General features: G+C 62.7%; 125 protein-coding genes and 3 pseudogenes. 57 read left to right on the forward strand and 71 right to left on the reverse strand.

Features of this window, described 5'->3' with window-relative positions; all coding sequences use genetic code 11:
- A partial coding sequence (locus BM216_RS06820; RefSeq protein WP_143102739.1) for a transposase occupies positions 1-233 on the reverse strand: 233 nt, incomplete at its 3' end.
- A 234-nt stretch (positions 234-467) separates the two neighbouring features.
- Positions 468-1208 (reverse strand): SDR family oxidoreductase, encoded by a 741-nt coding sequence (locus BM216_RS06825; RefSeq protein ID WP_092997043.1) that lies wholly within the window; start codon positions 1206-1208, stop codon positions 468-470.
- A 179-nt stretch (positions 1209-1387) separates the two neighbouring features.
- Between BM216_RS06825 and BM216_RS06830 the strand changes: the two genes are divergently transcribed.
- On the forward strand, positions 1388-2305 hold the full coding sequence (locus BM216_RS06830) for a LysR family transcriptional regulator (protein WP_177230725.1): 918 nt from the start codon (positions 1388-1390) through the stop codon (positions 2303-2305).
- Between the two features lie 100 nt (positions 2306-2405).
- On the opposite strand, the gene BM216_RS06835 is transcribed toward BM216_RS06830, so the two are convergent.
- Positions 2406-3332, reverse strand: a complete 927-nt coding sequence (locus tag BM216_RS06835) for a GGDEF domain-containing protein (protein ID WP_092998410.1) — start codon at positions 3330-3332, stop codon at positions 2406-2408.
- Positions 3333-3572: 240 nt separating this feature from the next.
- Here BM216_RS06835 and BM216_RS06840 point away from each other — a divergent pair, with 240 nt between their 5' ends.
- A complete protein-coding gene (locus BM216_RS06840) occupies positions 3573-4304 on the forward strand; it encodes a hypothetical protein (RefSeq protein ID WP_092997049.1) in 732 nt (243 codons plus the stop codon).
- A gap of 162 nt (positions 4305-4466) precedes the next feature.
- Complete coding sequence (locus BM216_RS06845; protein WP_092997052.1) at positions 4467-6008, forward strand: class I adenylate-forming enzyme family protein; 1542 nt, start codon at positions 4467-4469, stop codon at positions 6006-6008.
- A gap of 194 nt (positions 6009-6202) precedes the next feature.
- Here BM216_RS06845 and BM216_RS06850 read toward each other — a convergent pair whose 3' ends face one another.
- Complete coding sequence (locus BM216_RS06850) at positions 6203-6952, reverse strand: SDR family oxidoreductase (RefSeq protein WP_092997055.1); 750 nt, start codon at positions 6950-6952, stop codon at positions 6203-6205.
- 513 nt (positions 6953-7465) lie between these two features.
- Positions 7466-8326 (reverse strand): LysR family transcriptional regulator, encoded by an 861-nt coding sequence (locus BM216_RS06860; protein ID WP_244530109.1) that lies wholly within the window; start codon positions 8324-8326, stop codon positions 7466-7468.
- A 114-nt stretch (positions 8327-8440) separates the two neighbouring features.
- On the opposite strand from BM216_RS06860, the gene BM216_RS06865 reads away from it, so the two are divergent.
- The gene (locus BM216_RS06865; RefSeq protein WP_092997065.1) at positions 8441-9379 is read left to right on the forward strand and encodes an AEC family transporter; all 939 of its coding nucleotides are present in this window, start codon (positions 8441-8443) and stop codon (positions 9377-9379) included.
- 83 nt (positions 9380-9462) lie between these two features.
- Positions 9463-10572 carry a DMP19 family protein gene (locus BM216_RS06870; protein WP_092997068.1) on the forward strand — a complete coding sequence of 370 codons (1110 nt, stop codon included), beginning with the start codon at positions 9463-9465 and terminating at the stop codon, positions 10570-10572.
- A gap of 64 nt (positions 10573-10636) precedes the next feature.
- On the opposite strand, the gene BM216_RS06875 is transcribed toward BM216_RS06870, so the two are convergent.
- The gene (locus BM216_RS06875; protein WP_092997071.1) at positions 10637-11296 is read right to left on the reverse strand and encodes a DUF924 family protein; all 660 of its coding nucleotides are present in this window, start codon (positions 11294-11296) and stop codon (positions 10637-10639) included.
- Between the two features lie 193 nt (positions 11297-11489).
- Here BM216_RS06875 and BM216_RS06880 point away from each other — a divergent pair, with 193 nt between their 5' ends.
- Positions 11490-11825, forward strand: a complete 336-nt coding sequence (locus tag BM216_RS06880) for a nucleoside triphosphate pyrophosphohydrolase family protein (RefSeq protein ID WP_244530110.1) — start codon at positions 11490-11492, stop codon at positions 11823-11825.
- An 11-nt stretch (positions 11826-11836) separates the two neighbouring features.
- Here the strand turns inward: BM216_RS06880 and BM216_RS06885 are convergent, their stop codons facing one another.
- From BM216_RS06885 to BM216_RS06895, 3 genes are all read right to left on the reverse strand, one after another.
- A complete protein-coding gene (locus tag BM216_RS06885; protein WP_092997074.1) occupies positions 11837-12031 on the reverse strand; it encodes a hypothetical protein in 195 nt (64 codons plus the stop codon).
- The gene (locus tag BM216_RS06890) at positions 12013-12969 is read right to left on the reverse strand and encodes a hypothetical protein (RefSeq protein ID WP_092997077.1); all 957 of its coding nucleotides are present in this window, start codon (positions 12967-12969) and stop codon (positions 12013-12015) included. The genes BM216_RS06885 and BM216_RS06890 overlap by 19 nt, the downstream gene beginning before the upstream one ends.
- A 299-nt stretch (positions 12970-13268) precedes the next feature.
- Positions 13269-13508, reverse strand: coding sequence for an FCD domain-containing protein (locus BM216_RS06895; protein ID WP_092997080.1), 240 nt, complete (start codon positions 13506-13508; stop codon positions 13269-13271).
- 158 nt (positions 13509-13666) lie between these two features.
- Between BM216_RS06895 and BM216_RS06900 the strand changes: the two genes are divergently transcribed.
- Entirely contained in the window at positions 13667-13930 is a 264-nt protein-coding gene (locus BM216_RS06900) for a type II toxin-antitoxin system ParD family antitoxin (protein ID WP_092997083.1), read from the forward strand.
- A 3-nt stretch (positions 13931-13933) separates the two neighbouring features.
- The gene (locus BM216_RS06905; RefSeq protein WP_092997086.1) at positions 13934-14248 is read left to right on the forward strand and encodes a type II toxin-antitoxin system RelE/ParE family toxin; all 315 of its coding nucleotides are present in this window, start codon (positions 13934-13936) and stop codon (positions 14246-14248) included.
- 2 nt (positions 14249-14250) lie between these two features.
- Here the strand turns inward: BM216_RS06905 and BM216_RS06910 are convergent, their stop codons facing one another.
- Entirely contained in the window at positions 14251-15153 is a 903-nt protein-coding gene (locus BM216_RS06910; protein WP_092997089.1) for a DMT family transporter, read from the reverse strand.
- A 386-nt stretch (positions 15154-15539) separates the two neighbouring features.
- Between BM216_RS06910 and BM216_RS06915 the strand changes: the two genes are divergently transcribed.
- Positions 15540-16949, forward strand: coding sequence for an aminotransferase-like domain-containing protein (locus BM216_RS06915; protein WP_092997092.1), 1410 nt, complete (start codon positions 15540-15542; stop codon positions 16947-16949).
- Here the strand turns inward: BM216_RS06915 and BM216_RS06920 are convergent.
- Positions 16946-17275, reverse strand: a complete 330-nt coding sequence (locus BM216_RS06920) for a hypothetical protein (RefSeq protein ID WP_092997095.1) — start codon at positions 17273-17275, stop codon at positions 16946-16948. The genes BM216_RS06915 and BM216_RS06920 overlap by 4 nt on opposite strands.
- An 86-nt stretch (positions 17276-17361) precedes the next feature.
- Positions 17362-18132, reverse strand: a complete 771-nt coding sequence (locus BM216_RS06925; protein ID WP_092997098.1) for a hypothetical protein — start codon at positions 18130-18132, stop codon at positions 17362-17364.
- Here BM216_RS06925 and BM216_RS33275 point away from each other — a divergent pair.
- A complete protein-coding gene (locus BM216_RS33275; protein ID WP_143102741.1) occupies positions 18131-18364 on the forward strand; it encodes a hypothetical protein in 234 nt (77 codons plus the stop codon). The genes BM216_RS06925 and BM216_RS33275 overlap by 2 nt on opposite strands.
- A 159-nt stretch (positions 18365-18523) precedes the next feature.
- Here BM216_RS33275 and BM216_RS06930 read toward each other — a convergent pair whose 3' ends face one another.
- Positions 18524-20029, reverse strand: coding sequence for an MFS transporter (locus BM216_RS06930; RefSeq protein ID WP_177230726.1), 1506 nt, complete (start codon positions 20027-20029; stop codon positions 18524-18526).
- A gap of 62 nt (positions 20030-20091) precedes the next feature.
- Between BM216_RS06930 and BM216_RS06935 the strand changes: the two genes are divergently transcribed.
- The 4 genes from BM216_RS06935 (at position 20092) to BM216_RS06950 (ending at position 22502) form a co-directional block, all read left to right on the forward strand.
- Positions 20092-20298, forward strand: a complete 207-nt coding sequence (locus BM216_RS06935; RefSeq protein ID WP_092997103.1) for a hypothetical protein — start codon at positions 20092-20094, stop codon at positions 20296-20298.
- A gap of 47 nt (positions 20299-20345) precedes the next feature.
- Positions 20346-20975 carry an outer membrane protein gene (locus tag BM216_RS06940; RefSeq protein WP_092997106.1) on the forward strand — a complete coding sequence of 210 codons (630 nt, stop codon included), beginning with the start codon at positions 20346-20348 and terminating at the stop codon, positions 20973-20975.
- 206 nt (positions 20976-21181) lie between these two features.
- Positions 21182-21574 (forward strand): hypothetical protein, encoded by a 393-nt coding sequence (locus BM216_RS06945; protein ID WP_143102742.1) that lies wholly within the window; start codon positions 21182-21184, stop codon positions 21572-21574.
- Positions 21575-21716: 142 nt separating this feature from the next.
- Positions 21717-22502, forward strand: coding sequence for a hypothetical protein (locus BM216_RS06950; RefSeq protein WP_143102743.1), 786 nt, complete (start codon positions 21717-21719; stop codon positions 22500-22502).
- A 74-nt stretch (positions 22503-22576) separates the two neighbouring features.
- Here BM216_RS06950 and BM216_RS06955 read toward each other — a convergent pair whose 3' ends face one another.
- The 4 genes from BM216_RS06955 to BM216_RS06970 all read right to left on the reverse strand — a co-directional run bounded on the left by BM216_RS06955 (position 22577) and on the right by BM216_RS06970 (position 24857).
- Positions 22577-23050 carry a VOC family protein gene (locus BM216_RS06955; RefSeq protein ID WP_092998414.1) on the reverse strand — a complete coding sequence of 158 codons (474 nt, stop codon included), beginning with the start codon at positions 23048-23050 and terminating at the stop codon, positions 22577-22579.
- A gap of 112 nt (positions 23051-23162) precedes the next feature.
- Entirely contained in the window at positions 23163-23567 is a 405-nt protein-coding gene (locus BM216_RS06960; RefSeq protein WP_092997114.1) for a type II toxin-antitoxin system VapC family toxin, read from the reverse strand.
- Positions 23564-23833 carry an AbrB/MazE/SpoVT family DNA-binding domain-containing protein gene (locus BM216_RS06965; protein WP_092997117.1) on the reverse strand — a complete coding sequence of 90 codons (270 nt, stop codon included), beginning with the start codon at positions 23831-23833 and terminating at the stop codon, positions 23564-23566. The genes BM216_RS06960 and BM216_RS06965 overlap by 4 nt, the downstream gene beginning before the upstream one ends.
- Before the next feature lie 79 nt (positions 23834-23912).
- Complete coding sequence (locus BM216_RS06970) at positions 23913-24857, reverse strand: AraC family transcriptional regulator (RefSeq protein ID WP_092997120.1); 945 nt, start codon at positions 24855-24857, stop codon at positions 23913-23915.
- Positions 24858-24933: 76 nt separating this feature from the next.
- Here BM216_RS06970 and BM216_RS06975 point away from each other — a divergent pair, with 76 nt between their 5' ends.
- Positions 24934-25761: an oxidoreductase gene (locus BM216_RS06975; RefSeq protein WP_092997123.1), complete on the forward strand. Its 828-nt coding sequence runs from the start codon at positions 24934-24936 to the stop codon at positions 25759-25761.
- Positions 25762-25874: 113 nt separating this feature from the next.
- Here the strand turns inward: BM216_RS06975 and BM216_RS06980 are convergent, their stop codons facing one another.
- Entirely contained in the window at positions 25875-26222 is a 348-nt protein-coding gene (locus tag BM216_RS06980) for a hypothetical protein (RefSeq protein WP_092997126.1), read from the reverse strand.
- 233 nt (positions 26223-26455) lie between these two features.
- On the opposite strand from BM216_RS06980, the gene BM216_RS06985 reads away from it, so the two are divergent.
- Positions 26456-26677, forward strand: a complete 222-nt coding sequence (locus BM216_RS06985) for a hypothetical protein (protein WP_092997129.1) — start codon at positions 26456-26458, stop codon at positions 26675-26677.
- 18 nt (positions 26678-26695) lie between these two features.
- On the opposite strand, the gene BM216_RS06990 is transcribed toward BM216_RS06985, so the two are convergent.
- On the reverse strand, positions 26696-27142 hold the full coding sequence (locus tag BM216_RS06990) for a GNAT family N-acetyltransferase (protein ID WP_092997132.1): 447 nt from the start codon (positions 27140-27142) through the stop codon (positions 26696-26698).
- Positions 27143-27152: 10 nt separating this feature from the next.
- A complete protein-coding gene (locus BM216_RS06995) occupies positions 27153-27548 on the reverse strand; it encodes an ester cyclase (protein ID WP_244530129.1) in 396 nt (131 codons plus the stop codon).
- A gap of 618 nt (positions 27549-28166) precedes the next feature.
- On the opposite strand from BM216_RS06995, the gene BM216_RS07000 reads away from it, so the two are divergent.
- Positions 28167-29270 (forward strand): DUF4272 domain-containing protein, encoded by a 1104-nt coding sequence (locus BM216_RS07000; RefSeq protein WP_092997135.1) that lies wholly within the window; start codon positions 28167-28169, stop codon positions 29268-29270.
- 97 nt (positions 29271-29367) lie between these two features.
- On the opposite strand, the gene BM216_RS07005 is transcribed toward BM216_RS07000, so the two are convergent.
- The 7 genes from BM216_RS07005 to BM216_RS07035 form a co-directional block, all read right to left on the reverse strand.
- The gene (locus tag BM216_RS07005; RefSeq protein ID WP_092997138.1) at positions 29368-29661 is read right to left on the reverse strand and encodes a hypothetical protein; all 294 of its coding nucleotides are present in this window, start codon (positions 29659-29661) and stop codon (positions 29368-29370) included.
- A gap of 1 nt (position 29662) precedes the next feature.
- Positions 29663-29857: a heavy-metal-associated domain-containing protein gene (locus BM216_RS07010; protein WP_092997141.1), complete on the reverse strand. Its 195-nt coding sequence runs from the start codon at positions 29855-29857 to the stop codon at positions 29663-29665.
- 33 nt (positions 29858-29890) lie between these two features.
- Entirely contained in the window at positions 29891-30358 is a 468-nt protein-coding gene (gene cueR / locus BM216_RS07015; RefSeq protein WP_092997143.1) for a Cu(I)-responsive transcriptional regulator, read from the reverse strand.
- Positions 30355-32805 (reverse strand): heavy metal translocating P-type ATPase, encoded by a 2451-nt coding sequence (locus BM216_RS07020; protein ID WP_092998418.1) that lies wholly within the window; start codon positions 32803-32805, stop codon positions 30355-30357. Before BM216_RS07020 ends, cueR begins: the two co-directional genes overlap by 4 nt.
- 91 nt (positions 32806-32896) lie before the next feature.
- Complete coding sequence (locus BM216_RS07025; RefSeq protein ID WP_177230727.1) at positions 32897-34576, reverse strand: tetratricopeptide repeat protein; 1680 nt, start codon at positions 34574-34576, stop codon at positions 32897-32899.
- A gap of 174 nt (positions 34577-34750) precedes the next feature.
- Complete coding sequence (locus BM216_RS07030; protein ID WP_177230728.1) at positions 34751-35857, reverse strand: helix-turn-helix transcriptional regulator; 1107 nt, start codon at positions 35855-35857, stop codon at positions 34751-34753.
- Between the two features lie 195 nt (positions 35858-36052).
- Complete coding sequence (locus tag BM216_RS07035; RefSeq protein ID WP_092998420.1) at positions 36053-36514, reverse strand: YcgN family cysteine cluster protein; 462 nt, start codon at positions 36512-36514, stop codon at positions 36053-36055.
- Positions 36515-36761: 247 nt separating this feature from the next.
- On the opposite strand from BM216_RS07035, the gene BM216_RS07040 reads away from it, so the two are divergent.
- From BM216_RS07040 to BM216_RS07050, 3 genes are all read left to right on the forward strand, one after another.
- Positions 36762-39002 carry a transglycosylase domain-containing protein gene (locus BM216_RS07040; RefSeq protein WP_244530130.1) on the forward strand — a complete coding sequence of 747 codons (2241 nt, stop codon included), beginning with the start codon at positions 36762-36764 and terminating at the stop codon, positions 39000-39002.
- 195 nt (positions 39003-39197) lie between these two features.
- Entirely contained in the window at positions 39198-39785 is a 588-nt protein-coding gene (locus tag BM216_RS07045) for a DUF1214 domain-containing protein (protein ID WP_092997155.1), read from the forward strand.
- On the forward strand, positions 39778-40374 hold the full coding sequence (locus BM216_RS07050; protein ID WP_092997158.1) for a DUF1254 domain-containing protein: 597 nt from the start codon (positions 39778-39780) through the stop codon (positions 40372-40374). The genes BM216_RS07045 and BM216_RS07050 overlap by 8 nt, the downstream gene beginning before the upstream one ends.
- A gap of 109 nt (positions 40375-40483) precedes the next feature.
- Here the strand turns inward: BM216_RS07050 and BM216_RS07055 are convergent, their stop codons facing one another.
- The gene (locus BM216_RS07055) at positions 40484-40675 is read right to left on the reverse strand and encodes a hypothetical protein (protein ID WP_092997161.1); all 192 of its coding nucleotides are present in this window, start codon (positions 40673-40675) and stop codon (positions 40484-40486) included.
- Here BM216_RS07055 and BM216_RS07060 point away from each other — a divergent pair.
- The 3 genes and pseudogenes from BM216_RS07060 (at position 40675) to BM216_RS07070 (ending at position 44075) form a co-directional block, all read left to right on the forward strand.
- Complete coding sequence (locus BM216_RS07060) at positions 40675-40950, forward strand: hypothetical protein (protein ID WP_092997165.1); 276 nt, start codon at positions 40675-40677, stop codon at positions 40948-40950. The two genes, BM216_RS07055 and BM216_RS07060, sit on opposite strands and share 1 nt — an antisense overlap.
- A 259-nt stretch (positions 40951-41209) precedes the next feature.
- Positions 41210-42813, forward strand: a pseudogene (locus BM216_RS07065) (arylsulfatase).
- Positions 42814-43049: 236 nt separating this feature from the next.
- Entirely contained in the window at positions 43050-44075 is a 1026-nt protein-coding gene (locus BM216_RS07070) for a DUF2336 domain-containing protein (RefSeq protein WP_092997168.1), read from the forward strand.
- 33 nt (positions 44076-44108) lie between these two features.
- Here the strand turns inward: BM216_RS07070 and BM216_RS07075 are convergent, their stop codons facing one another.
- Both BM216_RS07075 and BM216_RS07080 read right to left on the reverse strand, forming a co-directional pair.
- Complete coding sequence (locus BM216_RS07075; RefSeq protein WP_092997171.1) at positions 44109-44456, reverse strand: DUF1491 family protein; 348 nt, start codon at positions 44454-44456, stop codon at positions 44109-44111.
- A 575-nt stretch (positions 44457-45031) separates the two neighbouring features.
- The gene (locus BM216_RS07080) at positions 45032-45478 is read right to left on the reverse strand and encodes a MarR family winged helix-turn-helix transcriptional regulator (RefSeq protein WP_092997174.1); all 447 of its coding nucleotides are present in this window, start codon (positions 45476-45478) and stop codon (positions 45032-45034) included.
- A gap of 74 nt (positions 45479-45552) precedes the next feature.
- Here BM216_RS07080 and BM216_RS07085 point away from each other — a divergent pair, with 74 nt between their 5' ends.
- Positions 45553-45924, forward strand: a complete 372-nt coding sequence (locus BM216_RS07085) for a VOC family protein (protein ID WP_092997177.1) — start codon at positions 45553-45555, stop codon at positions 45922-45924.
- A 155-nt stretch (positions 45925-46079) separates the two neighbouring features.
- Here BM216_RS07085 and BM216_RS07090 read toward each other — a convergent pair whose 3' ends face one another.
- The 5 genes from BM216_RS07090 to BM216_RS07110 all read right to left on the reverse strand — a co-directional run bounded on the left by BM216_RS07090 (position 46080) and on the right by BM216_RS07110 (position 51057).
- Positions 46080-46946, reverse strand: coding sequence for a protein-L-isoaspartate O-methyltransferase family protein (locus tag BM216_RS07090; RefSeq protein ID WP_092997180.1), 867 nt, complete (start codon positions 46944-46946; stop codon positions 46080-46082).
- A 132-nt stretch (positions 46947-47078) separates the two neighbouring features.
- On the reverse strand, positions 47079-47417 hold the full coding sequence (locus tag BM216_RS07095) for a hypothetical protein (protein ID WP_092997183.1): 339 nt from the start codon (positions 47415-47417) through the stop codon (positions 47079-47081).
- Between the two features lie 267 nt (positions 47418-47684).
- A complete protein-coding gene (locus BM216_RS07100) occupies positions 47685-48164 on the reverse strand; it encodes a hypothetical protein (protein WP_092997186.1) in 480 nt (159 codons plus the stop codon).
- 93 nt (positions 48165-48257) lie between these two features.
- Positions 48258-49454, reverse strand: a complete 1197-nt coding sequence (locus tag BM216_RS34595; RefSeq protein ID WP_244530111.1) for a peptidoglycan-binding domain-containing protein — start codon at positions 49452-49454, stop codon at positions 48258-48260.
- On the reverse strand, positions 49426-51057 hold the full coding sequence (locus tag BM216_RS07110) for a sensor histidine kinase (RefSeq protein WP_143102744.1): 1632 nt from the start codon (positions 51055-51057) through the stop codon (positions 49426-49428). Before BM216_RS07110 ends, BM216_RS34595 begins: the two co-directional genes overlap by 29 nt.
- A 496-nt stretch (positions 51058-51553) precedes the next feature.
- Between BM216_RS07110 and BM216_RS07115 the strand changes: the two genes are divergently transcribed.
- Complete coding sequence (locus BM216_RS07115; protein WP_092997192.1) at positions 51554-51991, forward strand: DUF5330 domain-containing protein; 438 nt, start codon at positions 51554-51556, stop codon at positions 51989-51991.
- Between the two features lie 282 nt (positions 51992-52273).
- Positions 52274-52696 carry a SufE family protein gene (locus BM216_RS07120; protein WP_092997195.1) on the forward strand — a complete coding sequence of 141 codons (423 nt, stop codon included), beginning with the start codon at positions 52274-52276 and terminating at the stop codon, positions 52694-52696.
- On the opposite strand, the gene BM216_RS07125 is transcribed toward BM216_RS07120, so the two are convergent.
- The 10 genes and pseudogenes from BM216_RS07125 to BM216_RS07175 all read right to left on the reverse strand — a co-directional run bounded on the left by BM216_RS07125 (position 52693) and on the right by BM216_RS07175 (position 61649).
- Complete coding sequence (locus tag BM216_RS07125) at positions 52693-53553, reverse strand: DUF6456 domain-containing protein (protein WP_244530112.1); 861 nt, start codon at positions 53551-53553, stop codon at positions 52693-52695. The two genes, BM216_RS07120 and BM216_RS07125, sit on opposite strands and share 4 nt — an antisense overlap.
- Positions 53546-53989, reverse strand: a complete 444-nt coding sequence (locus tag BM216_RS35185) for a helix-turn-helix domain-containing protein (protein WP_348271996.1) — start codon at positions 53987-53989, stop codon at positions 53546-53548. Before BM216_RS35185 ends, BM216_RS07125 begins: the two co-directional genes overlap by 8 nt.
- A 260-nt stretch (positions 53990-54249) precedes the next feature.
- Complete coding sequence (locus BM216_RS07135) at positions 54250-54684, reverse strand: Ros/MucR family transcriptional regulator (protein WP_092997198.1); 435 nt, start codon at positions 54682-54684, stop codon at positions 54250-54252.
- Between the two features lie 484 nt (positions 54685-55168).
- Positions 55169-55492 (reverse strand): monovalent cation/H(+) antiporter subunit G, encoded by a 324-nt coding sequence (gene mnhG / locus BM216_RS07140; protein WP_092997202.1) that lies wholly within the window; start codon positions 55490-55492, stop codon positions 55169-55171.
- 404 nt (positions 55493-55896) lie between these two features.
- A pseudogene (locus tag BM216_RS07145) lies at positions 55897-56175 on the reverse strand (cation:proton antiporter); the annotation flags it as partial.
- Positions 56172-56645 (reverse strand): Na+/H+ antiporter subunit E, encoded by a 474-nt coding sequence (locus BM216_RS07150; RefSeq protein WP_092997205.1) that lies wholly within the window; start codon positions 56643-56645, stop codon positions 56172-56174. The pseudogene BM216_RS07145 and the gene BM216_RS07150, both read right to left, overlap by 4 nt.
- The gene (locus BM216_RS07155) at positions 56642-58231 is read right to left on the reverse strand and encodes a Na+/H+ antiporter subunit D (RefSeq protein WP_092997208.1); all 1590 of its coding nucleotides are present in this window, start codon (positions 58229-58231) and stop codon (positions 56642-56644) included. Before BM216_RS07155 ends, BM216_RS07150 begins: the two co-directional genes overlap by 4 nt.
- 252 nt (positions 58232-58483) lie before the next feature.
- Positions 58484-58861 (reverse strand): Na+/H+ antiporter subunit C, encoded by a 378-nt coding sequence (locus BM216_RS07165; RefSeq protein WP_092997214.1) that lies wholly within the window; start codon positions 58859-58861, stop codon positions 58484-58486.
- Positions 58861-59304 (reverse strand): Na(+)/H(+) antiporter subunit B, encoded by a 444-nt coding sequence (locus BM216_RS07170; RefSeq protein WP_092997217.1) that lies wholly within the window; start codon positions 59302-59304, stop codon positions 58861-58863. The genes BM216_RS07165 and BM216_RS07170 overlap by 1 nt, the downstream gene beginning before the upstream one ends.
- The gene (locus BM216_RS07175; protein ID WP_092997220.1) at positions 59301-61649 is read right to left on the reverse strand and encodes a putative monovalent cation/H+ antiporter subunit A; all 2349 of its coding nucleotides are present in this window, start codon (positions 61647-61649) and stop codon (positions 59301-59303) included. The genes BM216_RS07170 and BM216_RS07175 overlap by 4 nt, the downstream gene beginning before the upstream one ends.
- Positions 61650-61816: 167 nt before the next feature.
- Between BM216_RS07175 and msrB the strand changes: the two genes are divergently transcribed.
- Positions 61817-62242, forward strand: a complete 426-nt coding sequence (gene msrB / locus BM216_RS07180) for a peptide-methionine (R)-S-oxide reductase MsrB (protein ID WP_092997223.1) — start codon at positions 61817-61819, stop codon at positions 62240-62242.
- Between the two features lie 52 nt (positions 62243-62294).
- Here the strand turns inward: msrB and BM216_RS07185 are convergent, their stop codons facing one another.
- From BM216_RS07185 to BM216_RS07195, 3 genes are all read right to left on the reverse strand, one after another.
- Positions 62295-62996, reverse strand: a complete 702-nt coding sequence (locus tag BM216_RS07185; protein ID WP_092997226.1) for a carbonic anhydrase — start codon at positions 62994-62996, stop codon at positions 62295-62297.
- Positions 62997-63202: 206 nt separating this feature from the next.
- Positions 63203-63895 (reverse strand): alpha/beta fold hydrolase, encoded by a 693-nt coding sequence (locus BM216_RS07190; protein WP_092997229.1) that lies wholly within the window; start codon positions 63893-63895, stop codon positions 63203-63205.
- A 21-nt stretch (positions 63896-63916) separates the two neighbouring features.
- Positions 63917-64786, reverse strand: a complete 870-nt coding sequence (locus BM216_RS07195; protein ID WP_092997232.1) for an aldose 1-epimerase family protein — start codon at positions 64784-64786, stop codon at positions 63917-63919.
- Between the two features lie 143 nt (positions 64787-64929).
- Here BM216_RS07195 and BM216_RS07200 point away from each other — a divergent pair, with 143 nt between their 5' ends.
- A complete protein-coding gene (locus BM216_RS07200; protein ID WP_092997235.1) occupies positions 64930-65634 on the forward strand; it encodes an alpha/beta fold hydrolase in 705 nt (234 codons plus the stop codon).
- Here the strand turns inward: BM216_RS07200 and BM216_RS07205 are convergent.
- A pseudogene (locus BM216_RS07205) lies at positions 65631-66213 on the reverse strand (TetR/AcrR family transcriptional regulator). The gene BM216_RS07200 and the pseudogene BM216_RS07205 overlap by 4 nt on opposite strands.
- A gap of 139 nt (positions 66214-66352) precedes the next feature.
- On the opposite strand from BM216_RS07205, the gene BM216_RS07210 reads away from it, so the two are divergent.
- On the forward strand, positions 66353-66916 hold the full coding sequence (locus tag BM216_RS07210) for a DUF308 domain-containing protein (RefSeq protein WP_092997238.1): 564 nt from the start codon (positions 66353-66355) through the stop codon (positions 66914-66916).
- An 84-nt stretch (positions 66917-67000) separates the two neighbouring features.
- Here the strand turns inward: BM216_RS07210 and BM216_RS07215 are convergent, their stop codons facing one another.
- Positions 67001-67831 (reverse strand): SDR family oxidoreductase, encoded by an 831-nt coding sequence (locus tag BM216_RS07215; RefSeq protein WP_092997241.1) that lies wholly within the window; start codon positions 67829-67831, stop codon positions 67001-67003.
- Positions 67832-67947: 116 nt separating this feature from the next.
- Between BM216_RS07215 and BM216_RS07220 the strand changes: the two genes are divergently transcribed.
- Positions 67948-68856 (forward strand): LysR family transcriptional regulator, encoded by a 909-nt coding sequence (locus BM216_RS07220; protein WP_092997244.1) that lies wholly within the window; start codon positions 67948-67950, stop codon positions 68854-68856.
- 2 nt (positions 68857-68858) lie between these two features.
- Here BM216_RS07220 and BM216_RS07225 read toward each other — a convergent pair whose 3' ends face one another.
- The 6 genes from BM216_RS07225 to BM216_RS07250 form a co-directional block, all read right to left on the reverse strand.
- Positions 68859-69269, reverse strand: a complete 411-nt coding sequence (locus BM216_RS07225; protein ID WP_092997247.1) for a (R)-mandelonitrile lyase — start codon at positions 69267-69269, stop codon at positions 68859-68861.
- A gap of 74 nt (positions 69270-69343) precedes the next feature.
- Complete coding sequence (locus tag BM216_RS07230) at positions 69344-69655, reverse strand: type II toxin-antitoxin system RelE/ParE family toxin (RefSeq protein WP_092997250.1); 312 nt, start codon at positions 69653-69655, stop codon at positions 69344-69346.
- Positions 69652-69915: a type II toxin-antitoxin system ParD family antitoxin gene (locus BM216_RS07235; protein WP_092997253.1), complete on the reverse strand. Its 264-nt coding sequence runs from the start codon at positions 69913-69915 to the stop codon at positions 69652-69654. The genes BM216_RS07230 and BM216_RS07235 overlap by 4 nt, the downstream gene beginning before the upstream one ends.
- Positions 69916-69982: 67 nt before the next feature.
- Positions 69983-70495, reverse strand: coding sequence for a GNAT family N-acetyltransferase (locus BM216_RS07240; protein ID WP_092997256.1), 513 nt, complete (start codon positions 70493-70495; stop codon positions 69983-69985).
- Between the two features lie 94 nt (positions 70496-70589).
- Complete coding sequence (locus tag BM216_RS07245; protein WP_092997259.1) at positions 70590-71255, reverse strand: PAQR family membrane homeostasis protein TrhA; 666 nt, start codon at positions 71253-71255, stop codon at positions 70590-70592.
- Positions 71256-71436: 181 nt separating this feature from the next.
- Positions 71437-71847, reverse strand: a complete 411-nt coding sequence (locus BM216_RS07250; protein ID WP_092997262.1) for a universal stress protein — start codon at positions 71845-71847, stop codon at positions 71437-71439.
- A 183-nt stretch (positions 71848-72030) separates the two neighbouring features.
- Here BM216_RS07250 and BM216_RS07255 point away from each other — a divergent pair, with 183 nt between their 5' ends.
- From BM216_RS07255 to BM216_RS07265, 3 genes are all read left to right on the forward strand, one after another.
- A complete protein-coding gene (locus tag BM216_RS07255) occupies positions 72031-72900 on the forward strand; it encodes a VOC family protein (protein ID WP_092997265.1) in 870 nt (289 codons plus the stop codon).
- A 95-nt stretch (positions 72901-72995) separates the two neighbouring features.
- Positions 72996-74159, forward strand: a complete 1164-nt coding sequence (locus tag BM216_RS07260) for an AI-2E family transporter (protein ID WP_092997268.1) — start codon at positions 72996-72998, stop codon at positions 74157-74159.
- A gap of 53 nt (positions 74160-74212) precedes the next feature.
- Positions 74213-75490, forward strand: coding sequence for an NAD(P)/FAD-dependent oxidoreductase (locus BM216_RS07265; RefSeq protein WP_244530113.1), 1278 nt, complete (start codon positions 74213-74215; stop codon positions 75488-75490).
- Here BM216_RS07265 and BM216_RS07270 read toward each other — a convergent pair.
- Entirely contained in the window at positions 75481-75867 is a 387-nt protein-coding gene (locus tag BM216_RS07270; protein WP_092997274.1) for a DUF930 domain-containing protein, read from the reverse strand. The two genes, BM216_RS07265 and BM216_RS07270, sit on opposite strands and share 10 nt — an antisense overlap.
- 122 nt (positions 75868-75989) lie before the next feature.
- Between BM216_RS07270 and BM216_RS07275 the strand changes: the two genes are divergently transcribed.
- The 4 genes from BM216_RS07275 to BM216_RS07285 all read left to right on the forward strand — a co-directional run bounded on the left by BM216_RS07275 (position 75990) and on the right by BM216_RS07285 (position 79093).
- Positions 75990-76220, forward strand: coding sequence for a hypothetical protein (locus BM216_RS07275; protein WP_092997277.1), 231 nt, complete (start codon positions 75990-75992; stop codon positions 76218-76220).
- A 12-nt stretch (positions 76221-76232) separates the two neighbouring features.
- Complete coding sequence (locus BM216_RS35000) at positions 76233-76358, forward strand: hypothetical protein (RefSeq protein WP_280141670.1); 126 nt, start codon at positions 76233-76235, stop codon at positions 76356-76358.
- Between the two features lie 79 nt (positions 76359-76437).
- Positions 76438-78546 (forward strand): S9 family peptidase, encoded by a 2109-nt coding sequence (locus BM216_RS07280; RefSeq protein ID WP_092997280.1) that lies wholly within the window; start codon positions 76438-76440, stop codon positions 78544-78546.
- Between the two features lie 283 nt (positions 78547-78829).
- On the forward strand, positions 78830-79093 hold the full coding sequence (locus BM216_RS07285) for a hypothetical protein (protein ID WP_092997283.1): 264 nt from the start codon (positions 78830-78832) through the stop codon (positions 79091-79093).
- 67 nt (positions 79094-79160) lie between these two features.
- Here BM216_RS07285 and dmeF read toward each other — a convergent pair whose 3' ends face one another.
- A complete protein-coding gene (dmeF, locus tag BM216_RS07290; RefSeq protein WP_092998428.1) occupies positions 79161-80138 on the reverse strand; it encodes a CDF family Co(II)/Ni(II) efflux transporter DmeF in 978 nt (325 codons plus the stop codon).
- A gap of 55 nt (positions 80139-80193) precedes the next feature.
- Positions 80194-80466 (reverse strand): Ni(II)/Co(II)-sensing transcriptional repressor DmeR, encoded by a 273-nt coding sequence (gene dmeR, locus BM216_RS07295; protein WP_092997286.1) that lies wholly within the window; start codon positions 80464-80466, stop codon positions 80194-80196.
- Positions 80467-80598: 132 nt separating this feature from the next.
- Here dmeR and BM216_RS07300 point away from each other — a divergent pair, with 132 nt between their 5' ends.
- From BM216_RS07300 to BM216_RS07310, 3 genes are all read left to right on the forward strand, one after another.
- The gene (locus tag BM216_RS07300; protein ID WP_092998430.1) at positions 80599-81015 is read left to right on the forward strand and encodes a MerR family transcriptional regulator; all 417 of its coding nucleotides are present in this window, start codon (positions 80599-80601) and stop codon (positions 81013-81015) included.
- Between the two features lie 199 nt (positions 81016-81214).
- A complete protein-coding gene (locus BM216_RS07305; protein WP_092998432.1) occupies positions 81215-81703 on the forward strand; it encodes a GNAT family N-acetyltransferase in 489 nt (162 codons plus the stop codon).
- Between the two features lie 46 nt (positions 81704-81749).
- Positions 81750-82319: a DJ-1/PfpI family protein gene (locus BM216_RS07310; protein WP_092997289.1), complete on the forward strand. Its 570-nt coding sequence runs from the start codon at positions 81750-81752 to the stop codon at positions 82317-82319.
- A 12-nt stretch (positions 82320-82331) separates the two neighbouring features.
- Here BM216_RS07310 and BM216_RS07315 read toward each other — a convergent pair whose 3' ends face one another.
- From BM216_RS07315 to BM216_RS07335, 5 genes are all read right to left on the reverse strand, one after another.
- Positions 82332-82700, reverse strand: coding sequence for a type II toxin-antitoxin system toxin MazF (locus BM216_RS07315; protein WP_092997291.1), 369 nt, complete (start codon positions 82698-82700; stop codon positions 82332-82334).
- A complete protein-coding gene (locus BM216_RS07320; protein ID WP_092997294.1) occupies positions 82697-82963 on the reverse strand; it encodes a type II toxin-antitoxin system antitoxin MazE in 267 nt (88 codons plus the stop codon). The genes BM216_RS07315 and BM216_RS07320 overlap by 4 nt, the downstream gene beginning before the upstream one ends.
- A gap of 60 nt (positions 82964-83023) precedes the next feature.
- The gene (locus tag BM216_RS07325) at positions 83024-83935 is read right to left on the reverse strand and encodes a c-type cytochrome (RefSeq protein WP_092997297.1); all 912 of its coding nucleotides are present in this window, start codon (positions 83933-83935) and stop codon (positions 83024-83026) included.
- A gap of 82 nt (positions 83936-84017) precedes the next feature.
- Complete coding sequence (locus BM216_RS07330; RefSeq protein ID WP_092997300.1) at positions 84018-84461, reverse strand: c-type cytochrome; 444 nt, start codon at positions 84459-84461, stop codon at positions 84018-84020.
- Positions 84462-84630: 169 nt separating this feature from the next.
- On the reverse strand, positions 84631-85263 hold the full coding sequence (locus tag BM216_RS07335) for a LysE family translocator (protein ID WP_092998434.1): 633 nt from the start codon (positions 85261-85263) through the stop codon (positions 84631-84633).
- Between the two features lie 127 nt (positions 85264-85390).
- Between BM216_RS07335 and BM216_RS07340 the strand changes: the two genes are divergently transcribed.
- Positions 85391-86086 (forward strand): helix-turn-helix transcriptional regulator, encoded by a 696-nt coding sequence (locus tag BM216_RS07340; RefSeq protein WP_092997303.1) that lies wholly within the window; start codon positions 85391-85393, stop codon positions 86084-86086.
- A gap of 9 nt (positions 86087-86095) precedes the next feature.
- On the opposite strand, the gene BM216_RS07345 is transcribed toward BM216_RS07340, so the two are convergent.
- Positions 86096-86938, reverse strand: coding sequence for a metallophosphoesterase (locus BM216_RS07345; protein ID WP_092997306.1), 843 nt, complete (start codon positions 86936-86938; stop codon positions 86096-86098).
- A 195-nt stretch (positions 86939-87133) separates the two neighbouring features.
- Here BM216_RS07345 and BM216_RS07350 point away from each other — a divergent pair, with 195 nt between their 5' ends.
- Positions 87134-88465 carry an adenylate/guanylate cyclase domain-containing protein gene (locus tag BM216_RS07350; protein ID WP_092997309.1) on the forward strand — a complete coding sequence of 444 codons (1332 nt, stop codon included), beginning with the start codon at positions 87134-87136 and terminating at the stop codon, positions 88463-88465.
- A 142-nt stretch (positions 88466-88607) separates the two neighbouring features.
- Here BM216_RS07350 and BM216_RS07355 read toward each other — a convergent pair whose 3' ends face one another.
- Positions 88608-89210, reverse strand: coding sequence for a superoxide dismutase (locus tag BM216_RS07355; protein WP_092997312.1), 603 nt, complete (start codon positions 89208-89210; stop codon positions 88608-88610).
- A 225-nt stretch (positions 89211-89435) separates the two neighbouring features.
- Here BM216_RS07355 and BM216_RS07360 point away from each other — a divergent pair, with 225 nt between their 5' ends.
- The 6 genes from BM216_RS07360 to BM216_RS07385 all read left to right on the forward strand — a co-directional run bounded on the left by BM216_RS07360 (position 89436) and on the right by BM216_RS07385 (position 95409).
- Positions 89436-89759: a hypothetical protein gene (locus BM216_RS07360; protein WP_092997316.1), complete on the forward strand. Its 324-nt coding sequence runs from the start codon at positions 89436-89438 to the stop codon at positions 89757-89759.
- 138 nt (positions 89760-89897) lie between these two features.
- Positions 89898-90569, forward strand: coding sequence for a hypothetical protein (locus BM216_RS07365; RefSeq protein WP_092997319.1), 672 nt, complete (start codon positions 89898-89900; stop codon positions 90567-90569).
- 86 nt (positions 90570-90655) lie between these two features.
- Entirely contained in the window at positions 90656-91399 is a 744-nt protein-coding gene (locus BM216_RS07370) for a sulfite exporter TauE/SafE family protein (protein ID WP_092997322.1), read from the forward strand.
- A gap of 69 nt (positions 91400-91468) precedes the next feature.
- Positions 91469-93205 carry a putative bifunctional diguanylate cyclase/phosphodiesterase gene (locus BM216_RS07375; protein WP_210217029.1) on the forward strand — a complete coding sequence of 579 codons (1737 nt, stop codon included), beginning with the start codon at positions 91469-91471 and terminating at the stop codon, positions 93203-93205.
- Positions 93206-93358: 153 nt separating this feature from the next.
- Positions 93359-94669 (forward strand): NAD(P)-binding protein, encoded by a 1311-nt coding sequence (locus BM216_RS07380; protein WP_177230730.1) that lies wholly within the window; start codon positions 93359-93361, stop codon positions 94667-94669.
- Positions 94670-94791: 122 nt separating this feature from the next.
- Positions 94792-95409, forward strand: coding sequence for an alpha/beta hydrolase (locus BM216_RS07385; RefSeq protein ID WP_092997328.1), 618 nt, complete (start codon positions 94792-94794; stop codon positions 95407-95409).
- A gap of 28 nt (positions 95410-95437) precedes the next feature.
- Here BM216_RS07385 and BM216_RS07390 read toward each other — a convergent pair whose 3' ends face one another.
- Both BM216_RS07390 and BM216_RS07395 read right to left on the reverse strand, forming a co-directional pair.
- On the reverse strand, positions 95438-96406 hold the full coding sequence (locus BM216_RS07390) for a phytanoyl-CoA dioxygenase family protein (RefSeq protein WP_092997331.1): 969 nt from the start codon (positions 96404-96406) through the stop codon (positions 95438-95440).
- 217 nt (positions 96407-96623) lie between these two features.
- Positions 96624-97046 carry a winged helix-turn-helix transcriptional regulator gene (locus tag BM216_RS07395; RefSeq protein ID WP_092997334.1) on the reverse strand — a complete coding sequence of 141 codons (423 nt, stop codon included), beginning with the start codon at positions 97044-97046 and terminating at the stop codon, positions 96624-96626.
- Positions 97047-97115: 69 nt separating this feature from the next.
- Between BM216_RS07395 and BM216_RS07400 the strand changes: the two genes are divergently transcribed.
- Positions 97116-97976, forward strand: coding sequence for an SDR family NAD(P)-dependent oxidoreductase (locus tag BM216_RS07400; protein WP_092997337.1), 861 nt, complete (start codon positions 97116-97118; stop codon positions 97974-97976).
- Positions 97977-98029: 53 nt separating this feature from the next.
- Here the strand turns inward: BM216_RS07400 and BM216_RS07405 are convergent, their stop codons facing one another.
- Both BM216_RS07405 and BM216_RS33280 read right to left on the reverse strand, forming a co-directional pair.
- Positions 98030-98917, reverse strand: a complete 888-nt coding sequence (locus BM216_RS07405) for a branched-chain amino acid aminotransferase (RefSeq protein ID WP_092997340.1) — start codon at positions 98915-98917, stop codon at positions 98030-98032.
- A 150-nt stretch (positions 98918-99067) separates the two neighbouring features.
- Entirely contained in the window at positions 99068-99247 is a 180-nt protein-coding gene (locus BM216_RS33280) for a hypothetical protein (RefSeq protein ID WP_143102745.1), read from the reverse strand.
- Positions 99248-99453: 206 nt separating this feature from the next.
- Between BM216_RS33280 and BM216_RS07410 the strand changes: the two genes are divergently transcribed.
- Together BM216_RS07410 and BM216_RS07415 are read left to right on the forward strand one after the other, a co-directional pair.
- Positions 99454-100182: a gamma-glutamylcyclotransferase gene (locus BM216_RS07410; RefSeq protein ID WP_348271997.1), complete on the forward strand. Its 729-nt coding sequence runs from the start codon at positions 99454-99456 to the stop codon at positions 100180-100182.
- Positions 100183-100268: 86 nt separating this feature from the next.
- Positions 100269-101759 (forward strand): phospholipase D-like domain-containing protein, encoded by a 1491-nt coding sequence (locus tag BM216_RS07415; protein WP_092997343.1) that lies wholly within the window; start codon positions 100269-100271, stop codon positions 101757-101759.
- Positions 101760-101765: 6 nt separating this feature from the next.
- On the opposite strand, the gene BM216_RS07420 is transcribed toward BM216_RS07415, so the two are convergent.
- Positions 101766-102659 carry a LysR family transcriptional regulator gene (locus tag BM216_RS07420; protein ID WP_092997346.1) on the reverse strand — a complete coding sequence of 298 codons (894 nt, stop codon included), beginning with the start codon at positions 102657-102659 and terminating at the stop codon, positions 101766-101768.
- A gap of 411 nt (positions 102660-103070) precedes the next feature.
- On the opposite strand from BM216_RS07420, the gene BM216_RS07425 reads away from it, so the two are divergent.
- From BM216_RS07425 to BM216_RS07450, 6 genes are all read left to right on the forward strand, one after another.
- A complete protein-coding gene (locus BM216_RS07425; RefSeq protein ID WP_092997349.1) occupies positions 103071-104270 on the forward strand; it encodes an MFS transporter in 1200 nt (399 codons plus the stop codon).
- 20 nt (positions 104271-104290) lie between these two features.
- Entirely contained in the window at positions 104291-105328 is a 1038-nt protein-coding gene (locus BM216_RS07430) for an aldo/keto reductase (protein ID WP_092997352.1), read from the forward strand.
- 132 nt (positions 105329-105460) lie between these two features.
- Positions 105461-106288: an aldo/keto reductase gene (locus tag BM216_RS07435; protein WP_092997355.1), complete on the forward strand. Its 828-nt coding sequence runs from the start codon at positions 105461-105463 to the stop codon at positions 106286-106288.
- Between the two features lie 230 nt (positions 106289-106518).
- The gene (locus tag BM216_RS34600; protein WP_244530131.1) at positions 106519-106656 is read left to right on the forward strand and encodes a BrnT family toxin; all 138 of its coding nucleotides are present in this window, start codon (positions 106519-106521) and stop codon (positions 106654-106656) included.
- The gene (locus BM216_RS35005) at positions 106610-106867 is read left to right on the forward strand and encodes a BrnA antitoxin family protein (RefSeq protein WP_092997358.1); all 258 of its coding nucleotides are present in this window, start codon (positions 106610-106612) and stop codon (positions 106865-106867) included. Before BM216_RS34600 ends, BM216_RS35005 begins: the two co-directional genes overlap by 47 nt.
- A gap of 159 nt (positions 106868-107026) precedes the next feature.
- Entirely contained in the window at positions 107027-108334 is a 1308-nt protein-coding gene (locus BM216_RS07450) for an alpha/beta hydrolase family protein (RefSeq protein WP_092997361.1), read from the forward strand.
- Positions 108335-108497: the final 163 nt, after the last annotated feature.

Below are 108497 nucleotides of genomic sequence, written 5' to 3' on the forward strand. Positions count from 1 at the left end.
AGCCGCCGCTCCGAGCGGATACCCATGGAATAGCCGATGATCAGCATCCGCATCATCAGTTCTGGATCAATCGAGGGGCGACCTGTGGTGCTGTAAAAAGGCTTCAACTGCGCTCGAACGCTGTCCAGTTCGAGATGGCGGTCAATCCCGCGCAGCAGGTGTTCGGCGGGGACGTGGTCATCGATACAGAAATCGTAGAAGAGCTGCGCCGGAGCCGCCTGACATCCCATCATCGCTCAATCCTCCGCAAATCAATGCGGCGATTGAATCATGACAACGCAGCACCGACAACGCCGAGTTTTTCAACAGTATCGGCCCGAAGCTGTCATTCCGGCCGAACATAGGCAAGGCAGCAATGCGTCTTGATCGTTCACTTCGCCTCCCTGAATACAGACGCTGCCGATAGGCGGTGTCTGTCGGTGTGCATTAAGTCAAAGCCGAAGCCAGCAGGCGAATAGTGCTCGACATCAGCCGCCATTAATCATGGCGAAGACTTCATCGAACCGGCCGTCCGCTTCTGCGCGGCGTGCATACTGCGAATACTGGACCGTGATCTCGGGTCTGGTCGGCTCACTGCAGAGTTGCATGACAACGTCGTCGGCAAAATCACCCAGCGGCACGCCCTCTCGCTGCTCCTGACCGGGCGTCAAGCCCGTTTTGACCTGTGGGGGAATGACTTCGATGACATCGATCCTTCCTTTGAGGGCCTCACGCAGAGACACCGTGTAGCTGTGGATCGCGGCTTTTGATGCATTGTAGGTTGGCGAGACGACAAGAGGCACGAAGGCGAGGCCGGAGGTTACATTGACGATCGAAGCGCTTGGCTGCGTCAGAAGGTGATCGACCAAGGCATTCGTAAGTCGGATCGGGCCAAGCAAATTCGTCGTGACCGTCGCTTCGGCATCGGCTAGGTCGCGCCGATGTTCCAGCGCTTCGAAGCGCATGATGCCCGCGTTGTTGATGAGCACGTTCAATGTCGGGTGATCAATAGTCAAGCGATGTGCGAACGCTTCGATACTCGTCGCATCGTCGAGATCGACCTGGATCGCTGTTATGCGACTGCGACCTTCGGCGGCACGTGCCAGTGCATCGAGCCGGCGACCGGCGATGATGACGTGGTTGCCCAAGTCGTGCAGGCGGTGCGCGAGTGCCTGGCCGATGCCAGACCCGCCACCCGTGATGAGAATGGTATTGTTATTGGATTCCATGCGCAGATTTTGCCTCGTTGAAAATAATTGGGTGTCCGGGACCGCGAGACGAAAATCCATCCGCAGCCCGAAGCTGGAAATTACGACGCCCCATTCTTGAGAAAAACGACCCAAACGCCTATAGGCTTTCAATTCAGAGTTAATAATGGATGGCGCCGCTCGGCTTTGGGAATGGTAAAATGGAACGTGATTTGTTTGATGGCCTCGCGTATTTCCTCGCGGTTGGGCGTCGCGGCGGATTTACTGCCGCCGCAGAGGCCTTAAACACTAGTCCGGGCGCGGCAAGCAAAGCGATCCAGATGCTCGAGGCGCGCTATCAGGCCAAGCTGTTCCAGCGAACAACCCGGAGCGTGCAGCTCACCGAGGCCGGGAATGCCTTATTCCAACGCCTCGATCGAGCTGCGTTAGAGATCGAGGATGCGATCCGAGATTTTACCGCCTCCCAGTCCACCCCGAGCGGAACTTTGCGGCTGACGGTTCCTCACGCTGTCGTGGGTTTTGCGATCGAGCCGGTCATTGCGCGCTTTGTCGCGGACTATCCGAATGTCGCTATCGATCTCTCAGTCAATGATGCATTCGTCGATCTGATCGCCGAAGGGTATGACGCGGGCGTTCGGCTCGGCAAAGCAATTGACAAGGACATGATTGCGGTCCGATTACTGCCCCGAGCGCGATGGGTTGTTGTTGCGAGCCAAGAGTATCTAAGCAAGGCCGGAAGACCTGCGTGCATTGAGGACCTGCAACAGCACGACGCGATTCTGTTTCGCTTTCCAGGTTCCAAAACGATTTACACATGGGAATTCTACCAGAACGGCAAAACCGTTCGCGTACGGATGCCGCCGAAGATCGTGGTCGATAATCATTCGGCGGCTGTGCGCCTAGCAAAACGCGGCCTCGGTCTCGTTTTTGCTTTCGACCATGAAGTCGCGGAAGAGGTCGAGCGGGGAGAATTGGAAATCATGTTCGAAGGTCAAATTGCGACCGACGACAGCATTTTCCTCTATTTTCCGGCATCCATGCAGAGCCAGCCCAAACTCCGGGCGTTTATCGACACCGCAAAAAGGATGGCGCGGGAGGGAGCGGGACTGGGCCGATGACTTGACTGGCAACGAAGAACGAGCGGCGTCCGAACGTCTCCTCTTGGCGCAAATCTGCCGTGAGGCAGCCTGCCACCCGACAGGGCTCGTGGCCTTCCCCTCACCCCGTCATGTCCACCGGCCCGAGCCGGATCGTCGGGTCGAGGCTGATCTGGTCGCGGCCGCGCATCTTGGCGGCGTAGAGGGCAAGGTCGGCGCGGCGGTAGAGGTCGTCGGCCTTGTCGCCGCTCTCGCCGCAGGTAATGCCGGCGGAAAACGTGTAGCGGAAGCTCGCCTGGTCCGGCACCGGCCGCGACAGCCTGACGGCGTCCAGCATGCGGCCGAGCACGGCCTCGGCCTCCTCCGGCGCGGTATGGGGCAGGACGAGGATGAATTCCTCGCCGCCTACACGGCCGAGCACATCGGTCTTGCGGACATGCCGCTGCAGCGTGGCGGCAAAATCCTTCAGCACCGCGTCGCCCACCGAATGGCCGAAGCGGTCGTTGATATATTTGAAATTGTCGATGTCGAGCACGGCGATGCAGCCGAGCGCGCCCCATTGCGACGATCCGGCCTCCAGGAACTCGTGGAGCGTGGCCATGGCGAAGCGGCGGCTCGGAATGCCGGTCAACTCGTCGGTCTGCGAGGCTCTTATCGCGTCGTCGCGGTCCTGCCTGAGCGTGCGCTCGTCGGAGCGGATCGAGGTGATGTCGCTTGCCACGCACAGCATCCAGCCGTCCGCCTGCATGGTCTCGGTCATCCACAGCCAGCGGCCGTCATGGAGATCGGTCTCGAAGGCGCGAAAACCGGCCTTGCCGCGCCTTGCGATCGTCGACGCGAGCCAGGCCTCGAAATCCTTGGCCTTGACCACGGTACCGCGACTTTCGCGATGGTTGCGCCGCATCAGGTCGGGCCAGAGCGGCTGCTCGCCCTCATCGACGAACCATGCCGCGCGAAAGGCGCGGTTGGCATAACGGAGCCTGTCCTCCTGGTCGTATACACCGACCAGGACGCCCGCCATCTCCATCAGGCGGGCAGCCTGCAGCATCGCTTCACTATCGTCCAAGGGCTTCATGTCCTCAGGAAGGATTTCCTTGTGTGGGCATGTAAGCATGAGTTGTGAAGGATATGTTAGAGGAATTGTTTCAAGCCTAAGAGATGATGCGGGATCGATCAGGGACAGGATCGCAGTCGAGCGACCTCCGGCAGCCCCGCGATCATTGCAAGACCGAACCGTCGAAGGCTAGGTTACCCCGACAGAAATATCGTATGAGGACGTGCCGGCATCATGTGGGATGACAGCATCCGAGAATTCATCGCGAGCCGGATTGTCCCGGGCGACCTGCTTCTGCCGATGCACTACCCTGAGCCAGAGCAACTGGACGGCTTTCAGACCGGCTTCCGAACACACGGGCATAGCGGAGAAAGCCTGGTTTCCAGCGCGGACGGAGCGTGGCAACCCGGGTGGTACGTCATCGCGATGACCGGACTGGATGATCCGATCTTCATCGACGAGACCGAGCGCGGGAGCGGCTATCCGGTCTATACGGCACCGCATGGCGCCGGACGCTGGGACGCCATGGCCATAGCGCCAAGCCTTGCTGCGTTCACCCGCACGCTCGCGGCTTTGGCAAAAGCGGAGGATGATCCTCGCCGCTTCGAAAACATCATCGCCGCCGAGCCGGGTCTTGCCGACACATTCTGGCGCGAGGTTATCGAAGAGCGGCAGCGATCCGTAGCGGAGGAGGACCTATCGCCCTCGGGCGGCGACTACGATCCTGAGGATTATGCGGAAGGCGATCTGATCGTGACGGATATAGGGCCGCAGAAACTCAAGGCGGTCGGGATAATCAGCAAGGCCTGCGGGCTCTCCCTGAAGGAAACACTGGCCCTCGTCGCCGCACCGGAGGTCAAGGCCGGAAGTGGAATGAGAATACGCCTGCGCCGGTTGCAGGGCCAGCTCGAAGCGGTCGGTGCGACGGTCATATTCCGGCCTCGCGCCTCGTTGTCGGATCGGTAGGCAGAAGCGCAAGCCACCGGTTACCGCGGTAACGCTTCGGCGCGTCACAGACATCATCCAGAACGGGGATCCGTGATTTATCGGGACCGTGCCGGACACCCGGAAATTCTCCAGGTGGGCCGGTCGTCGGAATAAAGTCAGGAACATCCCCAGGTGAGACCCATGTCAGGAAACGAAAGCGTGACGGCATCGCCGCTCTCGGTACTCTCCGAGCGGGCAATTGCGGCGCCGGACGAGATCGTCCTCATCGCCGGCGACACGCGATGGACGGCAGGCAGCCTGCTGCACGGGACGCAGCGTCTGGCCGCAGCACTCGCATCCCGCGGTGTGCGGCCCGGCGACCGGGTGGCGATCCACATGTACAATATCGCCGAAACCGCCATCGCCTATCTTGCATGCCTTCGGCTCGGAGCGATCGCAGCTCCTCTCAACATACGCTTCAAGACGGAGGAACTGGCCCACTGGGTGGGGCGGCTGACGCCCGCGCTCTATCTGGGACAGGCGGAACTCTACGAGAGTTTTGCCGGCGTGCCGCAGGGCCTGCTGCCCGATGAGCGGCGCTTTTCGGTGGGCACAACACCCCATGCTGTGGGCACACTGCCTGATGCTGTAGGCACCTGGCGCGAGCTGATCGACAGCGCGCCGGCGGAGCAGATCTTCGGTCCCCACGACCCGGACACGCCCGCCGTCCTGCTTTCGACATCGGGCACGACAAGCGGCCGGGGCAAGCTTGTCGTCTGGACGCACAGGACGCTCGCTTCACTGGGAAATGCCGCTCCAGCCCGGGGCTATGTCAATGGCAGCGTTCGCGCATTGGCGACGCCGATGATGCACGCTTCCGGCGTGATCGCGCTGACATCGACCTGCCTGACGCCGGGCTGCATGCTCGTTCTCCTGCCGAAATTCGAGCCGGACCTGGTGCTCGACGCCATCGAACAGCATGGCTGCACCGGCCTGGGCGGCCTGCCGTTCATGTATTCGGCCCTGACACAGCGCCAGGCGGAAGAGCCTCGCGACGTCAGCTCGCTGCAGCTCTGCACCGTGGTGGGCGACACGTGCCCGGCGGAGATCGCCCAGTCGTTTCAGAGAGAGTTCGGCCTGCCCCCGCTCGGCCTTTGGGGATCGACGGAAGAACCCGGTGCGACCATACCCGCCTCGCGTGTCGGGCCGTTTTCACGGCTGGCCGCCGGCGTCGAGGCACGGGTGGTCAATGATGCCGGCGACAGCGTGCCGGACGGAGAGACGGGCGAACTCTGGCTGAGGTCGGCCTCCACCACACCCGGTTACTGGGAGGGGCCGGGAATGATCGCTCACCTGCCGGGCGGCGTCTTCAGGACCGGCGACATCGTGCGCATGACCGGCGGGGACGAATTCGAATATATCGCCCGCAAGAAGGACATCATCGTTCGCGGCGGATCCAACATCTCGCCGATCGAGGTCGAGGACGTGTTGCGCACCTGCCCCTTCGTCGTCGATGCCACTGTCGCCGGCATCCCCGACCCGGTGCTGGGGCAAAAGGTCGGCGCGTTGCTGGTGCTCGTCGGTGATGTCACAGACGAGGTGATCCCGGTGATCATCGGCACCGCCAGACAGACGCTCGCCGACTACAAGGTGCCAGAGGTGGTGCTGCTTGCAACCGAACTCCCCCGCGCTGCATCGACCAAGATCGACCGGAAGGCGGTTGCGGAGATTCTTGCGCAGTAGGCCGCGCGTCTTGCGGTCCAATCCGCATGAGCGCCGACAGCGGGAATGTCCCGCCGGAAGGCGAAAACGCGGAATCATGCCGCTGACGGACGGCGCAATGGTGCGGGCGGGTTTCGGCGCGATGACCGCCGGCAGCGTCCGGCCGTTTGCAGACAGGCTCGTTTGCCGCCCGGAGCCAACGCCGCGGACTAGACCTATTTGACCGCGGAGTTTCCACCGTCAGCAAACAGTGCTGAACCCCTAACGAAACTCGACATGGAACTGGCGAGGAAGAGGGCCGCGTTCGCGATCTCCTCGGGCTGGGCGATGCGTTTCACGGCATGCAGACCCGCCGCCCATGCCTTCTGGCTGTCATCGCCAGCCATGGGTGTATCCACACCGCCCGGCAGCAGGGCGTTCGCCCTGATGCCCCTGCTCGCATAGTCTGCCGTGATCCCCTTCACCAAACCCATCAGGCCTGCCTTTGCGGCGGCATAAACCGCCATGCCGGGAAGTCCTACGCTCGTGCCGACGAAGCTCGACGTGAAAATGATGGTGCCGGCCCCTCGCTGAACCATGGCGGGGATTTGATAGCGGCTTGCGAGGAAGGCAGAGGTGAACGTTGTTGCGATCGTCGCCTGCCACTCCGCCAGCTCGACATCGGCCAGAGGCTTGAGGGGACCGACAGACGCCGCATTGTTAAAGGCAATGTCCAGAGCCCCGAAATGGTGCAGAGCCTGCGCTACCAGTCTGGCATGGGTCTCCGCCAGCCCCACATCGCCTGCAACGGCAACAGCCTGTCCGCCATGGGCGCGAATGCTATCCACGACATCATCGAGCGCGGCGCTGTTTCTCCCGTTCAGCACGACCCGCGCACCCTCGGCGCTGAACAGCATCGCCGCGGCGCGGCCTATCCCTGACGATGCACCCGTGATTACGGCTACCTTGTTTTCGAGCAGACCCATTCCGATGACCTCCGTTGGCTGGAGGCTAAGCGATACAGAGACTGGCGCGCCTGATGCCACCCGTTTCCTGCCAAGCCGCAGCAACGTCCGTCATCCAGGCTATGGTCTGAGGCGGTTATCGACTGAGGGTGCACTACCGGCACGCGCCAGACTCGGACGATGCCGGATGCCGGATGCCGCGCCGCGATTGGTTGTCGCGGGGTCTTTGCCCACCCGAAACAGACCGCAAGCTTGCGCTGAGGAGCGGTATTTTGCCACGCTGGACGCACCGTTCGTGGACGCTAACATCGAGCGAAGTGGCCTCCGGAAAATCCGGGCCGGTTCAGACACGGGCATGCTCAAATGTGGGATTGGTTCCCTATCGTCTTCTTTCCGCTCAAGGTTCTTGTGCTGGGCACAGGGATGTTCTTCGCCATCAAGTGGCACCGCGATCAGGAGAAGAACAAGAAATAACGAAGCCGGCGCACCGTAAGCGCCCTCCGATAACAGAGCTCTTCAGGCTGTTCCCCTGGTTCACTCCCGCCCCTGGGCGACCTCGAACAGATGCGAGACGGCCGGATTTTTTGCCGCAACGGGCGCACAGAGGACGACGTCGAATTCGGGCGCGTCTTCCAGCGGCCGCGAGATTATGCCATCGCCGAGATCCGTGCAGAGCGATTGCGGAATGAGGCCGATGCCGAGGCCTTCGGCGACGAGGCGGATGATCGTGTGCTGCAGGCGCGGTTCGAAGACGAAATCCGGCACCGTGCCGCCGGTGGCGCAATAGATGCCGATCGCGGAGCGCAGCGTCGGGGCGACCGATGCGGGTGCCGCGATCAAGCGTTCTCCCTGCAGATCGCGAGGCCCGACCCGATCACGGCGCGCCAAGGGATGGCCCGCCGGTGCGATCAGCTGCAGCCTGTCGCGGGCAAGGAGTGCCGTGCGCAGATGCGGCGCATGGACGAGGCCGAAGGTGACGGCCGCATCGAGCCTGCCCTCGATCAGCTGCTCGTCGATATCGGTCGGGATGCGCTCCTCGAGGATCAACCGGATATCGGGGCGCGACTTCGCATAACGGCGCACCAGCGAGGGCACGACGCCATGGGCGGCATGCATCATGAAGGCGAGCCGCAGCTCCCCCTTCATGCCGCTTGCGACGAGGCGCACGTCGCGGCAGGCGGCCTCGAAACCAGCCAGCACGCGGCGGCAGTCCTCGAGGAAATGCTTGCCCGCCGGGGTGAGCGCGACATTGCGGGAATTGCGCTCGAAGAGTTTGACACCGAGCGACTTTTCGATCGCGGCAATCTGCCGGCTGAAGGGCGGCTGGCTCATGTTCATCCGCGCTGCCGCCCGGCCGAAATGCAGGGTCTCGGCCAGTGCGAGAAAATACTGCATGTGCCGCGTGTCCATTCAATACCCTCAAAGTACCAATCGATGTCTCATATGGCATTGGATTATATCGATCGACTGGCATAGGCAAATCCAGACCGTAATCTCCGAGCCAAAGACATGCTGACCAATCTTCTCATCGTGCTGCCGATCTTCGCGCTCATCCTCGCGGGCTGGATCGCCCGCGAGACGGGTGCACTCGGGCCGAACGCGACTCGCGAGGTCAACCGGCTGGTCGTCTATCTCGCGCTGCCGGCGCTGCTGTTCGATATCATGGCCAATGCGAAGGTGGAGGATATCTGGCAGCCGCGCTTCACGCTTGCCTTCGCACTCGGCTGCGCCGTCATATTCGCCGGCACGCTCGCCTGGCGGATGGCGAAAGGCCGGCATCTCGCCGATGCGGCGATCGACGGGCTGAATGCCAGCTATGCCAATACCGGCTTCATCGGCTTTCCGCTGGTGCTTGCCCTGATCGGCGAGAGCGGCATGGGCGCGACGCTGATCGCGGCGATCCTCACCGTCTGCGTGCTTTTTGCCATCGCCATCATCCTGATCGAGGGCGGGCTGCAATCGGAGACGCGCCGCCGCGACATCGTCTTCAAGACGGCCTTATCGCTGGCCAAGAACCCGCTGCTGGTCGCGCCGGCACTCGGCGCCGTGGTGCTCGTCTCCGGCTGGCATCTGCCGGCACCGGTGCATACGTTCCTGAAACTGCTCGGCGGTGCCGCCTCCCCTTGCGCGCTCATCGCGCTCGGCCTGTTTCTCGCCGGCACGCAGCCGGACAAGGCGGGGGAGCGCCTTTCGACGGCGGGCATCCTGGTCGGGCTGAAACTCGTCGCCCACCCGGCCGCAACCTGGGTCATTGCCGGGCCGATCCTCGGGCGTTCGCCGGTCGCCACCCACACGGCGGTGCTGCTGGCGGCGCTCCCCACCGGCACCGGCCCCTTCATGCTGGCGGAATTCTACAACAGGGAGGCCAGCCTCACCGGCCGCGTCGTGCTCACCTCGACTGTGCTGTCCATCGCGACGATCTCGATCTATCTGGCGCTGAGCGGCTGAGAAGGGTCGTTTTACAGTCACCGGCAGGCTTGACCTCCCTGCCCTCTCCGCCAATTTCATCCACACCATGCGGGGGGACGGACATGAAATTTGCCACATTGCTCAGCACCGGACTGACCGCCTGCCTGATGACCCAGCCGATGCTGACCGCAACAACCGGCTTGGCCTTTGCCCAGACTGCGCCCGAGGAAAAGAGCGGCGCGGATGCTGCCCTGGTGCAGCGGTTGACCGTGATGTCCGATATCTTCGTCATCGAGGATACGTTCCTGCCGCTGATCATGCGGCTTCGCTACGGCGACGACAAGACCGAGGTCCTTTCAAAGGTCGATGCATTCGAACCCGATACCCGCAGTCTGTTCTGGCTTACCTATCTTCATTACGAGATGCGGCCGGACGGGCTGCGCTACTTCTTTACCTCGGTGGCCGATCAGCGCGCCCAGACGGCCGAAGTGAAGAAAATGCTGCTCGAACAGGGTCATAGCGCGAAGGATGTCGATGCTACTCTCGCGAGCCTCGACGAGATGAGCCGCAAGACGGACCCGTCGCTCAATGCCGGAGCGGTGACCAAGGCCCTCTCCGATGCCGGGCTTTCCCGGCAGCTGGAGGCCTTCAAGGCGACACAGGCACTGGCGGCCAGGGATGCGGAAGCCGATTTCTCGGCGCTCGACAAGACCTTCGGCACCAAGCCGGAATTGCGGACCGCGATCGACGCCTACCTAACCCGCACGCCCTCGCTCGTCACCTGGCTTGCCGATGCACGCGGCAAGGTCGACGACGACAGCCGGCTCGGCTACCTGACCGGGCAGCTCGGCGCACTCGACGAGGACGCGATGAACCGGTTGCCGAAGGCATTCAAGGAAATCTATGTCGTCGACTATTTCAATGCCGAGATGCTGAACGGCAGCGTCCACCAGTTCTTCTTCAATTCGTCCGGCGACTATGCCCCGGAGGTGGTGTCCGCCCTTCGCGAGATCGGGCTGACCAAACATGCCGACGCCGTGCAGCGCGGCATCGACCTGTTCAAACCGCCCTATCCGACCGACACCGAGAAACGCCGCCAGCTCTATTTCAGCGGTGAGGGATGGGGAGAGTGGGACGACAAGCTTTCGGAACTGACCGGCGATGTCGATGACGGCGAGATCACGCCGGCGCTGATCGCGCTCGCCAAGCGGGAAAACATCCTGCCGCGGTAGAGGCTGCCTGCGGAGTGCCTGATCGACCGGCCATCCGACTCCATTTGAGCCAACAGAAAAGGACCTAGTCGTGCTTCTCCGGCAGCTCGCGCAGGTGTGGGAAGCGGCCGGCGGTGATATAGACCTCCTCCTCCGGCGTGGAAACCCGGCCGAGCACGGCGTTGCGGTGCGGATGGCGACCGAATGCGGTGATCACCTTGAGCACCTCGACCGGCTGTTCTGCCGCGAACGCATAGGCGTCGCGCAGGAAGTCCGGCGCCTCGGCGTGGATTTCCCGTGCCAGCGCGATCGCCCGGTCGAGCCTGTCCAGGTGACCTGGACCTTCGCAATGGCCGAGCGGAATGAGGCACATCGTCTTGTACCAGGGCGTTTCCAGGGCCGCGTAATGGCCGTTCGAAAAGCCCTCCATCGCCAGCGCGGCCGCTTTCCCGTCCTGGGCGAAGGCACGCGGCGTATCGCGCCAGAGCGAGCGCGGAAACTGGTCGAGAACGATGATCAGGGCGAGCCGACCATGGGGATCCTCGGCCCAATGGTCGAGTTCGCCGCGCGCGGCCTTCTCTGTCTCCCCGGCGAAACGGGCGATGATCGCCTCGTCCGCCCCGCCGCGCATCCGCCAGAACCAGTAGTCGCGATGCGCCTGCGCATCGAAATCCGGGTTCAGCCGCTCGGGAAACCAGAAATCCAGCACATCCTGCCATTCCGGCTTTTCGACAGAGTTCGTCATGGTCGGGTCCCACCTGCAGCCGATGGTCTGCCTGCGCGACCCGCGCGTCAACGCGGAAAAACCAGGGCGACGGCACAGGTTACAAATGAAAAACCAATCCGGGCCGGCCTGCCGTGACCGGGCACTGCAACGGCTGTCACGAAGACCGATTAGGCCCGTCGCAAGACAAACCTGCGCAGCGGAGGCCCCGGTCATGAGCGAGACTTTCAAGGCATTGAGCGAACGCATCGGCAAGGTCGGCGAACTCTATGCCAGGGCGCACAATATCGAACGCAGCCCGGACTGGTACCTGCTGAAGCTGACCGAGGAACTGGGCGAACTGACCGCGGAGCACCTGCTGATCGGCGGTCGCGCAACGCCCGATGGCGACGGGTCGGGCGGCACCCGCGAGGCACTGGAAAACGAGGCGGCCGATCTGTTCGGCCAGTTCGTGCTCTATCTGCGCGCCAACGAGATCGACATCGAGGCGGCAATCGAGCGCAAGTGGCTGCGGCACCTTGATCACTATACGGAGGCAGGCGACGCCTGATCGCGCCCGATTCAGATCGTCTCAGAGGTCACGTCGGCACTCATCGCATAGCTGCGGTTTGCAGCGCTCTGGAGCATGGCGATCCCGATCGGTGGCAGGATGAGCGTCCAGATGGCAAGCCGGGCGATCGAAATCAGGCGAGGCCGGCCTCTCTCCGCCGCACGCTCGTTGAGCACGTCGCCCAGCGTCAGGACCAGCACCGGCAAGCTAAAGGCACGAGGATGCCGATCGGCGCGGCGACGCGCGGCGTCAGCAGGCGCTGCGACGGGGCTTCGCCCGCAAGCTCCCCATGAATGCGATAGAGCCAGTAGGCGAGATAGATGCAGGCGCCGAGCGCCACGATAAGCAGCAGGAAAGACAGGGGATAAACCTCGGCCGGCACTTCGGGGACCGAGAACATCCCGGGGTTGGCGAGATAGATGCCGACGGAGATCAGGAACAACAGGATCAGTGGCGAAGCAAGGACGACGCCGACCACGAAAGGCGAACGCTGCCTGGGCGAGATTGGGTCGTGGCGCTGCGCCGGCACACCGTCGAAGCCGAGGTCGCCCCCCAGGAGCAGGAGCATCATGGCGGCGAAGGTCAGGACGAGAAAGGCGACGATGACGGCTGCGGCGCCGACATAGGCAAAGAGCCAGGATGCTCCGACCTGACCGAGATAGCCCGGCAGCGTTGTTGCCGCCAGAAGCACGAGTGCGCAGCCGAAGTCGGTCCTTCGCGCCCGACCGCCCGAAAGCAGGATCGCCAGCCCAAGCGGAAACACCGCATAGGCGGTGCCATAGCTCAGTTCGAACAGAAGCGGCAGGCCCGACGTCATCAGCGTCGGCACCGACAGGAAAAGGAGCGCCGTGGCGACGCAGGCGGCGAGCGGCCAGACAAGCGCCGAGCGCGGACGCCGGGCGGCCACCACGAAGACGACGCAGACGGTGAAGACCCAGCAGACGCTGACGACGAGATAGCCAAGATCGGCGACCTGATAACCGCCGCCTGCCGCATCGGCGATCATCGGCAGCAGGCCTGCCAGTCCCCGGCCACCGAGCGTCATGAGAAGCGAAGCGAAAAACAGGGCCCAGTACGGACGGGAACTCAGGAAATCGGCAAGCGTCCACCGAGGCTTGTCAGCGGCCAGGGAAGTATCGTCCATGAATAAAATGGCTTTCGGTCGAATGAATATTGCTGGGCGTGAATATGGAAGGCCGGGCAGAGCCGGCAATGGGTCGGAAGCCCGGTTATGGCTGCGTCTCGGCCTTTCGAAACATCGCCCGGGAATGCCGGCCGGCGGGCGTGAGATCAGTTCCACCGTGCCGGCTGTTCTTTTACGTTGGACATAGATGCCGGCATCTGCCAGAAGCGCGTCCGGGACGCGACCGCCGTTAACTTTAGAACGGGGTCGGGCGACCGATTGACGTCACGTTGCTGCCGCGAGATCACGCTGGCCGTCCTTTATCCCCTGCCCTCGACCACCTTGATCAGATCCTCGCGCACGGCGACGATATGGCTTACCAGCAGGTCTGCCGCCTTGTCGACACGGCAAGTGCGGATCAGGCCGATCAGTTCGGCGTGCTCGAACATCGCCTTTTCCATCGCCGCCTCGTTGGAGATCTGCAGGCGTGTATAGCGGTCGCTGGTCTGCAGCAGCGAGGCGACGATCTGCTGGCTCCTCGGCATTTCGGCCCGGGACATCTTGGCCGGACTGGACAGCCTGGACGGATTTTGGGGATCGGTACGCCCGAAAGCGTCTCTTGTCTCAGTGGGAGTACCTTCGCCTCTCTCCCGCGGGGCCGTTTTTGTTGATGTCGCGGTCAAGCTGGCCCATATTGGCGTCAACGAAAGGAAGAGCCATGCTCAACGTCGCACTCGGAAAGGAAGATGAAGAATTCGTCCGCAAGCAACTAGAAACCGGCCGTTATGGCGATGCTGCCGACGTCGTCCGTGCCGGCTTGAGGTTGCTCGAGGACGAGAAGGCATTCGACCGCTGGATCGACGAGGAACTGCCGGCCCGTTATGACGAATATCTGAAAGACCCATCCCGCGTCGTTCCTGCGGAAGAGGTACATGCCCGGTTCGAGGCGAGAAGAAAAAGCAACGCGATCAAGGCTGAATAGCGAATGGCCTACCGCATCGTCTATCTTCCCGATGCGGTGGCCGATCTGGACAAGCTCTATTTGGATATAAGCCTGGCAGCCGGCGCAAAGACCGCCGATGATTTCCTTGAAGGTGTCATAGCCTTCATCTACGCATTGGAGATGTTTCCCGCCCGAGGAACAGTGCGCGATAGCCGCATCCCGGGTTTACGGATCATCGGCTATCGGCGCAGTATCAGCGTCGCATTTTCCGTCCGAGGCGATGACATTGTGATCCTTGGCGTGTTCCGCCGGGGACAAAACATCAGCGACCAAATCCTCGAAGGCAGGCTTGTGTAGAGCTACCGCGCAAACTTTCGTGCCGCGGCGACGCAGAGGATGACGCCGAGGGTGACGGCGAACATGGCGGGGGTGACGGTCTCGCCGAGCAAGAGCGCGGCAAGCGCCAGGCCGAAGAAGGGCTGCAGCAGCTGCAGCTGGCCGACCGAGGCCGTGCCGCCCTGCGACAGGCCGCGATACCAGAAGATGAAGCCGATCAGCATCGAAAACAGCGAGACGTAGGCGAGGCCGGCAAAGGCCGGGGCGCCGATATTCCGCGCCGACGCCGGCATCAGCACCGCAGCGCCGACAGCCATGACCGGCAGCGCGATGACCAGCGCCCAGCAGATCACCTGCCAGCCGCCGAGCCGCTTCGACAGGGCCGCACCCTCCGCATAACCGTAGCCGCAGGCGACGATCGCGCCGATCATCAGCCAGCCGCCGAGCGAAAGACCGAGGAAGGTCGCCATCGTGCCCTGGAGCGAGACGCCGCCGGCATTGCCCTGGGCTAACGCGAAACCGGTCACCAGCGCAGCACCGAGGACGGCAAAAAGCCAGAAGGCCGGTTTCGGCCGCTCCCCGCCGCGGATGACGCCGAAGATCGCGGTCGCGAGCGGCAACAGCCCGATATAGACGATCGACTGGGCCGAGGTGATGTGCTGCAGGGCGAGTGCCGTCAAAAGCGGAAACCCGACGACGACGCCAAGCGCGATGACGCCGAGCGCCACGATATCCCGGCCCGACGGCCGTTTCTGGCGGAACAGCATCAGCAGGCAGAGTGCCAGCAGCCCGGCGATCGTGCCGCGCGCGACGGTGAGGAACAGCGGGTCGAAACCGGTGACCGCCACCCGCGTCGCCGGCAGCGAGCCGGAAAAGATCAAGACGCCGATGAAGCCGTTGATCCAGCCTGACAGTCCGCGGTCCATGTGTTTGCTCCAGTGTTTCGGTTTCGGCGGGTGTGCCTGCCGGTGGTGGTGGTGTATTCGCAGGAGAGCGGCAGCGCTTCTGGCTCCGGTGATCTCCCGCCTTGTGAGGGAGATGTCACCAAGTGACAGAGGGGGTAGCGCCGCAGATTCGACGGGCGAAGAGTGCGCGGATACCCCCCTCTGCCCTGCCGGGCATCTCCCCCACAAGGGGGGAGATCAGCCAGCCGCCCCCCACAGAGGGGATCAGCGGGAGCCAGCCGCGCGGCCGCAGTCTCCTCATGTAACTCGTCCCCTTATCCTCCCGAAACCATAGCCTTGCCAGAAACAGTATGGTACAATTTCCTCAAACTGTTATGCCTCACAAACCAATACGGATGGATCTGGCGATGGACCTCGGATCGGCGGCGACGAAAGCCGAGATGGTGATGGCGACGATCAGGCAACGGATTGCCGGGCGGGCGCTGACGCCGGGAGCCAGGCTGCCTTCGGTGCGGTCGCTTGCCGGCACGCTTGCCGTCTCCACCTCGACCGTGGTCGATGCCTATGAGCGGCTGGTGGCGGAGGGGGCGATCGTCTCTCGGCCGGGCTCGGGCTTTTACGTGGCAAACCAGGCGGCGCCCTTTTCGCCGGCGGAAGCCGGGCCGAAGCTCGACCGGGCGGTCGATCCGTTCTGGATCTCGCGGCAGTCGCTGGAAAGCAGCAGCGACAGCCTGAAGCCCGGCTGCGGCTGGCTGCCGCCCTCCTGGCTTCCCGAAGAGGCGATGCGCAAGGCACTGCGCAGCCTTTCGCGCGCCGATGCCTCCTTGCTTGCCGATTACGGCTCGCCACTCGGTCTTCCGCCGCTGCGCCGGCTGATTTCGCGGCGGATGGCGGAGCGGGGCATGGAGGCCTCGCCCGAGCAGATCATGCTGACCGAATCCGGCACCCAGGCAATCGATCTCCTCTGCCGTTTCCTGATCGAGCCGGGCGATACGGTTCTCGTCGACGACCCGTGCTATTTCAATTTCCATGCGCTCCTGCGGGCGCACCGGGCAAAAATCGTCGGCGTGCCCTATACCGCGCATGGGCCGGATCTTGCGGCCTTTGCGGCGATCGTTTCGGAGCACCGGCCGCGGCTCTACATCACCAATTCGGCGATCCACAATCCGACCGGGGCGGTGCTTTCCCCCGTCACCGCGCACCGGGTGCTGAAGATCGCGGAGGAATTCGACCTGACGATCGTCGAGGACGACATTTTTGCCGATTTCGAAAGCCCCGCGGGGGGCAGTTCAGGGGCCGGCGTCGCCCCTCGCCTTGCCGCCTTCGACGGGCTGGAGCGGGTCATCCATATCGGCAGTTTTTCGAAGACGCTGTCGGCTGCGGCGCGCTGCGGCTTCATCGCCGCCCGGCCGGACTGGATCGAGGGGCTGACCGACCTGAAGATCGCCACGTCATTCGCCGGCGGGCACCTGACCGAGGAACTGGTCCATGCCGTGCTCAGTGATGGCGGCTATCGCCGGCATATGGAAGGATTGCGGGCGCGGCTTGCAAAAGCCATGGCGGAGGTGACGGGAAAGCTGCAGGACCTCGGCATCGAGCCCGTGCTCAAGCCCCAGGCCGGAATTTTCCTCTGGTGCCGGCTGCCCGACGGAAAGGACGCCGCCGAACTGGCGCGGACCTGCCTGAAACGCGGCATCGTGCTGGCTCCCGGAAACGCGTTCAGCCTGTCGCAGACGGCACACTGCCATATGCGCTTCAATGTCTCGCAGACGCTGGACCCGCGGATTTTCGAGGCCCTGAAAGAGGCGCTTCGCTAGCGGGAAAGTTCCGTCACACCGTACAGATAGACAAGTGCCACCGTGGCCGGCAGGAGAAAGCTGCCGATGACGACCGGGCCCAACCGCCGGGCCGATAGTTTCAAGCCGAACCGGCCGCCGATAAGGCCGACAAGCAGCAGAAAAATCAGGCACTGAACGATGACGGACTCGATGTCGAGCAGTACGGTGACGGCCATCTGCAGCGCCGCCGCGGAAAAAGCAATGACGCCGCCCTTCCAGGCCGGCACACGCGCCAAATGCGCGCCTAGAGCTCCGCCCCCAAAGAGCGCAAGAGCGAGAAGGATGTAAAGGATGAGCAAAGTCATACCGCACTCCTTTCAGCACCACCGAGGATGGCCACAGCTCAGGCCGTCAAGGGCGGCGGCGGATAAGCCGCCCTCAGGCCCCGTCCTCAAATCTCGAGCTTAAACGTGATGCCGAAATTGCTGTAGTCCTCGAACGGAACCACTTCGTCCTTGGAGAAGGTTCTCGGCTTCGGCGCCTGGGTCGGCGGGCGGACATCCGGTTTCCAATAGACGCCGAGCGTCGCGTTCTTGCCGATCTTCATGCCGGCATTGACTTCCAGATTGCGCGCTCCGCCGCTCTGGGAGCGCTTGGCGCCGACATTGTAGCGGCCGTTGTCATAGGCGGCTTCGATGACCTGCGTGGTCGCCGTGCCGGCGCGTTCGGCGCGGCCACCGAGCGAAAATTCGTCGTAACGGCCCTTGGCACGATAGACTTGCTTGGTCGGGTTGCCCTTCCAGTCCATTTCCATGCTGGCATCGGCATCGATTGACCAGTTGTCGTCGGCGACGGTGAAGCCGAAATCGAAGATGATCTGCTTGTTGGAGGCATAGACGCCGGCGCGCGGGTTGCTGCCGTTGGTCTTGATGCCGAGCGGACCGCTGGTGCTCTTGGCATCCATGACGATGACCTTCTCGGCCTTCGGCACGATCTTCGACATGGCCTTCTGGTAGCGGTCTTCCGGAACGACCGGCGTGCCGTGACGGTCGAACGCGCCCATCGAAAGGACGCTCTTGCCGCCGAACTTGCTGTGCACGGCAAAGATCATTCCGCCGTCGGTGGTGAGGCCCGCAAAGCTCTGGTGCTGGGTATTGCGCAGCGTGTAGCGGCCGCAGCAGGCCATGGCATCGTCGAGCGCGCCGAGCTCGGACGTGGTCATGAAGATGACGCCGGGCGGCGTCGGTCGCTGTGGGTCGAGAATGGGGGTCGTGCCGAGCTTGATCGGCCAGAAGTCAGATTGGGGCGTGGAGGGCTCTCGTCTCGCTGCATCACCTAGTGAGCGCGCATTCGGGGCTAATCCCATGATCTACCTGCCTTATCTCTATGAAATGAAATTCTGGACTAAACTTTCTGAAGCGCCGCGACGAAAACCGCCGGAGCTGGACGAATGAATGACGGACGGAGCCGGCGGGGCGTAAGCTAAGCGGCAAGCCCTGTTTGTCCACCCCAAAAACGCAACCATTTCGCGATCTCGTTCGACGCGACGTCACCGCCGCGTTGACGGATGGGGGATGGATGGGCGCCTATGGCGGCATGCGCCGGCAGGCCTGTTAATTGCGCAACCGGACGCCGAAGCCGAGGAAGAAACTTGCCAGCGCGCCGATGGCGGCGGTGCCATAGAGCCATGTTGCGGTGTCTCCCGCCGAGCCTTCGCCGAGGCTCGCGGCAAGCCCGCTTGCCGTCGCAATCGTGCCGGAAAGCGCCGCCCCGACCGCGTAACCGGCAGTCGACATGGTGGGCAGAAGCGCGCTGGCGCGGTCCCGCTCCGTCTTGCGCGCCGCCTCCATGGCCGCCTGGTTGACGTTTGCCCAGGCAAGCCCGAAGCCCGTGCCGATCAGCATCTGGCCGGCGATCACCAGCGGCAGCCATTGCAGGCTGATCGCGAGCGCGATCGCCATGAAGCCCGAGACCTGGAACAGCGGCCCTGCCCGCATCACCGCGTGCCGGCGGGCGAGCGAATTGATGCGGCTTGCGACCATGGCGACCGCGCTCCAGGTGACCGCCATGGTGACGACGACATAACCGACGGCGGCCGGGCCGAGGCCGAAGACCTCACGCACGAGAAGCGCCAGATAGGTGCTGCCGGCCGAATGGCTGGCCGACATCAGGAACAGGATGAGAAAGCCACGCCCGAGCACCGAGCCACGCCGGAACGTGCCGGCCGGAAACAGCGGCACGCCGAAACGGCCGTCGAGACGGATGCCTATGACGAGGATTGCCACGCCGGCCGCGAGCGTGGCGGCCTGCCAGCCCGCATGACTGCTGGCCGAGGAGAGCGCCAGCACAAAGGCTGCGGCGACACAGAGCGCGATGGTCCGCGGCGGGAAGGCTGCGGCCGGAGCGTCTGCCCCCGCATTCACCGCGCCACCCTGCCCCGCGCTGCCGTCGTTCACCTTTGGTCGCGTCAGGACGGTGAACAGGGCAAGAGCGGCAATCAGCGGGGTTACGGCGAGAAACGACGCCCGCCAGGAAACACCCTGCGCAATAAGTCCGCCGACCAGCGGCCCGAGCAGGGCGGTGACGGCCCAGACCGTGGCTTCCACAGCAAAAACCCTTGCGATCAGCGCGGAGGGGAAATTGGCCGGGATGAGGCTGTAGCAGATCGCCACGATCAGCCCGTCGGCGATGCCCTGCAGGAGGCGGCCCGCAATGATGAAGCCGAAGGCGGGTGCGAAAAGCGCAACGAGGCCGCCTGCCGCGAACAGGACCGACGCGAGACCGAGGCTCAGGCGCACGCCGAGCCGGTCTCGCAGCGAGGCGGCGGTCGTGCCCCCGGCGATCGAGCCGATGAAATAGAGGCTGTAGACCCAGCTGAACCAGTCGCGCCCACCGAGTTCGGCCGCGGCAAGCGGCATGGCGGCGACGATGGCGAACTGGTTGAAGGCATGCAGGCCGATGCCGCTGGAGATGAGACCCAGCATGAGGCCCTGCCGCCCGCCCCAGAGGCTTGCACCGGACCGGGTGGCGGCAACCCCGCCTTCAGCAGGCCCGATCCCGCTTGCCGTCGCGTGCCCCTCGCCGCGCGCAGCAGCCGCACCTTCCGTCCTGTCATCCATCATCGATCACCGCTTTTCCATCGAGATGCGGAAACCTAGGATCTCAACCAAGGTTGAGGTCAATGGCAAAAAAGGCATCCATCGGGAAAAGGGCGCCTGCCCGCTTTCGCAGCCCTTGGCCAGGCGAACGTTTCGCAGGGCACTCCCGTGGCGTCCTGACGATTCTTGTGGCGGCATTTCTTCGCCGCAAAAACAAGCGCGATGAGCAGGATTTCGGCAGGCTCTGCGCGATTTTCATGCGCGTGACATTTTTGCTACAGCCTTTTTAGCAATCGCTCCTACATGATGCTTCATCACGCAATACGGAGGTTCACCCATGAAGGGTCTTTTCATTCTCGCCACCACCGTCGCCATGACGGCTTCGACCGCAGCTTTCGCAGCTGATGCCGTCGAGCAGATCCCGACCGCGCCGGTTGCAGTCGAGACCACTCCGGTCTTCACCTGGGACGGCGCCTATATCGGTGCGCATACCGGCTACGGCTGGGGCAACGGTGACCTCGAAGGCTTCAGCGACGACAATTTCGACGGCTGGCGCCTCGGTGCCTTTGTCGGCTATAACTGGCAGTTCTCCAGCGGCTTCGTTGCCGGTATCGAAGGCGACGCCAACTATGACTGGGGCGATGCCAACTATGGCGGCGGCGTTTCCGTCGACAACGGCTTCTCCGGCTCCGTCCGCGGCCGCGTCGGTTATGCCTTCGACCGCACCCTGATCTTCGCAGCCGGTGGTTACACCGCAACCAACGTCGACCTCAACGCCCCGGGCGCCGATGACGACGACACGCTGCACGGCTGGACGATCGGCGCCGGCGTTGACCACGCCTTCACCGACAACGTCTTCGGCCGTCTCGAATACCGCTACAACGACTACGGCAGCGGCAACCTCAGCGGCGCCGATTTCGACCTCGACCAGCACGTCATCCAGGTCGGCGTGGGTGTGAAGTTCTAGGCAACAGCGCCTGCAAAGGCACGAGGAAAGCCGTCCGCGATTTTTTTCGCGGGCGGCTTTTTTTGTGGGCAAGGGATAGCGCCTGGGCCGACGCGGATTATTGTGTCACCGTTTTCAACGAAAAGACCTTTTCCATGCGTCTCATATCGGCAGGGCTGACGATAGCGGCAGCCATTCTCATTTCCCTCATGTCATGGAGCCCGGCAATGGCTGGCGACAACCCGTATGCGGCGCGCTCCAGCGCGCTTCTGCCCACCACGATGGAGATGGACGGCAGGACGGCCGACGCGCTTACGCGCAAGTCCCTGCCGGATCTTCAGTCGATCTATGAGCAGTTGCTGGAAGAGGCCGAAAAGGGCGAAAAGCTGATCGCCGATGGCGGCTCGGCCTGCGCCTGCGACGTGGCCTATTCGCAGCTGCTGATCGTCATCGGTTTTTCCATCACCAAGCTCGACGGGGGAGGCCGCTATGAGGACTGGATGGAGGATGAGAGCATTGAACGGCTGGCGAGTTATCGCGAACTTGTCGGCACATGCGGCGACGATGCCGGTTCATCCGCCGCCTCCGGCATCACGGACGAGATGATCCTGGCGCTGTAAGGCGCAAGGCCGCGATTTGCGAGTAGCGTGAAGACGCCGTGTGACCCGAGACGATCGGGCAGATCCCCCCGCACCTTAAGTGGGTATTGACTTCACCTCGACCCGAGAAAAATCTGGCGTGGGGCAGATGGGGACGGATCTCATGCAGATCATCTTGGCGGACGGCGCCTTGCGGGGCAAGGCGGTAGCGGGTGCGCGCAGGAAGCGGACGACGTTGCGGCGCGCGTTGGTCTGCGCCTCGGCGCTGCTTCTCTCCGGCTGTCTCAGCATCGACTATGACAGCCTCAAACCGGGCGGCTTTACCGGCAGCCTGATCGTCATGTGGGTTGGGCCGGGAAGCGGCGGGAGCGGCGACGGACAATTCGTCTTCGTGCCGGATCCGGGCGCTCCGCTGACCTTCACGCGGCCGGAAAACGGTTCCGCCAGGGTCATCCGCCCCGGCGTGATGTATACGGATGGCGGCTCGATCCCGAGGGTGGCGCAGGTGTTCAAGGGTTTCAACCCGTGGGGCTATGCACCGGCCTACATGATCCACGACTGGCTGTTCACCGCCCGCCACTGCATCGTCGACCGCCGGAGCAATGCCGAATATGACAGGCTCAAGGACGTCACGTTCAAGGATTCGGCGGTCATTCTGGGCGAGGCCATTCGGGGACTTGTCGAAGCAAGACAGGTCGACAAGGACGATGTGGCCGGCGGCACCATTACCTGGGCCGTCGGCAGCGGCATCGCGAAGAACCTCTGGGACAAAAAAGGCGCCTGCGCGGACGAGAAGGTCAGCGACGCGCATCTGGCGCAGATCGAGCTTGCCGTTCCCGGCAGCACCAGGCTTTCCGCCACGCAGCGCGGCGCGCAGACCATGCGGGCCATCCGCAGAGCGGCACCGGGTATCGCGCCGGCGCGGGTGGTTTCGACCGTGCGGTTCTGAGCCAGGGTATCAAGCCGGAAGCCTTGAAAAGCCACTCGTGAAAATCTCTTAAGCGGCTTTGTTCATGGCTCCCCTCACCCGCGACGGGCAGCCTCGATGGCGGCGACGTCGATCTTCTTCATCGTCATCATCGCGTCGAAGGCACGCTTGGCCTCGGGGCCGCCGATGATCATCGCTTCCATGAGGACGCGCGGGGTGATCTGCCAGGAGATGCCCCATTTGTCCTTGCACCAGCCGCATTCGCTTTCCTGCCCGCCATTGCCGACGATAGCGTTCCAGTAGCGGTCGGTCTCTTCCTGGGTCTCGGTCGAAATCTGGAAGGAAAAGGCTTCGTTGTGCTTGAAGACCGGGCCGCCGTTCAGGCCGACGCAGGCGACACCCGCGACGGTGAATTCCACCACCAGCACGTCACCTTCGCTGCCGTCCGGATAATCGCCCGGCGCGCGGATGACGGCGCCGACGGCGCTGTCGGGAAAGGTCTTGGCATAAAAACGCGCCGCCTCCTCGGCATCCTTGTCATACCAGACGCAGATCGTGTTTTTTGCGATTGCCATTTGCCGTTCTCCTTCTCCCGTTGCGAGATCGCCAGTTGCGAACCTATGGCTTGAAGACGGTTGGGCGAGAGGTGATCCGACATGGGGTGGAGATATTTTTGCCTGCTCACGCCGCGGGCGAAATCAACGTGACGGTCGGGAAATAGAAGCGGTAGCGGCTCACATCGCGGGTCAGAAGCGGCAATCCTTCGACGGCCGCCTGCGCGCCGATCAGGAAATCCGGTAAGACACCAGTGCGAGTGCCGCCGGCACGGCGATACCGGGAGAACGCCTTTCCTGCCAGAAACAGGGCAGCACGAGAGAGCGGTGCGAACACCAATTGAGCCTCTTCAACGAAGGCGTCGAGATCCTCTATACGGTCGTAGCGAACCGCCAGTTCAGCATAGACGATATCGTTGATCAGCAGCGGCCCGGCGAGGCTCGCCGTCTCAAGCTGCTCGATGGACCATTCGGCCCAGACCGGGTCGTCGGTCACGAGATCCAGCAGAACGTTAGTATCGACCAGCGTCAAGCGCCACTCCGCTTGCTGCCTTTTTCGCTGCTCTCTCCATCTCCACGGGTCAGCGCCATGATCGCATCCGTATCAAGCCCCTGCCCGGCATGACCTCGCAGCCGCTCAAAACGACTTTCCGGGCGCTTCCTGTCCGCCCGCATCAACACTACGGCGCCATCGGCATTGCGATGAAAATCGACCTTGCTGCCCGGCACGATGCCAAGCAGCTCGCGTACCGCCTTGGGGATGGTCACCTGCCCTTTTGCCGTCACTGTGGTCGTCATGATTCAAACCTTGTAATACCGATTTTCATAAAGGTATTACTTTAGTGGATCGACTTCAAGCGCGGCAGACCTGGCCCGCCTACCCTTCCACCACAAGCTCGCCCAGATGCCGGCGGACCCATTTCACCTCTTCTGATGCCGTGCGGCGGAAATGGCGCTTGAAGTCGCGGCTGAACTGGGCGGGGCTGACATAGCCGACGGACAGCGCCACCTCGGCAATGGTGCGGTCGCCGCGCGCCATCATCAGCCGCGCCTCGTGCAGCCGCATGGCCTTTACATATTGCATCGGGCTGCTGCCGGTCAGCGCCTTGAAATGGGTGTGGAACGAGGGAACGCTCATGCCCGCTTCGCTCGCCAGCGCCGGGACCGAGATTTCCGAACCATAGACCTCCCGCAGCCGCGCGAGGCTCTGCACGATCCGGCCCGACGTGCCTTTCTGCTGCAGGGCCGAGATCATAGCCGCGCCCTGCGGACCGACGAGCACCCGGTAGTGCAGTTCGCGCAGGATGGCGGCCCCAAGCACGGCGGTCTCGATCGGATCGGCGAGCGCCTTCAACAGACGCATCACGACATCCTCGATCTCCGGCTCCATGCGGCTGGAGACGAGGCTTTTCGCCCGCGCATCGGCCAGGGCGGGGCTGTGCGTCTCGACATCCGCGGCGATCTCGGCCGCAAGCGGCAGGTCGAATTCGACATAGACGGCGAGCAGCGGATCCTTGGGACTGGCAACCGATTCCATGCGGAAGGGAACCGGCACCGAGACCGCCAGATAATGATCCTCGTCATAGAGATAGATCTCGCCTTCCAGCATGCCCTGCTTGCGTCCCTGCAGCACGAAGACCGCCCCCGGCCGATAGAGGACCGGCACGTCATGCAGCACTTCCTCGCTCCTGATGATACGTACGGCGGCAAGGCCGGTCGGATTGTAGCCCGCACGGGGCGCGAGCCGTGCCGCGAGATCCACCAGCATGCGCCGCATGCCCGGCGTGCGCTCCACACTCATAGGATTTGGCAAGACGTTCATAGGTTTCGCGATCGTTGCGGCTGCCTCTCCATACTATCTGTCAAAGGCATCATTCAGACAAGAAGGGAGAGCAATAATGTCACCTAAGACCTTTTTCATCACCGGTGCCAATTCGGGATTCGGGTTCGCCATTGCTTCGTCCGCGATCGCCAAGGGCCACAAGGTGATCGGCACCGTGCGGTCGGAAGCCTCGCGGACGAGCCTCGCCGAGCGCCTTCCGGCGGTCCACGCCGTTCTCTGCGACGTCACCGAGTTCGACCGGATCGATGGGGTCGTCGACCAGGCGGAAAAGGAACACGGACCGGTCGACGTGCTGATCAACAATGCCGGTTATGGGCATGAGGGCGTGCTGGAGGAATCTCCTCTTGAGGAGATGCGGCGCCAGTTCGACGTCAATGTCTTCGGTGCGGTTGCGGTCGCCAAGGCGTTCCTGCCGCGCTTTCGCACGCGGCGGCGCGGCTTCGTCGTCAACGTGACCTCGATGGGCGGGCTCATCACCATGCCGGGCATCGCCTATTACCACGGCAGCAAGTTCGCGCTGCAGGGCATTTCGGAGGTGATGCGGGCCGAGATGGCACCCTTCGGCGTGCATGTGACGGCACTTTGCCCCGGTTCCTTCCGCACCGACTGGGCGGGACGCTCCATGGTGCGCACCGAGCGCTCGATCGACGATTACGATGCGCTGTTCGACCCGATCCGCGCGGCGCGGCAGGCAAAAAGCGGCCGCCAGCTCGGCGATCCGGAAAAACTCGCCGCGGCAGTGCTGACCCTGATCGAAAGCGACGATCCGCCGCCGCAGCTGCTGCTCGGCAGCGATGCGCTGAAACTGGTCAACGAGCGGATCGGGCGCATGCGCCGGGAGATCGAAGAATGGACGCCGCTGACCGTCTCGACCGACGGATAATGCGCGCGTCCCCGGTCGAGCGCGACTGCTCTTCAAGGAGCGCCTGACCGCCATGCGTCCGCCCGGCATCCGGCCGGACATGGCCGGGCGGCAATCCCGAAGCAGGGAAGCCTTCAGGCCTGCGCGACCGTCGCGATATCGGCGGTCGAGCGCTTCAGTCGCGTCCTGGCGGTCTCGGTGATCTGCGGCACGTCCGGCTTGTCGTCCTCGTCATCCTCTTCGTCGTCCTCGACGCCGAGATTGTGCAGCCGGTACTTGATCGCCAGCGCATAGATGACGTTCAAGATGTTGCGGTCCGTCAGATGAGGATCGCTGAGCGCAAGCAGAGACGCCTTGACCACCCGCTTGCTCGACGCCTTCGGACACTGCTCGGTCACATATCGGTAAAGGTCCTCATCCGCCAGGCCCTCCGCAGCACCGTCGACCAGCGCGTGATAGACCCGCTCGAGTTTCTTGCTCATCGGCTTCTCCCTGAAATCATGGCAGGCGGCTTAACGTGTCTGACAGGTTTTCGTTGCGGCAGACTGGCAATGCCGGCCCGATAAGGCAAGGGTAGCGATGGCAGTATGTGGCACGGGACGAGACGATGGGACTACGCTCTTTGCGCCGGCAAAGTTGATCGATACGTGAAAGCGCGGCAGATCCGTTTCGTTATAGTGCCGCCAAACAAGTGCGAGCTTCGGGGTAAGTAGAAATGAGCAGCGGATATGACAGCGGCCAGGCAGACCATCTGCCAGGTGGCCGCTATGACACGCGAGAAAGCCAGAGCGGATGGGAAGTCTTCGACCGATATAATGGTGCGACAGCGACCCTGAACGACAGGATGCTGAGGCAGATCGACCGCGCCGATGCGGAAACGGTCGCGAGTTTTCTCAACGAGTTCGACGCCGAGAAATATCGGCTCTTATGTCATTGAGGGTTTTGCGGTCGAGGTTCAACCGAGCCGCTTTTCGAAGAAGACGCGGTTAAAACCGTCCTCGCTACGGCGGTCGGTCTCAACATAGCCGAGCTTCGGATAGATCGACAGGTTCTCGACCATCTTCTCGTTTGTATAGAGGGTGACGGCGGCAAGCCCGAGCCGCCGTGCCTCGGCCTCGCAGAAGGCGATCAGGGACTTGCCGATGCCCCTGCCGGCAGCGGTGGGCTCTACGGCGACGTTTTCGAGGAACATGACCTCGCCTTTCGGGAAAAAGACGATGAAGCCCTGTAGTTCTCCCGCTTTACCGGCCGCGACATGGACCTGCCCCTCGGCGATCTGCGCCGCGAAATCGGCGACCATCGGCGCGGGCTTGCGGCCGATCGCAGCGACATAGCGTGTATAGGCACGCTCGGCGCAGGAGCGGATTGCGGCTTCATCGGCTGTGGCCGCTTGTCTGATCATTGCCCTCTCCCTAATCCAGCTGCGCCCGCACCGCCTCCTTGTCGATGACTGACCAGACGCGGGCGATCCTGCCATTGTCGAATTCGTAGAAGACATTTTCCGAAAACGAAACCCGCCGGCCGTTGATGGGCAGGCCGAAGAATTCGCCGCGCGGGGTGACGTCGAACTGGATGCGGCTTGCGACCGTCGACCTGTCGGCGACAACCGAGCGGACGTCGAAATGGAGATCGGGGATCTCCCGGTGATCGTTTTCCAGCATGGCGCGGTAACCGGACAGGCCGATCCGCTTGCCATTATAATGAACATCCTCGCCGACGAAATCGCCAAGGCGGTCGAGATCCTTTGCGTTCAGGCAGTCGATATAACCGGCATAGAGGCCGCCGAGCGTTTCCGGCGTCTGCTCCACCTCCGCCACCGGGCGGCCCTCGAAGTAATGTTCCGAAATCTTGCGGCCGTTGTCGAGAATGGCGGCGGCGAGTTTCGCGTCACCGCCCCGCATCGTGTCGGGATCCGCACCGCTCAGCAGCAGAAACAGTTTCTGGTGGGCGACGGCTGCGAAATACTGCCTGTGCGGCGGCGGATCGCGCCATTCCGTCGCCTCCAGTTCTTCCGCCGCTTCGCTGGCGGCATCGTCGAGCGCCTTGTGAAGCGTCGCCAGCAGCTTCTGCTCGGCGCTGCTCTGGATATCGAGATATTGCCGTTCAACCGGGGACAAGACGGGGCAGCTGTCGTTCATGGGCGGCATCTCCTCACTGTGCATGGTGGCTTTGCTGGTCAGGCCCGGATCCTTGCCACGGGAATGCGTCGGCTTTGAGCCGAGGGGGCCTTGGTGTCCGGTTCGCTGTCGGCGTTCTGGGAAGTGGCCAGCGTGCTGCCCCCGCATATGAGCAGTGTTTCATTTTCTTGCCAGATGCCCGTTGATTTTTGCGCCTGCCGGTCGAGATACCGCCCGGGCAATATCGGACACAGTTTTTACTTCCTCACAGCTTTGAAACGACGACAATACTTACGGAGAGACACGGGAATGAATTTTCTGAAGCGCATGTTCGGACTGGGCGGCCGAGAGCAGGAGCCTCAGGCACCGCAATCCCATTCCATCCTCGTCAATGCCTATTGCACCGTGCGCGACACCCCGCCTCTCGACTTTCCATACGAACTGCACGGCCAGCGCGATCTCTCCGATCCGGCGCTCGCGCCGCATGTGCATGGTTTCATCGGCTATGTGATGAGCCTCGGCGACGGCCAGATGACGGCGACGCGCTATCACCTGTGGCGACATCTGCAGCGGGTACGCAACCACCTGAGCTTCGAGGTCATGTCCGATGATCTCACCGATGTGGAGGCATGGGGCCGGGCGGCCAATGCCGTGTTCTTCCTGCCGGACGGCTCGGTCAGGGCACCGGATTTCAGCCTGCTGATCGCCGCCGACGGGCAGAGCGATCCCGCAGCCGCCCTGCCCTACCAGCCGGATACGATCGAGCGGAAGGCGCGGACGCTGGCGCTTCTGACCTCCGTCGAGCCGAAGCCGCCGGCCAGCATGCCGCCCGCCGTCAGTGCCGCCGAAGTGGTGCTGAAGACGCCGGCCGAAGTGCTGGAACGGGCGCTCGGCCTGTTCTACGTCGCCGCCCGCGCGGAGAGCCGTCATGGCGGACGCGAACCGATCGCCGCCGGCCTGAACGCCGCCAACCCGATCGGCTTTGCAGCCCTCACCCCGCAGGAAGCGGCATTTGTCTCCGCCGCCCCGGGCGAAGGGACCGATGCATCCGTCATGACCTGGCGTTACGAGGCGGCCAACACGCTGTTCTGGACGCTCGGCATCGAGGCGGCGCAGATCCATGACAGCGAGGCGCAGGCGGACGTCAATGCGCTGTGGGACGCCGTCGCCCATCTCGCCGGCGACGCCAATGCCGCGGCCGGGCTGCAGCTGCGGCCGGTGGAGGACATTCTCGACGCGCTGGACCGCACCTGGCGCGAACACTGGATCATCCGCCAGGCCCGCGGCAAGGGTATATCAGTGGAGGGCATCGACGGCGACGTGGTGGCGGAACGGCACATGGCGCTGAACTGGCTGACGAGTTTTCACAACCCGTTTGGGACAAGCTGGGACGAGGTGGATACGCCGACGTGAGTGGTCGTTGAGGGTGCCTCTTGCCGATCTCCCCCCTTGCGGGGGAGATGCCCGGCAGGAGGCGCCGCCAGCGTTCCAACTAGATCTCGTCGAGCGCTCACGTCCCTGAAGGAAACGTGAAATTGTCAAGGTCGAGCCGTCCGTCACGGTGGCGGTCGGTTACTTCGAAACTGACGGTCCCTGCCGGGCTTTCATAGGCGCAGACAGGCCTTTCTCCGGCTTCCACCGCCCTGCCCATCGCGTAATGGCCGAAGCTTCTGAAGGGCATGTATTGGTAGATGCCTGGTTCGGTCGGCGCGACATCACCGTAGAATGTGCCGGCAGGCATGCCTTTGTAACGGAACTCCGTCCGTGTTCTAGCCGTGCTGAACTCGTCCCATTCTTCCGCCATTTCACGCCGCTTCCGGCGAGTACCCCGCTTCGCGGATCGCCTCCTCGGCGGTGGCGCGGTCGCCTTCGACCGTCACCTTATGGGAGGACAGATCGATCGTCACGGCGGCGTCCGGCAGGGCTTCGGCAAGGGCGGCGCGGACGGTCTTTTCGCAGTGGCCGCAGGTCATGTCGGTTACGGTGAAGGTGGCGGTCATGGGAGGCTCCTGGTCTCGATCATATGCGGTGTTTCAGGTGCGGGCATGGCGCGCAGCGTTTGCGCCTGCCCCGGATTTGCTTCCCGCCGCAGAGCGTTCGCCTGCTACGGGGCCGGCGCCGGCCAGATCATCGAGGATTGGGCAATCGGGGCGGTTGTCGCCGCCGCAGCAATGGGCGAGGTGTTTCAGCGTCTTCACCATTCCCTGCATCTCGGCGATACGGCGTTCGAGATCGGCGATATGGCCGGTGGCGATGTCCTTGACGGCGGCGCTTGTCCGGCTCTTGTCCTGCCAGAGTTTTAGCAACGTCTCTGTCTCTTCCAGCGAAAAGCCGAGCGAGCGGGCGCGCTTGATGAAGCGCAGGACATGCACCTCGTCCTCGCCATAGACCCGGTAATTGCTTTCCGTGCGGCCCTTCGGCGCGATCAGGCCGATCTGCTCGTAATAGCGGATCATCTTGGCTGAGACGCCGGAAGCGCCGGATGCTTCACCGATATTCATCGCGTTTCCTCCGCCCTGAATGTTTTCAATCGCAGCGCATTGCCGAGTACGAAGACGCTGGACAGCGCCATGGCACCCGCGCCGATCATCGGCGAGAGGGTTATGCCGAAGACCGGATAGAGCACGCCGGCCGCAACCGGGATCAGCGCCACGTTGTAGCCGAAGGCCCAGAACAGGTTCTGGCGGATGTTTGCCATCGTCGCGCGGCTGACGGCGATGGCCGAGACCATGCCCGAAAGCTCGCCGCCGACCAAAACGACATCGGCGCTTTCGATCGCCACATCCGTGCCTGTGCCGATGGCAATGCCGATATCGGCCTCGGCCAAAGCGGGGGCGTCATTGATGCCGTCGCCGACGAAGGCGAGTTTGCGATCATGGCCGCGCAACTCATGGATCGCCTCAACCTTGCCCTCGGGCAGGACCTCGGCGACGACCTTGTCGATGCCGACCTGTCTGGCAATGGCGTCAGCCGTGCGGCGGTTGTCGCCGGTGACCATGACGACCTCGATGCCGATGGATTTCAATGCGCGGATCGCCTCGACGCTGGAAGCCTTCAGCGGGTCGGCGACGGCAATGATGGCGGCGAGTTTGCCGTCGATGGCGGCATAGAGCGGGGTCTTGCCTTCATCGCCCAGGCGACTTGCGGCATCGGCGAAGATGTCCACCGGCAGGCCGAGTTTTTCCATGTAGCGATCGGCGCCGACGGCGACTTCGCGAGTTCCGACCTTGGCGCGGATGCCGTAGCCGGTGGCGGACTCGAACTCCTCGGCCTTGGCGACGGCAAGCCCCCTCGCCTCGGCGCTTCTGACAATCGCATCGGCGATCGGGTGTTCGGAACGGGCTTCCACGGCCGCGACCAATGCCAGCGTTTCCGTCTCGTCAAAACCTTCGGCGGTGATGAAATCGGTGAGTTCCGGCCGGCCCTTGGTGACGGTGCCAGTCTTGTCGACGACGACGGTCGAGACGTCGGCCAGGCCCTGCAGTGCCGCACCCTTGCGGAACAGCACGCCGAGTTCGGCCGCCCGGCCGCCGCCGACGACGATCGAGACCGGGACGGCGAGCCCCATGGCGCAGGGGCAGGCGATGATGAGCACGGCAACCGCCGAGATCAGCGCATGGGTGAGTTTCGGCTCCGGCCCGACGATGTACCAGACGGCGAAGGTGACGATGGCAAGCGCTATGACGGCCGGCACGAACCAGGCCGTGACGCGGTCGACCAGCGTCTGGATCGGCAGTTTCGCCCCCTGCGCCTGTTCGACCATGCGGATGATGCCGGCAAGCATCGTGTCGCGGCCGACCTTGGTCGCGGTGAAGCGCAGCGTGCCGGTGGTGTTGATCGTGCCGCCGATGACGGTGGCGCCCATCGTCTTGGAAACCGGGATCGGCTCGCCCGATATCATCGACTCGTCGATATTGGACTGGCCGTCGATGACCGTGCCGTCGACCGGGATACGCTCGCCGGGACGGATGATGACGGTATCGCCAGGCACGACTTCGGCTGTCGGAACATCGATCTCGCGGCCGTTGCGTTCGATCCGGGCTGTCTTTGCCTGCAGGCCTGCGAGCTTCTCGATGGCGGCACCGGTGCGGCCGGTGGCGCGGGCTTCCATCAGCCGTCCGAAGAGGATCAGCGTGACGATGACGGTGGCTGCCTCGTAATAGACATAACGCGCCGCCTCCGGCAGCAGGCCGGGGGCGAAGGTGGTGACGACGGAATAGCCGTAAGCGGCCGCCACGCCGACGGCGACCAGCGAGTTCATTTCTGGCGCACCGCGCAACAGTGCCGGCAGGCCGATGCGGAAGAAGCGCAGGCCGGGCCAGAAGATCACCGCCGTGGCGAGCACGAAATAGAGATAATAGAGGTTCTGCGTGTCGATGACGCCCATCAGCCAGTGGTGGAACGGCGCGTATGCGTGGCCCGCCATTTCCAGCACGAAAAGCGGCAGGGTGAGGATGAAGGCGATTGCGAGGTCGCGCTTGAGGGAAGCCTCCTCGCCGTGGTGCATGTGGGCGTGGTCGTGGGTGGGGTGGCTGGCGTGGTCGTGATCGCCGGAGTTGTGAGCGGGGTGCGGCGCGCGCCCTCTGCTCTCCCCCCTTGTGGGGGAGATTGACGAGCCGCGCCGGTCCTGTTGATCCGAGACATCGGCATTACTGGCGCCACTTACTACCATTCCCGCTTCCCTCAGCGCGTGGTCCATAGCCCCAGCCGGAATTTCGTAGCCGAGTTTGCGGATCGCCTTGTCCAACGCATCCGGGTCGAACCCCTCGCCCGTCTCCACCGTGAGCTTCTTCGTCGCGAAGTTCACCGCGCTCGATATCACGCCGGCAAGCTTTGCCGCGCCGGTCTCGACGCGGCGCACGCAGGAGGCGCAGTGCATGCCTTCGACGGGGATGGTAAGCGGTTCGGGGGCGCGAGAGGAGCCGGACGGGGAGATGTGCTGATTCATGGCGATGCGATCCTTTCGCATCCGCATGTAAGGCTTCCCATCATGGGAAGGTCAAGGGGTGCCTCGCGGGTTGCGGCAATAAAGACCGCCGCTACTGCTCCTCGCGGTGAAACAGCTCCTCGAGATCGTTGCGGGCGGCCTCGACATCGCGGCTGTCGCCATACCGTTCGGCAAGCGCGATGCGGCGGCGGAACAGGTCTTCGGCCTCCTCCCGCTCACCCGCATGAAAGCAGGATATGGCGAGATCGCGCAGCGTCTCGTGGATCAGGCCGATATTCTCCTCCCGCTCGACGATCGCGAGACGACGGCGCAGCAGGGCGACTGACTGTTGTGGCCGCTCAAGCGCAAATTCGTTCTGGGCAAGATTGTTGAGAACCGTCTTCAGACGAGAATCCTCCCTGCCGAAAGCCAGTTCGGCACGGGCGAGAACTTCGGAATTCATCCGTTGCGCCTCGACGAAATCGCCGTTCTCATGCAGGCAGAAGGCGAGATCGATCATGGCAACGAACAAGCGCTCCTCCTCGGCCGGCGGGTTTTCTTCTAAGGTCGACAGGATGCGGCGATGGGTGGCGATCGCTTCGGCCCATTTCTCGTCGCGGCCGAGCGCGACGGCCTTGGCCGTCAGCATCGAGATGCGCTCGTCGGACGTCATGAAGGGATGCCGCTCGTCGATCATCAGCGCCGTATCGACCGGGCCCTCGTAGTCCGGGTTCTGCTGTTTCCACAGCACGAAGCCGCGGATGAGGTTCGACTTGCCGAGAAGGTAGGGACCGTCAGCCGCGGGATTATCCTTATCCTCGACCAGCATCTCGCCGATGCGTGCAAGCTCCAGCAGCAAGGCCTGAACGCTGAAGGTCCTGTCCGGATCGCGGATCATGACACGCAGATCCTCCAGCCGCTGTTCCGGATCGAAGGCCGGCGAAAATTCCTCGCCCATTCTTGCCAGAACGCGGTCGATGCCCTCCTGGGCCTCCTCGTCGCCCTTGTCGCTCGCCAGCCGGTAATAATAGAGCGCCCGTTCGAGATTGCGCGGGGTGCCCTTGCCGCGTTCATGGGCATTGGCGAGCATGAAGGCCGCGCCGCCGCCCTTTCGATGCGTATCCTTGAGAAACAGCGCCACCGCCTTTTCCGGGTCCGGGTTCACCAGCGATCCGTTGTAATAGGCGAGGCCGAGATTATAGGCCGCTACCGTAATGCCCGCCTGCAGCGCGCGGCGATACCAATCGAGCGCGGCGATCGGCCGCTTGCGGGTGCCGATACCGTTGGCGTAACGATAACCAAGGCTGAACATGGCATCGCCATTGCCGAGCTTCGCGGCCCTGCGGAAGGCGGCAAGCGCCCTGCGCGGATCCGCCTTCAGGCCGCCCCTGCCCTTGTCGTGGAAATGGGCGAGCGTGTTGGCGGCAAGGCCGCAGCCGGCGGCGGCACCCTTTTCGTAATAGTGCCGGGCCTTGACGAGATCGACTTCGAAGGGGCCATCGCCATGCTGGTTCATGCTGCCGAGATTGTTCAAGGCGTCGCCATGACCGCGTTCCGCCGCAAGGGCATACCAGTCGGCGGCGGCCGTAAGGTCACGCGTGACGCCGTAACGGCCGGTGTCATGCATGTCGCCCAGCACGAAGGCCGCATCGGCATCGCCGCCATTCGCCCGGGCTTTCAATTCCTCGACGGGCAGGTCGTAGAGATGATCCCAGGGCTTTTTCGGCTCGGGAATGGCTTCGCGCTTTTCAAACCTGCGATCGGCAAGTGTTGCGACATACTTCATCAGCATGGCTGGCATTCTCCCCCTCGCCCATCGGGTTCGTCGGCCCGCAGGGGTCATCCACCTCAGGGCCATCCACCGGCATCGTGAAAACGCCTGCCGGACGGCAGGCGACAAAAGATAGCTTGGGAAATAGGCGATCAGGCGAGGTCGTCTACCCCTAGACGACCTCGCCGTCCGCTCCTAACGTCCGCCCGGCCCCGTACCGGGGGCGTTCAGGCCGGAAAGGAGAAGCACGAGTTCGGCCTGCCGCGTCGTGCCGGTCTTGTGCATAATGCGCTTCAGGTGCGAACGGGCTGTTTCAAGCGAGATGCCGAGCGAGGCCGCGACCATTTCCGGCGTCTGCGCCATGGCGATGCCGCGCGCGACGCGGGCTTCGGCAGGCGTGAGGTCGAACAGGCCACAGAGCACGCGCATGTCCGGCGGACCGACCTGGCCCACCTGGGTGACGGCGAGAACCGCCATCGAGCGGGAGAAGATGTCGCGGGCGGCGCGGCGCACCGGCATCAGATGCAGGATCAGCGGCGGCTGGCCGTCCCGGCCGAGCATAGGCACCGACTGCACGGTCGGCACGGCCTGCGCCTTGAAGCGCATGATTGCATCATCCATCAGGCCGCGAGCGCCGGCATGGTCCAGAACGAGCCGATCTCCGGCGCCGGTGCGGATGCGCGGCGCCAATGCCTCGAGGTCGGGATTGGCGGCGACGACCTGGCCGTTTTCGCCGAGGATCGCGGCCGGCAGACCGAGCATTGCGAGCGTTTCCGCCATCGACCGCGCCTCGTTGAAGGCGAGCCGCGACGACATGTAGGCGGCGCGGGCGAGATCGGGCTTCAGCGCATCGAACTTCGCCAGGACGTCATCGGAGAAATTGTCGAGCCCCCTGGCGCGCATCAGGCTGATGACGATTACATGGCCGGTCGGCTCCTGAAACACCCAGCCGGCTTCCCAGTCTATGCCGCGCGGCACCAGGACTTCGCGCGTGACCACGTCTTCCGCCATGGCCTGAGGCGTCATCAGGTCCGATGTGCGAACGAAGGAAAATGGAGAATGCTGCATCGCCAGCGCAGGCCGCCTATTGCTGAACCGGTGCTCGCTTACGGCGAACTCGGCAAAGGCGTCGGCGAAATTGGGGGTCGTCACATAGCGGTGTGTGCCGCGCTCATCGACGGTGAATATAGAAGCCGTAGTCGAGCCTGCCGCTTCGGCCAAACGCTCGCATGTTTCGGTCCACAGTTCTGGAACGAGTGCTGCTTCGTAGAGGCGATCCGCCAAAGTGGATTGAGCATTCATGGAAGTAGTTCGAGATTTTCTAACGTTATAATAGACGATAACACCACCCGGGGGCGGAGTATACGCGTCAAACGACGTAGCGAAACCTCGTTGCGGCATCAAATGCTCTCCGTACGATATCGTACGAAACACTAATGCAGCAAAACCTTATTTCCCTTGAGGAGTGGAAATTATTCTATCCACACCAATGCCGTGTCATGCGTTCTGGCCGACGGTCAGCGGCCAGTCAACAAGATAATCCTCAAAATCATCGACATCGACGTCCGTCTCGCTGACGGTGCGGCCCCTGGCCGAAATACCGGCCAGATGAACAGTCTCGGGATCGCCGGAAACGAGCGGATGCCACCAGTAGAGATCCTCGCCGTCGCGCACGAGCCGATAGCCGCAAGTCGGCGGTAGCCAATGGATGTCATGCACCGCCTGAGGTGTCAGCTGGATGCAGTCCGGCACCGTCTTCTGGCGGTTCGGATAGTCGGAACAGCGACAGCTGTCGCCGTCCAGCAGCCGACAGGCAACCGAAGTGAAGACGACCTCGCCCGTGTCCCAATCCTCCAGCTTGTTGAGGCAACAGAGGCCGCAGCCATCGCACAGGCTTTCCCATTCGCCCTGACTCAATTCCTCGAGTGGCTTCAGTTTCCAGAAAGGCAGATCGTTCATCATCACTTTTGCGGCACGAAGATACAAATCGTGTCGGCCGCCCTTTTCGTGTTGCGATTTTACAATCGCGCATCAACCATTTGTCAGCTAATGCTGAATAACCGTGGCCAGCTTATGCTCCTGATCCTTATCGGGGGCGACGTCAAGCAGAAGCATCGCCTTTGGGCGCGGAGGGAGAAGGTTGCAGGACGAGCGCAGACAATCCGATGAGCAGCCGAACGGCGCTTCCGACGCGCCGAAAGGCAAGCTGCGCAAAAAGCGCCACCTGTTTCTGCGCATCGACAGCTGGATCGATTCCACCGTCTGGAACCTCGGCTTCAAGCTGACCGAAGTGTGGGAGGAGATCACCATCTTCTTCCGCCGGTTCCGCGTGCGCGGCTGGAAGAAGCTCGGATTCGAAATCGCGGGCGAAGCGATGACGCTCGGTACGGCTGGCTCCGTCGTGCTTCTAGCTCTCGCCCTTCCTGCCTTCGAGGAAACCAAGGAAGACTGGCGCAATCGCGGCGACTTCGCCGTCACCTTCCTCGACCGATACGGCAATGTGGTGGGCCATCGCGGCATCATCCACGAGGATTCCGTGCCGATCGACGAACTGCCCGATCATCTGATCAAGGCCGTTCTCGCCACCGAGGACCGCCGTTTCTTCGACCATTACGGCATCGACTTCATCGGCCTTGGCCGGGCGCTGACCGAAAACGCCAAGGCGGGCGGGGTCGTGCAGGGCGGCTCGACGCTGACCCAGCAACTGGCGAAAAACCTGTTCCTCACCAACGAACGGTCGATCGAGCGTAAGATCAAGGAAGCCTTCCTGGCGGTATGGCTGGAAGCCAACCTGTCGAAGAAGGAGATCCTCTCCTATTATCTCGACCGCGCCTATATGGGCGGCGGCACGTTCGGTGCTGCTGCGGCAGCGCAGTTCTATTTCGGCAAGAACCTGACCGAGGTCAGCCTTGCCGAAAGCGCGATGCTCGCCGGCCTGTTCAAGGCGCCGGCGAAATATGCCCCGCATGTCAACCTGCCGGCGGCGCGAGCGCGCGCCAATGACGTCCTCTCCAACCTCGTGCAGAGCGGGCTGATGTCGGAAGGCCAGGTGATCGGCGCGCGGCGCAACCCGGCAACCGCCATCGACCGCGCCGACGTGAAGGCGCCGGACTATTTCCTCGACTGGGCCTTCGACGAGGTTCAGCGACTGGCCAAGCAAGGCAAGATCAGGGAGCATTCGGTCGTGGTGCGCACGACGATCGATACCGGCCTGCAGCAGGCGGCGGATGCGGCGATGGAATCGAGCCTTCGCGAATTCGGCGAAGGCTACAAGGTCAAGCAGGGCGCCATGGTGATGATCGAGAACGGCGGTGCCGTTCGCGCCATGGTGGGCGGCCGCGACTATGGCGAAAGCCAGTTCAACCGCGCCACGAAAGCACTGCGCCAGCCGGGCTCGTCCTTCAAGCTCTATACCTATTCCGCCGCGATGGAACACGGCATGAAACCGGAGACGACGATCTCAGACGCGCCGATCACCTGGCGCGGCTGGTCGCCGCAGAATTACGGCCGGTCCTACAAGGGCAAGGTGACGCTGCTGACCGCTATGGCGCAGTCGCTGAACACGGTGCCCGTGCGGCTGGCCAAGGACGTGCTCGGCACGCAGGTGATCGCGGATACGGCCAAGGCGATGGGCGTCGAGACGCCGCTTCGGACCGACAAGACCATCCCGCTCGGCACTTCGGAAGTGACCGTGCTCGACCAGGCGACGGCCTATGCCGTGATGCCGGCGGGCGGCATGCAGTCGCGCCGCCACGGCATCGAGCAGGTGCTGGGCTATGGCGGCGACGTGCTCTACGACTTCAACCGCGATGAGGCGCCGGCCCATCGCGTGCTCTCCGAGCAGGCGACGTCCTCGATGAACCGCATCCTGACGCAGATCCCCTATATCGGCACGGCGCGGCGCGCGGCGCTGGACGGCGGCATCGTTACCGCCGGCAAGACGGGCACCTCGCAGAGCTATCGCGACGCCTGGTTCATCGGCTTTACCGGCAATTACACGACCGCCGTCTGGTTCGGCAACGACGACTTCACCTCGATGAACAACATGACCGGCGGCGCGCTGCCGGCGATGACCTTCAAGAAGCTGATGGACTATGCCCATCAGGGTATCGAGCTGAAACCGATCCCCGGCATCGAAAACCCGCTGCCGACCGGCAAGCACAAGCCGGGCGACGCCGTGGCCGAGAAGAAGGAAGGCGATCCGACCCTGATGGCCCTGACGCGGCCCCGCTCGCTGTCTGCCGAATCCACCCGCGTGCTGAAACAGATCGCCCAGACGCTGAAGGTCGCGGCGCCGCTTGTGCCGGCGACGGCGAAGGTGGCGGATGCAATGACGACGGGCTCGACGCCGGGTGCGCGAGCGGCCGCCGAAGGTCGGACGGACGGAGAAAAGCCGGCGCGCAAACCGGCGGTGATCAGGACGGTGCGGACGAATACGTTGCCGTGAGTTTTTGGTTCTGCGTAGCAATCTCCTCACTTGCAATTTCTGAACGCGGCGCTGCCTCGTTCAGTCCGCAGCGAAATCGAGCATTTGGCTTTCAGCTAAGACACTGATTTTGTGCCCCATCCCATCCCGGCATTTCCCCGAGGGGGAATCAATGTTATCCCTCCCTCACATTCATGCCGAGGACCAAAGTCGACCGTGTTCCGTGTCCCCTTTCTCGTTGCCATAGCGCTTGTCATCGCCTTCGGAGGCGGGATCTGGTCGACGCGGGTTGCGCTCGATGCCACTGTCGGCTTCGGTGCGATCAAACTTGGGCCGTGGGAGGCGTTTCCCGAGGCGCAGACGGAAAAGGCCGATCCTTACGCAAAATCCCACCGGGCCAATGCGGGCCGTATTCTCTATGCCTCGGCGGAGGGCCTGAGCTTTACCGCGCAGACCGACGACAGCGGCCAGCGGCTGACCGGCAACTGCACCTACAGGCTGACCGGCCAGACGCCGACGGCGCGGTTCTGGACGCTGTTTGCCACAGCTCCGAACGGCCTGCCGCCTTCCGCCAATGCCGACCTGCCGGTGGCGCTCAATTCCCGCGCGGTGCTGCGCCGGCCGGACGGATCTCTCGATATCAGCATTTCGCAGAGGGCGCGTGCCGGCAACTGGCTTGCCGTTTCCGGCGCCGGGCCGTTTCGCCTGACGCTGACGCTGCTCGACACGCCGGCGGCCGGAAGCTCCGGCCTGATCGACCTTGCCATGCCCGGCATCCAGAGAATCGGATGCGGCAATGTTTAGGCGTCTTCTCGGCAATTTCTTCTGGCTGAAGATCCTGTTCGCGATCCTGACCGGGCTCGTGGGCGCGGCACTGCTGCATCTGGTCATCGTCATTTCGCTGCCGCAGTTTTCCCAGCGGGATGCCTATACGCGCATCCTTGCGGAGGGCGAGAACCAGCGCTTCTACCGCTTAAGCGAAAAGCCGGATCGTGCCGGGCTCTTGAAGGATGATCCGATGGTGGAGATGACCGTCTGTGCCTTCGACATCAGCGAGGCGCCGGTGCGGCTGACGGCGCCGAATGGCGGCGTGCCCTTCTGGTCGCTCGGCGTCTATGATTCGTCGTCGAACGAGGTCTTTTCGATCAATGACCGGACATCGGCAGACGGCGTCGTCGATGTGGTCGTCGGTACGCCCGCACAGCTGACGGTTCTGCGCAAGAGCCTGCCGCGCGGCTTTGCCCAGACGGTGCTGGTCGAGACGCAGCAGACGGAAGGGTATGCGGCGCTCCGGAGCCTGACCACTCACAAGAGTTTTGGTCCGCTCGTGTCGCAATTCCTGGATCAGGCGACCTGCGCGCCGTTCCAGTGGCGCTCGAGAAGCCAGTTCTAGAGCTGTTCCAGCAAAAGTGCGCATCGGCCTTGCGTCCGGAACTGCGCAAGATCCAAGGATCAGAGTGATTTCGCGTTTCGACGAAAAGCGGAAACGGTCCAGGTCAGTCTCAGTTCTGTTCGTACCGTACGGCGTGGTTCTGGGCCGCGCGGTCCATGCGGTCATCGTAGCGCTCATAACGCACGCCGGTAAACAGCACGATTTCGCCCGTCGCCTCGGAGGCGCCGATCGAGACGCGGCTGGTCTCCAGTTTGCGCCTGTTCCTGTCGCGCCAGACATTCATTACAACGATCTCTGCCATTGCTCGTCTCCATTCAGGGGATCGAGACGGATGAAGACGGCTTCAGTTTCACCCTGCCCTGCCCGGGCCGACGCGCCTCCGCCGAATACGGAAACATTCGCGCCTTTCTCGTCAAAGCGTCCGTTGCCGGATGCAGCGACATTTCATCCATCGGCTCCGCCATGGCCGACGGGTTGCGGCGGCTTTACGCCTTCCGCCTCTTGCCCGGCCACTCTTGCCGGATCTGCGTCGAATTCAGCCATAGCAGGGTAAACAGTCCGTTAATGCTAAAATAGGGTTTGCTTCAAATGTCTCTCAGTATCCCACTGAGAAACGCGGTGTTGCAGATTTGGTTCACCGGAGACGGGCGAATTTGTGGGGCAAGGCGAATGCGGCCTTCCAACGGGCCGGCGCGCATCGCGGGCGACAAGGCCTCGTTTCGTTTCACGGGCGCGGTTTTACGCCGCGATTTACTGTTGCGTACTTACGCGCCCTGACGTTCCGGCATTGAGTTTTCCCACTCATTTTGACCTGGACGAAACGGGGAGCGGGACGATGCAAGGCACGATCAAGGATACCGGAGAGAAAGGCCTGCCGGTCAGCCGTCGCGATCTGATGCTGGGCGGCACCTCGCTCGCGCTTGCGGGTATCGCCCTGTCAGCGCCGGCACGCGCCCAGCAGTCCCCCGCCTCTGCGGGGAGCAAGCCGAACATCCTGATGATCATGGGCGACGATATCGGCTGGTTCAATCCGAGCATCTACCATCGCGGCATGATGGGCTACCAAACTCCCAATATCGACCGCATCGGCCATGAAGGTGCTCTGTTTACCGACTGGTATGGCGAGCAGAGCTGCACCGCAGGCCGGGCGGCCTTCATCACCGGCCAGTCTCCCATCCGCACGGGCCTGACGAAGGTGGGCCTGCCCGGCGCGGATATCGGCATCCGGCCGGAAGACCCGACGGTCGCCGAACTGCTGAAATCGCTGGGTTACAATACCGGGCAGTTCGGCAAGAACCACCTGGGCGACAAGGACGAGTTCCTGCCGACCAATCACGGCTTCGACGAGTTCTTCGGCAATCTCTACCACCTGAATGCGGAGGAAGAGCCCGAAAATCCGGACTATCCCAAGAGCCCGAATTCAGGAAACGTTTCGGGCCGCGGGGCGTGATCCACTCCTTCGCGGACGGGCGCGTCGAGGACACGGGCTCGCTAACCAGGAAACGGATGGAAACGGTCGACCAGGAGTTCTGCGATGCGGCGCTCGATTTCATGGACCGGCAGAACAGGAGCGGCAAGCCGTGGTTCTGCTATTTCAACTCCACCCGGATGCACGTCAACACGCATCTGAAGCCATCGTCCCAGCAGGTCACGGGCAAGGGGCTCTATCCGGACGGGATGGTCGAACATGACGGCCATGTCGGCCAGCTTCTGAAGAAGCTCGACGATCTCGGCGTCACGGAAAACACCATCGTGGTCTACACCACCGACAACGGCGCCGAGGTGATGACCTGGCCGGATGGCGGCAATACGCCGTTCCGCGGCGAGAAGGCGACGAACTGGGAAGGTGGCTATCGTGTCCCGACCGTCATCCGCTGGCCGGGCGTGATCAAGCCCGGCAGCGTCTACAACGACATGGTCTCGCATTACGACCTGATCCCGACATTCTGCGCGGCGGCCGGGGAGCCGGACATCGTGGGCAAGTGCAAGGCCGGATATCAGGCCGGTGCCAAGAGCTTCAAGGTTCATCTCGACGGCAACAACCTGATGCCCTTCTTCCGGGGCGAGGTGAATGACGGGCCGCGCCGGGAATTCATGTACTGGAACGATGACGGGGAGCTTGTCGCGGTCAGGGTGATGGACTGGAAGCTGGTGTTCAAGGCGCAGGAACATGAGGGCATCGGCGTCTGGCGCAACGAATTCACCAACCTGCGCGTCCCCAAGATGTACAATCTGCGCGCCGATCCGTTCGAACGGGGCGACAGTTCGATCGAATATGAAACGTGGGTGTTCGACCGCGCCTTTCTCGTCGTCCCGTCCCAGGCGATCGTCGCCAAGTGGCTGGAAAGTTTCAAGGAGTTTCCGATCCGGCAGAAACCGGCGACGTTCAATCTGGATCAGGTCATGCAAAGCCTGTCAGCGCCTGGCGCCAGCCGATGATGCGGCAGGCAGGCGAGCCCGGTTTTCCCCATTTCAACTGTGCCGAAACGGGGCCATCTTCACCATGCATTAACCGTAACGGGCCTAGCATGGATCACCTAGGCATGCGGGTGGAAGAGTTGTCCGTCCGCGGGCCACCGGGAGTTCCCCAGGCAGGGTAGATGAAGCGTCGGCTGCCTTGCGGCGGTTCAACCATTTGTCAGCGCCTCCTTTTGTATTGCGTTTGTGAGATTGCCGTGACGAGTGAGTTTCGAGAGCTGGAAAGACCGCAGGCCATGCGCAAGAAGGACGTGGTTTTGTTGGCGACGGTGACGAGTTTCGAAGGCCTTTCGCATCCGTCCAAATCGGAACTGCGTCAGTTCGCCGAATTGTTCGCGCCGCTCTACACCGCCTCCTCCGACGAAGCCCGCCGCCAGGCCGTGGCAGCCCTCTCCCAATCACCGAACGTGCCGGCCGCCGTCGCCTATTTCATCGGCTGCCAGCCGATCGCCATTGCCGCGCCGTTCCTTGCCGTTTCCAAATGCCTTTCCGACGAGGCACTGGTCGCCATCGCCCGCACGCAGGGCATCGACCACGTACGCGCCATCGTGCGCCGCGAGGCGCTGTCGCCGACCGTCATCGACGCGCTGGTCGGCCTGCGCCATGACCGGGTGCTGCTTTCCAACGCGCCGGCGGCCGAAGAACCGGTCGAAATCGTTGTCTCATCCGAGCTACCCGCACCTCCTGCCGAACCCATGGACGGGCGCGCGGCGCGGGAAGAGGACCTCCGCAACCGCATAAAACTTCTTGCCGCGCATCTCGACCGGGCGCCTTCGGATCGGGTCGGCCTGCGCACGCTGACGCCCACGCAGGAAGCGCTGCTGGTACGCTTTGCCCGCAACCGCGAGGCCGGGTTTCTGGCTCGGGTGCTTTCCGACATACTGGTGACCAGCGTCTGGCTTGCCGAACGGGTCATGCTCGACCTTTCCGGCCAGCAGATGGCGATGCTTCTGAAAAGCCTCGGCATGCGGGCGGAAGACGGCTGCTACATGCTGACCCGGCTTTACGGCCACCTGGCGGAGATGGACGGCGACAAGCCCAAGGTCGAACGCCTCTGGGACGCGCTCGACGAGGACGAATGCGGGCGGCGCGTCGAGGCCTGGCGCAAGGCCGACCGCTATACCCACGGCAACGACATTGGCGATATCGAGCAAGCCGCCGACCGGCCGCTGCGGACATCCGCCACGGTGCGCCGCAACGTTGTCGGTTCACGCAGCCGCTAAATCCATTCCAAGGACATCGGGATGCCCCGAGCCTTAACTGTCTTCCGCCACCAGCGGGAACAGGCCCTCGGTCTCATCTATCTCCAGTTCGACCACCCAAAGATCGCTGTCGAAGCGAAGTTCGCGGTCGAGTGCCTCGCGCACGGCATCCGCTTCGGCATCGACAAGGCGCGTCTCGAACTTGCGCTGGCCGTCGTCATCCTCATCGAAGAAATTCTGCGGCGCCGGTGCATAGAGGCTCTCGCGCCCGTCGCGGCTTCGCGTGCGGATGAAGATCGCTCCCGCCTCCTCCGCCCCCTTGTGCTCCACGGCGGCGAAACCGCCGAGTGAAAAGACCCGGCGGACAAGAGCGGAGACGTAGATATCGGACCGAAGGCGCATGGCTCGCGTCTTAGCGCATTGGTGGGACAAGCGGAATGGGGTTTGGACCGGTGGGCGGAATGAACGCTGCCCCTGGGCGAGCCCAGAGGCAGATCTCGATCACCGTTTCGGGCGATATCAGCAGTTTCCGGACCCCGACGACCCGGTGGTCGTTTCACTGGTCGATGCATTGGGAGCACTTTTGGCAGCTTCACCCGTAGCGCTGGCCTTGCCGCACGGCGAATTGTTCTGACCGCCGTCACTGCTGCTCGTTCCGGAACTGCTGCCGGAACCCGAACCGCCTGCGCCGGAACTGTTTCCAGACGAGGACGCACCTGAACTGCCGGAAGATGACGACCCGCCATCGGAGCCCGACCCTGAGCCGCCGCCGGAGCTTTGAGCGAAAGCAGATGTTGCCAGACCGATCGACAGCGCGGTTACCGCAAGAATTTTCATCATTGGGATGTTTCCTCAGTTGACCCTACGCGGCCCCAACCGGGCAAAGTGCAGTTCGTTCCGATGATGCGAGGGATCGACGGCAGGCGGACGAGTTGCGTTCGACGGTCAAATTGTTTGACCAGGCGCCCTGTCTCCCGTCATCGCATCGCCTCTGCGATCCGCAGCAGCGCCGCGTATATGATCCCCGGATCATCCGGTGCGACCGCATCCCGCGCCCGGGATTCCGCGTTGGCGACGATTTCGTGGGCGGCAAGCAATGCCGAACGTCCCTGCTGTGTCAGTTCAGTCGTCAGAACCCTGCCATGCACCGGGTGGGCCGTTCGCTTGACGAGGCCATCCCGTTCAAGGGTGACGATGATGGCCTGCATCGTCTGCGGCGTGACGAACGCCCTGCGCGCCAGTTCGGCATTCGACATGCCGTCACTGAGCTCGAGTCCCGCCAGGACCGAGCATTGCGGCGTGGTCAGTCCGATGTTGCGAAGTTCCTCATCGAGATGACCGCGAAGCGCCTGCTGGGCGCGTTTCAGCGCGTATCCGAGCGAACGGTAGGTGTCATCAATCGGCGGCTCGATCAGGCTGGACATATCAGGGCCCTTATATTATTCATGTATCAGCGCCCTGACATTAGCGGGCCTCACGCAGAAAGGATAGACAGCCCATGCCTCGCCTCATTGGACCGGATTTCATCGGAATACAGACGAAGGATCTCGACGCCGCACGGAGCTTCTATCAGGACATTGTCGGGCTTATCCCATCGCCCAAGGCCCCTCTCGGCGCGGTTGTCTTTGAAACGCATCCGATCCCTTTCGCCGTCCGTACGCCGGTCGAGGACTTTGACGACACCGACAAGCTCGGAGCCGGCATCGCGATCTGGTTTGGCTGCGACGACGCCGATGCCCTGCACGCGCATCTGATCGAGCGCGATGTGCAGATAGCATTCCCACCAAAGGACGGACCGTTCGGTCGTTACTTCGCCTTCGTCGACCCGTTCGGCTATACGATTACGGCGCATACCGTGCCGACCACATGATTTAGACATCAATTGCGAAAACGCCGGCACGGCCTTGCGCTCGTGCCAGCCAGACAGGAGTGCTTGGTCCGTGCCGGCCAATCACTTTTCAGCAGAGGGACCGGATCGTCGCGCCAGTCAGGATCTCAGCAACGGTATAATTGCCGGATTGCCGCCTAAAAATAAGCCAGGCACCAGCCGGGGCCGCGAAGCCAGCACTGCTCGGCCGGCAGCGCATCGCTGCGGTAGAGCCGCGTTACCCGCTTGTGCTCGCCGCTCTCGAATGCCGCCGCGAGCGCCTTTTCTGATTCCGCGTCGCGCATTCCTTCGCAGGGGAAGATCGCCACCGGGGAGATCCATTGCGCATGGAACTCCCCGCCCCTGCGCGTCACGAGGAATACCGCTCCGCGCAGGTGCATGTTGCTCCAGTTGGCGCTGGTAAATCCGAGATCGGTCGTCAGCGGCAGGATCAGCCTCCCGCCGTCGTTGAGTCGGTCCAGCCATGTATCTGCCGGTCGGGTCGCTCCTGCATTCACATAGATCACATCGGCTCCATCAAAGGCCACGGCGCTGCCATCCCCCTGGATGACGGAGACATTGCGGTAGGGCTCAAGATTTTCTGTCGCCCGCGCGGCAAGCTCGGGCTCGAACTCGATCGCCGTCACCCTGCCGGATGGGGCAACCATTTGCGCCATAATCGCGGAATAATAGCCGGCACCGGCGCCGACATGCACGATATGCTCGTCCATGCGCGGCGCGGCATTCGACAGAAGGAAGGCATGAAACGACGGCTGACCGTTGTTGATGTGGCGCTCGGGAATGATACCGACGATCTCATCGGTATAGAGATGGACCGGATCTGCGTTCGGAGTTGGAACATAGGCCTTCCGCATCCGGAAGATCGGCCATGGGCCGGGACCAAGGAAATTCTCTCGCGGCACTTCGGCAAAAGCCGCTTCGACACGCTCATCGACAATTTTGACAGCCGCCGTGATCTGTTTTGCATAGGCGCGGCGCAGCAGTTTCAGTTCGTTTGGTGTCATCAACAGAACCATCTCCCATGAATCCCGGACGCGGTATCGAGCCTGTCTGTTCCTGGCCGATCTTCCGAAGGCGGAGGGAGTGGACTTCCGTCGGCCGGCCATCCCTATCGGAGGGCAGGTGCCTCGGGATCATCAGGTTACGAACGGCATGATATCCACGCCGTCGCCGGGAAAGACGGTGATGTGAGGGTGGTCCTGGAAAAGCCTTGCTGCGGCATCCGCGGTTTCAGCCTCGACCACCAGATAGCCGCAGAGCGGATTGGCCGCATCCGCGATGCCGTCCTTGGTGATGCGCGTGGTCTTCCCCACCATGCCGCCATGATCGAGGATCGATGCGGCGTTTCTTTCCAGCCACGTTGCCCACTGCTTGATGCCAACGGCATCGATGGCGTCCTGCTCGGCCTTGGGCAGGCTCCGAAAAGCCGCAAAATCCTCGTGCTTCATGGTGTAGACGGCAAGGAAACGGGGCATGGGCCACCTCAATGGTCTTCGATAGTCACCAGCTTACATGGGGTGCGTGCGGGAAGCATCCATGGATTTCCATGCTGGCGCAGGTCATTGGATAACCGCTCCTGGTGCTTCTCCGCCGTGACGACCCTTGGCCCAAATGCGTCATCTGCCTTCAGCAAGCGCCGCGGCATGGTGGCTATTCAGTGAAAAAAGCAGTACGCGGCCTGGGTGGGATGAAACAAAAGGTATGGATCGGCGCGAGGCGGTCAATCTCGGGTCACCATCCGGTTATTGCCGCCGTCGCCGCAATGAAAGCACTTTCTCGCGCAGCGCAGCAAGGCCGGCAGCCTTGGCCGAAGGAGCGGGTGCCGGTTCAAAGTAGCGTTCCGGCCGCGCCAGGAAGGTGGAGCGGATCAGCGTTTCGGTTTCAGGATAGACGTCGACAAAGGTGAGAAGCCTTTCCTGTCGCCCGTCGTGAAGGTGCAGCCGAAGCACGCCGTCATAGGGAAAGACGTAATAACCGAGGAACCAGGCCTCTTCGCCGGCCTCCATGGTGCAGCCGCCATTCGAATTCACGGTCTCGACGCAGCGGTAATATCCGCCGAACATAAAAGGCGCGTAATCGAGGCCAGCATTGCGACCATCGGCAAAGATCCGCAGATGCCCGAACTCGCTGGTGAGATAAGTCGCTTCGATCGCGTCAACCCAAGCCTGATCCGCCGCGCTGATCTTTTCGCGTCCTCTCAGCAGCCGGAACAGGGAGTTCATCACGTATCTTTTCCATCCCCTTAGTGCGGATCGACGCAACCTGACACCGGCGGCTGGATATGGCCAGAGGGACTTGCAGCTGAATGGACGGGATCAGAGGGCGCCGATGGCCTTCAGCTTCTTCAGCACCAGTTCGTCCGGCTCGCCGGTTTCCGGCAGCCGGTAGTGCCTCTGGAAGCGCTTGATCGCGGCCTTGGTCTGGGTGCCGGCGACGCCGTCGACCTCGACATCGGTATAGGCGATGTTGGACAGGCCCTTCTGGATCTGCAGCACCATCTGGGTCGCGGGCAGCGGGTCGCTCGAGCGTTGCTGCTGCGGCTGGGGACGGGCCTGCGCCCGTGTCTGCTGGGCGCGGGGAATATCTGCCGGCGGTGTCATGTTCGGCTGGCGCTCGGCCGAGCGGATTGCCGCCGTGATCGGGTCTTCCGAACGCACGGCGACCTTCTCCACCGGGCGGGCCGGCTGGGATCTGGCGGTCTGCACGGCAGGCTGCACCGCCGGGCGGTCGTTCGGCAGGCTGGCGACGTTGACCGGGCGGATCTCGCCGCGCGGCGCCTGGCGCGGAATGGGGGTCGGCAGCACCGATGTCGCATCGCGCGCCGTGGATGCGGCCGCATCGGGCATGGCGGAAGAGGATTGAGCGGAGGAAGGCCGGCCCTGCATCTGCAGGGTGGCCAGAAGTTCCGGCGTCGCGTAGCCGCGCTGCGGCAGGCCGGTACTCTCCTCGAAGAACAGGATGGCGGCCTCGGTGCGCGGGCCCATCAGCCCGTCATCGGCGCCGTCATAAAGGCCGCGGCGGGAAAGCTCGCGCTGGATGCCGGCCACGAGTTCGCGATCCGGCGCCGGCTGGCCGCCGATGATGCTTTCGATCGTGTCGCCACTGGGCTGGGGAGCCGCGCCCGGCGCAGGCTGCCGGTTTGCGGCCTGCTCGGCCGGTGCGTCACCAGTGCGCTGGATGGTCGTCTGGGTCTGGCCGCCCACCGGTGCACGTTCGATCCGGAAGGTGGTGACGTCGCTCGGATCGGGCGTTTCCCGCGTGCGGTAGCCGGCAATCGCATTCGGATGGCTCGGGTCGCGGGTCGCGAGGAAGGGCGACGGATGATGGCCCGGCTGGTACCAGAGCGCATTGGCGGCGACGAAGGAGAAGACGACGATGAAGATCGCCCCGCCGGCGGCCGGCCGGGGGTGACGTGCCACAAGTGCAGCGGTGCCCGCCAGGAGGCGGGACAGAAGGTTCTTTTCCTTCTTCGTCCTGCGCCTGTCAGGCGCTTTTCGCTTCCGCGTGGTCATTGTTCAGGTCCTGTTTCAGTCCGGCCTCGATCATCCCGGCCGCATTTGCTCCAATTTGGCTCACGGTCACCTGTCCGGCAAGGCCGGGCCTAGCTTCATTCATGCCTTTCGCCTGAACGCCCACCAATCTTGGCGGGAATTCGGCCGTTTCGATGACGATGCTTTCGTCATCCACAACGGAATCAGGTCCATCGGCCGGCAGCGTGATGGTCACGACCGTGCCTTCGCCGGGCTTGCTGGTGATGGCGAACGTGCCGCGATGCAGGCAGACCAGTCCCTTGACCAGCGCCAGGCCGAGGCCCGTGCCTTCGTAATGGCGGGCATGGTCGCTTTCCACCTGGGTGAAGGGCTGGCCGAGCGTGCAGAGCTTTTCCGCCGCAATCCCGATGCCGGTATCGCTGACGGTGATGACGAGATCATTGCCGCGGATTGCCGCATCCATCGAAACGACGCCGCCGCGCTCGGTGAACTTGATGGCGTTGCCGGCGAGATTGATGAGGATCTGCTGCAGGGCGCGGCGATCGGCGATGACTTCACGCATGCCGCGCGATGCCCGTGCCGTCAGCGTCACGCCCTTGTCGCGCGCCTGCAGGTCCAGCATGGCGCGGCAGGCTTCCATCGCGTCGGCGGCGCCGAAGGGCTCGACCAGCAGCTCATAACGTCCCGCTTCGATCTTCGACATGTCGAGCATGGCGTTGACGACGGAGAGAAGGTGGCCGCCCGACTGGCGGATGAGCCCGACATATTCGCGCTGGCGATCGTTTTCGAGCCTGCCAAAATATTCGCCGGCGAGCACGTCGGAAAAGCCGAGAATGGCGTTGAGCGGGGTGCGCAGCTCGTGGCTGACGGCGGCGAGGAAGCGCGACTTCGTCTCATGCGCTGAACGGGCGTCCTCGATGCGGCGCTCGGCCTCCTTGCGCAGACCGTCCAGTTCGGAAAAATCGAGCGCCTGGGCAAGGATCTGCACGAGATCGCCTTCGGCATTGCGGATGGCGGTAAAATCGAGACGGACCGGCATGAACTGGCGGCCGTCGGCCGGCGACAGGGCCTTCTGGACCCGGACGTCGACACAGGCTTTCGCAGCCCCCTGGCGCAGGGTGTCCAGCGCCTGGAGGAGCACGATCTGGTCCGACACGTGAACGCGTTCGACCAGCATCTCGCGGGCGCATTCGCGCAGGGATGACGGGAAGGTGTTGCGATCACGGCCGCCGGCCTTGACCACCCTGCCCTGCACATCGAGTGACAGCATCAGGCCGGGCGACGCTTCGAAGGCGAGGTCGTCGGAGAAGGCAGGCGATTGCGGCAGCGGGCGCGGGCGTGCGAAGGCGGCAGCAACGGCGATAAGGGAAACGGAGAAGACGGCGGCAACGCCGACGGGAAGTGCGAGGACCGGGCTCATCACGCCCGTCAGGGCCAGCGGCGCCAGCGGCAGGGCGGCACCGGCGGCAAGCATGATGCGGCGCAGAAGTACGACGTCGCCGGCGCGAAGCTCTTCGCTCGCGGCATCCTCGCCGACCTCTCCCATGGCTCGCATAAGCCAGCGCTCGGCGGTCTGATCGACCGCCCTCACGGCTCTGCCGGCAATGTTATTCAATACGCGCACGCAATACCCTGACACGGACTCAACTTGTGGCGTCACATTAGGCGTCCGCGACTTAAGGAAAGGATAAGAATGACGCCTCCGGAAGTCCGCCAAACGGACGGTTTTCCAGGTTTGGGACAGATCGGCAAATAGTTCTCGGCTTTTGGTTAACGGGGCGTAAGCGGCGGATTTGGTTCAATTTTTCGAAATGCATTAACCAGTGTGGCAGACGGGCTGCGATGAAACGCCTTGCCTTTGGGGGGAGCGCCCCATTTATGCTTAACGGGTATAGCTAGAACTTGTACCAAAAGCCGTAGACCTACTGCAGATGGATAGGCTGGACGCCGCGAGAAAGGTCAATTCGATAAAATTTTAGGAAAATTCGAGCGTCGGCGTCAAAGGCACATTTGCTTCCTCGCGGTACGGTCATGTTCAAGAGCGGCACAGACCGGTCGACCAGCGAACCAGAATTCGCTGTGGATAAGAGCAGGTAGAGAGTCCAGGCAGGACAGGAACAATGTTTTCGTTGATCAAGGGTATGATCTTTCTCGCATTCGTGCTGGTGGCGCTGTCCTATTTCAGCGACAAGCCGGCCGCCGTGACCGAGGGCACCAATGCCATTCAGGTCGGCGATGCGATCTCGGCCGCCACCGGCGCCTATGCCTATATCTCCGCCATCTGCGGCGAACGACCGGAAGTCTGTGAAAAGGGTTCCGAGACGCTTTCTGCGCTGGGTGTGAGAGCCACCGAAGGCGCCCGCGTCGCCTTGCAGCTTCTCGACAAGCAGTTCGGCGACGACGCCTCCGTACAGCCGGCCGCCGATGTCGCGCTGAAGCAGGATCCGGATCCGACGCCCTTCCCGACCGGAACCATCGCACAGAGCCAGGCTGCTGTCCGTTCCGACCCGATTTCCACCGGCACCGTTCCGCTGCCGCTCAAGCGCCCGCATCCCTGATCGGCGCTTCCCGAGGCCCGGCCTCATCCTGAACGATTGACGAGTTTCACTTCTTGCGCCGGGTTCCAAAGCCACGGTTTCCCGGCGCCTGACTGCCTGCCCTACTGATCAGCACTTGCTGACCGCCGTGAGGAATAGATCCCTCACGGCGGCTTTTTCTTTTGTTCGAAGGCCGCATTTGTTCAGCATTTCCTCCATTTCCGGGCATTTCTTCTGTTCTCGGGCGCTAAAACACCTATATGGAGGCAAAGGAACAGACGGCCGGAATATTAGCGGAACACCATGACGCAGCTTGACCAGATCATCGACGACTTCGCCTTTCTCGACGAGTGGGAGGATCGCTACCGTTATGTGATCGAACTCGGCAAGGCGCTGCCCGACCTGCCCGAGGAAAAGCGCACCGCGCAGAACAAGGTCCAGGGTTGCGCCAGCCAGGTCTGGCTGGTCAGCCATGTGGAAGACGGAAGTGCTGATCCGGTGATGACCTTCGAGGGCGATTCGGACGCCCACATCGTACGCGGCCTCGTCGCCATCGTGCTTGCCACCTATTCCGGCAAGCGTGCATCCGAAATCGCCGCCACCGACGCGATCGAAACGTTCGACAAGATCGGGCTCGTCGAGCATCTCTCCTCGCAGCGGGCCAACGGACTGCGCTCCATGGTGAAGCGCATTCGCGAGGAGGCGCGGATCAAGGCTGCCGCCTAACCCGCAGCAGTCCCGAAGCCGTTCCCGTTCGGGCGAAAGTCCTCCGTGCCCCAATGGTGGGTACCGCGGCGCTGTGGCCTGGGCGGCGGCGCGTAGTGGCGCGCAAGCGTCATCAGGGCCGTGCGCAGCATCAGCTTGGCGGAACGCGCCGGCCATTGCCGTTCCCGCTCGACGAGTTCCAGCCCCTTGCCGAAACAGCAGACATCGGCGGCAACGCCGGAAAGTTCCGGTCCCATAGCCTCCATGGCGCCGCCGAAGCGCTGGCGGGCTTCCACGGCGCTTGCGGCAATATCGGCCATGCCGCCCGCTCCGCCCTTGGCGCGGGCAGAAAGCCGCGGCTCCCAGGACGCGGTCACGCGCGGCTGCAGCTGCCCGCGGGTGAAATCGGCCAGCAGCCGGTTGCCGGCATCGATCGCCTCGGCGGGAAAGAACAGCTCGCCGCCCCGCCCCTTGAGGCGGCTGAGTGCAGAAAGCGGTGATTCGTCGAGATTGCGGTTCACCGTCTGTCGCGTGCCACCGATCTCGACCGTCGCCGTTTCGATCTCACGATGCTGGCCGAGATAGGCTTCTTCGCTCTCGACCATGGCGCGGCGCAGGAAGGTGCGGGCCTCCGGTGTCGCGCTCAAGAGCTTTCCCGCGCGGGAGACGAGACCGAGGGAAAGCGCCTCGGCCAGCAGCCTTGCGGGATAGGCGCGCTGTTCCGCCCCGATGCGAACCGTGCCATCTGGCCCCGGTTCGATCGGCTGTTCGCGTTGCAGGACATGGCGGACTAGCCGGATCAAGGCCTTCGAACGTGGCCTCGGACCAACGGCATTCCCTGCGTTGGCGGCGGTTTTTCTGCTCGTCGCATCATTCATAGGCGGCAAACTCCTGCGAAGCGAAGACGGCAGTGGCCCTGCGCTCGATAGCCGAGACGAACTCGTCGAAGGCGGCATCGTCACGGCGGTCCTCGACCACATGGCAGGAATGACCGACCGTCGTGCGGTCCCGCCCGAAGGCGGTGCCGATCTCGCTCAGCGTCATCTGCAGGGCCACATGGCAGACATACATGGCAATCTGCCGCACGTGGCAGGACGGCCGGCGGCGGTCGCGGCGCACGATCACGCGATCGCCGAGCAGGGACAGCATTTCGGCGGTGATCTGGCTGACCACGCGGCAGACGGTCCGCAGCGGCAGGCTTGCCGGAAACCGGCGCGGCACCGGGACGAGCGCCGTCTGGTGAAGATCCGGCAATGCCTGCCGTTGGGCGGGTTGCCCGGCGATCCCGCGGCTGGGAGAATTCTCAAACGGCATGACAACTCCTTCTTGAATAGGAATTAATTCATACACCTTTGAGCGGATGTGGGAATGTCGTGGGATATCACATTTGATAGCTGCGCTGAAAACGTTCGGATTTTTCCGCTTTCCACAGACGCGAATGGGATTTTTTTCCTCTTCCTATCCCCCCAATAAAAAAGCCGGGCACAGGCCCGGCTCGTTACGGCGTTGCTACGCCGGTCGCATTTCCACGGCAACGGACCGGTCATCCCCATAACCGGTCGGTGGCCGAATGGTCAGTTGGCGCGGCCGCGCTTGCGACGCTGTCCGAGACCCATTTCCTTCGCCAGACGCGAGCGGGCTTCGGCATAGGCCGGAGCAACCATCGGATAGTCGGCGGGGAGGCCCCACTTCTCGCGATATTCGTCCGGCGTCATGTTGTAATGGGTCATCAGGTGGCGCTTGAGTGACTTGAACTTCTGGCCATCCTCGAGGCAGATCAGGTAGTCGTCTTCGATCGACTTCTTGATCGGAACCGGAGGCTTCGGCTTTTCAACAGTCGCAACGACCGGGGTCGGCGAAGATGTATTGCTCAGCGCCGAATGAACGTCGGAGATCAAGTTTGATAGATCACCGACGGGAACTACGTGGTTACTCACATAGGCAGCCACGATGTCTGCGGTCAGTTCAACCAGCAGCTCGGGACCCTTGCCCAGTGCCATATCTGTCATTTCCAGTCTCCTGTTCTCATGCAGTACGGGCGTCGACCGCGACCTCCGCGGCGACTGTCCGTAGTTGAGCCAATGTGGAACATCGACCGACCGCGCGTTGTCCGAAGACTGAGACCTACCCCTAAGCCCCGCGTGATAAACCGATGAAGCCACCAGACATCGATCCAAGTTTCCACAGAATTCCCGTGTTCATCATAACCGTCTTCAGCAATGCCCTCTTCAAAAGGGCCATCTAAATGAGACGAATATGCGGGAAAATGCTTAGTCTAGATCAATATCAGTGCTCGACTTGTACTCAAGTAGCACTGCGACTCGAAAAGTCCAATTACTAAATCTAGTAATGCCGAGACTTTCCTGAGCCTAAGTCATAACTCTTAGACATTATTACCGACAAAAATTGCACTTATGCAATCTCTGCGCGCTTACAAGTGCAATAAAGCAACCACTATTCATCCTTCGCGGCTGCTTCTCGTCGCTGTACGGATCATTCCATTTCATTTGTCACCGTTTTGTCAGACATCGAATATCCGGCCTTGAGAGCGGCAATTGCCAGCAGATGTGCCGAAACGGGAGCGGTGAGCACGAAGAAGAAAAAGCCCGCAAGCGCGCGGGCAAGCACGGAAAGTTCGCCAGAATGGACACCTACGGCGAGCAGCAGCAGACCCGAGCCGACCGTCCCGGCTTTCGAGGCGGCGTGCATGCGCGAATAGACGTCGGGGAAACGGTTGAGACCGATTGCCGCAACCAGAGCGAAAGCGGCACCGCCCAGGATCAGAATTGCGGTGAAAATGGCAAAAACGACGTCCATCACTCCCCCTTTGCCGGCTTGCCGGGCTTCGTCACTGCCTTTCCGGCGGTTTTTTCGGCCGATTTACTTCTGGTTTTACTGGTCGATTTACTCACCGTTTTACTGGCCGATTTATTGGCAGGCTTACCGATCGATTTGGCGGACGGCTTTTCTTCGGCGGCCTTCCCTGGCGCGATGGCCGGGCTCGCTGCAGGCACGGAGGCGAGTTCGGCAACAGCCGGCGACGCTGGCAATGACTTTGGCGACTTCTTTGCCGAAGTTTTTCCCGACGTTCTGGCGGCGACCTTTGCGGACTTCGCCGCCGACTTCCCGCGAGCGCCGCGGGCCGCGACATGGGTTGCATCCGGAGCGGGTGCCGTATCCTGCAGCGGCGCCCCGGCCGAGTACACGCCTGCGCCCTGCCGGCCCTTGCTCGCGAGGATGAAGCGCGCGAAGGCGACCGTCGCCAGGAAGCCGACGAGGCCAAGCGCGATCGCGATGTCGATATAGAGCGTGAAACCCGTGCGGATCGCGATCAGCGCGATGAAGCCGATGACAATGCCGACCAGCATGTCGAGCGCCACGACGCGGTCGGGCAGCGTCGGCCCCCTGACCACCCGCCAGACGGTGAGAAGGAAGGCCGCGACGAGCAGCGCCAGCCCCAACCAGGCGGCGACGAAAAGGATCGTGTCAGCCGCGCTCATCGGAAGGCCTCCATGATCTTCTTCTCGAAGCCGTTGGCGATATCACGCTTGGGCGCCTCGACATCGGAGCAATCGATCGCGTGGACATAGAGAAATTTCCGGTCGTCGGAGACATCGACCGACATGGTGCCCGGGGTAAGGGTGATCAGGTTGGCGAGAAGGGTGATCTCGAAATCACGATCGACGGTGAGCGGAAAGGCGAAGATGCCCGGCTTCAGGTCCATGCGCGGACGAAGCACGACCATCGCGACCTTCCAGGCCGACAGCGCGAGTTCCTTGAAGAACAGGGCGAGCAGCGACAGGATGCGGCCGAGCCGGGGCAGATAACCGCGGGCGCTCATCTCGTCGCGGACGATCCAGAGTGCGAAGGTGGACAGAGCAAAGCCGAAAATCAGGTTCAGGAGCGAGGCGCTGCCGGTGATCACCACCCAGATGAAGGCGAGGATGAGCGAGAGGAGATAGAGGATCATGGCGTTGCTGCCTCCGGGAAGACGGAGCGGATATAGGCTCTCGGATCGGCGAGGCCATCGGCCGCCATCTGGCTTGCCTGCAGCAGCGGTTCGGGGAATAGGCCGAAGAACAGCACCAGCGCCGTCAGCAGGCAGAGCGGCGCGGCCGTGCGCCAGTCAGCGGCGGCGACCGCGCCGGCCGAGGCCATCGGGTCGCCCGTCATGGGGTCATCCGTGATGGCCGGGCGCCAGTAGGCGAGCAGGAAGACGCGGGCAAGCGCGATCGTGACGATGAAGGCGGAGACGAGGATGGCCGTTGCGAGCCACCAAGCGCCGATATCGAGCGAGGCCTTAAGCAGCACGACCTTGGGCCAGAGGCCCGACAACGGCGGCAGGCCTGAGGCAGCCAGCATCAGTGCGAAGGAGACGCCGGCAAACCAGGGCGAGCGTGCCCACAGGCCGCCGAGCGTCGACAACTGCCAGGAGCCGGAGAGCCGGAACACCTCCCCCGCCATGAGATAGAGCGCGGTCATGGCGACGATCGAATGCAACGCATAGAGGATGGCGCCGCCGACGGCGACCGGCGTTCCGACCGCGACACCCGCCAGCATGTTGCCGATGCCGACGATGACGACATAACCGATCATGCGACGCAGATCGTTCTGGGCGAGTGCGCCGAGTGCGCCGAGGATCATGGTGAGCACGGCGGAAACGGCGATGGCGAGGCTGATCGCTTCCCGTTCGACGGGGAAGAGCATGACCGTCACCTTGATCAGCGCATAGATGCCGACCTTGGTGAGCAACCCGCCGAACAGCGCGGATACTGTGATGCGCGGCGTGTGATAGGAGGCCGGCAGCCAGAAATTGACCGGGAAGGCGGCGGCCTTCATGCCGAAGGCAAGCACGAACAGGGCCGTCAAGGTGACGAGCGGCGCGCCCTCGCGGATGGCGGCCTCCTTGCGGGCGATATCGGCCATGTTGAGCGTGCCGAAGATCGCATAGAGATAGCCCACCGAGATCAGGAACAGGGTCGTGGCGATGAGATTGAGGATGGCGTATTTCAGCGCGCCCTCGATCTGCCTTGGTTCGGAGCCGAGGATCAGCAGGCCGAAGGACGAGATCAGCAGAACCTCAAACCAGACATAGAGGTTGAAGATGTCGCCGGTCAGGAAGGCACCGGACACACCGGCCATCATCAGCATCAGGAAGGCGACGAAGCCGTGGCGCAGGCCGGTCGTGCTGATGTCCTTCAGCGCGAAGATCGAGGCGAGAAGTGCGACGATGGCGGAGGCCAGCGCCATGGAGGCGCCGAAAATGTCGGCGGTGAAGGATATGCCGAAGGGCGGCAGCCAGCGGCCCATGGTCATGGTGATCGGGCCGTTCTGCCAGACGCGCCAGAGGAGAGCCGCATCAAGGACGATCAGCAGCGCCAGCGCGGAAAGGCCGATGACGGCGTGAAGGCGAACCGACTTGCGGATCATCATCAGCAGGCCGCCGGTGGCGATCATCAGCGCGACGGGGAGGATGACCAGCCAGTCGCCGAGCGCCGGCGGGGCGAGGATCATGGCGGTGGAGAGATCGACGGGGGTGGAGGTGGGAGCTGCCATCAGAGGTGTGCTCCCTTTCGCACGGCCGCGTCGCGTTCAGGACTGATACCCCCCTCTGCCCTGCCGGGCATCTCCCCCACAAGGGGGGAGATCACAAGCGGCACGACCTTGGTCTGGACATTAAAAGCCCGCGACTCGTTGCGGCCGACGCGCCGGTGCTTGGGGCGAGGCAGAGCGCCCAGCTGATCTCCCCCCTTGTGGGGGAGATGCCCGGCAGGGCAGAGGGGGATGTTCTCAACAGACGCCATACAATCAATACCCCGTCGGCGGGAGCGGCTCGTCCCGTGGTTCGGCAAGCCGCATCTCGTCGGTGCTGTCGGTGCCCAGTTCCTCGAAGGCGCGGTAGGCGAGCACCAGCAGGAAGGCGAAGAAGGAGAAGGAGATGACGATCGCCGTCAGGATCAGTGCCTGCGGCAGCGGATTGGCGGCTGCGATCGACAGCGTGTCGGAGCCTGCGGGGATGATCGGCGGGATCTGCCGGGTCAGGCGACCGGCGGTGAAAAGCAGCAGGTTCACGCCATTGCCGAGCAGAACGATACCGAGCAGGATGCGGATCGTGAATTTCGACAGCATCAGATAGATGGCGGCGGCAAAGAACAGGCCGATCAGGATGACGAACAGGGTTTCCATCAGCGGCCACCCTCCGTCTCGTCCTCGTCGTCCGGCTCGGTCTCCAGCGACAGGGCGATCGCGGTGATCGCGCCGACGACGACGAGATAGACGCCGATATCGAAGGACATGACGGTCGACAGCGGCAGTTCGACGCCGAACACGTTCGGATAGATCCAGAGCCCACTCATGAAGGGCACGCCGGCGAAGATCGAGGCAAAGCCGGAGATGGTCGACAGGAAGAGGCCGGCGCCGGCAATCGCCATCGGATGAAACCGGATCGCCCGCTGGACGGCGCCGGGGCCGTAGGCGACGCCGAAGATCGCCAATGCGGATGCCGCGATCAGCCCGCCGATGAAGCCGCCGCCGGGCTCGTTATGACCGCGCAGCAGGACGAAGACGGAAAAGAGCAGCATCAGCGCGGTGATGAGGGGGGCGACGGTGCGCAGGATGAGGGTGTTCATCGGCCTTCTCCCTTCTTCGTCGCGCGAATCTTGATCAGTGCCAGCACCGCAAGGCCGGTGATCATCACCACCGAGATCTCGCCCAGCGTATCAACACCGCGGAAGTCGACGATGATGACGTTGACGACGTTGGCGCCGTGGGCGATCACCTTGGAATAGGCGTTGAAGAATTCCGTCAGGACCGGATCGAAGGGCCGGCCGACCGCTTTCAGAAGCAGCATGGCAAAGCCGAGGCCGCAGGCGATGGCGATGGTGCCGTCCAGCAGGATCTGGCCGAGCGGGCGGTGGTCGCTGACGGAGAGCCTGAGCCGCGTCATGACCAGCGTCAGGATGACGACCGACAGGGTCTCGACCATGAACTGGGTAAACGACAGGTCCGGCGCGCCGAAGAGCAGGAAGATGACGGCGACGGCAAAGCCCTGGATGCCGAGCGCGACGATGGCAGTGAGCCGGTCATCGGCCCGCAGCACGGCGATGATGCCGAGTGCCGCGATGACGAGGAAGGCGATTTCCTGCACCAGAAGCTGGTTCGGCCAGGGCAAGGTATCCGGCAGCTCGCCGAACAGGATCGGCGGCACGAGAAGCGTCAGCGCGACCATGATGAAGGTAACGGTAACGTAGATTTCCAGCCGGCCCGGCTGGGTGACGCGGGTGACGAGAACCGACAGCCGCACGAGACCGGCGAGAAGATGATCGAACCAGCGATCCGGGCCGGGACCGAGGCTTTCCAGCATTTCGGCGACCAGCGCGCGGGCACGGTCGAGGCGCCAGTAGACGAGCGCACCGAGCAGGACGGTGATCACGGAGAGCAGCAGCGGCAGGCCGATATGCGGGATGGTGGTGATGGTGATCGTCACCTTCTCGTCGACGATGGCGCTTGCCATGGGCGAGGACAGATAGGCGTGCATAAAGCCGGAGAAGAGACCGAAGATCAGGCCGAGCGCCGAAAGGAGAACGGGGCCGAGCCAGAGGGCGAGCGGGGCCTCGTGCGGAGTGCCGTGGGGGGCGTGCGGCGTCTCCTTCCTCTCTCCGATAAAGGGCTTCAGGCCGACGGCAAAGGCGATGGCGAACATCAGCGCATTGCCGGCAAGCGCGAACAGCGTGAAGAAGACGGCGCGCGGATTGCCGGCGGCGAGTGCCGCGTAGATCTCCTCCTTGGCGAGAAAGCCGGCAAACAGCGGCAGGCCGCCCATGGAGCAGGCGGCCAAAAGTGCGGCCGCAAAGGTGATCGGCATGGCATGTCGCAGGCCGCCGAGCAGCGGCAGCTCACGGGTTCCCGCCTCGTGATCGACCGCGCCGGCGACCATGAAGAGCGCCCCCTTGAACAGCGAATGGGCGACGAGATAAAGCACCGCCGCCTCGATGGCATGGGGAGAGCCGAAGCCGGTCAGCATGACGAGCAGGCCGAGCGAGGCCATGGTCGTATAGGCGAGCATCAGCTTCAGGTCGGTCTGGCGGATGCCGATCAGCGTGCCGGCGATCAGCGTGACGCCGCCGAAGAAGGGCAAAAGGATTTCCCAGGCGGGCGTTGCCCCCATGACGGGGTTCAGCCGCATCAGCAGATAGACGCCGGCCTTCACCATGGTGGCCGAATGCAGGTAGGCGGAAACCGGTGTGGGCGCCTCCATGGCGTTGGGCAGCCAGAAATGGAACGGGAATTGCGCCGACTTGGTAAACGCGCCGCCGAGCACGAGGATCAGCGTCGGCAGGTAGAAGGGGCTCAGGCGGACGGCGTCTTCCAGGTGGACGAGCAGCGACAGCTGGGTAACGCCGGAGATGTTCCAGAGGAAGATCAGGCCGGCGAGCAACGACAGGCCCCCTGCCCCGGTGACGACCAGTGCCTGCAGCGCGGCGCGGCGCGCACGCTCCCGCTGATGGTCGAAGCCGATCAGCAGGAAAGAGGTGATCGAGGTCAGTTCCCAATAGACGAAGAGCATAAGGAAACTGTCGGAAACGACAAGCCCGAGCATCGCGCCCATGAACATCAGGATGAAGGAGAGGAAGCGGCCGATCTGCGGATGGCCCTTCATGTAGCCGCCGGAATAGATAGTGATCAGCGTGCCGATGCCGGTGATCAGAAGCGCGAAGGTGAGCGACAGGCCGTCGATGAACCAGGAGAAGGAGAGGTTGAGGCTGGGCGCCCAGACATAACCGCCGGTCACCACTTCGCCCGCCGAAATCTCGTTCAGGAAGCCGCAGAAATGCAGGAAGGACAGAGCTGGCCCGAGTGCTGCGATCCAGGCGGCCCTATCGCCGAAATGTCGCGCGAGTATGGGGGCCAGGAAGGCGGCAATGAAGGGCAGAAAAAGCGCAATCAGCGTCCATGCCGGCGCATTGGCGGCCATATGCCCTCCTCAGGTCAGAATCATTCCTCGCCCCCGGCGTGACCGGACCCCGGTTTTCTAGGGGAAACGAACCGGCCTCTCAAGCATAACCGGACCGGGAACACGAAAAGCGGGCCTTTTTTCACAGCGTATCCCTCTCTATCTAAGGGGAAACGAAAGGAACGATCATGTCCTCAGTCACGCCCACCAAGACTTCCGAACCTCCGGTCAGCAAGAGCGATGCGGAATGGCGCGAGCAACTGTCACCGGAGCAATATTACATCCTGCGGCAGGCGGGCACCGAGCGCGCCTTTACCGGGCCGTTCTGGAATTCCAAGGACAAGGGGATCTATCGCTGCGCCGGCTGCGGCGAGGAGCTGTTCGTCTCGGACACCAAGTTTGATTCGGGTTGCGGCTGGCCGAGCTATTTCGAGCCGGTGAAGCCTGAGGTCGTCACGGAAATCCGCGACACTTCGCACGGGATGGTGCGCACCGAAATTCGCTGCGCCAACTGCAACGGCCATCTCGGCCATGTCTTCCCGGACGGCCCGCCGCCGACCGGGCTGCGCTACTGCATCAACGGCCATGCGATGACGTTCGAGCCACTGAAGTAGACTTGAAGCTGCAGATACCTTCTCCCCGCAGGCGGGGAGAAGGTGAAAATCCTCACTCCGCCGCGACCTGAGCTGCGAGCGGAACGACTTGCGGCACGTCGCGACCGGTTACGGCGGCGACAAGCGGCTGGCCGTCCTCGATTTCGCCGAAGCGTTTTGCGGTGCCGTCATAGACCAGAATGGCGCCGGTCTCGATGTCGAAGAACCAGCCGTGTAGAGTGATCTCGCCCTTGGCGAGCTTGGCCGCCACCGACGGATGAGTGCGCAGGTGATCGAGCTGCACGACGACGTTTTCCATCGCCACGGCGCGGATCTTCTCCTTCTCCTCCATCGTCTCCGGATAGGCCTCGCAGACGATGGAATGGGCGGCATGGCTGTGCTTCAGCCAGGCGGCGACATTCGGCATCTGGCCAAGCAGTTCTGGATGGCAAAGGCCCTTCATGGCGCCGCAATCCGAATGGCCGCAGACGATGATGTCGCGCACGCCGAGCGCCACGACCGCATATTCGATTGCCGAGGAGACGCCGCCATTCATCGTCTGGAAGGGGGGCACGATGTTGCCGGCATTACGGCAGACAAAAAGTTCGCCCGGTCCGGACTGGGTGATCGTTTCCGGCATGACGCGGCTGTCGGCGCAGGAGATCATCAGCGCCTGGGGGCTCTGGCCCTCGGTGGCGAGCTTTTGGTAGAGAGCCGAATTGTCCGGAAACACGGCACCGCGGAAATTTGAGATGCCTTTCAGAAGGTCGCCCATGGTCTACTCCTCGTGCTAGCCGGACGTCGGACTATCTTGAGGTCCGGCGGGGGTCAGGGTGAAGCGATCATTTCGCACTTGCGAGATGACCATGGGACAACGTTGAGAATGTGATCTTATTCCATGCTGCGGTGCAGAAAAATCTCACGATCCTGCGAGTTTACGCGAGCATGTTTCGGTTTTCGCGGAAGTCCCGCCAGCCAGGATCACCGGCAGGTCGCGAGGAAATCCGATAGCAGGGCGTTCAGAAAACTTGGTTGTTCAAGCGGCACGTAGTGTCCGCAGCCCTTCACGACCTGCAGCGTGCCACGGGATGCCGCTTGCGCCTGGAGACGGCTGGTCCCGATGCCGGGAACACGATCATGTTCGCCGGTGATGACAACCACCGGACAGTCCAGCTGCGGCAGGAGCGCGGCCCGGCTCGGCCGGGAATGGAAGGCTTCGACGCCGCGGACGAGATCATCGGCGGACTGCTGCATCATCATGGCACGGGCATGATCGAGCACCTCGCGGCCGGTAGCGGGGGCGAAAAGCGGGCGCCAGTAGCGCTCCCATGCAAGCTCCCGGTCTCCGCTGCGGATCGTCTGTATCGCCTCGGCCATAAGCGCGGGATCGGGACGACAGTCGGCCTTGGTGCCGATCAGCATCACGCCCGCGATCCGCTCCGGCGCCAGGGCCGCAATTTCGAGCCCGCACGAGCCGCCTACCGAACAGCCGATCAGAACGAGCCTCCCAGCCTTCGTCACGGCGAGCGCGCCTTCAGCCCATTCTTCCAGCCTTCTGCCGAAATGATAGAGCGTCGGCGCGTGGCTCGGAGCGGAGATGGCTGAACGTTGCGCATCCCACATCGCGCCATTCAAAGGGAGCGCGTGAAGGAAGAGCACTTCCAGCCCGTTCATCCTCTCACCTCTTGCCGTTCGTCAGGCAGACGGTTCGACCGTGAAGGCGAAGCGGGCCTTTTCACCGGGTTCGAGAACGGTGCCATAGGGCCGCTCGGCGACCTCGGCGAAGCTGCCGACCTTTGCCGCCATGCCATGCCAGGGCTCGACGCAGAGGAAGGGAGCGCCGACCTTCTGCCACAAGGCGACATTGGGCAGGTTGTCGAAGGTGAATTCCAGGCCCGGGCCGCCTTCGGCAGCATAGGTGAGCCCGTTCCCCGCCCCTTCCGCAAAGATCATGGCGTCGGCCTCGAACATTTCATTAGCAAGGATCAGCCTGCCCTTGCTGAACGGCGAGGCCAGCCTGTCGCCGGTGACGAGGCCATCTTCAAGCCGGGTCAGCAGCGGCTCGCCGCCATTGTCCAGCGTCACCGTGTGCGCGGCGCCGCCCGCTCCGGGCAACGGCCAGAGAAAGGCGGGATGGAAACCGAGGCCGAAGGGCATGGCGCGCGTGTCGCGGTTCTCGACCTCGGCTGCGACCGTCAGGCGCCGGCCCTCTACCGAATGGGTGACGGAGAGCAGGAAGTCGAAGGGATATACCCTTCGCGTCGCGTCCGAGGATGCGAGTTCGAAGCGGCAGGAGGAGAGGCTTTCGGCGGCAAGCACGAATTCCGAACGCCGGGCAAAGCCGTGCTGGCCCATCTCGTAGCTCGTCCCGTCCACCGCGATCCGGTTGTCCGGTGCCTTTCCGACAATCGGGAAAAGGATCGGCGAGCGGCCGGTCCACCAGGCGCCATCCCCGTTCCAGAGCCAGTCGCGGCCGTCCGACGTCCTCAAGGACTGCATCTCTGCGCCAAGGGACGACACTTCGATGCTCAGTTGATCACTGGCGATGCGGACGATATCGGACATGCGGCTTTCTCCGGTCACACGTGGGATAGATGTGCGCATCTTTGCGCTATTCGAAAGCGCGTGCCAACGGGGAACGGGCGGGCAAGAAAACTTGCCGTCGGCAGTGTGGCGGGATGGCGACGATAGCGAGGAGGGAGTTGACGATGGCAATGCTTCTGGTTCCGGGCTTCATGCTCGATGCCGACCTGTGGCGCGACGTGGAACCGGGGCTTTCGCGCTTCGGGCCGATCAGCCACGCCGACCTTTCCCAGGACGCCACGCTGCACGACATGGCGCGCCGTGCCCTTGCCGAGGCTCCGCCGAAATTCATCCTCCTCGGCTTTTCCATGGGCGGCTACGTGGCGCGGGAAATCGTGCGCCAGGCGCCCGAACGCGTGACCGCGCTTATTCTGGTCGCCACGTCGGCGCGGGGCGACGACGATGTGCAGGCGCAGCGCAAGGCGGCGATCGCAGGACAAAGCGTGCTTGCCTTTCGCGGATTGAGCACGCCTGCCGTCGTTTCGTCGCTGCATCCGGACAATGCAGGACGCACGGACCTGGTCGCGCGGATACAGGCAATGGGTCAGCGGCTGGGCGGCGAGGTGTTCCGGCGCCAGTCGCTGCTCGACCGGCACGACGAGCGGAATGCGCTTTCCGGGATCGAGTGTCCGACACTCGTCATCGCGGGAGACAAGGACAGGCTGAGGTCACGAACCGAGGCGGTGGAGCTTCACGAGGGGATAAGGGGCTCTAGCTTCGAGGTGATCGGGAATACCGGGCATATGATACCGCTGGAGGCACCCGAACGTCTTGTCGAGGTCATCACCGGCTGGCTCGACATGCAGGCGGGTGGCCTCAGGCCCGACTAGTTCTTCACAACTCTCAAGGCCTCGACCTGGGGGCCGATAATGGCGCCGAAGAGGTCCGGGTCGTCGAGCGCACGGGCCGACAGCATCGCGCCGTGGACAGACGCCATCAGGATCTGCGCCGCCTGTTGCGGAGGCCTATCGAGGCGGAACTGCCCCTGCGCCGCGCCGTCCTCCAGCACCGTGGCCAGCCAGGCGGACAGGTTTCGGAAATGAAACCTGGACCTCGGCCGCAACCTCCTTCGGCAGGATTTCCATTTCGCTTGCCAGCATGGCGCAGACACAGAAGGGCTGCGACCCGTCGCGAATGCATGTCTGCCAGTAGCCGGTATAGGCTTTCAGCTGATCGACGGGTGCCGGGACGTTGCTGCGCACCGCTTCGAGGGCTGACGCGGCCTTCTGTGCATATTGCTCGACCAGCGTGCGGACCAGCTCGATCTTGGTCGGAAAATGGTGGTGGATGCTCGCCTTGCGGATGCCCACGGCGCCCGAAATATCGGCAAAGCTGAAACCGTTATAGCCACCCGCCACGACGAGGGACTGGGCAATATCCAGGATCTTCTGCGAAGTCGTCTGTTCCATGTGATCGGGCCTATCTTCCAGCCGGCAGAGCGTCAAGTCACGGCGAATTGACCGGATACTGCAGACCCAATGTGCGGCGGGGCGATTGACTCCGCTCGCCAACCTACCTATCGGAAGGTAGGCCAATAAGGAGTCATCCATGCCCAGTCAAGTTTCAACACAGTCCACCTGGTTGCGGTCCTATTACTTCGTCCGCGCCCTCTTCTCGATCTGGTGGATCATCATTGCCGTCATCGTCAGCGGGAAGCCCGCGCTCGCCGCGCTGTTGTTCGTCATCTATCCCGCATGGGATGCCGTGGCGAACCTTGCCGATGCGCGTTCCAACGGTGGTCTGAAGGTAAACCGGACGCAGGCGCTGAACGTCGTCGTCAGCACGATCACGACGATTGCCGTGCTTCTGGCCGTGATGAAGGACACCCATGCCGTGCTTGGCGTCTTCGGCGTCTGGGCCATCCTTTCCGGCCTGCTGCAGCTTGCGACCGGCGTGACGCGCTGGCGGATCTATGGTGCCCAATGGGTGATGATCCTGAGCGGCGCGCAATCGGCGCTGGCCGGTGGCTTCATGATTACGCAGGCGCTCGGCACGGTGCCGCCGACGATCCTGGATGTGGCGCCCTATGCCGGGTTCGGCGCCTTCTATTTCCTGGTCTCCGCCATCTGGATGACGGTTGCCGCCTCCCGAAAGACCAGCGCGAAGGCTTAAGAGCCGCCTTACTCCAGCCATCGCATGGTCAGGTCACCGGCGCCGCCTCGAAGCGCCGGTGACCGTTTCTTTGTTGCGACGCCCCTAGTCGTCGAAATCCATGGCGAGTGTCGTTGCCTTGTGGGCCTCCAGTTCCGCAAGCCTTCCCTCCAGCGCGGCCTTGATCGACGGATAGGTGGCACCTCCGAGGGCCAGCCGCAGCGGCGGGTCGGCTCGGTCGGCATGGGCGATCATCGCATCGGCCATCTTTTCCGGATCGCCCTTGATGTCGAACCCGCCATTCGCGATGGCGCGGCGCACCTCGCCCGCCGGCGTATCGTCATAGACGGCCATCGGCTCGGCATGTGCGAGGCCCTTGCCGAAATCCGTGCGGGTCGGGCCCGGCTCGACGATGGTGAAGCGAATGCCGAATGGGCCGACTTCCTTGGCTGCCGCATCGACGAAGCCCTCGATGCCCCATTTGCTGGCGTGATAGAGCGAGAAGTTCGGATAGGTGATCTGGCCGCCTTCGGAGGAGACCTGCTGGATCAACCCGCCGCCCTGGGCACGCAGATGCGGCAGGGCCGCGCGGATGACGGCGATCGAGCCGATCAGGTTGGTATCGATCTGGTGGCGGATCTGCTCGTCGCTCACCTCCTCCGCTGCGCCGAACAGGCCGTAGCCGGCATTGTTGACGACGACGTCGATGCGGCCGAGTTCGGCGAAGGCACGGTCGATCGCGGTGCGGACCGCAGCCTGGTCGGTGAGATCAAGCCTGGCGGTCCACAGCCTGTCGCCGTAGGTCCGGCGCAGGTCGTCGAGAGCATCCATGCGTCTGAGCGTTGCCGCGACCCGGTCACCGCGGGCGAGAAGCTTTTCGGTGAGCAGGCGGCCGAAGCCGGACGAGGTGCCGGTAATGAACCATGTTCTGGACATGAGCTTATCTCCTTTATCGGCAACGGCAGGACGCCGCGGCCTTCGACACAGGAGATAAGCGGACGCAATTCATGGTATAAGCCGGCCAATACTGCATGAGCCGGTGAGGTTTTCCCATGAATGAACGCCCGACGCTGAATGATCTGAACGCCTTCGCGACGATCATCTCCCATCGCAGCTTCCGCAAGGCGGCCGATGAACTCGGCCTGTCTCCTTCGACGCTGAGCCACATGATGCGAGGACTGGAAACGCGCATGGGCGTGCGGCTGCTCAACCGGACGACCCGCAGCGTCTCGCCGACCGAGGCGGGCGAGCGGCTGGCGGCGCGGCTGAAACCGGCGCTGAGAGAACTCGATGCGGCACTTGAGGCGGTCGACGATTTCCGCGGCGGGCCGAGCGGGACGCTGAGGATCAACACGAGCAACATCGTCATCCGCCTGCTGCTCGAGCAGGCGGTGCCGAACTTCCTTGCCCGGTATCCGGACATGGCGCTCGATCTGGTCAGCGACGGTCGGCTGATCGATATCGTCGCCGACGGTTTCGATGCCGGGATCAGGCTGCGCGAATCCGTGCCGCAGGACATGATCGCCGTTGCCTTCGGCGGTCCTGCCCGCTTCGTGACCGTTGCCTCGCCGGATTATGTCGCGGCGCGCGGCGAGCCCCTGACGCCGGCGGATCTGGCGCATCACACCTGCATCCGCCTGCGGATGCCGAGCGGCAAGCTCTATCGCTGGGAATTCGAGCGGCGCGGCGAGGAGCTGACGGTAGAGGTATCAGGCGCGCTGACCCTGGATGACAATGAGCTGATGGCGCAGGCTGCCGTGGCCGGCCTCGGCATCGCCTACATTCCCCAGCATGTCGCGGCCCGGCATCTGGCGGAAGGACGGCTCGTGACGATGCTGTCGGACTGGTGCCCGCAGATCGACGGGCTCTGCCTCTATTATCCCGGCCATCGCCATGTACCGGCGGGACTGCGCGCCTTCATCACCGTACTGAAGGAGATGGGTGACCTGCCCGCCGGCTGATCTCAGTCGTCGACGGCGGGCGCTGCGTAATCCGCGTCACTGACCGGCTCCAGCCAGTCTGCGGTGACGCCGTCCTGCGATTCCTGGATGGCGATGTGGGTCATGGCCGTCTGCGGTGCTGCGCCGTGCCAGTGTTTTTCGCCCGGTGCGAACCAGACCACATCGCCGGGACGCAGTTCGCGCACGGGACCGCCGAGCGACTGCGCCCGGCCGCAGCCCGCCGTGACGACCAACGTCTGGCCGAGCGGATGGGTGTGCCAGTTGGTGCGGGCGCCGGGCTCGAAGGTGACGCTCGCGGCACGGACACGCGCCGGCTCCGGCGCCTCGATCAACGGATCGAAGCGGACCGCACCGATGAAATAATCCGCCGGCTGCCGTCTCGACGGCTGGGATCCGTTGCGCTTGATGTCCATGAGGGTCTCCTTCGGCGTGATTGCAAGGAGGATATAGGCCTCGGTTGCCGTATGGCAGCCTCGTGCTGAAGAATTCAGCGGTCGGGTGTTTCGTCGGGGAAGAGTATGGCCTCGTGATCCTGTGCGGCACCGAGGATGCGAAGAATTTCAACACCGCGATCGCCCAGCCGGTAGAAAACGAGGTAATTCCCGTAGGGCATACGACGGATGCCAGTCGTTTCACGGCCCTGGATCAGAGCGTAGCGACGAGGCATGTCTGCCAGCCGCTTGCTTTGGGCCACGATCTGGCGAACGAATGTGATGGCGCGACGCGGATTGTCGCTGGCGATGTACGACCATATGCGATCGAGATCAGTCCTGGACGCCGTTGAAAAGACGACGATCACGCATTGCGGCCCTTGTTCAGGGCCGCGTATTTCTCTTCAAAGAACTCCAGGACTTCGTCTGCGGTATGGACCCGTCCTGCCTCGACATCCGCGATGCCCTGCGCCAACTCCGCATCGAGTTCGGCCAACCGACGCTCCCTGACCTCAATCAGGCGTACACCTTCCCGCAAAACATCGTCGCGCGTCTCGTAGCGGCCGGATTTCACCAGCTCGTCCACATAGTCATCGAAGTGTTTTCCGAGGTTTGCGCTGTCGGCCATGGCGTGTGCTCCAACTCAGCGGAAGATAGCAATCGCGGAGCCGGTTATCAACGATGCCCTATGCCGGTCACACGGTGGAAAGCTTCAATTCCATGCAGGTGAGATCCAGCCAGCGGCCGAATTTTGTACCGACCTCGGAGAACTTTCCGGCGACGCGGAAACCGAGTGTCGTGTGGAGAGCGATCGAGGCTGCATTCTCCGCCTCGATGGCGGCGATCATGACATGGACGCCGTTGGAGGCGGCGCGGGCGATCAGCTCTTCCATCAGCCTCCGGCCGATGCCGTGGCCGCGGAAATCGCGATGCACATAGACCGAGTGCTCGACCGTGAAGCGGTAGCCATCGAAGGCGCGCCAGTCGCCATAGGACGCGTAGCCCGCAACCGCGCCATCGAGTTCCGCGACCAGAACCGGATAGCCCTTGGCCTTGCGCGCATCGAACCAGGTGCGGCGGTTGTCGAGATCGACCAGGGTCTCGTTCCAGATCGCCGTCGTGTTGGCGACGGCATCGTTGTAGATCTCCATGATGCCGTGAAGGTCGGCCTGGGCGGCGTCGCGGATGGTCAGGTTGCTGGTCGTCATGTGCTGTCCACTATATTATCATCAAGTCCACTTTAGCAGACAATACGCGGCTGTCGAGAGAATGACGATAGCGGACGCACGAAACGCGCCAAGATCAGATGCCGCTGCCGAGGCTGAAGCAGGTCATGACCGCACCGTAGTGGACGGCGGCGGCGGCAACGACGAAGGCATGCCAGATGGCGTTCTGGAAACGCAGACGCTCCCAAACATGGAAGATGACGCCGAGCGAGTAGATCAGGCCGCCGATGACGATCAGCAGGACGGTAACCGGCGGAAGATATTGCGACACCTCGTCCATGACGATGACGCCACTCCAGCCCATGGCGAGATAGAGAAGTATGGCGAGTTTGTCGAAGCGGCCGGGGAAAAGGCATTTCAGCGACACGCCGAAGATAGCAGTGAGCCAGATTGCCGCCAGCATGGCAGCGATCCAGGGATCGCCCGCGCCGCGCTGCAGGAAAGGCGTGTAGGTGGCGGCGATCAGGATGAAGATCGCCGAATGATCGAGCCGGCGCAGCAGCCACTTGGTGCGCGAATGGGGCCAGATATTGTAGGTGAAGGAAATCGACAGGCAGAGAACCAGGCCAAGGGCGTAAACCCAGGCCGCAGCGATCTCCCCATGGCTCGACCAGACGGTGGCGTAGAAAATGAGCGCCGTGGCACCAACCAACGCAAAGACGATGCCGATGCCGTTGACCACGCCATCCGCAACGATCTCGTGCAGATCGTAATGCCGTCCGAAATTGAAGAGTTCGCTCATTGCCTGCAGTCTCCGTCCGCGACCAGAATGTAAGCATCCGGTCAGGAACACAAGAGACCGTGGGCACAGCCTGATTCACATTCGGTTGCGAAAAGTAAGATGGGCGGTTGCGAAAGGTAAGACGGGCGGTTGCGGAAGGTAAGAGGGGCCGATGGCGCAGGGGAAATCGCCAGCTGGCGGACTACCGGTCGATCAGCACCGAGCACTTCGCGTGGCGCACGACACGGTCGGCGGTGGCGCCGATGACGTAGTTGGAGAAATCCGGGACATGCGATGCGACGATGATGAGATCAGCCTGCAACCGGTCTGCGGCGGCAAGGATTTCCCGCGCCGGCGCGCCCTGGCGGATCTCGATATCGGCGGCAACGCCCGTCCGTTCGCGCAGGTCGGTCAGATGCTCGTCGGCATCCTTCCTCGCCTTGACCGTCATGTCTATGGAGAGGTCCGACACGACATAAGCCGGCAGCTCCTCCACGACGTTGACGAGCAGGATCGTACCATCGGCGGCCTTCAGATCCGCCGCCTTGCGCAGCACGCGCTCGGCCTTGTCCATCTGGGTGGTGTCGACGGCGACGATGATCTTGTTATACATGCTGCAACCTCCTTGAATGCTTTCACCCTCGGGCACTGTCGGCCCAACCTACACCCGGTGCGTTGATTCGCATCAAGGATGATTGTCAACGTTTGCGAAACGAAGCTTCTCGGATTTCTCATCTTTCGTGAACGATGGTCTTGCGTGATATTGAGCCCCAACGCGGCTTTAGCCGCCCCGGAGATGACCATGACGAAATCTGAAGCAGCTTTTGCCCTGACGCGTCCGGCCCATGTGGACCGCGCTCATCTGGTCGTGACCGACCTTGATGCGACCTCGAAATTCTATGAGGACATCATCGGTCTTTCCGTGATGGAAAAGAGCGCCAGTGGGATGCTGCTCGGTGCCCACGGCCTGCCGCTGCTGCAGCTGACGACAGACAAGGGCGTGACACGGGCGCCGCGCCAGGCGGCCGGCCTGTTCCACACCGCCTTCCTGATGCCGAACCGCCAGGAGCTGGCGCACTGGCTTTCCCATGCGGCCCATCGCGGCGTGCAGCTGGACGGCGCATCGGACCACCTGGTTTCGGAAGCGCTCTACCTGTCCGACCCGGAAGGCAACGGCATCGAGATCTATCGCGACCGCACGCCGGAGGAATGGACCTATTTCCCCGACGGAACGGTGCAGATGGCGACCGAACGACTGAACCTGCAGGCACTTTACGATTCCGCGCCGCAAGGCGACTGGGCCGGCATGGCACCGGGCGCTTCGGTCGGCCATATCCATCTGCAGGTCGGCGACATTCCTCAGGCGGATGCCTTCTATCAGGACGTATTGGGGCTGAAGGTCATGGCGCGTTATCCGGGCGCGAGCTTCTTTGCCACCGGCGGCTATCATCACCATATCGCCGCCAATATCTGGAACAGCCGCGGCGCGACGGCCCGGCAGGACAAGATGACGGGTCTTTCGGATTACACCGTGCGCTTTAATGACCCGGCCGCGCTGCAGAAGGCGCTTTCCGCGCTAGAGACCCAGGAAATCGCAACGACGAAAACGTCCGAAGGGCACAAGTTGAAGGACCCGTGGGGTATCGGCCTGACGCTTGCAGCCTGATTTCTTCCCCAAAAGCCAATAACCACTCGGCGTTCCGGAACCGGAGCGCCGTTTTTGCGTTCTGGGGCTGGTAATTGGGGTTTTCAGGGACAGTCATGACGATCATGGGCGCGCGCGGCAGCAAGCCAAAGAAGCACAGCGTGGATTTTGGTCCGCATCGCAGGGAGTCGATGACCGTGATCGAGAACAGCGGGGCTGATCCCGACGCTCCCCTGGTACTCGGCCGCGATGCGCTTGAAGTGGCGATGGCCTGGGCGGTGATCGGCATATTCCTGATCATCTTCTTCGCCATCGTACATTACATGGCACTGATCCTCATTCCGGTGACGCTGGCCGTCGTGGTCGGGCTGATCCTCGGCCTTGTCGCGGACAAGCTGGGGCGGGCCGGCGTACCGCGCTTCGGCATTGCCCTCATCCTCTCGTCCCTCGTCTTCCTCGTCCTGTTCCTGATTGCCAATGCGCTGGCAGAGCCGGTCGCGACGCTGGTCAACGAAGGACCGAATTTCGTCGAGCGCTCCTACGACCGTCTGATGCCCTTCCTTGAACGGCAGCAATGGCTGAACATCTCGCCGGCGACATTCGAGACCGGGCCGATGTCGATGGACAAGCTGCTCGAAAATTCCACCAATATTCTGGGTGTCGTGACCGCAAGCCTGACGCCGGCAATCGTGCAGGGCATGATCTTCTTTGCGGCGCTCCTGCTGTTTCTCTATGGACGCGTCAGGCTGCGCAAGACGGTGATCATGGCATTTCCGCGCCGGCGCCAGCGGCTGATCACGATCCGCGTGCTGAACTCGATCGACCAGGTGCTCGGTTATTACTTTGCCACCGCCAGCGTAGTCTATTTCTGCCTCGGCATCGTCATGGCGCTGATCGCCTATCTCTGCGGCCTGAGCATGCCGGTACTGTGGGGCATGTTCGCATTCCTCTCGAGCTTCATTCCCTTCCTCGGCATCACCCTGATGACGATCTCGGTGGCGATCGCCGGCATCATCACCCATGACGGCATCATCATGGCGCTGCTGCCGGCCTTCCTGTTCTTCTCTGTGCACCTGGTCATGGAAAACCTGATCTTCCCTGCGGTGATGGGACGCCAGTGGGAAATCAACCCGTTCGTCGTGTTCATCGCCATCCTGTTCTGGACATGGATGTGGGGTGCAGTCGGCGCCATGCTTGCGCTTCCGCTGTCGCTGATCATGATGACGGTGCTGGCCGAACTGTTTCCCGAGCGGAAAGCCGTGCCGAATCTGCCGGGCTGACGGAGCGGAACCCCAATCGAAATCGCACCCGCTGCACAGCCAAGGTAATCCCGTTGGATTCTTCAGATCTCGACTTCCAGGACACCAACCATGACGACCTGTCGACCGGGCTTTCCCCATGGGGCAGCCAGCAGGGCCTGTCGGTGGCGGCTCCCGAACGGGATCGGCTGAAGGAGAGCATCAAGACCGATATCGCCATTGTCGGTGCAGGCATTACCGGCGCGTTGGCAGCCGAACACCTGACGAGCCTTGGGCACAAGGTGATCGTTCTCGATCGCGAACAGCCGGGATTGGGCAGCACGCGGGCGAGTACCGCCATGCTGCAATGGGAGACGGATAGCTCGCTCGTCGAACTGACCGGCCTTTATGGCTTCGAGACGGCTGCCGACGTCTATCGGCGCAGCCGCGCGGCGGTGGCCGGGCTGATGGAACTGGTTGCTACCCATCAGATCCCCTGCGCCTTCCACCCTCGCCCCACCCTGTACCTCGCCGCCGGGCAGGTCGGGGAAAAGGAGCTTCGAGAAGAACTGGCGCTGCGCCAAAGGGCGGGACTGCCGGGCGACCTTCTAACCTACGGCGCCCTGCTTGGGGATTTCGGTTTCGACCGCGAGGCGGCAATCCTGTCGCCCGAATCGGCCGAGGCCGATCCGCTGCTGCTCGCCTGGTCGCTGCTGCGGATCGCGGCCGGGCGCGGCGCCCGGATCATCGATGCAGACGCGCTGCATTTCCACGACGAAGGCCAGGGTGTGGTCATAGAGACTTCCGGTCCACATGTCATCGAAGCCGCTCATGTCGTGCTTGCGACGGGATATGTGATGCCGCATTTCGTCATGCCGGCGTGCCACACGATCTCATCGAGCTTTGCCCTGTCGACGGTGCCGCAGCGACCGGACCAGCTATGGCCACAGCGCGCGCTGACATGGGAAGCGGCCGAGCCCTATCTCTACATGCGGATGACGGCGGACAACCGCATCATTATCGGTGGAGAGGACGAGGAGATCGCCGATCCCGAGATGCGCGACGCGATGCTTTGGGACAAGACGATGCGGCTGAAGGAGAAGCTCCTGCAGCTGTGGCCGAAGGCAAACGCGACGATCTCGCATGCCTGGTGCGGGGCCTTCGGTGAAACGTCGGACGGGCTGCCGCTGATCGGGGCCGTACCCGGCGCGAAGCGCCTCTTTGCCGCCTATGGCTATGGCGGCAACGGGATCACCTTTTCCTATCTCGCCTCGCGCATGATCGCGGCCATGATATCGGGTGACAGGAGGGAATGGTTCGATAATTTCGCCCTGGATCGCGACCCGCGGAAATCAACCCAGGGTCAATCGTAGAGATAATACTTGGTCCATTCGTCGCGCGAGACCTTGGTGCCGATCTTATAGTCGAAGGACACGACCTTAAGCCCCTTGTCGGCGGTCTCGCATCTGAACTTCAGCCGATACCAATCCCCGCCGCTGCGGAAGGCGGCACCCGGTGCCTTGAGCTTGTTGCCGTTCTCGACAGGATCGGAAAACGTGTAGGCGATCACCTTGTCCGGCCGGAATTCACCCTTGGCGCGAATGCGATCCATCGCTTCCATGTCGCAGCGCTGCTCGCGCCGTTCATCCGGCGCCAGGGCATTCAGCTGCCGGATGACGCGCGCATCCAGAGAGTGGCTTGCAGAGGCGGAAAGCAGAATGACGGCCACCACCGACAGCGATCTCTTCATAATCATTTTCACCCATACTGACTCGTAACGGCGCGGAAGCTAGGAGATGCAGCCGCAATTGACCACCTATCCAGGCGTGCAATACGGTGATGTGAACAGAGAGGTGTTCGACAGGGGTATCGATGACGGAAGAGGTGCTTTCAGACGCCAGAAAAGAACAGATCAAACTGCGAGCAATATTCCTCAACAATATCGGGATCGGGGTTATGCTGATCGGCGTGTTCACGCCGATCGTGCGCGCAATGTACGAACCTGCAGCCATATCCGGCGACCTCGCGCTTGTCGGCGCGACGATGGCAATTTTGCTTTTCGGTCGGCGTAGCATTACATTTGGGAGGCGGTTTCATCCTTAGGGAGCTCAACAAATGACAGTGGAGCAACTGATCCTTATCCTGATGCCGTTTGCAGGTCTATCTATCGTGGTGGCATTCATTTTCTGGCAGAACCACCGCGAAGGCGTTGCCTACAAGGCTCAGGCAAAGAAGAAGTAACTCGTCGGCTTCGCGGCTTGCCTCCGCTCGCCCCGCAACCTATCTCTGGCACTCCTTCCTTTCATACCGGAGTGCTTCCTTGGCCCCCTCCTCCAAAACGCCTTTCGCTAATCTTCCAGCCGCCCCGATCGCGCCCAAGAAGCCGGTTTCCGACACCCGTCACGGCATCACCCGCACCGATGATTATGCCTGGCTGCGCGACGACAACTGGCAGGCGATGTTCAAGGATCCATCGATCCTGGATCCGGAAATCCGCAAGCATCTGGAAGCCGAGAACAGCTACATGGAGGCCGCACTCGGCGACACGGCCGACCTGCAGAAGGCGCTGTTTGCCGAGATGCGCGGCCGCATCAAGGAGGATGATTCATCGGTTCCGGTGAAGGACGGTCCGTTCGCCTACGGCTCGCTGTTCGTCACCGGCGGCGAGCAGCCGCATTATTTCCGCACGCCGCGCGACGGTGGCGACAAGCAGACGCTCCTGAACGGCGACAAGGAAGCGGCGGGCAAGGATTATTTCCGTCTCGCCGGCATCGACCACACGACCGACCATTCGCGCGGCATCTGGGGTTACGACGACAAAGGGTCGGAATATTTTACCCTGCGCATCCGCGATCTCGCGACCGGCGAGGACCTCGCAGACGTGATCGAGAACACGGCCGGTGGCGGCGTCTGGGCGCCGGACGGCAAGAGCTTCTTCTATACGTTGCAGGACGAGAACCATCGGCCGTCCAAGGTCTTCCATCACATCGTCGGCCAGCCACAGTCTTCCGACCGGCTGGTGTTCGAAGAGAAGGATCCGGGCTTCTTCATGGGCGTCGGTGGCTCGCTGCTCGACGATTTCATCTATATCGATATCCACGATCACGAGACCTCGGAATACCGCCTGATCCCGACCTCCGACCTGATGGCCGAGCCGAAGCTGGTGGCGGAGCGCGAGGAAGGCATCGAATATTCGATGACGGAAGGCGGTGAGGTCTTCTACATCCTCACCAACGACGGCGATGCGAAGGACTTCAAGATCGTCGAAGCGCCCGCATCCGCTCCGGGCAAGGAAAACTGGAAGGAAGTCGTGCCGCACGAGCCGGGCCGGTTGATCATTTCTCACATGGCCTATGCCCGCCACCTCATCTGGCTGCAGCGCAAGGACGGGTTGCCGCAAATCGTCATCCGCGACCGGACGAGCGGCGAGGAACATGCGATCGCCTTCGACGAGGAAGCCTATTCGCTCGGTCTCTCCGGCGCCGCCGAATACGAAACGAACACGATCCGCTTCTCCTATTCGTCGATGACGACGCCGACGCAGTTGTTCGACTACGACATGGTCACCCGTGAGCGCGTTCTCCTGAAGACCCAGGAAGTGCCCTCGGGCCACAATCCGGATGATTACGTCACCCGTCGCGTCATGGCGCCGGCGCATGATGGCGAGCTGGTGCCTGTGTCGCTGCTCTATCGCAAGGATACGCCGCTCGACGGCTCGTCACCCTGCCTGCTCTATGGCTATGGCGCCTATGGCATGACCATTCCAGCCTCGTTCTCCACCAATGCGCTGTCGCTCGCCGACCGCGGCATCGTCTATGCCATAGCCCATATCCGCGGCGGCAAGGACAAGGGCTTTGCCTGGTACGAAAACGGCAAGATGGAATTCAAGCAGAACACGTTCAAGGATTTCATTTCCGCCGCCGACCACCTGGTTTCGACCGGCTTCACGGCCTACGACCGGATCATCGCGGAGGGCGGATCCGCCGGCGGCATGCTGATGGGGGCGGTTGCCAACATGGCGCCGGAAAAGTTCGCCGGCATCATCGCCGCCGTGCCTTTCGTCGACGTCTTGAACACGATGCTCGACGACACGCTGCCGCTCACCCCGCCGGAATGGCCGGAATGGGGCAACCCGATCGAGTCGGAAGAGGAATATCGCTGGATCGCGGCCTATAGCCCCTACGACAACGTCACCGGTCGCGCCTACCCGCCGATCCTCGCCATTTCCGGCCTCACAGACCCGCGCGTCACCTATTGGGAACCGACCAAGTGGGTGGCCAAACTGCGCGAGATGACGACCGGCACGGCACCGATCCTGCTCAAGACCAACATGGCCGCCGGCCATGGCGGCAAGTCGGGCCGCTTCCAGCGGCTGGAGGAGATCGCCTTCGAATATGCCTTTGCCATCAAGGTAGCAGGCAAGATGTAATCTAGCAGACGCGGGCATCGGTTGATGCCCGCGTTTCGCTTTCCTACGGCATCCTGCCTCGCGTCCGATATGGACGCGCCCAAGAAGATGGGTGGACGCCGTTTCGCACCGACATTTCAGCGAGATATCTGCACATACGCCCCAGGGTAGCGAAGCAGCGCCGCCAGCACGCGCCGATTCGTTTGTCAATGATCCAGACAGGGCCACAGATTCACAACACAAGTCTCGCGCAAGTTTCCGGCGTTAACCATTCGTTAACCAAACTGGACGTGGGCGAAATGCCATGAAGATCGACAGCGGCCTTAGCGGCTATCATTACCCAAACCGCACCGTCGAGGTGGAGCGCAAGCAGGAAGACGCAGCACCGCGCGAGACAACCTCGACCGCCCGCTTTCCCGGCGCATTGACGGGAAGCAGCACGCTTCTTTCAAGTTCGCTTGCCAGCGCATTATGGGCAGTCGAAGTCGGCGACATGGATGCCGCGCCGACCCAGCCGGCGCCCGTCGCACAGGACTGGGTGCGCGACGTATTCCAAGAATTCAACTGAGCGCTTAAGCGCTATTTCATTCGCAGTCTGATGAACCGGCCACGCATTTTCGCGTGGCCTTTTTCGTTCATGCGGCGAGCGGTGTTACCTCGACCGTGACGTGGGACAGGCCGGGAATGGCCTTGAGCCTTTCCTTGTAGGATGCCGGCGTTGCCTCGGTCGTCGTCGCGATCGAGACGATCGTTGCGTAATGGCCCGGCCCCACCTGCCAGACATGCAGATCCAGGACGGTATCATCCGGCGTTTCCATGACGCGGCGGATCTCTTCGGCCAGATCGCCGGCACCCGGCTCGGCATCGAGCAGCACGCCGGATGTCGCGCCGATCAGGCCCCACGACCAGCGGGCGATGACGAGACCGCCGACAATGCCCATGATCGGATCGAGCGCATTCCAGCCGTAGATGCGGCCAAGGATCAGCGCGGCGATTGCCAGTACAGATGTCAGCGCGTCGGCCAGCACATGCAGATAGGCGGCGCGGAGATTGTTATCCTCGGCCTTTCCGTGATCGGCGGCATGCGCATGATCGCCGTGATGGCCGGAATGCGCGTGGCTTCCATGGTGGCCATGATGACCGCCATGGGCATGACCATGGTCGTCGCGCAGCAGCCAGGCGCTGGCGAGATTTACCAGCAGGCCGACAACCGCAACGAGGATCGCCTGGTCGAAATCGATCGCGACCGGATTTGCAAGACGCACGACGCTTTCCCAGGCGATGAAGAGCGCGACCAGCGCCAGCACGATGGCGCTGGCAAAGCCCGCGAGATCGCCGAGCTTGCCGGTGCCGAAGGTGTAGCGCGGGTTCCTGGCGTTGCGTCGCGCATACATATAGGCGAGCGCCGAGATCAGCATGGCGCCGGCATGGGTGGACATGTGCCAGCCATCAGCCATCAGCGCCATCGAGCCGAAGACCGATCCGGCAACGATCTCCGCCACCATCATCGTCGCCGTCAGCGCGATGACCAGCCAGACCTTCTTCTCGTTGCGCTCGTGATCCCTGCCCAGAAAGACGTGGTCGTGGGTCAGGCCATCGACACTGTTTGCCATGATGAACTCCATTGAAACTCTTCGGCGACACGGGGCAAGCAGGCCCCTTCCCCGGTTATTTTATGTAGGTGCGCAGGACATCTGCCAGTTCGCCGGCCGCCCTGGCGCGTTCGGCATCGCTCTCGGCGTGGACGACATGCTCGTGCAGATGACCTTCGATCACCTCACCGGTCAGCCCCGCCAGCGCGCCGCGGATCGAAGCGAGAAGCTGCAGGACATCGCCGCAGGGCGCCTCCGCCTCCAGCGATCGCTCGACCGCTTCCATTTGTCCCTTCATGCGGCGAACGCGCGCTAGAAGTTTTGCCTTGTCTCGAACGGTATGCGACATTGCCGTCTCCAATATAGTATAGGGGGGTATATTATATTTTCGTGAGCAGGCGCAAGCGCGATGAATCTTCGCTTGCGTGCCTCGCCGAAAAACCTATCTAAATCTCCAGAGACTAGAGCTATGGAGCAAACCATGCTGTCGATCGGCGATCTTTCGAAACGCACCGGGGTCAAGGTCCCCACCATCCGCTATTACGAGCAGATGGGGTTGATCGATGCCGCCGAACGATCGGAGGGCAACCAGCGCCGCTACGAGCGACAGGATCTCGAGCGGCTTGCCTTCATCCGCCATGCGCGCGACCTCGGGCTCGACATTGCCGCCATCCGCGAACTGATCGCGCTTAGCGCTCATCCGCACCAGCCCTGCGGCAATGCCGACCGCATTGCCGCCGACCACCTGAAGAGCGTGCGCACCAAGATCGAGAAGTTGAAGAAGCTCGAAGAGGAACTGGAGCGGATCGTCTCTCATTGCGACGGCGGGCACTCGATCGAGGACTGCTACGTCATCCGCTCCTTGTCGGACCACGGACTGTGCGACGGGGAGCATTGAGACCGCTTGACAACGTCCCCGGACAGGCGCATGAGAGCTGCCATGATCAATACGCGCCTCACCACCGCCGCAACGTATTTTTGGGCCTACCTGTAAAGGGCGGCTCGACAGATCATCATGTCAACAAGCCGCCGTCAGGCGGCTTTGTTGTATCAAACGGCACCTGACGGCAAAACGAGACCGGAAATGGATGCCGACAATGACCGAAGACAGCGAAATATCCCTGCCCCGCCCCTCCGTTGTGACGATCCGTAGCACCAAGCGCCACGACCTGCCCGAGCTCAACGAGATGATCGCGCTTCTGGCCGCGCATCACCATGATGCCTCCGCCATGACACCCGACATTCTCGAGCGCGACCTGTTCGGCGACATGCCCTGGATCAACGTGATCGTTGCTGATACCGGCAGCGAACTGATGGGCTACGCCATTCTCGTGCCGCTCTACCGTGCCGAGGAAGGCTCGCGCGGCATGGACCTGCACCACCTCTTCGTGCGCGACGGCCATCGCGGCCACGGCATCGGCCAGCACCTCGTCACCCGCGCCCGCGAAATTGCCAGGAATGCAGGCTGCGGCTATCTTTCGGTCAGCGCCGCCACCGGCAATTCCGCCGCCCACCGCTTCTACGAGCAGATGGATTTCAAGCCGCGGCCGGTGACCGGCATGCGCTATACGCAGGCGCTCGCCTGAGACATCCGTCTTCGGGCGGGACAATCATCCTGGAGGAGAGGACGAGATGACCGCAATCGCCGTGGCCCTGACGCCGGAATTTGCCGATTGGGAATGCGCGCTGCTGATGGCGGTGGCGCGCAGCTATCTTGGCGTCACCGTGAAGACGGCAACCGCCGACGGCAAGCCGGTGACCTCGATGGGCGGCCTCAACGTCACGCCCGATCTCGCCTACGGCGATCTGCAGCCGAAGGATTTCGACGCGATCGTCGTGCCGGGCGGTCTCGCCTGGGAGAAGAAGGCCGTGCCGGAAGGACTGGATGATCTCGTCATAGCCTTTCGCGAGCATAAGAAGATGACTGCAGGAATCTGCGCGGCCGCCAGCATGCTGGCCGGCACCGGTGCGCTGAACGGTGTCGCCCATACCGGCAACCGGCTTGCGTCGCATGAAAGCTATCCCGCCTATTCCGGCGCCGAGCACTATGTTGATGGACCGCAAGCGGTGCATGCCGATGGCGTGGTGACCGCCGCGGGCACGGCGCCCTATACATTCACCGTGGAAGTGCTGAAGGGGCTCGGCCTGTGGAACGATACGGCGCAGGAGGAGCTTGCGCCATTCTCGGCAGAGCATCGGTAGGACCGCGTCGACCTATTCGGCGGCCGGATCGATGGCACTTACGACGCGGGCAACGATCTCGTCCATCGTCGGCCCATCCAATGTTTCGATATAGCGTGCGGTCTTGTTCTGGATTCTTGCCGGGATATCGAAACTGCGGACCTGGTTGCACACGGCAACGCCCGTCGTTTCATGACCCGAAATCGGTACTGCCAGGCCCACATTGCGGGTGAAGCCGCCGCCACTGGTGATGGGCACGGTCATCGCCACGCCGAGCGCATTGATTTCGCGGGGCGTGATGACCACGAACCGATGCCGGTCCTTCATCTCCCGGCCCGCGACCGGATTGGGGTCGATCCAGAATACGTCGCCACGATTGGGCACATTGCTGCGCACCATCATGAGATCTCGTGCCCGACGGGATCCCCTTCGGTAGCCCAGGCCACGTCAGCATTCAGCCTGGACATGGCGTCCTTGCCTTCCAGCAGTTCGCTAAGCTTGTAGCGCTTTTTGGCACTCTTGAGCGGCTTCACGACCAGTTCGCCTTCAGACATCTCCAGCGAAAGCTGGTCGCCGATCTCCAGCTGCATCGTCTTCAAGACAGCCGGCGGTATGGTCACGATCGCCGCACCGCCCTGCTTTCTGATCTTTGTGGTGATGCTCATGGCCACGCCCTCAATGTGCTACAAATATAGCACATTGTTCGTGCGGAGCAAGCTCGGCTATCACTGCGACGGCACGGCTTTCAAATAAGCCGCAATCGCTTCCAGATCGCTTTTCGGCAGATGCGCCATGTTCTTCTGCACCTCGACCATCGAGCCGCCGGCGGAATCGTAGTCGGGGGTGAAGCCGGTTTCCAGGTAGTTGGCGATATCTGCCTCACTCCAGGAACCGATATCGCCGCCGGGCGTGATGTCGGGGATCGTGCCCTTGCCCTCCGGGTTCGGGCCGCCGGCGAGCCATTTGCCGGCTTCAAAGCCGCCGAGAGCGTTGCGCGGGGTGTGGCATTCGCCGCAATGGCCTGGGCCTTCGACGAGATATTGGCCGCGCTTAACCTTGTCGTCGGCGGACGCGAGTTCGACGCGCGGCTGGTCGTTGAAATAGAGGAATTTCCAGCCGCCCACCGCCAGGCGGATGTTGAAGGGGAAGCCGAGTTCGTGGCCGGGCGCGACGTTGCTGCTCGCGGGCAGCGTCTTCAGGTAGCCGAACAGGTCGTTGACATCCTTCGGCACCATCCGCGCATAGGAACCGTAGGGGAAGGACGGGTAGAGATGTTCGCCGCCCGGACCGACGCCGCGGGTCATGGCATTGCCGAACTGAGCCAGCGTCCAGCGGCCGATGCCGGCCTGAGGATCGGGCGAGATGTTGGGAATGTGGAACGTGCCGAACGGGCTCGGCAATGCACGGCCGCCGGACATCACCTTCAGAGCATCGCCCTCTGCACCGGTCGCGGCATGACAGCCGGCGCAGCCGCCGGCCCAGAAGATCTGCTCGCCATTGGGGAGATCGGGTTCTCCCAGATCGGCCCAATAACTGTCGGGATGGGGATCGGGCTTTGTCAGCGCCCATGCGGCACCGGCGCCGATCGCTATCACCGCGACGCCCGCCGCCGCTATCTTTGACCAGGTCGAGGCCATGGCATGTCTCCCGCTGTCGGTGGCCGGGCAGATCGGATCGAAGAGCCGCGGACAGGCTACCGCGGCTCGCCGTCGATCCGCGTTATCGCTTCAGGCGGTAGGTCTGGTGGCAGGTGCCGCAATTGGCGCCGAGCGTCTTGACCGCTTCCTGCACGCCGGCCTGGTCTGCCGGCATGGAGGCCAGGATCGTGTCGGCATCGCCCGCAAGCTTGGCTGCCTTGGCCTTGAAGTCGTCCATGTTGTCCCAGATCGCGGGGGCTGCCGCCGAATTGGCTTCCGAACCTGCAGGGAACTGGTCGGGGAAAGCCTTCATGTCGGCGCTGATCGTGGTCAGCGCGGTCTTGACCACGTCGGCGTCGAAGGGCTTTTCACCCTTGGCGATGCCGCCGAGCGCGCCCATGGAGGCGCCGACCTGTTTCATCATCTGCTCGCGCTTCTGCACGACCGCATCCTGCGCCGTGACGGCTGTCGCCGCCAAGCCAAGACAGAGAGCGGTGGCAGCGATGGTCTTGATCCCGAACTTCATGCGTGTTCTCTCCTCGTTGCGCGGCCAGCCCGGCCCGCGATTTCGCGCGGTGATAGTGGCCCGGCTTATGCGCTTGAAAGAAATCACGTTTCTGTCAGATTTGCCAGAGATGAGTGTATATGAGTGAACACTGCGTTCAGAGATCAAGGACACTACCAAAGGCTGCGGATCAGCCGCGGATGCCTTCCCACAGGGTCAGGCCCGAGACCACGACCAGCATTATGCCGCATACGCGGCCGGTCCAGATCGTGGCTGTGCCGTTGCCGATCAGGAACCGCCGGGCGCGGCCGGCCGCGAGCGCAAGGCTTCCATAGATTGCAAGCTGCATGCCGGCCGTCATTGCCGCCATGACCGCGGCCTGGGGCGCGAGCGGGCCGAAATCCGGCCGCAGGAACTGCGGATAGACGGCCAGCATGAAGAGATATGCTTTTGGGTTGATCAGGCAGGTCAGCACGCCACGCCGAAAGGCTTCCCAGTTGGTCCGCGTATCGGCGTGTCCGACATCCTCGACGATTATGGCGCTGCGCATCAGGGTCACGCCGATCCAGGCCATGTAGAGCCCGCCGGCGATCATAAGCGGCGTGAACAGGACCGGGATGAGCTTTGCCAGCAGGCCGACGCCGAGCGCACCGTAGAGCGAATGAACGAGCCCGCCGAGCATCATGCCGCCGGTCGCGGCCAATCCGGCAGCGCGGCCGCGGGTGAGCGCATTGGCCAGCACGAACATCATGTCCATGCCCGGCAGAATGATGATGCCGAACAGGAGCGTCGAGAAGAGCCAGAGATTTTCACTGTAAGTCATGTCAGTTATCGCACCATCCGAATGCAGGGCCAACTGCCCGGAAAGCCTGTTTTCCGGGTTTATGCGAGGTGCTATAGGACAGGCCAACTGACAGCATTCTGTCAGTTGCATTTCTAGGAGCCCAGGAATGCGCAAGGCCTCGCGCTTGTTCGAGATCATCCAGATCCTGCGGCTGGCCCGGCAATCGGTGACGGCGGCGGAGATTGCCGATCAGCTGGAAGTGACGGTGCGCTCGATCTATCGGGACATCGCGGCACTGCAGGCCATGCGCGTGCCGATCGAGGGCGAGCGCGGCATCGGTTATATCCTGCGCCCCGGTTTCACTCTGCCGCCGCTGATGCTGTCGGTCCAGGAAACCGAGGCGATCGTGCTGGCGCTGGCACTGCTGGAGCGCACCGGCGACACCGAGCTGAAACGGGCGGCAAAACAGGTGAACCGCAAGATCGCAGCCGTCGTGCCCGCGCCGCTGACCCAAGCTTTTTCCGCCAATGCGCTGCATGCCTGGGGCACGGCCGCTCCGGTGCCGGATGCGGTGGATCTCGGCCTCGTCCGACGAGCAATCCGCGACGAACAGAAGCTGCTGCTCGATTATCGCGACGAGCTCGGCAGTGCGACGGAGCGAACGATCCGGCCGATCGCGCTAATCTATTATTCGCAGACGGCCAATATCGTCGCGTGGTGCGAGCTGCGCCAGGCGATCCGCAATTTTCGCGCTGACCGGGTGGAGCATTGCGAAGCGGTGGACGGCTTCTTCCGTGGCGAGGGCGACGGGCTGCGCAAGATCTGGGTCGATGGCTGGACGGCGGTTCCCACCGCCGGCTGACGCTGCCGATCAGAGCGGCAGCGTGCGGTTTTCCTCGCGGCCGTGGCCGATGATCTCGATGCGATCGGCATGGATCTCCACGACGGCGAAGGTGTTTTCCGTCTCGGTATCGACCATGCCCTTGAAATTCACGTACCAGGTGGAGCCGTGGCGGCCGAAATTGCCGGCGTGATAGTGGCCGTCGAGATAGGCGACGACATTGCCGGAGCGCTCGAAGAGGTCGACCACCCGGTCGCAATCCCAGAGATTGTGGTCATGTTCGGGGAAGAGCGGGTAATGGCCCATGACCACGACCTTTTCGCCCTGCGCCTTCGCGGCCACAAGCGTTTGCTCCAGCCAGGTGAACTGGGTGTCGCTGATGCCGGCATTCCAGGTCTTGGCATTGATCGCGCCGGCGGCCGTCAGCGCCTCGAGGCGCCGCTTTGCTTCCTCATGGCGCGGATCGCCTTCCGGCGTGGAAAAGAGGCTGATCTCGTTGCCGTCGATCACCACGAAGCGGATGCCGCCGCGGAGAAAGTGGTGCCAGGGCGCCGGCATGCCGAGGCGGGCATGCACCTCGCCCATCCTCTCGGGCGCGACATAGAAGTCATGGTTGCCGGGAAGCAGAATGCTTTCGTGGCGCAGAGCGTCATAGACCGGCAGGATGCGGTCGAAACTTTCCCAGTCGCGGTCGATCAGGTCGCCGAGGGTGACGACGAAGGAAAGATCCTCGCCATTGAAGGTCTCGATCGCCTCAGCAAGCTTCTTCGGGCTGTTGCGATAGTATCGATCCACTTCCGGCCTGGGATCGGCGTCAGCATATTGGGGATCGGCGACGACGCCGAAGCGGAGGAGCGGTTCTGCGGAGGACATGGCGCGCGGCGTAATCGCGGGACGTGACATTGGTGTGACAGCAGGAGACAGACCGGTGCCTCGTTTGCTGGAAGCCACCCGCAAGCCATCGGTCGCTTCAAGCGCTGTGCCGATATCCCGGGCCGGAAATTCTGTTCAGATGCCGAGCCCAGTATCTCCGTCGCCCTATGGTCCACATTGTGATATTTTTCATCCATGCGAACGAGCACCCGCTATGCAAGGAGTGGTGAACTCAACATCGCCTATCAAGTGATCGGCAATGGCCCCTTCGACGTTCTCTACGTGCCTGGCTGGGTTTCCAATCTCGACTATTCCTGGGAATTTCCGAGAATTGCCCACCTGCTGGAGCGACTTAGTGCTTTCGCTCGACTGATCATCTTCGACAAGCGCGGAACCGGTCTCTCAGATCGCAATGTCGGTTATCCTACACTCGAAGAGCGCATGCAGGATGTCCAAGCGGTGATGGAAGCCGCGGGCTCGACCCGCGCGGCACTCATGGGCACCTCCGAGGGAGGTAACATGTGCATGTTGTTTGCCGCGACTTATCCGGAAAAAACCACTGCGCTCATCCTCTATGGAGCTTTTGCGAAGGGGCTCTGGTCAGAAGATTACCCTTGGGCCAAGACACGTGAGCAGGTGGAAGAGGAACTTGCAGCTATTGCGCGGGACTGGGGCGGACCTTTCGACATGAGCAACGCGGCCCCAAGTCTGGCACATGATCGGAAGGCCCAGGATTGGTTCAGCGGCTACCTGCGCAATTCGGCTTCGCCGCAGGACGCGCTTTCCCTTTGGCGCTGGAACACCGAAATCGATGTTCGAGGCATATTGAGCGCCATTCATGTACCGACGCTTGTGATCCACAGGACTGGCGATCGATGGGTGAAGGTCGAGGAAGGGCGCTATCTGGCCGACCATATCGCTGGGGCAAAATGGAAGGAGCTTTCCGGCGATGATCATCCGATCTGGGCAGGAGACACCGATCAAGCACTCGATGAAATCGAGGAATTTCTGACCGGTATTCGGCCACGCCCACTCTCCGAGCGCGTACTGCTGACAGTGCCCTTCACCGATATCGTCGGCTCCACGTCTCTGTTGGCTGAGATGGGCGATCAGGGATGGCAAGACCTGTTGCGTCGCCATGACGACGGAGTACGCGCAGCACTTTTGCGCTACGACGGCAAGGAAGTGAAATCGATGGGCGATGGCTTTCTGGCGACGTTCCAGCACCCGAGCAAGGGAATAAGATGCGCATGCGCTATTCGCGATCTGGCAGGCGAGCTGGGCCTGGAAACTCGTGCTGCACTCCATACCGGTGAATGCGAGACGCGGTCGGCGGATTTGAGCGGCATCGCAGTCAACATAGCTGCGCGGATATTGGGCGACGCCGCTGCCGGGGACATCCTCGTTTCAGCGACGGTCAGGGACCTAGTCATCGGCTCCGGCATCGCGTTCAGCGCCCGGGACGAAACGACATTGCGTGATGTTCCTGGACGCTGGCAAACCTATTCTGTAACCGGCACGGCATAGACGCATCGATCGTTGCGGGTTTATTGCGCGGTCTAATCATTGCCAGCGTACCGCTATATGCGAAATTCGAAGACCAGCCACAAACGCAGACACCCGACGCCTTGCGACGCCGGGTGCCTTCAAAAACGATGCAAATCGAAGCTTACTTCGCAGCCGCTTCGTACATTTCCAGGACGTAATCCCAGTTGATCAGGCTGTCGACGAAGGCTTCGAGGTACTTCGGACGGGCGTTGCGGTAGTCGATGTAATAGGAGTGTTCCCATACGTCGACGCCGAGGATCGGGGATGCGCCGTGAACGAGCGGGTTTTCGCCGTTCGGGGTCTTGGAGATGGCGAGCTTGCCATCCTTGACCGAGAGCCAGGCCCAGCCCGAACCGAACTGAGTCGTGCCGGCAGCAACGAAATCGGCCTTGAACTTGTCATAGCCGCCGAGATCCGAAGCGAAGGCGCTTTCCAGCTTGCCCGGCAGCTTGTTGCCGCCGCCGTCCTTCTTCATCCACTTCCAGAAATGGATGTGGTTGTAGTGCTGGGCAGCGTTGTTGAAGAGGCCCTGGTTGGTGCCGAAGGACTTCTTGACGACTTCCTCGACCGACAGGTCAGCCATGCCGGCTTCGGCGGCAAGCTTGTTGCCGTTGTCGACATAGGCCTTGTGGTGCTTGTCGTGGTGGTATTCGAGCGTCTCCTTCGACATGAAGGGCGCGAGAGCTTCGTAGTCGTAGGGGAGTTCGGGAAGTTCGAAAGCCATAGGTTCTACTCCTTTTCGGCAAACACCTTGGGTCAGCGTCGAGCGGGAACATAGGAGGGTGCCCGAAAAGAGGCAACGGCCCCAAGGCCAAAATTGTGGCAAAAAAGCCAAAGACGCATCGCAGCGTCTCGCCCTCTCAACGCCGCTCCGGCGAACATCGTTCCGACGCAAAGCGCCGCGACAAGAGGCGCCCACCAGGAACGCCCATATGGAGGAACCGTTTCGATGAAGACGACTATGACGATGTTCGCCACGCTCGTATCCGTGCTTGCCGCCGCAGGCTGCGCACAGGCCTCTTCCGACGAGGCCTGGACGCAGTTCCAGACCGACGTTTCCAAGGCATGCCTCGAATCCGCCAAGGAGCTGATCGCCGACGGACGCACGATCGTCGATCCCTATGGCAGCGAGCACTACGGTCTTGCGGTCGTCACCGGCAAGGCGGTCGGCGCAACGACGGAAATCAGCACGATCTGCGTCTACGACAAGCAGAAGAAGACGGCGGAAAACGGCGGCGAGATCAGCGCCGAAGAGCTGACCGTCGCGCCATAAAATCTCCGGTCGCGGCAGGCGGGCGCAAAGCCGATCATCAATCAGCTTCGCGCAGGCTTGCCGGTCTAGCCTTGGTCATCTTTTCAATTTTCCGTTTGATTTTTGATTTTTGACCGACGAGACCTCAACGAGACCATTGTGAGCAGCAACGACATTCCACCGGTGCCGCAGTTTCTGCTGCGGGATGCAGATCACATGCCGGCCATTGTGGCGGGCGCAGACCAAGACGATGACAGCCGGGAGGGCGAGACCGTGTCGCCCTCGCTCAGCCTTTCCCATATCGACCTTCTCGCAGAGACGCAGATTTTTGGCGATCCTGTCGCCGCTAGCCCATCCGTGCCCTCTTCGCCTCGTGCCCATCCATCGCACCCTTCACCGCCCGCTGCGCCGACCCCAAGCCCGAGCCCGTTCGTGGGTGCGGCCTCGGCTGCATCCGCAAACCTCTATTCGGCCACGGATGTCGCGCTGTTCCGGGCGCTGACCGGTTACCATCTCGATATCAGGACCAGCATGCCTCGGGCGATGGACGACAGCGGCAACCGCGCCTCCGCGCGGGACAGGCTGTTCACCACGTTGGCGGAAGAGGCCTTCAAGCTGGCCGACCGACAGCGGCGCATGAGGAGCCTGCCGGACGGTGACCTGACCGCCGACGATCTCGTCCTGTCGCTCGACCCGATCCGTCGTGCGGCAGCCGCGATCGGCTCGCGGGGGCTTGCCGCCTTCGAGACGCTGGAAGCGGCGGTGGCACGGCTGAAGGCGACGATGATGGCGGCGCCCTTGATGACGGATGCCGGGCCGGTGGCGGCCTGAGACGGCTTCCCGGTCGCGACCCGGCCGGGAACATTTCGCGCGACCACGGATTACTCCCCGCTGGGAACAAGCCAGGAGAAGATGCGATGTTCGACTTCCTCAACTCCGACTTTCTCGTCTTCGTCGTGATCGGCTTCCTTGCGCAGATCGTCGACGGTGCGCTCGGAATGGCCTTCGGCGTTCTGACGACGACCAGCCTTCTCACATTCGGCGTGGCACCTGCGGCGGCCAGCGCCATGACCCATGTGACCGAGTGCTTCACCACCGCCGCGTCCGGGCTTTCCCATCTCTATCACCGCAATGTCGACTGGCGGCTGGTGCTGCGGCTGGCACCTGCCGGCATGGTCGGCGGCGCGATCGGCGCCTATCTGCTCGCCAACATAGACGGCGAGGCGATCGAGCCCTTCGTCTCGGCCTATCTCGTGCTCATCGGCATCTACATTCTCTACAAGGCGTTCCAGCCCAAATGGCCGCGCGACGTGCATGACTGGATCGTGCCCTATGTCGGCGGCGCCGGCGGCGTGCTGGATGCAATGGGCGGCGGCGGATGGGGGCCGATCGTCACCAGTTCGCTGCTTGGCCGCGGCCATGATCCGAAAAAGGTGATCGGCTCCACCAATCTCACCGAATTCGCCGTGACCACCGTGATCTCGATCACCTTCATCCTGGCGCTCGGCTGGTCGGAACTGTCCTCCGCTCTCGGCCTTATCCTCGGCGGCGTATTGGCTGCGCCGATCGGCGCCTTCATCGTCAAGAAGCTTCCCGTCAAGCCGCTGATGATCGCGGTCTCCATGATCATTATCGGGACCGCCGCGGTGCGCTTCATCTGATAAATATGCGTATTATCTAATATTTAAACGTGCTAGCCTACCGTCCTTGCCGATCCACGGGAGCGAGGCATGGCGACGGCAGAGACAGGCATGCATTCGGGTGAAGCGGCCAGGCTTGCGACGGTTAAGGCCGCGATGGACAACCTGCCGGTCGCCGTGGTGCTGACCGATCTCGACGGGCACATACTTTACGAGAACCATGCCTTCCGCGCGCTGCATGACCGGGGCAAGCAGGGCATTACCGGCAAGGAAAGCTTTACCGAACTGGCGCAGAGCAATCACCTTTCCGACTGGAAGGAGGATCCGATCGCCTTTTTCGAGCGGCTGAAACGCAAGCTCATTCAGGACGGGTCCGCCGAGGCCGAGATCCGGATCGGCGACAAGATCATCGCGGTGCATGACATATTGCTCGACGGAAAGTTCATTCTCAGCACCCAGCAGGACATCACCGCCCGGATCACGGCGGAGCAGCGCGTCTCCTACCTCGCGCATCACGATCCGCTGACCGACCTGCCTAACCGCACCCATTTTTCCGCCCGCTTCGCAAGCCTGATCGCCGAGGGACAGGTGGCTCACCGACAGTTCGGGGTGATGAGTTTCGACGTCGACCGCTTCAAGGACATCAACGACCTGTTCGGCCACGCCGCCGGCGACATCGTGCTGACGGAGCTGGCGCGGCGGCTGAAGCAGGTGCTCGGCACCCATGATCTCGCAGCCCGGCTCGGCGGCGATGAATTCACCGTCGTCAGCGTCGGCGAAATCCAGCCGGAAGCGGTGACGCGGCTCGCCGAAAGCCTGATGCGGGCGATGGAAGAGGAGATAGAGGTCGAGGGCCGCGGGCTGAGGGTCAGCCTCAGCATGGGGATCGCGATGTTTCCCCAGGACGGCACCGATGCCGCCTCGCTGCTTGCCAATGCCGATGCCGCACTCTACCGCGCCAAGGCCGAGGGGCGCGGACGCTATTGCGCCTTCAACGCCCAGATGGACCGGCGCATGCATGAAAGGCGCATGCTGCAGCAGGACCTGCGCTACGCGATCAACCGCCGTGAACTGACCCTGCATTACCAGCCGCAGGCTTCCGTTGCCGGCGAGGTGTTCGGCTTCGAGGCGCTTTTGCGCTGGCGGCACCCGACCCGCGGGCTGGTCACGCCGGACGAGTTCGTGCCGCCGGCGGAGGAAAGCGGACTGATCGTCGAGATCGGCCGATGGGTGCTGAAGGAGGCCTGCCGCGAGGCGGCGAGCTGGCCGAACCGGTTGATGATCGCGATCAACGTGTCGCCGATCCAGTTCCGCCAGGAGAACCTTGTCGGCGACGTGCATCTGGCGCTTCTGGAAACGGGGCTTGCGCCGGAACGCCTGGAGCTCGAGGTGACGGAAGGCGTGCTGGTGCAGGATTTTGCCCGGGCGCTGCAGGTCCTGCGGGGGCTGAAGGCACTCGGGGTGCGGATCGCCATGGACGATTTCGGCACCGGTTATTCCTCCCTCTCCTATCTGCAGGCCTTCCCCTTCGACACGATCAAGATCGACAAGTCGTTCACCTCGAAACTGGTGGCCGACAGCAGTGCCGACGAGATCGTCCGCGCCGTCATCGGGCTTGGGCGCGGGCTCAACATTCCGATCGTGGCCGAAGGTGTCGAGACCGAAGAACAGCGCGCCTTCCTGGAAGAGGCGCAATGCCAGAACCTGCAGGGATATCTGATCGGCAAGGCTGAACCGATCGAGGAATATTTCGAGCTGACGGGCGCGGAAGAACCGGCACCTGCGAACGCGAAGATCGGCAGGACATCGGCAAGTCAAGGCCGGTAAAATACTATCCTCCGGATCCCCTCGGTTCATACGCCTTAAGATCAAACCATGTTCCGTTGACAACTATTCTGCAAAACGATTTCCTCGGCCAATTTCACACATTCTAATATCCGCATCGAACCACGCCCCCCATGGCCCATCGGGAATACAGCCTTGCAGCAATACTGTTCGGATACACGGTTCGACGCGATCGTTCTTGGCGCGGGCATATCCGGCCTCGTCTCGGCATACCTACTTGCCGATCGCGGCAGGCGGGTTCTCCTGCTGGACGACTATGCCGAGCTCGGCGGCAATCATATCAGCCGCGACATCGGTGGGATGAGCTTCGATATCGGCTGTTTCTTCTTTCATGAAAACTCGGCCTTCTTCCGCCATTTCCCGCAGCTTCTGGGCCTCTATCTGCCGGCCGAGACGCGGGTGGTAAAGGTACGGCCGGACGGAGGGATCAGCGGCTATCCGTTCGACCTGAGGCATGACCTGCTCAGCCTGCCGTCCGCCAAACAGGCGCATATCCTGTCATCCCTGATCCGCTCGCGCCTGACTGTCGACCAGCGGGCGAGTGCCCTCGATTTCATCACCTATTGGGTCGGCCGGGAATTTGCCAATGTGAGCGGCCTGGTGCCGTATCTGCGGCGCTTCTATTCGGCAGAGCCGAACCAGGTCGAAAGCTCGTTTGCGCGCAAGAGGATGGGCTGGGTGGCGCGCAACGCCAATCTCGCAGGTCTGCTGCGGAGCCTTCGCCGGCGACCCGAGACGGAGACGAACGCCTGTTTTGTGCGGCCGAAGGCGGGCTTTCGGGAGATCTATTCGAAAGTCGCCGAGATGCTTCGGGAAAAGGGAGCTGTCGTCCAACTGGCGGCGGCGGTGCAGGCGATCGCGCAGACCGGCGACGGGTCGATGACCGTGGCGCTCGCCTCGGGAAGCGTCCATGCCGCAGAACTGTTCTCCACCGTGCCGCTTGCCACCGCCCTGCGCTATTGCGGCATGCCGGTTCCGGCCGAACTGAAGAGCGCCAGCCTGGTCAGCCTGTTCTACAGCTTCACCGGCAATCGCGGCTTCGACGGCAACGTGCTCTACAATTTCCATGACCGCGGGCTGTGGAAGCGCCTCACCTTCCATTCCGACTTCTACGGGGAGACGGCGGGCCGCGCCTATTTCTCGGTCGAGTTCACGGTGATCGGCGAGCCGCTGACAATCGACCGCTATGACGAGGACTTTCGCAAGGATGCAGCCGGCAAGGGGCTGTTCGCGGGGGACCTTGTTCTGGAGGGCGCCAACATGCTGGACCACGCCTATCCCGTCTACCTGAAAGGTGCCAGCGCCGCGGCCGATCGCGCGATAGAGGATCTGGCACGGTTCGGCGTGCGATCCTACGGGCGGCAGGGCGGCTTCGATTACCAGCCGACCGGAGACGTTTCCGCATCCGTGGCGGAAAGGACGATCCGCGGAACACTTTCGGCCTGAAATGCTGAGCGGTCCCCGCCGGTGAACGGAGCGGTCAACGGTTATCGACTATCCACCGTCATGCCGACGCCCTAGATGGTAGGCTACGGATAGTCCGCTTCCATTTCAGACAAGGTATTCCCATGACGGTTTCTGCAAACGCCCTCCTCGTCATCCTGCTGCACGGCGTCGGCTCCAATGGTGCCGACCTCGCGCCGCTCGGCGAAAGCTGGAAGGCACGCCTGCCGGACGCAGTGTTCGTTTCGCCCAATGCGCCGGAACCGTCGAATTTCGGATCGGGCTATCAGTGGTTCAGCGTCGCCGGCGTGACCGAGGAAAACCGCCCTGCCCGCATCACCGCCGCCCGCCCGGCCTTCGACACGGTGATTTCCGACATCATCGAGGAAAAAGGCTTCAACGGCCGGCTGGACCGGGTTGTACTGGTCGGGTTCTCGCAGGGCACGATCATGTCGCTCGATGCAGCGGCAAGCGGACGCTGGCCCGTTGCGGCGGTTGTCGGCTTTTCCGGCCGGCTTGCGAGTGAAGCGCCGCTCAAGCCTTCCACGGAAACCAAGATCATGCTGATCCACGGCACAGCAGATCCCGTCATTCCGTCGTGGGAGACGGAGAAGGCGGAAACCGAGTTGAAGGCCGCCGGCCTGTCGGTGGAAACCGTGATCGAACCGGGCCTTGGCCACACGATTTCGATCGGCGGAGCCGACCGCGCCTGCGATTTCCTGGAAGCAATCGCCCGCGACTGAGATCGCGGGCCGTTTTTTCATGCCGCAGCTATCGCTTGATGACCGGCTCGCCGTGGAAACGACGGCGGGACGGTTTCGAGACGCCGAAACCGACTTCCATCATCAGGCGCGGCTTCGTTACCGGAACGGTGCCCATGTGGAAACCGAACGGATCCTCGACGAAGCCCGAACCGGCCTGGCCGGTGAGCGTCACGGCCTTGTCGGCACCGTAGTAATCCAGCACTTCCTCGGCCGAATGGCCGACGAGAAGCGTGTACTGGTGGCTGGCCTTGCGCCGATTGTGACTGCCCTTGACGAAGACATGCGGACCGGTGCCCTCGTCGACATCGACGAGGTTGAAGAAGAATTTGAGCATCCGCCAGTCGTCGAGATCGAAATGAAACTTGTCGAGCGAGGCGAGACTGCGGTCGGCTTCGGATGAAGCCTTGGTCGGGAAGCTCCACCAGATGCGGGTGGTGATGAGCTGCGCGCTGGCGCCAAGATAATGTTTCGCGACGTCGAGCAGCAGCGGATCGCCCTGCACCGCCCTCACGCCTTCGCTGTCCAGGGAGCGCTCGAAGAAATGGCCGCTGAGCAGCGACCGGCCGAAGCGGCGTTCGGCCTCGTCGTGCTCCGGCGCCAGGAATTCGAGCTCGCGATTGAAATTGCCGAAGCATGGGGTGCGACCGGCAAAATCGCAGATCTCGCTGTGAATCGCCTGGGGCAATTGCAGGTCGGCGAAGATGCCGTCGCTGCGCAGTTCATCGGCAATCTTCGCCGCATTCAGCGGCCCGAAAATCGACGGCTGCGGCGTGGCGGAGGGTCGGTATTTGGCCGACATCGCCCAATGTGCCCTGCGGCCCGGCATGGTGCGGGCAAGCATGAACATCGGCAGCCAGGCCGGGTTTTCCTTCACGTCTGCCAGATAGGTGGGGATACGGACCGCCATGCGGCGGAGCCTGCCGCCGGAACGAGCGACGGCCTCGAGATCGTTGGGGGAGGATGCTTTCGCTGACATTGCCGCTCCTTTCCGGGCTTGCGTTCCGAGTGGGGAGAGAGACTGCATGTTTTACTTGAAAGCGACTGGCATATTTTTGCTGCAATGCGGCAAAAGTGAGATTTCGGGAATGATTACACTTGAAACAATCGAACAAACTTACCGTTCCACGGGTAGATTTAATTAGAATACTTTATAATACTTCCTCATGTTTTTCGTCTCCCGATCATTGGCCCGATCATCCGGATGCGTCATATCGTGCCCGCGCCGCGTCGAAATATCCGATTCGTGCAGCCACCCAGCGCCAGAGCGGCAGGACTTCCACGAGAAGCTCGCGCCCCTCCCGCGTCAGGGCGTAGTCGACCCGCGGCGGAACCTGCGGATAGATCTTGCGCGTGACGAACCCCTCCCTCTCCAGTCGCCGCAACGTATGGGTCAGAACCTTCTGGCTGATGCCGTCGAGATGATCCATGACCCGGGAGAAGCGCATGGGTTCGGCGCTGGCACCCAATACCTGCATCACCCAGAGCGGCCACTTGTCCGCAATCAGGCTCAGGATCTCGCGGGCCCGCTCATCCTGCTCATCGGTCAGGTTGGCGCAGAACTCCTCTGCGTCGTGCAAGATGCGATCTTCAGTATCCATGAGGTTAGTATAGATCATCAGGGTACCTTCTTTCAAGATTGCAGCAACGCCCCTAGATGGTGAGCAACACGCCAAAGGAGGTTCTTCATGAAAAAGATCTGGTTCATTACCGGTGCCGCCAACGGCCTTGGCCGCGACATCACGGAGGAAGCGCTCCTGCGCGGTGACAGCGTCGCGGCGACCGCGCGCCGGCCGGCGGAACTCTTCGACCTCTCCGATCGCTATGGCGGCGCGATCCTGCCGCTTAGTCTCGACGTGCGCGATGAAGCCGCCGTGACGCACGCAGTGAACAAGGCGGCGGCGCATTTCGGCCAGCTGGACGTCATCGTCAACAATGCAGGATATGCGACGATGATGCCGTTCGAGGACATGGCGCCGGAAGGTTTCAAGGATCAGATGAACACCAATTTCTACGGCGCCGTCCATGTCACGCGCGCGGCGTTGCCGCATCTGCGCCGGCGACGATCCGGCCATATCCTGCAGATATCGTCCGTCGGCGACCGGGCGGCGACGCCCGGCCTGACCGGCTACCAGTCGGCGAAATGGGCGATCGCCGGGTTCTCCGGCGTGCTGGCAGCAGAGGTCGGGCATCTCGGCATCAAGGTGACGGTCGTGGAACCCGGCGGCATGAAGACCAATTGGGCCCATCGCGCCATGGATACGCGAATGGCCATCAGCGAAGACTACGAGGAGAGCGTCGGAGAACTGGTGCGAACCCGGCGCAGCAATCTCGCCAATCTGCCGTCAAGCGATCCGAAGCGGGTGGCGAAAATCCTCGCCGACGTGGTGGACCATGACGATCCGCCGCTGAGAATGCTGATCGGCAGCGACGCGGTGAATGTTGCAAGACGGGTCGCGGAAACCTTGCGTGCCGGGGATGACAGATGGGAAGCCGTCAGCCGCAGTACGGACGCCGATGCGGATGGTTACGCACCGCTGCCACAATAAGAAGCGGCTGCGGCGAGGATCGCCGCAGCCGTCAAGCGTTTCAGGCAAGTGCCTCAGGCGTCGTTGCGGCCACCCGAACGGGCCCAGTCCATGTAGACTTCAAGCGCCTTGCGGGCGACGGGGCCTTCCTGTAGCGAGCGCTCCTCGAACTTCGTCACCGGAACGATCTTGGAATAGTTGCCGGAGGTGAAGATCTCGTCGGCATTGGCGAAATCCTGAACCGTCAGCGTCATTTCGAGCACATCGAAGCCCGCCTGACGCAGCAGGCCGATGATGCGTGCACGGGTGATGCCGGCGAGGAAGGTGCCGTTCGCGATCGGGGTCATGACGACGCCGTCCTTGACCATGAAGATGTTCGAGGATGCCGTCTCGGCGACATTGCCGTTCATGTCGAGGGCGAGCGCATTGTCGAAGCCGCGGGCGCGGGCTTCGAGGATCATGCGGCCGCTATTGGGATAGAGGCTGCCGGCCTTGGCGGTGGTCATGGCGACTTCCGGCGACGGGCGGCGGAATGGCGAAACCGTCAGCGACGAAGGCTTTGCTGTATGCATGGGCGCTTCGAACAGGCAGAGCGCGAAGCGGGTGGATTCGGCATCCGGTGCCACGACGCTGAAGGCGGAGCCATGCTCGGCCCAGTACATCGGCTTGATGTAGATCGCCGTCTTGCCGTCGAACTTCTTGACGCCTTCCAGCGCGAGCGCCTCGATCTGTTCAGGCGTCATGGTCGGCTTCATGCCCATGTTGGTGGCAGAGCGATTGATGCGCTGGCAATGCAGGTCGAGGTCGGGCGTGATGCCATCGAACCAGCGCGCGCCGTCGAAGACGGTCGAGGCCAGCCACATGGCGTGCGAAGTGGGACCGATGAGCTTCGGATTGCCGTCCACCCACTCACCATCCACATAGGTCCAGGTGGTAGAACGGGGGGATGTATCGACGGCCATGATAGTCTCCTTCAAACAGGCACGAAAAGTGCCGCGAATGAAGAGCCACGGGCGCCAAAGGTCAAGCGATTATGTCAGATGTAACATCACAAGAATTGATGAGTCAGACCGACGTCGCGATCGAAGTCCATGGGACCTTATAAAAGCACGTCAGGGATTGGTCTTCGGTGCGGGAGCAAGCAGCGGTTCGTCGGACGGCTGAATGGGGGAAGTCTGCGGCTTGTCCGCACTGGACAACTGGTTGTCGTTGTTCATTAGCGCGATGCTCAGCACGCAGGCAATCATCACGGCAATAACGAGTATCGGCAGCCACCGCATACAAAACTGCATTCAAAAACGCCCCAATGCTGTGTTCACGCAATCGTTCGAACAGAAACGATCCGTGATCTTGATCAGAACAATCGGGCGGCTATGGGGCAATGTTACAATTGGCAATATTGCGGTCCGTTGACATGCCGCGATGGCGGGAGCACTGTTGGCATCATGTGCACTGCAGCACTTTCCTAAAGATCCCCTTATCTAGATCCATTGGAGCCATGCCTACACAATCGTCGATGTCGCTGACCCAGCAACTGGTTGATCTCAGTTTCCGCGAGGAGCAGGATCCGGGACCGCCCGCAGCCTGGCAGCCACTAACCGACGAGGATTATGCAGCGCTGGCCGAAAAGCTGACGGAAGAGATAGGCGACGAACCGCTCTGGATCTTCGCCTACGGCTCGCTGATCTGGAAGCCGGGCTTCGATTCCGTCGCCAGCCAGAAGGCGACGGCCTATGGCTGGCACCGTTCCTTCTCGCTGCATATAGAGCGCGGCCGCGGCTCGCCGACACAGCCCGGCCTGATGATGATGCTGTCGCGCGGCGGCCGCTGCGACGGGGTGATCTACCGTGTCGCCGACCACGACAAGCGCGGCCAGATCGAAAGCGCGCTGCGGCGAGAGGTGAGCCACAAGGACAGTCTCAGCACCTTCCGCTTTATGCCGGTCAGGACCGGTGACGGCGATACTATCCGGGCCCTCACCTTCTGGGCCGGCGGCGACAGCCGCGGATCGTCCGCCCTTTGTTGCCGCTGGAACAGGTGGCGCCGATCCTGGCGCGCGCCTGCGGTCATCGGGGATCCTGCGCCGAATATCTCTACAATACCGTCGTGCATCTGGCCGAATTCGGCATTCGCGACCGCAATCTCTGGCGCCTGCAGGAGATGGTGGCGCGCGAGATACGCAGCCTGCACGAACGCGGCCAGTCGCCCTGCGACGAGCCGCTTGTGACGGAATTCGACATCGCCCGATAGGCGGACGGGAAAGCCGCCCTATATCCGCCCGCGATCTCATTTTGCGACGGGCGACGATATTTCATGCAAAGCATATTGAAGGAAGGCGAGACCTGCTGGCGGATCGCCAAGGCGGACAGGCTGTCGATCATCATCGACGCCGCGGATTTCTTCCGCTTCGCCAAGAACGCAATGACCAAGGCGAAGCGCTCGATCTACCTGATCGGCTGGGATTTCGACACCCGCATCGACCTCATTCCCGGCAATGGCGATGACGACAAGCGCGATGGCGCGGACAGCTGGCCGGATGCGCTCGGCAAGTTCCTCAATGCGCTGGCAGAACGCAAGGACGGGATCGATATCCGCATCCTGAAATGGGATATCGGGCTGATCAACTCAATCACCCGCGGCGAGACGCCGTTTTACATTCTCAAATGGATCTTCGACAAACGCATCCACCTGAAGCTCGACGGCGCCCATCCGACGATCTCCTCGCATCACATGAAGCTTCTGGTGATCGACGACGAGGTGGCTTTCTGCGGCGGGATCGACATGACGGTCGGACGCTGGGACACACGCGATCACACCGACAAGGAACCGCTGCGCAAATCGCCGATGGGCTTTGCCATGGACCCGTGGCACGACGCGACGACCTGTCTTTCGGGTGACGCGGCAAAGGCGATCGGCGAGGTCGCCCGCGGCCGCTGGAAACTGGCGACCGAGGAGGACCTCCCCTCCTCGGCCGACGAGAGCGACGGCGAGACGCCCTGGCCCGACGGGCTCGATGTCGGCTTCCGCGACATCTCGATCGGCATTGCCCGCACCGCACCGGAATACAAGGGGCGCGAGCAGATCGCCGAGATCGAGACGGCCAAGCTTGCCATCATCGCGGCGACGAAAAAGACGCTTTATGTCGAGAGCCAATATTTCGCCTCCCGCCGCATCGCAACCGCGATGGCGGAGCGGCTGAAGGAGCCGGACGGGCCGGAGATCGTGCTGATCAACCCGGAAGGCTGCGAGGGCTATCTTGAAGCAAAGGCGATGGATTCCGCCCGCATCCGGCTGATGAAAATGGTGCGCGATGCCGACATCCACAATCGCTTCCGGCTCTATTATCCGGTCAACGCCGCACGCACGCCGATCTATGTGCATGCCAAGATGATGTTTTCCGACGACCGGATCGTGAAGATCGGCTCGGCCAATCTCAACAACCGGTCGATGGGCTACGACACCGAATGCGACGTCATTCTCGAGGCGGAGGAAGGGCAGGACGTATTGCGCGAGAAGATCATCGCGACGCGCGACGATCTATTGGCCGAACATCTGGGCTGCACGGCGGACGAGGTTGCGAAGGCGATCGCCGCCCATGACGGCTCGATCATCGGCGCGATCGAGGCGCTCAACCGCGAGAGCGGCCGAGGGCTCGTGCCGGTGCCGATGCGCGACCTGACGGCCGACGAGGAAGCCTTCGCCGAATCCGACATCGCCGACCCCGAACGGCCATCCGGCGTGCGCTACAGGACGTCCCATTTCCTCAAGCGCCGCTTCGGCCACAAGGTGAAGCGGGCGATCTGACGGGCTTTAAAGCCGTTCCGCCAGGAAATCGATGAAGGCGCGGATGCGGACCGCGAGATGTTCGTGGCCGGCATAGACGGCGTGGATCTCCTCGATATCCTCCGGATTATAATCCTCCAGTATGGGCACCAGGTTTCCGGCCTGAATATCCGGCTCGACATGGAAACGGCCGACCCGGCCGATGCCGAGGCCATCCAGGCAGAACTGGCGGATGATCGAGCCGGAACTGGCCTTCAGATTGCCGGAGACCGGATAGACCTCGATCTTGCCGGTCTTCGGATCGCGGAAGGGCCAGCCTTCCATGGAGCGGCGGAAATTGAAATTGATGCAGTTGTGACGGCCGAGATCGGCGGGCGTCTTCGGCAGGCCGCGCTCGGCGATATAGTCCGGAGAGGCCATCACCACCTGCCGGCTCTGGCCGAGTTTTCGCGCCATCAGGGATGAATCGCGCAACGGTCCGTGGCGGATGGCGATATCGACGCGCTCGCGGATGAGATCGACCGTGTCGTCGGTCAGGGTGACGTCGAGCTGCACATCGGGGAACAGCGTCAGGAACTCCCGCGTCATCGGCAGGATGTAGTGCTCGCCGAAACCGACCGAGGCATTGACCGACAGCGGCCCGCGCGGCAGCGCCCGTCCGCCGCCCGAGACGATCTCCTCCGTATCGGCGATCTCCGCCAGGATGCGCGAGGCGCGGGCGAGATAGGTCTCCCCTTCCGGCGTCAGCTGCAGCATGCGGGTGGAGCGGACGACCAGTCGCGTGCCGAGCCGATCTTCCAAGCGGGTGACCAGCTTGCTGACGGCTGATGGCGAGAGTTTCAAGCGTCTGCCGGCAGCCGAGAAGCTTTTCAGCTCGGCGGCGAGGACGAAGACTTCCATTTCTCCGGCGCGGTTATCCATTGGTAATCCTGCTTCGGCGGGCGGCGATACCCCCTTCTGCCCTGCCGGGCATCTCCCCCACAAGGAGGGAGATCAGATGGGGGCGCCGCTCCGGCTCGATCAACCCACCCATGCTTGGCTTGCTGACCGAGACCTGTTTAGAGAGCGGAACGAAGGTGGTGCCTCTAATAATCTCCCCCTTGTGGGGGAGATGCCCGGCAGGGCAGAGGGGGGTGCCAAGTTCGCGACGCTTGATGGAGAGCCAGCAAACATATCCCGAAGGACTGCTGCTCGCGCCACTTGTTCCTAAAATTCACAAATCATTATCCGCTTATGCCGCTACTCATGCAAGTGGCAGGCGACGATATTGCGCGGCATCGAATGATTTCCCGCGAGGCCCTTCTCCCAGGGGCCGCAAACAAGGATACTCCAATGCCTCTCGCTCTCTATGCGTTGACGGCCGGCGCCTTCGGCATCGGCGTCACCGAATTCGTTATCATGGGTCTGCTGATCGATGTATCCAAGGACCTCGGCGTCTCGATCTCGGCCGCCGGCCTGCTGATTTCCGGTTATGCGCTCGGCGTCGTGATCGGTGCGCCGATCCTCGGCGCGATCTCCGGTAAATGGTCGCGTAAGACCCTGCTGATGGCGCTGATGGTGGTGTTCACCGTCGGCAATCTCGCCTGCGCCATTGCGCCCGACTACGGGACGCTGATGGCCGCCCGCGTGCTGACCGCCTTCGCCCACGCTTCCTTCTTCGGTGTCGGCTCGGTCGTCGCGACCGGTCTCGTCGCGCCGAACAAGAAGGCTTCGGCCATCGCCATCATGTTCACCGGACTCACCGTCGCCAACATTCTCGGCGTACCCTTCGGCACCTGGCTCGGCCAGGCCTATGGCTGGCGCTCGACCTTCTGGGCCGTCACGCTGATCGGTATCGCGGCACTGGCCGTCATCGCGCTGCTCGTGCCGAAGGACAAGCCTTCCGACGCAGAGGAAGAAAGCTCGCAGGGCGTGCTGGCCGTGCTCGGCCGCCGTCCCGTCGTGCTCGGCCTTCTTGTAACCGTGCTCTCCTGGGTCGGCGTGTTTGCGGGCTTCACCTATATCGCCCCGATCCTGACGCAGATCACCGGCTTTTCGGAAAGCGCCGTCTCGCCGATCCTGCTCGTCTTCGGCGGCGGTCTGGTGGTCGGCAATCTGTTCGGCGGCTGGCTGGCCGACAAGCATCTGGTGCCAACCATCGTCGGTAGCCTCGTGGCGCTCGCCGTCGTGCTGCTAGCCATGACCGCGGCGATCCATCAGCCCATCCTTGCCGTCATCGCCATCGGCCTGTTCGGCGCTGCTGCCTTCGCCACCGTCTCGCCGCTGCAGATGTGGGTATTGCAGAAGGCGGAAGGTGCGGGCCAGGGCCTCGCCTCCTCCTTCAACATCGCCGCCTTCAACCTCGGCAATGCCATCGGCGCATGGCTCGGCGGCGCCGTCATCGACCATGGCCCGGGTCTCGGCGCGGTCACCTTCGTCGCCGGTCTCGTGCCGATCGCAGCGCTTGCCGTCGCACTCGTCGCCATCCGCCTAGACAAAAAAGCTCCTGGGCCGACCACCAACAATAGCGCCCTCGCCTGCCCGGCCGAATAAGCATCAGCAAGGATAAAGACATGGAATATCGCAATCTCGGCAAATCCGGCCTCAAAGTGCCGGTCCTCTCCTTCGGCGCCGGCACGTTCGGCGGTTCCGGCCCGCTGTTCAGCCATTGGGGCACGACGGATGTGGAAGAGGCGCGCCGCCTCGTCGACATCTGCCTCGAGGCCGGCGTCAACCTTTTCGACACGGCCGACGTCTATTCGGGCGGCGCTTCGGAAGAGGTGCTGGGACAGGCAATCGGGGGCCGGCGCGACGAGGTGCTGATCTCGACCAAGGCCAGCCTGCCGACCGGCGACGGGGCAAACGACTGGGGATCGTCGCGCGCCCGGCTGATCGGTGCCGTCGAAAAGTCGCTGAAGCGGCTCGGCACCGACCATATCGACATCTTCCAGCTGCATGCCTTCGATGCCTCGACACCGGTGGAGGAAGTGGTGTCGACGCTCGACAGGCTCGTTCAGGAGGGCAAGTTGCGCTATATCGGCGTGTCCAATTTCTCCGGCTGGCAGATCATGAAATCGCTGGCGGCGGCAGAGAAGCATGGCTGGACCCGCTATGTGGCGAACCAGGTCTATTATTCTCTGGTCGGCCGCGACTATGAGTGGGACCTGATGCCGCTCGGACAGGATCAGGGTCTCGGCGCGCTGGTCTGGAGCCCGCTCGGGTGGGGCAGGCTTACCGGCAAGATCAGCCGCGCCAAGCCGATCCCGGAAGGCAGCCGCCTGCACGAAACGGCAAGCTTCGGCCCTCCCGTCGAGGACGAACTTCTCTACCGCGTCGTCGATGCGCTGGAGGTGGTTGCGGCAGAGACCGGCAAGTCGGTGCCGCAGGTGGCGATCAACTGGCTGATCTCTCGCCCGACCGTATCCTCCGTCATCATCGGCGCCCGCAACGAGGAACAGCTGCGGCAGAACCTCGATGCGGTGGGCTGGTCGCTGACGAAGGAGCAGATCGCGAAGCTCGATGCGGCGAGCGCCGTCACCGCGCCCTATCCGCATTTCCCCTATCACCGGCAGGAGGGCTTTGCCCGCCTCGCCCCACCGATCGTCGCATGATCCACGGCAGGATCCTGCAAGAAGCCATTCCAGCAAAACGGCAGCTTGATCCAAGTCCCGACCGGCCCATGTAACACACGTCTCATTTCCGCCCGGCGTTTCCGCCGGGCTTTCCCTTCGAAGGAGAGCTCCATGCACACTGTCAGCGCAAACGGCGCCAATATTCCAGCCCTCGGTTTCGGTACGTTCCGCATGCCGGATGCCGATGTCCACCGTGTCCTGCCCGAAGCCCTGAAACTCGGCTTCCGCCACGTCGATACCGCCCAGATCTATGGCAACGAACAGGCCGTCGGCGATGTTCTGAAGGCCTCCGGCATTCCGCGCGCCGACATCTTTCTCACCACCAAGGTGTGGGTCGACAAGGTGGGCCATGATGCGTTCATCGGTTCCGTCGACGAGAGCCTGAAGAAGCTGAAGACAGACCATGTCGACCTGCTTCTCCTGCACTGGCCGCAGAGCAGGATGCCGCTTGCAGACCGGATCGGCGCACTGAACGAGCTGGTCAAGGCCGGCAAGGTCAAGCATATCGGCGTCTCGAACTTTTCCACCGCCCTGATGGACGAGGCGGTGAAGCTGTCCGACGCGCCGATCGCCAACAACCAGGTCGAGTATCATCCCTATATCGACCAGACCAAGGTGATCAAAAAGGCCCGCGAGACCGGCATGTCGGTGACCGCCTACTTCCTGATGGCCGACGGTGCTGTCATGGGCGACCAGGTGCTGAAGGATATCGGCGCCAAGCACGGCAAGAGCGTCGCCCAGGTGGTGCTGCGCTGGGCCGTGCAGCAGAAGGATGTGATCGCCCTGTCGAAGACGGCGACGACAAGCCGGATCGCGGAGAACTTCGACGTCTTCGACTTCGCGCTGACGCTCGAAGAGATGGAGGCGATCCACGCGCTGGCGCGCGCCAACGGCCGGATCAACGACCCGGGCAATCTGGCGCCGGAATGGGACGTGTAACCGCTACGCCCACCTGCAATTACTGATTGAGTTCGAGAAGCTTCAGGGAGAATATCTCTGGAGCTTTTTCATTTTTTGTAGTAACAATAAATGGCAATCGTTTTTGATCAGGCAAAGCATGAGGCCACGCTCTCCTAACGCGGCCTGGACTTCCGCCACTGCGGCGAAATTTCGATGGCCCGCATCTGACGATAGAGGACGATCGTTTCGACTATGGCGAGAGCCGTTACATCACGATCGGGTTTCTGGAGCAGAGAATGGTGATTTTCATCTGGACGCCAAGGGGCGACGATCAGCGGATCATCAGCATGAGGAAAGCCAATGAGCGAGAACAGAAAATCTATGCCGACCGGCTCCATTCTCTCTGAGGAAGATGATGCACCGGACCTCTCCCAGTCGCCCTGGCTGGAAAGACTGGCGGATGCGCCTGTCCGACGCGGTCGGCCGAAAAGCGACAGCACCAAGGTCTCCACCACGATCAGGCTCGACGCCGATGTACTGGAGCGCTTTCGCGCGGAAGGCCCCGGCTGGCAGTCGCGCATCAACGAAGCATTGAGAGACTGGCTGGCCCATCGATAGGCTGGGTCGTTTGTCACCCATCGCCTTTCGCATTTGGGCAGATCCCCACCCATGACCCGTAAGGTCGTCGGCGCAGGCGTCATTTGCTCAAGCTCTGCCCATTGCCTCGCTCCGCCATCGCTATAGTTTTCCATCGGGCTGGGGAAGGAGGAGTTTTCCATGCTTTTCAGAACGTTATTGATATCGGCGGCGGTGATCGCCACCACTGCATTGCCGGCTGCCGCGCAAAGACGGGGTGCGGAGCCTGCGCCGAAGGATTGCCCGAAATCGATGCCTGAAGGCACCGAATGCTTTGCGGGGCGCGATTTCCGCGGGGCCTATTACTGGATCGCCAAGCCGAAGAACTGGAACGGTACGCTGGTCGTCCACTCCCATGGCGGGCCGCGTACGGCCAAGCCCGAGCCCGACGATCCGGTGGAGGATCTGGAGCGTTTTGCCGTGACCGTGCAGGAAGGCTATGCCTGGGCGGGATCAAACTATCGCCGCGAAGGCTATGGTGTGCGTATGGCGGCGGCCGATACCGACAATGTCCGGCGCATCGCGGAACGGCTGCTCGGCGAGCCGAAGCATGTGCTGCTGCACGGCCAGTCCTGGGGCGGCAATGTCGCGGCCAAGACCGCCGAGCTCTATGCGCTCGACTGGCGGGGCCACAAGAATTACGACGGCGTGGTGCTGACCAGCGGGCTCTTGGCCGGCGGCGGCCACGGCTATGATTTCCGGGCGGATCTGCGGGCCGTCTATCAATATTACTGCAAGAACCATCCGCGCGCCGACGAGGTGCAGTATCCCGTCTGGCAGGGCCTGCCCAAGGGCGAAAAGATGTCACGCGACGAACTGGAAAAGCGCGTCGACGAATGCACCGGCATCTCGCAGGCCAAGGACAAGCGCACGCCCGAGCAGGCGAAGAACCTCGCCAACATTCTGGCGGTGACAACGGTGCCGGAAAAATCACTGGTGGCGCATCTCGCCTGGGCGACCGGCCTGTTTTCCGACATCGTCTGGCGCAGGCTCGACGGGCGGAACCCGTTCGACAATTCCAAGGTCGAATACAAGGGTTCGGACGACGACGCGGCGCTGAACAAGGGCGTGGAGCGTTTTACCGCCGACCCGGAGGGACATCGGCTGATGTCCTATGATTCAGACCTCACCGGGCAGATCGTGGTTCCGACGATCACCCTTCATGCGAAGGATGATCCGACCGTCTTCGTCAATCACGAGGCGATCTACCGCCAGACGGTGGAAAAGGCCGGCAATGGCGATCTGCTGCAGCAGAATTTTTCCGACGAGGCGGAGCATTCCAAGCTCTCGACGCCGCAGTATGCGGCGCTGTTTTCCGCAATGCTGACGTGGATCGAGGATGGCGAAAAGCCGACCAAGCAGAAGATTGCGGCGCTTTGCGAGGAGAAGAGCAAGACCTACGACGAGCCCTGCAAGCTGTTGCCGGATTTCGAGCCGATGGCGGACTAGCGAAGGCCGGATGAAGCCGAGGGCGGGATACCCCCCTCTGCCCTGCCGGGCATCTCCCCCACATGGGGGGAGATTAGCTAGGTGCACACTTCTGCCCTAAGTATCACCAACCAATAAGAAGCTGCAGTTGTCAGTTTGGGCAAAGTTCGTGCGGCTTGTGATC

Source organism: Rhizobium sp. NFR07, from assembly GCF_900111905.1.
Classification (GTDB): Bacteria; Pseudomonadota; Alphaproteobacteria; order Rhizobiales; family Rhizobiaceae; genus Neorhizobium.

Bases quoted from the DNA above. Each gene is read 5' to 3' on its own strand.
- BM216_RS06825 (WP_092997043.1), bottom strand. From the start codon at position 1,208: ATGGAATCCAATAACAATACCATTCTCATCACGGGTGGCGGGTCTGGC.
- BM216_RS06830 (WP_177230725.1), top strand. From the start codon at position 1,388: ATGGAACGTGATTTGTTTGATGGCCTCGCGTATTTCCTCGCGGTTGGG.
- BM216_RS06835 (WP_092998410.1), bottom strand. From the start codon at position 3,332: ATGCTGCAGGCTGCCCGCCTGATGGAGATGGCGGGCGTCCTGGTCGGT.
- BM216_RS06840 (WP_092997049.1), top strand. From the start codon at position 3,573: ATGTGGGATGACAGCATCCGAGAATTCATCGCGAGCCGGATTGTCCCG.
- BM216_RS06845 (WP_092997052.1), top strand. From the start codon at position 4,467: ATGTCAGGAAACGAAAGCGTGACGGCATCGCCGCTCTCGGTACTCTCC.
- BM216_RS06850 (WP_092997055.1), bottom strand. From the start codon at position 6,952: ATGGGTCTGCTCGAAAACAAGGTAGCCGTAATCACGGGTGCATCGTCA.
- BM216_RS06860 (WP_244530109.1), bottom strand. From the start codon at position 8,326: ATGCAGTATTTTCTCGCACTGGCCGAGACCCTGCATTTCGGCCGGGCG.
- BM216_RS06865 (WP_092997065.1), top strand. From the start codon at position 8,441: ATGCTGACCAATCTTCTCATCGTGCTGCCGATCTTCGCGCTCATCCTC.
- BM216_RS06870 (WP_092997068.1), top strand. From the start codon at position 9,463: ATGAAATTTGCCACATTGCTCAGCACCGGACTGACCGCCTGCCTGATG.
- BM216_RS06875 (WP_092997071.1), bottom strand. From the start codon at position 11,296: ATGACGAACTCTGTCGAAAAGCCGGAATGGCAGGATGTGCTGGATTTC.
- BM216_RS06880 (WP_244530110.1), top strand. From the start codon at position 11,490: ATGAGCGAGACTTTCAAGGCATTGAGCGAACGCATCGGCAAGGTCGGC.
- BM216_RS06890 (WP_092997077.1), bottom strand. From the start codon at position 12,969: ATGGACGATACTTCCCTGGCCGCTGACAAGCCTCGGTGGACGCTTGCC.
- BM216_RS06895 (WP_092997080.1), bottom strand. From the start codon at position 13,508: ATGTCCCGGGCCGAAATGCCGAGGAGCCAGCAGATCGTCGCCTCGCTG.
- BM216_RS06900 (WP_092997083.1), top strand. From the start codon at position 13,667: ATGCTCAACGTCGCACTCGGAAAGGAAGATGAAGAATTCGTCCGCAAG.
- BM216_RS06905 (WP_092997086.1), top strand. From the start codon at position 13,934: ATGGCCTACCGCATCGTCTATCTTCCCGATGCGGTGGCCGATCTGGAC.
- BM216_RS06910 (WP_092997089.1), bottom strand. From the start codon at position 15,153: ATGGACCGCGGACTGTCAGGCTGGATCAACGGCTTCATCGGCGTCTTG.
- BM216_RS06915 (WP_092997092.1), top strand. From the start codon at position 15,540: ATGGACCTCGGATCGGCGGCGACGAAAGCCGAGATGGTGATGGCGACG.
- BM216_RS06920 (WP_092997095.1), bottom strand. From the start codon at position 17,275: ATGACTTTGCTCATCCTTTACATCCTTCTCGCTCTTGCGCTCTTTGGG.
- BM216_RS33275 (WP_143102741.1), top strand. From the start codon at position 18,131: ATGAAGATGACGCCGGGCGGCGTCGGTCGCTGTGGGTCGAGAATGGGG.
- BM216_RS06925 (WP_092997098.1), bottom strand. From the start codon at position 18,132: ATGACCACGTCCGAGCTCGGCGCGCTCGACGATGCCATGGCCTGCTGC.
- BM216_RS06930 (WP_177230726.1), bottom strand. From the start codon at position 20,029: ATGGATGACAGGACGGAAGGTGCGGCTGCTGCGCGCGGCGAGGGGCAC.
- BM216_RS06935 (WP_092997103.1), top strand. From the start codon at position 20,092: ATGGCAAAAAAGGCATCCATCGGGAAAAGGGCGCCTGCCCGCTTTCGC.
- BM216_RS06940 (WP_092997106.1), top strand. From the start codon at position 20,346: ATGAAGGGTCTTTTCATTCTCGCCACCACCGTCGCCATGACGGCTTCG.
- BM216_RS06945 (WP_143102742.1), top strand. From the start codon at position 21,182: ATGGCTGGCGACAACCCGTATGCGGCGCGCTCCAGCGCGCTTCTGCCC.
- BM216_RS06950 (WP_143102743.1), top strand. From the start codon at position 21,717: ATGCAGATCATCTTGGCGGACGGCGCCTTGCGGGGCAAGGCGGTAGCG.
- BM216_RS06965 (WP_092997117.1), bottom strand. From the start codon at position 23,833: ATGACGACCACAGTGACGGCAAAAGGGCAGGTGACCATCCCCAAGGCG.
- BM216_RS06970 (WP_092997120.1), bottom strand. From the start codon at position 24,857: ATGAACGTCTTGCCAAATCCTATGAGTGTGGAGCGCACGCCGGGCATG.
- BM216_RS06975 (WP_092997123.1), top strand. From the start codon at position 24,934: ATGTCACCTAAGACCTTTTTCATCACCGGTGCCAATTCGGGATTCGGG.
- BM216_RS06980 (WP_092997126.1), bottom strand. From the start codon at position 26,222: ATGAGCAAGAAACTCGAGCGGGTCTATCACGCGCTGGTCGACGGTGCT.
- BM216_RS06985 (WP_092997129.1), top strand. From the start codon at position 26,456: ATGAGCAGCGGATATGACAGCGGCCAGGCAGACCATCTGCCAGGTGGC.
- BM216_RS06990 (WP_092997132.1), bottom strand. From the start codon at position 27,142: ATGATCAGACAAGCGGCCACAGCCGATGAAGCCGCAATCCGCTCCTGC.
- BM216_RS07000 (WP_092997135.1), top strand. From the start codon at position 28,167: ATGAATTTTCTGAAGCGCATGTTCGGACTGGGCGGCCGAGAGCAGGAG.
- BM216_RS07005 (WP_092997138.1), bottom strand. From the start codon at position 29,661: ATGGCGGAAGAATGGGACGAGTTCAGCACGGCTAGAACACGGACGGAG.
- BM216_RS07010 (WP_092997141.1), bottom strand. From the start codon at position 29,857: ATGACCGCCACCTTCACCGTAACCGACATGACCTGCGGCCACTGCGAA.
- cueR (WP_092997143.1), bottom strand. From the start codon at position 30,358: ATGAATATCGGTGAAGCATCCGGCGCTTCCGGCGTCTCAGCCAAGATG.
- BM216_RS07020 (WP_092998418.1), bottom strand. From the start codon at position 32,805: ATGAATCAGCACATCTCCCCGTCCGGCTCCTCTCGCGCCCCCGAACCG.
- BM216_RS07025 (WP_177230727.1), bottom strand. From the start codon at position 34,576: ATGCTGATGAAGTATGTCGCAACACTTGCCGATCGCAGGTTTGAAAAG.
- BM216_RS07030 (WP_177230728.1), bottom strand. From the start codon at position 35,857: ATGAATGCTCAATCCACTTTGGCGGATCGCCTCTACGAAGCAGCACTC.
- BM216_RS07035 (WP_092998420.1), bottom strand. From the start codon at position 36,514: ATGAACGATCTGCCTTTCTGGAAACTGAAGCCACTCGAGGAATTGAGT.
- BM216_RS07050 (WP_092997158.1), top strand. From the start codon at position 39,778: ATGTTTAGGCGTCTTCTCGGCAATTTCTTCTGGCTGAAGATCCTGTTC.
- BM216_RS07055 (WP_092997161.1), bottom strand. From the start codon at position 40,675: ATGGCAGAGATCGTTGTAATGAATGTCTGGCGCGACAGGAACAGGCGC.
- BM216_RS07075 (WP_092997171.1), bottom strand. From the start codon at position 44,456: ATGCGCCTTCGGTCCGATATCTACGTCTCCGCTCTTGTCCGCCGGGTC.
- BM216_RS07080 (WP_092997174.1), bottom strand. From the start codon at position 45,478: ATGTCCAGCCTGATCGAGCCGCCGATTGATGACACCTACCGTTCGCTC.
- BM216_RS07085 (WP_092997177.1), top strand. From the start codon at position 45,553: ATGCCTCGCCTCATTGGACCGGATTTCATCGGAATACAGACGAAGGAT.
- BM216_RS07090 (WP_092997180.1), bottom strand. From the start codon at position 46,946: ATGACACCAAACGAACTGAAACTGCTGCGCCGCGCCTATGCAAAACAG.
- BM216_RS07095 (WP_092997183.1), bottom strand. From the start codon at position 47,417: ATGCCCCGTTTCCTTGCCGTCTACACCATGAAGCACGAGGATTTTGCG.
- BM216_RS07100 (WP_092997186.1), bottom strand. From the start codon at position 48,164: ATGAACTCCCTGTTCCGGCTGCTGAGAGGACGCGAAAAGATCAGCGCG.
- BM216_RS34595 (WP_244530111.1), bottom strand. From the start codon at position 49,454: ATGACCACGCGGAAGCGAAAAGCGCCTGACAGGCGCAGGACGAAGAAG.
- BM216_RS07115 (WP_092997192.1), top strand. From the start codon at position 51,554: ATGTTTTCGTTGATCAAGGGTATGATCTTTCTCGCATTCGTGCTGGTG.
- BM216_RS07120 (WP_092997195.1), top strand. From the start codon at position 52,274: ATGACGCAGCTTGACCAGATCATCGACGACTTCGCCTTTCTCGACGAG.
- BM216_RS07125 (WP_244530112.1), bottom strand. From the start codon at position 53,553: ATGAATGATGCGACGAGCAGAAAAACCGCCGCCAACGCAGGGAATGCC.
- BM216_RS35185 (WP_348271996.1), bottom strand. From the start codon at position 53,989: ATGCCGTTTGAGAATTCTCCCAGCCGCGGGATCGCCGGGCAACCCGCC.
- BM216_RS07135 (WP_092997198.1), bottom strand. From the start codon at position 54,684: ATGACAGATATGGCACTGGGCAAGGGTCCCGAGCTGCTGGTTGAACTG.
- mnhG (WP_092997202.1), bottom strand. From the start codon at position 55,492: ATGGACGTCGTTTTTGCCATTTTCACCGCAATTCTGATCCTGGGCGGT.
- BM216_RS07150 (WP_092997205.1), bottom strand. From the start codon at position 56,645: ATGATCCTCTATCTCCTCTCGCTCATCCTCGCCTTCATCTGGGTGGTG.
- BM216_RS07155 (WP_092997208.1), bottom strand. From the start codon at position 58,231: ATGGCAGCTCCCACCTCCACCCCCGTCGATCTCTCCACCGCCATGATC.
- BM216_RS07165 (WP_092997214.1), bottom strand. From the start codon at position 58,861: ATGGAAACCCTGTTCGTCATCCTGATCGGCCTGTTCTTTGCCGCCGCC.
- BM216_RS07170 (WP_092997217.1), bottom strand. From the start codon at position 59,304: ATGAACACCCTCATCCTGCGCACCGTCGCCCCCCTCATCACCGCGCTG.
- BM216_RS07175 (WP_092997220.1), bottom strand. From the start codon at position 61,649: ATGGCCGCCAATGCGCCGGCATGGACGCTGATTGCGCTTTTTCTGCCC.
- msrB (WP_092997223.1), top strand. From the start codon at position 61,817: ATGTCCTCAGTCACGCCCACCAAGACTTCCGAACCTCCGGTCAGCAAG.
- BM216_RS07185 (WP_092997226.1), bottom strand. From the start codon at position 62,996: ATGGGCGACCTTCTGAAAGGCATCTCAAATTTCCGCGGTGCCGTGTTT.
- BM216_RS07190 (WP_092997229.1), bottom strand. From the start codon at position 63,895: ATGAACGGGCTGGAAGTGCTCTTCCTTCACGCGCTCCCTTTGAATGGC.
- BM216_RS07195 (WP_092997232.1), bottom strand. From the start codon at position 64,786: ATGTCCGATATCGTCCGCATCGCCAGTGATCAACTGAGCATCGAAGTG.
- BM216_RS07200 (WP_092997235.1), top strand. From the start codon at position 64,930: ATGGCAATGCTTCTGGTTCCGGGCTTCATGCTCGATGCCGACCTGTGG.
- BM216_RS07210 (WP_092997238.1), top strand. From the start codon at position 66,353: ATGCCCAGTCAAGTTTCAACACAGTCCACCTGGTTGCGGTCCTATTAC.
- BM216_RS07215 (WP_092997241.1), bottom strand. From the start codon at position 67,831: ATGTCCAGAACATGGTTCATTACCGGCACCTCGTCCGGCTTCGGCCGC.
- BM216_RS07220 (WP_092997244.1), top strand. From the start codon at position 67,948: ATGAATGAACGCCCGACGCTGAATGATCTGAACGCCTTCGCGACGATC.
- BM216_RS07225 (WP_092997247.1), bottom strand. From the start codon at position 69,269: ATGGACATCAAGCGCAACGGATCCCAGCCGTCGAGACGGCAGCCGGCG.
- BM216_RS07235 (WP_092997253.1), bottom strand. From the start codon at position 69,915: ATGGCCGACAGCGCAAACCTCGGAAAACACTTCGATGACTATGTGGAC.
- BM216_RS07240 (WP_092997256.1), bottom strand. From the start codon at position 70,495: ATGACGACCAGCAACCTGACCATCCGCGACGCCGCCCAGGCCGACCTT.
- BM216_RS07245 (WP_092997259.1), bottom strand. From the start codon at position 71,255: ATGAGCGAACTCTTCAATTTCGGACGGCATTACGATCTGCACGAGATC.
- BM216_RS07250 (WP_092997262.1), bottom strand. From the start codon at position 71,847: ATGTATAACAAGATCATCGTCGCCGTCGACACCACCCAGATGGACAAG.
- BM216_RS07255 (WP_092997265.1), top strand. From the start codon at position 72,031: ATGACCATGACGAAATCTGAAGCAGCTTTTGCCCTGACGCGTCCGGCC.
- BM216_RS07260 (WP_092997268.1), top strand. From the start codon at position 72,996: ATGACGATCATGGGCGCGCGCGGCAGCAAGCCAAAGAAGCACAGCGTG.
- BM216_RS07270 (WP_092997274.1), bottom strand. From the start codon at position 75,867: ATGAAGAGATCGCTGTCGGTGGTGGCCGTCATTCTGCTTTCCGCCTCT.
- BM216_RS07275 (WP_092997277.1), top strand. From the start codon at position 75,990: ATGACGGAAGAGGTGCTTTCAGACGCCAGAAAAGAACAGATCAAACTG.
- BM216_RS35000 (WP_280141670.1), top strand. From the start codon at position 76,233: ATGACAGTGGAGCAACTGATCCTTATCCTGATGCCGTTTGCAGGTCTA.
- BM216_RS07285 (WP_092997283.1), top strand. From the start codon at position 78,830: ATGAAGATCGACAGCGGCCTTAGCGGCTATCATTACCCAAACCGCACC.
- dmeF (WP_092998428.1), bottom strand. From the start codon at position 80,138: ATGGCAAACAGTGTCGATGGCCTGACCCACGACCACGTCTTTCTGGGC.
- dmeR (WP_092997286.1), bottom strand. From the start codon at position 80,466: ATGTCGCATACCGTTCGAGACAAGGCAAAACTTCTAGCGCGCGTTCGC.
- BM216_RS07300 (WP_092998430.1), top strand. From the start codon at position 80,599: ATGCTGTCGATCGGCGATCTTTCGAAACGCACCGGGGTCAAGGTCCCC.
- BM216_RS07305 (WP_092998432.1), top strand. From the start codon at position 81,215: ATGACCGAAGACAGCGAAATATCCCTGCCCCGCCCCTCCGTTGTGACG.
- BM216_RS07310 (WP_092997289.1), top strand. From the start codon at position 81,750: ATGACCGCAATCGCCGTGGCCCTGACGCCGGAATTTGCCGATTGGGAA.
- BM216_RS07315 (WP_092997291.1), bottom strand. From the start codon at position 82,700: ATGATGGTGCGCAGCAATGTGCCCAATCGTGGCGACGTATTCTGGATC.
- BM216_RS07320 (WP_092997294.1), bottom strand. From the start codon at position 82,963: ATGAGCATCACCACAAAGATCAGAAAGCAGGGCGGTGCGGCGATCGTG.
- BM216_RS07325 (WP_092997297.1), bottom strand. From the start codon at position 83,935: ATGGCCTCGACCTGGTCAAAGATAGCGGCGGCGGGCGTCGCGGTGATA.
- BM216_RS07330 (WP_092997300.1), bottom strand. From the start codon at position 84,461: ATGAAGTTCGGGATCAAGACCATCGCTGCCACCGCTCTCTGTCTTGGC.
- BM216_RS07335 (WP_092998434.1), bottom strand. From the start codon at position 85,263: ATGACTTACAGTGAAAATCTCTGGCTCTTCTCGACGCTCCTGTTCGGC.
- BM216_RS07340 (WP_092997303.1), top strand. From the start codon at position 85,391: ATGCGCAAGGCCTCGCGCTTGTTCGAGATCATCCAGATCCTGCGGCTG.
- BM216_RS07345 (WP_092997306.1), bottom strand. From the start codon at position 86,938: ATGTCCTCCGCAGAACCGCTCCTCCGCTTCGGCGTCGTCGCCGATCCC.
- BM216_RS07350 (WP_092997309.1), top strand. From the start codon at position 87,134: ATGCGAACGAGCACCCGCTATGCAAGGAGTGGTGAACTCAACATCGCC.
- BM216_RS07355 (WP_092997312.1), bottom strand. From the start codon at position 89,210: ATGGCTTTCGAACTTCCCGAACTCCCCTACGACTACGAAGCTCTCGCG.
- BM216_RS07360 (WP_092997316.1), top strand. From the start codon at position 89,436: ATGAAGACGACTATGACGATGTTCGCCACGCTCGTATCCGTGCTTGCC.
- BM216_RS07370 (WP_092997322.1), top strand. From the start codon at position 90,656: ATGTTCGACTTCCTCAACTCCGACTTTCTCGTCTTCGTCGTGATCGGC.
- BM216_RS07375 (WP_210217029.1), top strand. From the start codon at position 91,469: ATGGCGACGGCAGAGACAGGCATGCATTCGGGTGAAGCGGCCAGGCTT.
- BM216_RS07385 (WP_092997328.1), top strand. From the start codon at position 94,792: ATGACGGTTTCTGCAAACGCCCTCCTCGTCATCCTGCTGCACGGCGTC.
- BM216_RS07390 (WP_092997331.1), bottom strand. From the start codon at position 96,406: ATGTCAGCGAAAGCATCCTCCCCCAACGATCTCGAGGCCGTCGCTCGT.
- BM216_RS07395 (WP_092997334.1), bottom strand. From the start codon at position 97,046: ATGATCTATACTAACCTCATGGATACTGAAGATCGCATCTTGCACGAC.
- BM216_RS07400 (WP_092997337.1), top strand. From the start codon at position 97,116: ATGAAAAAGATCTGGTTCATTACCGGTGCCGCCAACGGCCTTGGCCGC.
- BM216_RS07405 (WP_092997340.1), bottom strand. From the start codon at position 98,917: ATGGCCGTCGATACATCCCCCCGTTCTACCACCTGGACCTATGTGGAT.
- BM216_RS33280 (WP_143102745.1), bottom strand. From the start codon at position 99,247: ATGCAGTTTTGTATGCGGTGGCTGCCGATACTCGTTATTGCCGTGATG.
- BM216_RS07410 (WP_348271997.1), top strand. From the start codon at position 99,454: ATGCCTACACAATCGTCGATGTCGCTGACCCAGCAACTGGTTGATCTC.
- BM216_RS07415 (WP_092997343.1), top strand. From the start codon at position 100,269: ATGCAAAGCATATTGAAGGAAGGCGAGACCTGCTGGCGGATCGCCAAG.
- BM216_RS07420 (WP_092997346.1), bottom strand. From the start codon at position 102,659: ATGGATAACCGCGCCGGAGAAATGGAAGTCTTCGTCCTCGCCGCCGAG.
- BM216_RS07425 (WP_092997349.1), top strand. From the start codon at position 103,071: ATGCCTCTCGCTCTCTATGCGTTGACGGCCGGCGCCTTCGGCATCGGC.
- BM216_RS07430 (WP_092997352.1), top strand. From the start codon at position 104,291: ATGGAATATCGCAATCTCGGCAAATCCGGCCTCAAAGTGCCGGTCCTC.
- BM216_RS07435 (WP_092997355.1), top strand. From the start codon at position 105,461: ATGCACACTGTCAGCGCAAACGGCGCCAATATTCCAGCCCTCGGTTTC.
- BM216_RS35005 (WP_092997358.1), top strand. From the start codon at position 106,610: ATGAGCGAGAACAGAAAATCTATGCCGACCGGCTCCATTCTCTCTGAG.
- BM216_RS07450 (WP_092997361.1), top strand. From the start codon at position 107,027: ATGCTTTTCAGAACGTTATTGATATCGGCGGCGGTGATCGCCACCACT.